At 43.9% G+C, this 115,343-nt stretch carries 93 protein-coding genes, 4 tRNA genes, 3 rRNA genes, 1 pseudogene and 1 other annotated feature (2 of these 102 running past the window's edge); of the genes and pseudogenes, 69 read left to right on the top strand and 32 right to left on the bottom strand.

Annotation, left to right across the window (positions count from 1 at the left end; all coding sequences use genetic code 11):
• Positions 1–1,433 carry the 5' portion of a sensor histidine kinase gene (locus AAGA51_RS02900; protein ID WP_042484254.1) on the bottom strand. Its footprint begins 244 nt before the window's first position, so 1,433 of the gene's 1,677 nt are visible here — the first part of the coding sequence; it begins with the start codon at positions 1,431–1,433; its stop codon lies beyond the left edge, outside the window.
• Between the two features lie 243 nt (positions 1,434–1,676).
• Here AAGA51_RS02900 and AAGA51_RS02905 point away from each other — a divergent pair, with 243 nt between their 5' ends.
• Positions 1,677–2,750 (top strand): 3-deoxy-7-phosphoheptulonate synthase, encoded by a 1,074-nt coding sequence (locus tag AAGA51_RS02905; protein WP_042484252.1) that lies wholly within the window; start codon positions 1,677–1,679, stop codon positions 2,748–2,750.
• Positions 2,751–2,762: 12 nt separating this feature from the next.
• Positions 2,763–3,899, top strand: a complete 1,137-nt coding sequence (tyrA, locus tag AAGA51_RS02910) for a bifunctional chorismate mutase/prephenate dehydrogenase (RefSeq protein ID WP_042484249.1) — start codon at positions 2,763–2,765, stop codon at positions 3,897–3,899.
• Between the two features lie 80 nt (positions 3,900–3,979).
• Here the strand turns inward: tyrA and AAGA51_RS02915 are convergent, their stop codons facing one another.
• Both AAGA51_RS02915 and ettA read right to left on the bottom strand, forming a co-directional pair.
• A complete protein-coding gene (locus AAGA51_RS02915) occupies positions 3,980–4,354 on the bottom strand; it encodes a PilZ domain-containing protein (protein ID WP_042484246.1) in 375 nt (124 codons plus the stop codon).
• Positions 4,355–4,462: 108 nt separating this feature from the next.
• A complete protein-coding gene (ettA, locus tag AAGA51_RS02920; protein ID WP_042484243.1) occupies positions 4,463–6,130 on the bottom strand; it encodes an energy-dependent translational throttle protein EttA in 1,668 nt (555 codons plus the stop codon).
• Between the two features lie 263 nt (positions 6,131–6,393).
• Here ettA and AAGA51_RS02925 point away from each other — a divergent pair, with 263 nt between their 5' ends.
• Both AAGA51_RS02925 and trpR read left to right on the top strand, forming a co-directional pair.
• Positions 6,394–8,337 carry a transglycosylase SLT domain-containing protein gene (locus AAGA51_RS02925; protein WP_042484240.1) on the top strand — a complete coding sequence of 648 codons (1,944 nt, stop codon included), beginning with the start codon at positions 6,394–6,396 and terminating at the stop codon, positions 8,335–8,337.
• A gap of 55 nt (positions 8,338–8,392) precedes the next feature.
• Positions 8,393–8,686, top strand: a complete 294-nt coding sequence (gene trpR, locus AAGA51_RS02930) for a trp operon repressor (protein WP_042484238.1) — start codon at positions 8,393–8,395, stop codon at positions 8,684–8,686.
• Positions 8,687–8,782: 96 nt separating this feature from the next.
• Here trpR and yjjX read toward each other — a convergent pair whose 3' ends face one another.
• The 7 genes from yjjX to AAGA51_RS02965 all read right to left on the bottom strand — a co-directional run bounded on the left by yjjX (position 8,783) and on the right by AAGA51_RS02965 (position 17,206).
• Entirely contained in the window at positions 8,783–9,313 is a 531-nt protein-coding gene (gene yjjX, locus AAGA51_RS02935) for an inosine/xanthosine triphosphatase (RefSeq protein WP_042484235.1), read from the bottom strand.
• Positions 9,285–11,630: a putative bifunctional diguanylate cyclase/phosphodiesterase gene (locus tag AAGA51_RS02940; protein WP_042484232.1), complete on the bottom strand. Its 2,346-nt coding sequence runs from the start codon at positions 11,628–11,630 to the stop codon at positions 9,285–9,287. Before AAGA51_RS02940 ends, yjjX begins: the two co-directional genes overlap by 29 nt.
• Positions 11,614–12,633, bottom strand: a complete 1,020-nt coding sequence (locus AAGA51_RS02945) for a polyamine ABC transporter substrate-binding protein (RefSeq protein WP_042484717.1) — start codon at positions 12,631–12,633, stop codon at positions 11,614–11,616. The genes AAGA51_RS02940 and AAGA51_RS02945 overlap by 17 nt, the downstream gene beginning before the upstream one ends.
• A 201-nt stretch (positions 12,634–12,834) precedes the next feature.
• Positions 12,835–14,010 carry a prephenate dehydratase gene (pheA, locus tag AAGA51_RS02950; RefSeq protein ID WP_042484229.1) on the bottom strand — a complete coding sequence of 392 codons (1,176 nt, stop codon included), beginning with the start codon at positions 14,008–14,010 and terminating at the stop codon, positions 12,835–12,837.
• Between the two features lie 15 nt (positions 14,011–14,025).
• Positions 14,026–14,146 (bottom strand) — a sequence feature (Phe leader region).
• Positions 14,147–14,250: 104 nt separating this feature from the next.
• Positions 14,251–14,577, bottom strand: coding sequence for a ribosome hibernation-promoting factor, HPF/YfiA family (hpf, locus tag AAGA51_RS02955; RefSeq protein ID WP_042484225.1), 327 nt, complete (start codon positions 14,575–14,577; stop codon positions 14,251–14,253).
• A 301-nt stretch (positions 14,578–14,878) separates the two neighbouring features.
• Positions 14,879–16,336, bottom strand: a complete 1,458-nt coding sequence (locus AAGA51_RS02960; RefSeq protein ID WP_255209377.1) for a lytic transglycosylase F — start codon at positions 16,334–16,336, stop codon at positions 14,879–14,881.
• Between the two features lie 141 nt (positions 16,337–16,477).
• Complete coding sequence (locus AAGA51_RS02965; RefSeq protein WP_042484221.1) at positions 16,478–17,206, bottom strand: outer membrane protein assembly factor BamD; 729 nt, start codon at positions 17,204–17,206, stop codon at positions 16,478–16,480.
• Positions 17,207–17,409: 203 nt separating this feature from the next.
• Between AAGA51_RS02965 and rluD the strand changes: the two genes are divergently transcribed.
• The 3 genes from rluD to clpB all read left to right on the top strand — a co-directional run bounded on the left by rluD (position 17,410) and on the right by clpB (position 21,867).
• The gene (rluD, locus tag AAGA51_RS02970) at positions 17,410–18,384 is read left to right on the top strand and encodes a 23S rRNA pseudouridine(1911/1915/1917) synthase RluD (RefSeq protein ID WP_042484219.1); all 975 of its coding nucleotides are present in this window, start codon (positions 17,410–17,412) and stop codon (positions 18,382–18,384) included.
• Positions 18,385–18,399: 15 nt separating this feature from the next.
• Positions 18,400–19,131 (top strand): peptidoglycan editing factor PgeF, encoded by a 732-nt coding sequence (gene pgeF / locus AAGA51_RS02975; RefSeq protein ID WP_042484216.1) that lies wholly within the window; start codon positions 18,400–18,402, stop codon positions 19,129–19,131.
• A gap of 162 nt (positions 19,132–19,293) precedes the next feature.
• The gene (gene clpB / locus AAGA51_RS02980) at positions 19,294–21,867 is read left to right on the top strand and encodes an ATP-dependent chaperone ClpB (RefSeq protein WP_042484213.1); all 2,574 of its coding nucleotides are present in this window, start codon (positions 19,294–19,296) and stop codon (positions 21,865–21,867) included.
• A 113-nt stretch (positions 21,868–21,980) separates the two neighbouring features.
• Here the strand turns inward: clpB and AAGA51_RS02985 are convergent, their stop codons facing one another.
• From AAGA51_RS02985 to AAGA51_RS03005, 5 genes are all read right to left on the bottom strand, one after another.
• Positions 21,981–22,964 carry an isopenicillin N synthase family dioxygenase gene (locus AAGA51_RS02985; protein WP_042484210.1) on the bottom strand — a complete coding sequence of 328 codons (984 nt, stop codon included), beginning with the start codon at positions 22,962–22,964 and terminating at the stop codon, positions 21,981–21,983.
• 200 nt (positions 22,965–23,164) lie between these two features.
• Positions 23,165–23,641, bottom strand: a complete 477-nt coding sequence (locus tag AAGA51_RS02990) for a nucleoside deaminase (protein WP_042484207.1) — start codon at positions 23,639–23,641, stop codon at positions 23,165–23,167.
• A 14-nt stretch (positions 23,642–23,655) separates the two neighbouring features.
• On the bottom strand, positions 23,656–24,438 hold the full coding sequence (locus AAGA51_RS02995; RefSeq protein ID WP_042484204.1) for an ABC transporter permease: 783 nt from the start codon (positions 24,436–24,438) through the stop codon (positions 23,656–23,658).
• 39 nt (positions 24,439–24,477) lie between these two features.
• Entirely contained in the window at positions 24,478–25,320 is an 843-nt protein-coding gene (locus AAGA51_RS03000; protein WP_042484203.1) for an ABC transporter ATP-binding protein, read from the bottom strand.
• Positions 25,320–26,321: an ABC transporter substrate-binding protein gene (locus AAGA51_RS03005; protein ID WP_042484199.1), complete on the bottom strand. Its 1,002-nt coding sequence runs from the start codon at positions 26,319–26,321 to the stop codon at positions 25,320–25,322. The genes AAGA51_RS03000 and AAGA51_RS03005 overlap by 1 nt, the downstream gene beginning before the upstream one ends.
• Positions 26,322–26,858: 537 nt before the next feature.
• On the opposite strand from AAGA51_RS03005, the gene AAGA51_RS03010 reads away from it, so the two are divergent.
• The 8 genes from AAGA51_RS03010 (at position 26,859) to AAGA51_RS03045 (ending at position 34,184) form a co-directional block, all read left to right on the top strand.
• On the top strand, positions 26,859–28,223 hold the full coding sequence (locus AAGA51_RS03010; protein WP_042484195.1) for an amidohydrolase family protein: 1,365 nt from the start codon (positions 26,859–26,861) through the stop codon (positions 28,221–28,223).
• Between the two features lie 529 nt (positions 28,224–28,752).
• Positions 28,753–30,295 (top strand): 16S ribosomal RNA (locus tag AAGA51_RS03015).
• Between the two features lie 68 nt (positions 30,296–30,363).
• Positions 30,364–30,440, top strand: a tRNA-Ile gene (locus AAGA51_RS03020).
• Positions 30,441–30,479: 39 nt separating this feature from the next.
• A tRNA-Ala gene (locus tag AAGA51_RS03025) sits at positions 30,480–30,555 on the top strand.
• Between the two features lie 299 nt (positions 30,556–30,854).
• Positions 30,855–33,745 (top strand): 23S ribosomal RNA (locus tag AAGA51_RS03030).
• An 89-nt stretch (positions 33,746–33,834) separates the two neighbouring features.
• Positions 33,835–33,950: ribosomal RNA gene (gene rrf / locus AAGA51_RS03035) — 5S ribosomal RNA — on the top strand.
• The 16S, 23S and 5S rRNA genes sit together here with 4 tRNA genes alongside, the layout of an rRNA operon.
• Before the next feature lie 30 nt (positions 33,951–33,980).
• Positions 33,981–34,057, top strand: a tRNA-Asp gene (locus AAGA51_RS03040).
• Between the two features lie 50 nt (positions 34,058–34,107).
• Positions 34,108–34,184: transfer RNA gene (locus AAGA51_RS03045), tRNA-Trp, on the top strand.
• Positions 34,185–34,353: 169 nt separating this feature from the next.
• On the opposite strand, the gene AAGA51_RS03050 is transcribed toward AAGA51_RS03045, so the two are convergent.
• Positions 34,354–37,056 (bottom strand): glycoside hydrolase family 2 protein, encoded by a 2,703-nt coding sequence (locus AAGA51_RS03050; RefSeq protein ID WP_052404632.1) that lies wholly within the window; start codon positions 37,054–37,056, stop codon positions 34,354–34,356.
• Between the two features lie 355 nt (positions 37,057–37,411).
• Here AAGA51_RS03050 and AAGA51_RS03055 point away from each other — a divergent pair, with 355 nt between their 5' ends.
• The 3 genes from AAGA51_RS03055 (at position 37,412) to nfsA (ending at position 39,521) form a co-directional block, all read left to right on the top strand.
• A complete protein-coding gene (locus tag AAGA51_RS03055; RefSeq protein ID WP_042489591.1) occupies positions 37,412–38,332 on the top strand; it encodes a dienelactone hydrolase family protein in 921 nt (306 codons plus the stop codon).
• A gap of 122 nt (positions 38,333–38,454) precedes the next feature.
• Complete coding sequence (locus AAGA51_RS03060; protein WP_042489593.1) at positions 38,455–38,787, top strand: DUF1904 domain-containing protein; 333 nt, start codon at positions 38,455–38,457, stop codon at positions 38,785–38,787.
• 11 nt (positions 38,788–38,798) lie between these two features.
• Positions 38,799–39,521 (top strand): oxygen-insensitive NADPH nitroreductase, encoded by a 723-nt coding sequence (nfsA, locus tag AAGA51_RS03065; RefSeq protein ID WP_042489595.1) that lies wholly within the window; start codon positions 38,799–38,801, stop codon positions 39,519–39,521.
• 69 nt (positions 39,522–39,590) lie between these two features.
• On the opposite strand, the gene AAGA51_RS03070 is transcribed toward nfsA, so the two are convergent.
• From AAGA51_RS03070 to rdgC, 3 genes are all read right to left on the bottom strand, one after another.
• Positions 39,591–39,845 (bottom strand): YfhL family 4Fe-4S dicluster ferredoxin, encoded by a 255-nt coding sequence (locus AAGA51_RS03070; protein WP_042489597.1) that lies wholly within the window; start codon positions 39,843–39,845, stop codon positions 39,591–39,593.
• Between the two features lie 2 nt (positions 39,846–39,847).
• Positions 39,848–41,248 (bottom strand): tRNA 5-hydroxyuridine modification protein YegQ, encoded by a 1,401-nt coding sequence (gene yegQ / locus AAGA51_RS03075; protein ID WP_042489599.1) that lies wholly within the window; start codon positions 41,246–41,248, stop codon positions 39,848–39,850.
• 170 nt (positions 41,249–41,418) lie between these two features.
• Positions 41,419–42,333 (bottom strand): recombination-associated protein RdgC, encoded by a 915-nt coding sequence (gene rdgC, locus AAGA51_RS03080; RefSeq protein WP_042489601.1) that lies wholly within the window; start codon positions 42,331–42,333, stop codon positions 41,419–41,421.
• A 215-nt stretch (positions 42,334–42,548) separates the two neighbouring features.
• Between rdgC and phoB the strand changes: the two genes are divergently transcribed.
• The 3 genes from phoB to AAGA51_RS03095 all read left to right on the top strand — a co-directional run bounded on the left by phoB (position 42,549) and on the right by AAGA51_RS03095 (position 45,556).
• Complete coding sequence (gene phoB, locus AAGA51_RS03085; protein WP_042489603.1) at positions 42,549–43,238, top strand: phosphate regulon transcriptional regulator PhoB; 690 nt, start codon at positions 42,549–42,551, stop codon at positions 43,236–43,238.
• Between the two features lie 66 nt (positions 43,239–43,304).
• Positions 43,305–44,603 carry a phosphate regulon sensor histidine kinase PhoR gene (phoR, locus tag AAGA51_RS03090; protein WP_042489605.1) on the top strand — a complete coding sequence of 433 codons (1,299 nt, stop codon included), beginning with the start codon at positions 43,305–43,307 and terminating at the stop codon, positions 44,601–44,603.
• Positions 44,604–44,638: 35 nt separating this feature from the next.
• On the top strand, positions 44,639–45,556 hold the full coding sequence (locus tag AAGA51_RS03095; RefSeq protein WP_255209414.1) for a PstS family phosphate ABC transporter substrate-binding protein: 918 nt from the start codon (positions 44,639–44,641) through the stop codon (positions 45,554–45,556).
• A gap of 51 nt (positions 45,557–45,607) precedes the next feature.
• Here the strand turns inward: AAGA51_RS03095 and ppx are convergent, their stop codons facing one another.
• Positions 45,608–47,107 (bottom strand): exopolyphosphatase, encoded by a 1,500-nt coding sequence (gene ppx, locus AAGA51_RS03100; RefSeq protein ID WP_042489609.1) that lies wholly within the window; start codon positions 47,105–47,107, stop codon positions 45,608–45,610.
• Between the two features lie 10 nt (positions 47,108–47,117).
• Positions 47,118–49,208 (bottom strand): polyphosphate kinase 1, encoded by a 2,091-nt coding sequence (ppk1, locus tag AAGA51_RS03105; protein WP_042489611.1) that lies wholly within the window; start codon positions 49,206–49,208, stop codon positions 47,118–47,120.
• A gap of 216 nt (positions 49,209–49,424) precedes the next feature.
• Here ppk1 and AAGA51_RS03110 point away from each other — a divergent pair, with 216 nt between their 5' ends.
• From AAGA51_RS03110 to phoU, 4 genes are read left to right on the top strand one after another with little or no spacing between them, the layout of a single operon-like run.
• Positions 49,425–51,653, top strand: a complete 2,229-nt coding sequence (locus AAGA51_RS03110) for an ABC transporter permease subunit (RefSeq protein ID WP_042489613.1) — start codon at positions 49,425–49,427, stop codon at positions 51,651–51,653.
• A gap of 16 nt (positions 51,654–51,669) precedes the next feature.
• Complete coding sequence (gene pstA, locus AAGA51_RS03115; RefSeq protein WP_042489615.1) at positions 51,670–53,328, top strand: phosphate ABC transporter permease PstA; 1,659 nt, start codon at positions 51,670–51,672, stop codon at positions 53,326–53,328.
• A 2-nt stretch (positions 53,329–53,330) separates the two neighbouring features.
• Positions 53,331–54,149 (top strand): phosphate ABC transporter ATP-binding protein PstB, encoded by an 819-nt coding sequence (gene pstB, locus AAGA51_RS03120; protein ID WP_042489616.1) that lies wholly within the window; start codon positions 53,331–53,333, stop codon positions 54,147–54,149.
• 50 nt (positions 54,150–54,199) lie between these two features.
• A complete protein-coding gene (phoU, locus tag AAGA51_RS03125; protein ID WP_042489618.1) occupies positions 54,200–54,898 on the top strand; it encodes a phosphate signaling complex protein PhoU in 699 nt (232 codons plus the stop codon).
• Positions 54,899–54,917: 19 nt separating this feature from the next.
• Here phoU and AAGA51_RS03130 read toward each other — a convergent pair whose 3' ends face one another.
• A complete protein-coding gene (locus tag AAGA51_RS03130) occupies positions 54,918–55,670 on the bottom strand; it encodes a copper homeostasis protein CutC (protein WP_042489620.1) in 753 nt (250 codons plus the stop codon).
• On the opposite strand from AAGA51_RS03130, the gene AAGA51_RS03135 reads away from it, so the two are divergent.
• On the top strand, positions 55,669–55,842 hold the full coding sequence (locus AAGA51_RS03135) for a hypothetical protein (protein ID WP_156102085.1): 174 nt from the start codon (positions 55,669–55,671) through the stop codon (positions 55,840–55,842). The genes AAGA51_RS03130 and AAGA51_RS03135 overlap by 2 nt on opposite strands.
• Positions 55,843–55,977: 135 nt before the next feature.
• On the opposite strand, the gene AAGA51_RS03140 is transcribed toward AAGA51_RS03135, so the two are convergent.
• Positions 55,978–56,589 carry a peroxiredoxin C gene (locus AAGA51_RS03140; protein WP_042489622.1) on the bottom strand — a complete coding sequence of 204 codons (612 nt, stop codon included), beginning with the start codon at positions 56,587–56,589 and terminating at the stop codon, positions 55,978–55,980.
• 198 nt (positions 56,590–56,787) lie between these two features.
• On the opposite strand from AAGA51_RS03140, the gene AAGA51_RS03145 reads away from it, so the two are divergent.
• The 5 genes and pseudogenes from AAGA51_RS03145 (at position 56,788) to AAGA51_RS03165 (ending at position 64,298) form a co-directional block, all read left to right on the top strand.
• Entirely contained in the window at positions 56,788–57,693 is a 906-nt protein-coding gene (locus AAGA51_RS03145) for a hydrogen peroxide-inducible genes activator (RefSeq protein ID WP_042489624.1), read from the top strand.
• Positions 57,694–58,364: 671 nt separating this feature from the next.
• Positions 58,365–60,002 carry a malate synthase A gene (gene aceB, locus AAGA51_RS03150; protein ID WP_042489627.1) on the top strand — a complete coding sequence of 546 codons (1,638 nt, stop codon included), beginning with the start codon at positions 58,365–58,367 and terminating at the stop codon, positions 60,000–60,002.
• Positions 60,003–60,113: 111 nt separating this feature from the next.
• On the top strand, positions 60,114–61,418 hold the full coding sequence (gene aceA, locus AAGA51_RS03155) for an isocitrate lyase (RefSeq protein WP_042489629.1): 1,305 nt from the start codon (positions 60,114–60,116) through the stop codon (positions 61,416–61,418).
• Between the two features lie 388 nt (positions 61,419–61,806).
• Positions 61,807–62,915: pseudogene (locus tag AAGA51_RS03160) on the top strand (EAL domain-containing protein).
• Positions 62,916–64,298, top strand: coding sequence for a GGDEF domain-containing protein (locus tag AAGA51_RS03165; protein ID WP_156102086.1), 1,383 nt, complete (start codon positions 62,916–62,918; stop codon positions 64,296–64,298).
• Positions 64,299–64,393: 95 nt separating this feature from the next.
• Here the strand turns inward: AAGA51_RS03165 and AAGA51_RS03170 are convergent, their stop codons facing one another.
• The 3 genes from AAGA51_RS03170 to AAGA51_RS03180 form a co-directional block, all read right to left on the bottom strand.
• Positions 64,394–65,452: a type IV pili methyl-accepting chemotaxis transducer N-terminal domain-containing protein gene (locus AAGA51_RS03170; RefSeq protein WP_081878776.1), complete on the bottom strand. Its 1,059-nt coding sequence runs from the start codon at positions 65,450–65,452 to the stop codon at positions 64,394–64,396.
• A gap of 102 nt (positions 65,453–65,554) precedes the next feature.
• The gene (locus tag AAGA51_RS03175) at positions 65,555–67,489 is read right to left on the bottom strand and encodes a methyl-accepting chemotaxis protein (RefSeq protein ID WP_042489638.1); all 1,935 of its coding nucleotides are present in this window, start codon (positions 67,487–67,489) and stop codon (positions 65,555–65,557) included.
• 288 nt (positions 67,490–67,777) lie between these two features.
• Positions 67,778–68,227, bottom strand: coding sequence for a CBS domain-containing protein (locus AAGA51_RS03180; protein WP_042489641.1), 450 nt, complete (start codon positions 68,225–68,227; stop codon positions 67,778–67,780).
• A 253-nt stretch (positions 68,228–68,480) separates the two neighbouring features.
• Here AAGA51_RS03180 and queA point away from each other — a divergent pair, with 253 nt between their 5' ends.
• From queA to secF, 5 genes are all read left to right on the top strand, one after another.
• Positions 68,481–69,533 carry a tRNA preQ1(34) S-adenosylmethionine ribosyltransferase-isomerase QueA gene (queA, locus tag AAGA51_RS03185; protein ID WP_042489643.1) on the top strand — a complete coding sequence of 351 codons (1,053 nt, stop codon included), beginning with the start codon at positions 68,481–68,483 and terminating at the stop codon, positions 69,531–69,533.
• Between the two features lie 144 nt (positions 69,534–69,677).
• Positions 69,678–70,817, top strand: coding sequence for a tRNA guanosine(34) transglycosylase Tgt (gene tgt / locus AAGA51_RS03190; RefSeq protein WP_042489645.1), 1,140 nt, complete (start codon positions 69,678–69,680; stop codon positions 70,815–70,817).
• Between the two features lie 139 nt (positions 70,818–70,956).
• Positions 70,957–71,289, top strand: coding sequence for a preprotein translocase subunit YajC (yajC, locus tag AAGA51_RS03195; RefSeq protein WP_042489647.1), 333 nt, complete (start codon positions 70,957–70,959; stop codon positions 71,287–71,289).
• Between the two features lie 20 nt (positions 71,290–71,309).
• Positions 71,310–73,163, top strand: coding sequence for a protein translocase subunit SecD (gene secD / locus AAGA51_RS03200; protein WP_081878777.1), 1,854 nt, complete (start codon positions 71,310–71,312; stop codon positions 73,161–73,163).
• Between the two features lie 14 nt (positions 73,164–73,177).
• On the top strand, positions 73,178–74,125 hold the full coding sequence (gene secF / locus AAGA51_RS03205) for a protein translocase subunit SecF (protein WP_042489651.1): 948 nt from the start codon (positions 73,178–73,180) through the stop codon (positions 74,123–74,125).
• Between the two features lie 220 nt (positions 74,126–74,345).
• Here the strand turns inward: secF and suhB are convergent, their stop codons facing one another.
• Positions 74,346–75,149 carry an inositol-1-monophosphatase gene (gene suhB / locus AAGA51_RS03210; RefSeq protein WP_042489653.1) on the bottom strand — a complete coding sequence of 268 codons (804 nt, stop codon included), beginning with the start codon at positions 75,147–75,149 and terminating at the stop codon, positions 74,346–74,348.
• Positions 75,150–75,328: 179 nt separating this feature from the next.
• On the opposite strand from suhB, the gene trmJ reads away from it, so the two are divergent.
• From trmJ to AAGA51_RS03325, 23 genes are all read left to right on the top strand, one after another.
• Positions 75,329–76,060, top strand: coding sequence for a tRNA (cytosine(32)/uridine(32)-2'-O)-methyltransferase TrmJ (gene trmJ / locus AAGA51_RS03215; protein WP_042489655.1), 732 nt, complete (start codon positions 75,329–75,331; stop codon positions 76,058–76,060).
• A gap of 113 nt (positions 76,061–76,173) precedes the next feature.
• The gene (iscR, locus tag AAGA51_RS03220; protein ID WP_042489657.1) at positions 76,174–76,695 is read left to right on the top strand and encodes a Fe-S cluster assembly transcriptional regulator IscR; all 522 of its coding nucleotides are present in this window, start codon (positions 76,174–76,176) and stop codon (positions 76,693–76,695) included.
• Between the two features lie 31 nt (positions 76,696–76,726).
• Positions 76,727–77,941 carry an IscS subfamily cysteine desulfurase gene (locus AAGA51_RS03225; RefSeq protein WP_042489658.1) on the top strand — a complete coding sequence of 405 codons (1,215 nt, stop codon included), beginning with the start codon at positions 76,727–76,729 and terminating at the stop codon, positions 77,939–77,941.
• A gap of 36 nt (positions 77,942–77,977) precedes the next feature.
• Positions 77,978–78,361: a Fe-S cluster assembly scaffold IscU gene (iscU, locus tag AAGA51_RS03230; RefSeq protein ID WP_042489659.1), complete on the top strand. Its 384-nt coding sequence runs from the start codon at positions 77,978–77,980 to the stop codon at positions 78,359–78,361.
• Positions 78,362–78,427: 66 nt separating this feature from the next.
• Positions 78,428–78,751: an iron-sulfur cluster assembly protein IscA gene (gene iscA / locus AAGA51_RS03235; protein WP_042489660.1), complete on the top strand. Its 324-nt coding sequence runs from the start codon at positions 78,428–78,430 to the stop codon at positions 78,749–78,751.
• Positions 78,752–78,815: 64 nt separating this feature from the next.
• Positions 78,816–79,331 carry a co-chaperone HscB gene (gene hscB, locus AAGA51_RS03240; RefSeq protein ID WP_042489661.1) on the top strand — a complete coding sequence of 172 codons (516 nt, stop codon included), beginning with the start codon at positions 78,816–78,818 and terminating at the stop codon, positions 79,329–79,331.
• 21 nt (positions 79,332–79,352) lie between these two features.
• Positions 79,353–81,206, top strand: a complete 1,854-nt coding sequence (hscA, locus tag AAGA51_RS03245; protein WP_042489662.1) for a Fe-S protein assembly chaperone HscA — start codon at positions 79,353–79,355, stop codon at positions 81,204–81,206.
• A 14-nt stretch (positions 81,207–81,220) separates the two neighbouring features.
• Complete coding sequence (fdx, locus tag AAGA51_RS03250) at positions 81,221–81,559, top strand: ISC system 2Fe-2S type ferredoxin (RefSeq protein ID WP_042489664.1); 339 nt, start codon at positions 81,221–81,223, stop codon at positions 81,557–81,559.
• 51 nt (positions 81,560–81,610) lie between these two features.
• Complete coding sequence (gene iscX / locus AAGA51_RS03255) at positions 81,611–81,805, top strand: Fe-S cluster assembly protein IscX (protein WP_042489665.1); 195 nt, start codon at positions 81,611–81,613, stop codon at positions 81,803–81,805.
• Positions 81,806–81,968: 163 nt separating this feature from the next.
• Positions 81,969–83,261: an aminopeptidase PepB gene (gene pepB / locus AAGA51_RS03260; protein WP_042489667.1), complete on the top strand. Its 1,293-nt coding sequence runs from the start codon at positions 81,969–81,971 to the stop codon at positions 83,259–83,261.
• A 72-nt stretch (positions 83,262–83,333) separates the two neighbouring features.
• Entirely contained in the window at positions 83,334–83,774 is a 441-nt protein-coding gene (gene ndk, locus AAGA51_RS03265) for a nucleoside-diphosphate kinase (RefSeq protein WP_042489669.1), read from the top strand.
• 250 nt (positions 83,775–84,024) lie between these two features.
• Complete coding sequence (locus AAGA51_RS03270) at positions 84,025–85,146, top strand: bifunctional tRNA (adenosine(37)-C2)-methyltransferase TrmG/ribosomal RNA large subunit methyltransferase RlmN (RefSeq protein ID WP_042489672.1); 1,122 nt, start codon at positions 84,025–84,027, stop codon at positions 85,144–85,146.
• A gap of 316 nt (positions 85,147–85,462) precedes the next feature.
• On the top strand, positions 85,463–86,455 hold the full coding sequence (gene rodZ / locus AAGA51_RS03275; protein WP_042489674.1) for a cytoskeleton protein RodZ: 993 nt from the start codon (positions 85,463–85,465) through the stop codon (positions 86,453–86,455).
• An 8-nt stretch (positions 86,456–86,463) separates the two neighbouring features.
• The gene (ispG, locus tag AAGA51_RS03280) at positions 86,464–87,588 is read left to right on the top strand and encodes a flavodoxin-dependent (E)-4-hydroxy-3-methylbut-2-enyl-diphosphate synthase (protein WP_042489677.1); all 1,125 of its coding nucleotides are present in this window, start codon (positions 86,464–86,466) and stop codon (positions 87,586–87,588) included.
• 25 nt (positions 87,589–87,613) lie between these two features.
• Positions 87,614–88,882, top strand: a complete 1,269-nt coding sequence (hisS, locus tag AAGA51_RS03285) for a histidine--tRNA ligase (RefSeq protein WP_042489710.1) — start codon at positions 87,614–87,616, stop codon at positions 88,880–88,882.
• Positions 88,883–88,946: 64 nt separating this feature from the next.
• A complete protein-coding gene (locus AAGA51_RS03290) occupies positions 88,947–89,561 on the top strand; it encodes a YfgM family protein (protein ID WP_042489679.1) in 615 nt (204 codons plus the stop codon).
• A 12-nt stretch (positions 89,562–89,573) separates the two neighbouring features.
• A complete protein-coding gene (gene bamB / locus AAGA51_RS03295; protein WP_042489680.1) occupies positions 89,574–90,734 on the top strand; it encodes an outer membrane protein assembly factor BamB in 1,161 nt (386 codons plus the stop codon).
• Positions 90,735–91,048: 314 nt separating this feature from the next.
• Entirely contained in the window at positions 91,049–92,533 is a 1,485-nt protein-coding gene (gene der / locus AAGA51_RS03300; RefSeq protein WP_042489682.1) for a ribosome biogenesis GTPase Der, read from the top strand.
• Positions 92,534–92,636: 103 nt separating this feature from the next.
• Positions 92,637–93,539 (top strand): metal-dependent hydrolase, encoded by a 903-nt coding sequence (locus AAGA51_RS03305; RefSeq protein WP_042489684.1) that lies wholly within the window; start codon positions 92,637–92,639, stop codon positions 93,537–93,539.
• A 227-nt stretch (positions 93,540–93,766) separates the two neighbouring features.
• Complete coding sequence (locus tag AAGA51_RS03310; RefSeq protein ID WP_042489686.1) at positions 93,767–93,988, top strand: zinc ribbon domain-containing protein; 222 nt, start codon at positions 93,767–93,769, stop codon at positions 93,986–93,988.
• 157 nt (positions 93,989–94,145) lie between these two features.
• Entirely contained in the window at positions 94,146–95,366 is a 1,221-nt protein-coding gene (locus AAGA51_RS03315) for a diguanylate cyclase domain-containing protein (RefSeq protein WP_081878778.1), read from the top strand.
• 57 nt (positions 95,367–95,423) lie between these two features.
• A complete protein-coding gene (locus tag AAGA51_RS03320) occupies positions 95,424–95,981 on the top strand; it encodes an EAL domain-containing protein (protein ID WP_052404633.1) in 558 nt (185 codons plus the stop codon).
• Complete coding sequence (locus AAGA51_RS03325) at positions 95,978–96,226, top strand: EAL domain-containing protein (protein ID WP_052404634.1); 249 nt, start codon at positions 95,978–95,980, stop codon at positions 96,224–96,226. The genes AAGA51_RS03320 and AAGA51_RS03325 overlap by 4 nt, the downstream gene beginning before the upstream one ends.
• A gap of 84 nt (positions 96,227–96,310) precedes the next feature.
• On the opposite strand, the gene xseA is transcribed toward AAGA51_RS03325, so the two are convergent.
• Positions 96,311–97,642, bottom strand: coding sequence for an exodeoxyribonuclease VII large subunit (gene xseA, locus AAGA51_RS03330; RefSeq protein ID WP_042489690.1), 1,332 nt, complete (start codon positions 97,640–97,642; stop codon positions 96,311–96,313).
• 230 nt (positions 97,643–97,872) lie between these two features.
• On the opposite strand from xseA, the gene guaB reads away from it, so the two are divergent.
• The 4 genes from guaB (at position 97,873) to AAGA51_RS03350 (ending at position 103,152) form a co-directional block, all read left to right on the top strand.
• The gene (gene guaB, locus AAGA51_RS03335; protein ID WP_042489692.1) at positions 97,873–99,336 is read left to right on the top strand and encodes an IMP dehydrogenase; all 1,464 of its coding nucleotides are present in this window, start codon (positions 97,873–97,875) and stop codon (positions 99,334–99,336) included.
• Between the two features lie 172 nt (positions 99,337–99,508).
• Positions 99,509–101,062 carry a glutamine-hydrolyzing GMP synthase gene (gene guaA, locus AAGA51_RS03340; RefSeq protein WP_042489694.1) on the top strand — a complete coding sequence of 518 codons (1,554 nt, stop codon included), beginning with the start codon at positions 99,509–99,511 and terminating at the stop codon, positions 101,060–101,062.
• A 315-nt stretch (positions 101,063–101,377) separates the two neighbouring features.
• Positions 101,378–101,983, top strand: a complete 606-nt coding sequence (locus AAGA51_RS03345; protein ID WP_042489695.1) for an acetate uptake transporter — start codon at positions 101,378–101,380, stop codon at positions 101,981–101,983.
• Positions 101,984–102,207: 224 nt separating this feature from the next.
• Positions 102,208–103,152: a bile acid:sodium symporter family protein gene (locus AAGA51_RS03350; RefSeq protein ID WP_042489697.1), complete on the top strand. Its 945-nt coding sequence runs from the start codon at positions 102,208–102,210 to the stop codon at positions 103,150–103,152.
• Between the two features lie 64 nt (positions 103,153–103,216).
• Here the strand turns inward: AAGA51_RS03350 and AAGA51_RS03355 are convergent, their stop codons facing one another.
• A complete protein-coding gene (locus tag AAGA51_RS03355) occupies positions 103,217–104,782 on the bottom strand; it encodes an alanine/glycine:cation symporter family protein (protein ID WP_042489699.1) in 1,566 nt (521 codons plus the stop codon).
• 341 nt (positions 104,783–105,123) lie between these two features.
• A complete protein-coding gene (locus AAGA51_RS03360; RefSeq protein ID WP_042489702.1) occupies positions 105,124–106,380 on the bottom strand; it encodes a D-amino acid dehydrogenase in 1,257 nt (418 codons plus the stop codon).
• A 102-nt stretch (positions 106,381–106,482) separates the two neighbouring features.
• Here AAGA51_RS03360 and AAGA51_RS03365 point away from each other — a divergent pair, with 102 nt between their 5' ends.
• Complete coding sequence (locus tag AAGA51_RS03365; protein WP_042489704.1) at positions 106,483–107,376, top strand: LysR substrate-binding domain-containing protein; 894 nt, start codon at positions 106,483–106,485, stop codon at positions 107,374–107,376.
• Between the two features lie 6 nt (positions 107,377–107,382).
• Here AAGA51_RS03365 and AAGA51_RS03370 read toward each other — a convergent pair whose 3' ends face one another.
• Positions 107,383–108,438 (bottom strand): sensor domain-containing diguanylate cyclase, encoded by a 1,056-nt coding sequence (locus tag AAGA51_RS03370; RefSeq protein ID WP_042489706.1) that lies wholly within the window; start codon positions 108,436–108,438, stop codon positions 107,383–107,385.
• Between the two features lie 531 nt (positions 108,439–108,969).
• Here AAGA51_RS03370 and istA point away from each other — a divergent pair.
• Both istA and istB read left to right on the top strand, forming a co-directional pair.
• Positions 108,970–110,502 carry an IS21 family transposase gene (gene istA, locus AAGA51_RS03375; RefSeq protein ID WP_337165989.1) on the top strand — a complete coding sequence of 511 codons (1,533 nt, stop codon included), beginning with the start codon at positions 108,970–108,972 and terminating at the stop codon, positions 110,500–110,502.
• 9 nt (positions 110,503–110,511) lie between these two features.
• Positions 110,512–111,252 carry an IS21-like element helper ATPase IstB gene (gene istB / locus AAGA51_RS03380; RefSeq protein WP_337165987.1) on the top strand — a complete coding sequence of 247 codons (741 nt, stop codon included), beginning with the start codon at positions 110,512–110,514 and terminating at the stop codon, positions 111,250–111,252.
• A 452-nt stretch (positions 111,253–111,704) separates the two neighbouring features.
• Here the strand turns inward: istB and AAGA51_RS03385 are convergent, their stop codons facing one another.
• The gene (locus AAGA51_RS03385; protein ID WP_042489139.1) at positions 111,705–112,958 is read right to left on the bottom strand and encodes a hypothetical protein; all 1,254 of its coding nucleotides are present in this window, start codon (positions 112,956–112,958) and stop codon (positions 111,705–111,707) included.
• 588 nt (positions 112,959–113,546) lie between these two features.
• Between AAGA51_RS03385 and AAGA51_RS03390 the strand changes: the two genes are divergently transcribed.
• From AAGA51_RS03390 to AAGA51_RS03400, 3 genes are all read left to right on the top strand, one after another.
• Positions 113,547–114,182 carry an inovirus Gp2 family protein gene (locus AAGA51_RS03390; RefSeq protein WP_042489136.1) on the top strand — a complete coding sequence of 212 codons (636 nt, stop codon included), beginning with the start codon at positions 113,547–113,549 and terminating at the stop codon, positions 114,180–114,182.
• A 64-nt stretch (positions 114,183–114,246) separates the two neighbouring features.
• Positions 114,247–114,921, top strand: a complete 675-nt coding sequence (locus AAGA51_RS03395; protein WP_042489133.1) for an inovirus Gp2 family protein — start codon at positions 114,247–114,249, stop codon at positions 114,919–114,921.
• A gap of 53 nt (positions 114,922–114,974) precedes the next feature.
• On the top strand, positions 114,975–115,343 hold the 5' portion of the coding sequence (locus AAGA51_RS03400; protein ID WP_042489130.1) for an inovirus Gp2 family protein. Its footprint extends 231 nt past the window's final position; only the first 369 of its 600 coding nucleotides appear in the window; it begins with the start codon at positions 114,975–114,977; its stop codon lies off the right edge, out of view.

The following is a 115,343-nucleotide window of genomic DNA, read 5'->3' on the forward strand; positions in this document are numbered from 1 at the left end:
TTGGACGTACCATGTTTGATCGCGTTCTCCACCAAAGGTTGTAAGGTGAAAGTGGGCACATTGCGTTCCAATAATGAGTTATCGATATCGATCTCGACATCGAGGCGGTCACTGAAACGGGCTTTTTCTATCGTCAGGTATGCGTTGACATGAGCGATCTCGTCGCGGAGTGTCACGGTTTCGATATTCTGCTTCAAGTTACTGCGGAAAAACTGCGATAGGTGCTGAATTAATTCGCGTGCTTTTGTCGGATCCCTGCGGATAACGGCACTGATGGTATTGAGAGCGTTAAACAGAAAGTGAGGGTTAATCTGAGCTTGCAACAGTTTAATTTCAGCTCTTGAGAGCAGGATTTGTTTCTGTTGATACTCGCCATACAGAATCTGACTGGAAAGTAACTGAGCAATACCTTGTGCCATCGACATATTGATAGTTGAGAACAGCTTGCGCTTCGGTTCATACAGCTTAATGGTGCCAATGACTCTGTCACCCGCTCTCAGTGGAATAATTAACGCAGAACCTAGTTTACAGGTTGGCGATAACGAACATTGATAAGGCTGTTCTTTGCCATCAAGATAGATAATGGCGTTTCCTGAAATCGCATCAAGCGTACTTTGAGAAGATATCGGAGTATTGGGTTTGTGGTGGTCATCGCCGATGCCAACGAATGCGAGAATCTTTTCTCTGTCGGTAATGGAGACTGCGCCAACGTTGGTGAGTTCGTAAACGATGCGGGCAATTTTGTCTGCATTCTTAGGGTTAAAGCCTTGAGCAAGAATACCGACAGAGCGCTCTGCGATGTTTAAAGCACGGCGAGAAAAGGTCGCGGAATACTCTTCAAATATGGTTTTTCTGTCTTGCAGAATACTCATAAACAGCGCTGCACCTACTGAGTTGGCAATGATCATTGGCGCAGCAATGGTGGAGACAAGATCGTAAGCTTCATCAAACGGTTTGGCTACAAGTAGAATCAGCAGCATTTGAACAATTTCGGCAAACAGAGTGACGGCAAAAACGATACTAGGGCTGAAAACCAGCCGCCCTTTGCTGTTTCTGAGCAGGTAAGTGTGCAGTAACCCGCCGATGAGACCTTCCGCCGTTGTGGAAATAGCACAGGCTAAATCGGTAAACCCGCCTAGAGTGTAGCGGTGAATCCCGCCTGTTAGGCCAACGAAGAAACCAACCACAGGACCACCGAATAGACCACCCATTACTGCGCCGATTGCGCGAGTATTGGCTATGGCATCATCAATTTGCAGACCGAAATAGGTTCCCATTATGCAAAACAGTGAAAACAGGGTATAGACACTTAATTTATGATCAAGGCGGCTGGAAATATTAAGCAGCGGGAGAAACAACGGTGTCTTACTCAACATGTAAGCTAAAACTAAGTAGACACACATCTGTTGTAATAAAGAAAGGATCAAATCCATAGTTCAGCCAGCAAGCAAATGTTGAAGAATGAGGGTATTTTATGAAAGTTATCGACAATAAAACACGATTTAATCGCATTCAGTGACCTAAAGCTTGTATTTATATTTGTGTAAATATTTTTATACATATGTGTTTTTATAAATTTACACTTGAAATCTTTTTATAGCCTGATAAGTTGTGTTCTATTGAGTTTGAGCTTCAGTGTATAAGTTTAGTGTAAATTTTTTAATACAGGTGATGAGATGAAGAAAAGTGAATTAAGTGATATCAATATTATTGATGAACAGGTATTGATCACACCAGACGCGCTAAAAGCGAAATTACCTTTAAGTGATGAAAGCCGTCGTTTCATCCGTGAATCTCGTCAGACTATCGCAGATATTATTCATAAACGCGATCACCGCTTACTTGTGGTTTGTGGCCCTTGCTCTATCCATGATGTTGAAGCGGCAAAAGAGTACGCCAAGCGTTTGAAAACCCTGTCAGAAGAGCTGAAAGATCAGCTTTACATTGTTATGCGTGTTTACTTTGAAAAACCTCGTACTACGGTTGGCTGGAAAGGCTTAATTAACGATCCGCATCTGGATGGCACTTTCGATATTGAACATGGTTTGCATGTGGGGCGTGAGCTGCTGGTGGATCTGGCGGAAATGAATATCCCTCTGGCAACAGAAGCGCTTGATCCTATCAGCCCTCAATACTTAGCTGATACCTTTAGCTGGGCTGCGATTGGTGCACGTACCACGGAATCTCAAACTCACCGCGAAATGGCGAGTGGTCTTTCAATGCCGATCGGTTTTAAAAATGGTACCGATGGCAGCCTTTCTACCGCAATTAACGCGATGCAAGCTGCATCATCAAGCCACCGCTTCATGGGGATCAACCGTGAAGGACAAGTGGCACTGTTGACGACTCAAGGTAATGGTAATGGGCACGTGATTCTGCGCGGTGGTAAGCAAACCAACTACGATTCAGTGTCGGTGGCTGAGTGTGAAGAAGATTTAGCAAAAGTGGGCTTAGATGCGGCTCTGATGATCGACTGTAGCCACGCGAACTCACGCAAAGATTACCGCCGCCAGCCGCTGGTAGCGGAAGACGCCATCCATCAAATTCGTGAAGGTAACCGCTCAATTATTGGCTTGATGATCGAAAGCCATATTAATGAAGGTAACCAGTCTTCGGATCTGCCAATTTGTGAGATGAAGTACGGCGTTTCTATTACAGACGCATGTATTAATTGGGATACAACTGAGGCACTATTGCGTAAGGCTCACAAAGAGCTGACTCCGTTTCTCGAAAACCGCCTGAAAGGATAAAAAGGATAAACCATGGCTGTTGAATTGAATGAATTGCGTGATCAAATTGATGCGGTTGATAAGCAGATGGTAGAGCTGCTTGCTCGTCGACTGGCATTAGTGGAAAAAGTGGGTGAAGTGAAAAGCCAACACGGCCTTCCTATTTATGCTCCAGACCGCGAAGCGGCAATGTTAGCTTCCCGTCGTGAAGAAGCTGAGAAAAAAGGCGTACCACCGCAATTAATTGAAGACATTCTTCGTCGCACCATGCGTGAATCTTATGCTAGTGAAAAAGATTCCGGCTTCAAGTGCTTGAATCCGGAACTACGTTCAGTGGTTATTATTGGTGGTAAAGGTCAGCTAGGCGGCTTGTTTGGGCGCATGTTCAGACTATCTGGCTACCAAGTGAAAGTGCTTGGCAGCCAAGATTGGGATAACGCAGATGAACTGCTGAAAGATGCGGGTCTTGTCGTGGTCACCGTGCCAATTCACAAAACCATCGGTGTTATTGAGAAGCTTAATAATCTGCCTGAAGACTGCATTCTGTGTGATTTAACTTCGATCAAATCTAAGCCTTTAAAAGCGATGATGGCTGTGCACAAAGGCCCTGTGGTAGGTTTGCACCCTATGTTTGGTCCTGATGTGCCGAGCTTAGCGAAACAGGTGATTGTTCATTGCGATGGACGCGGTAAAGAGCAGTATGAATGGCTTCTAAAGCAGTTCTCTATTTGGGGCGCTAGCCTATGTAATATTGATGCTGAAGAGCACGATCACGGCATGACACTGATTCAGGCGCTGCGTCACTTTACGTCGTTTGCTTACGGTTACCACTTATCGAAAGTAAAACCCAACATTGCTCAACTGCTGAAATTGAGCTCGCCAATTTATCGCCTTGAACTGGCAATGGTTGGACGCTTGTTTGGTCAGGATCCAAATCTGTACGGTGATATCATTCTGTCGTCTGATGAAAACATTGAGATGATCCAGCGTTTTCAGCGTAGTTTTGGTGAGGCGGTTAGTCTGATTGAAAGCCGCGATAAGGCAGGATTTGTAGCAAGTTTCGAACAGGTGAGTGAGTGGTTTGGCGATTACTCTCAGCAGTTTATGACGGAAAGCCAGAATCTTTTGAAACAAGCGAACGATTCAATTCATCGCCCTCATTCAAGTTAAAGTGACAACCACTAATACCTAAAAAGCGCTACCTGTTGGTTAGCGCTTTTTTGTTGGTGTTAATGAAACTTAAGCTTTGACTACTCAGCGTAGTCAGCTAAATCCACTAAGTGTTCCAGCTCGCGATGGAGTAGTTCATCACTGCCGACATTGAGTTCAACCAGACGGCGTAAGTGGCCAATACTTTCGATATCAATATGGTCGATTTTGAGATGCAATATACGCTCATTTTGCATGATAAGTGTTGCGGAGAGATTGATGGTGATATCGCTATCAGGGAGTGTGAAAGTGACGTCTACAATATCGTTTTTATCCAGTTCTGGTTCATCAACTGCCCACAATAAAAGCCCTTTTAATGATAAGTCTTGAATGCAAGTGGCCAACTGATAATCGCCTTGAGTGAGCGTAGCAGGTGCTTGATAGATGATGCGTGAAAAACGTCGGCGTTCAATCATAAATGTATCTCTCGTTAAACATATTCAAAAGCATAGCAAAGGTTAGGCTATTAAACAGATACATAGATTAAAAAGGCCGCAATAAAGCGGCCTTGAATCATTTAATTGTTACTTAGAAATACGTTTGTATTTAATACGGTGTGGTTCTGCTGCTTGTGCGCCAAGCGTTTGCTTCAACCAATCCATGTATTCGGTGTAGTTACCTTCGTAGAAGTTCACTTGGCCTTCATCACGGTAATCCAGAATGTGCGTTGCAATACGGTCTAGGAACCAACGGTCGTGCGAGATAACCATTGCACAGCCTGGGAACTCTAATAGCGCTTCTTCAAGAGCACGTAACGTTTCAACGTCTAGATCGTTGGTTGGTTCGTCGAGCAACAGTACGTTACCGCCTGCTTTTAGCAGTTTAGCTAGGTGAACACGGTTACGTTCACCACCAGACAATTCACCAATGACTTTCTGTTGGTCTACGCCTTTGAAGTTAAAGCGAGAACAGTAAGCACGTGCAGGAATTTCGAAGTTGTTAATCTTAATGATGTCAGCACCTTCAGAAATCTCTTGGAACACGGTATTTTTGTCGTTCATGCTGTCACGGAACTGATCAACAGACGCCAGCTTAACCGTTGTACCCAATTCAATTTCACCTGAATCTGGCTGTTCAACACCGCTTAACATCTTAAATAGGGTAGATTTACCCGCACCGTTAGCACCGATAATGCCGACGATAGCACCTTTCGGCATGCTGAAAGATAGGTTATCGATCAGTACACGATCATCAAAAGATTTCGTCAGGTTGCGAACTTCAAGAACTTTATCACCTAAACGTTCACCTGGCGGGATGAACAGTTCGTTAGTTTCGTTACGCTTCTGGTGTTCGCCACTTTGAAGTTCTTCAAAGCGAGCCATACGAGCTTTAGATTTTGCCTGACGACCTTTAGGGTTTTTACGTACCCATTCAAGTTCTTTCTCGATAGTTTTCTGACGCGCACTCTCTTGAGAAGACTCTTGCTTTAGACGCTCATCTTTTTGCTCTAGCCAAGAGGTGTAGTTACCCTGCCATGGAATACCTTCACCACGGTCAAGTTCGAGAATCCAGCCTGCCGCGTTATCTAGGAAGTAACGGTCGTGCGTAATAGCCACTACTGTTCCTGTGTAATCCACAAGGAAACGTTCTAACCAAGCTACTGACTCTGCGTCTAAGTGGTTGGTTGGTTCGTCAAGTAGCAGCATGTCTGGTTTTTCAAGAAGCAGACGACAGATAGCAACACGACGACGTTCACCACCAGAAAGCACAGCAATTTTTGCATTCCAGTCCGGTAGACGAAGTGCGTTTGCAGCACGCTCTAAAGCGTTCTCCAGATTGTGACCATCTTTTGCTTGAATCAGGGCTTCCAGCTCACCTTGCTCTTTCGCAAGCGCATCGAAATCTGCATCTTCTTCCGCGTAAGCGGCATAAACTTCGTCTAGACGAGTTAGAGCACCAGCCACATCGGCTACTGCTTCTTCAACCACTTCACGTACGGTTTTAGATTCGTCAAGAACAGGCTCCTGTGGAAGGTAACCTACTTTAAGACCTGGTTGTGGACGTGCTTCGCCATCGATGTCTTTATCAATACCGGCCATGATACGTAGTAGGGTAGATTTACCCGCACCGTTTAGACCTAAAACACCAATTTTGGCACCTGGGAAGAAACTTAGAGAGATGTCTTTTAGAATTTGACGCTTAGGCGGGACGATTTTGCTCACCCGCGACATGGTATATACGTATTCAGCCATTGCCGATTGTTCCTAATCTATCGTTCAGAATAAAGTCGCTATTCTATACCAAAGTTATCGTATTTGTTACTAGGGGCTGCTGAGCTTTGTTATTCAATATTGAAGCTAATAGAGTTCTAAGTATTCGGTGTGTGAATGCATATATTGGGCAATTATTGTTTTTGTCACATTATTCACATCAACTTTACATCCACCCTCTTTACATTTACCACTAGAATTAGCGTAATGGTTGGTAAGTAGCACTCAGTAAAGGATTAGAGTTCATGGCGCCCCTGCATTCCTCAAAGCCGTCTCGTATTTTGTTGTCAATGATTGCATTCAGTTCATTGTTTAGCGGCACAGCGTTTTCCGACTCTATCGACCTTAATGCTCAGCGTGATTTGTATGATCAAGCTCAGGAGTGGTTGGATGATAAGAATGTTTCAAAGTTCGAAAAGGCGAGACCAAAACTCGCGAGTTACCCGCTGACTCCGTATTTAGATTATCGAGCGTTTCTCATTGATATTGGTGATAAGCCACCCATCACCGTCAGGGTTTTTATTGACGGGCATAAAGATTTTCCATTCTCTGGCCGTATTAGTGCCCCTTATCTTGATGCTCTAGCTGAGCAAAAGAAGTGGAGTACGTTACTGCAATTTCAGACCTCAGAGCCGAATGGTGAAACCTATCAGTGCCACTATTACAACGCACATTTGCAAGTTGGTAAGCGTGAGAAAGCGTTTGGCGGAGCGAAAAAGCTCTGGATGAGTGGCGCCAGTATTTCAGATGCCTGTGATCCGCTATTCAAAGCTTGGGACAAGTCTGGCGGATTAACCGATGAGCTGGTTTTCAAGCGCATGCTGTTAGCGTTTGACGGAAGAAATCGAGGGTTATTGGTTTACTTATCGAAAAAGCTCAGCAGCAGTCAGTATAAGGAAAAAGGCAAAGCCATGCTGGCTCTGTATGATAAGCCAGAAACCGTGGTCAGTTTTGCAAAAAAATACAGTGATCCCTTGTCGGTTGAACAGGCTCAGTTCGCGCTGGAAAAACTTGCTCGCGCTGACAGTGAGAAAGCACAGGCTTTAGTCGACAAAGTGACCAAAAGACCTGCGTGGACATCTCAGCAGAAAGCGCAAATTGAGCAGTTCATTGCCTTACGTCTGATGGACTCAGAGGACGAAAAGCTGATTCGCTGGAGAGATAAAGTGATCGCGATGGGTGATAACGTGACTCTAACAGAATCTCGAATCCGCTTAGCACTGCGCAATGCGGATTGGACCCAAGTGTTGTTCTGGATAAACCGCTTACCTGAAGAAGAGATAAAATCTCAGCGTTGGCAGTATTGGTTAGGTCGAAGCGAAATAGAAAATGGTCATGTTGAACAAGGGATGCAGCGCTTGTTTGCGCTTGTCGGTCAGCGCAATTTTTACAGTGTCGCAGCAGCGAAGATTGTAAAACAATCGATTCGCTATCCGAAAAGTGCAGTCGAGTTCGATTTCAATCAGGTTAAGCCTTATCAAAAAAGCTTAGTTCGCATTCAAGAGCTGATTGAGCGAGATAAAATTGCGGCGGCAAAAAGTGAGTGGAATTGGCTGCTTGATAAAGTTAATCAAAGCGAAAAAGAGATGCTGGCAGCTTATGCCTCGCGCCAGAATTGGCATCATTTGACAGTTACCGCTTCGATATCGGCCAGCTTGTGGGATAACTTGCAGCTTCGTTTCCCTGTCGCTCACCAATGGTGGTTTAATTTTTATGGCAACAAGCATGGCATAGACCCGATTATGTTGATGTCGTTAGCTCGTCAAGAGAGTGCAATGGATTCAGAGGCACGTTCGCCTGTTGGTGCTCGTGGCATTATGCAAATCATGCCTGCGACCGCAAAGTACACTGCTAAAAAATACCAACTCACATACAGTGGCGCTGATGATTTGTATGAAGTCGGCAAGAATATTGAAATCGGCAGTCACTATCTCAACGGTTTGCTCGAGCAATATGACAATAACCGGATTTTTGCTTTTGCGGCCTATAACGCTGGACCACAGCGAGTGAACCGATGGCGGGAGCAAACTCAGGGTAAGCTTGATGCTTATGCTTTTATTGAGGCTATTCCATTTCGTGAAACTCGAGGCTATGTACAAAACATTTTGATGTTCGAGACCTACTATCGAGACTTAATGGGTCTGCAGGGCGATTTTCTCAATGAAAATGAGTTGAAGACAAAATATTGATTATATTCAGGGTATCACTAGAATAACGAGGGTGTATCACTTAACGAGTACAGTTATGTCTCAACAACCTGAATACAGTGATTGGTCTCAATTGATTGATTTAGTTAAGCAAGCTGCAGATAACGATCAGCATGAGATGCTATTGACCATGTTAATGACGCCGGATGAAAGGGAAGCGCTCGTTGCCCGAGTAAACATATTCTGTGAGCTGCTCAAAGGTGAGATGTCACAGCGTCAAGTGAGTCAGATGCTCGGTGTTGGTATCGCAACCATCACCCGAGGTTCGAATGAACTGAAGTCTCGCTCAGAACAAGAAAAAGAGACGCTAAGTAAACTGATCCTCAAATAACTGTTCATCACAGAGCTTCACAGAGTAGAAAGCCAGTCTAGTGACTGGCTTTCTTTCTTCTGCTTTGTGCAAACATACATGTATTTGCCGAGATCATTAAACCAAGTTCGCTGGAAAATGTTCTGGATTAGTAAATGGAATAAGCGCCAAAATTAACGCTTGATGGTAGACAGAGCTGCGAGTGAGCTGATGTTGAGTGAGCAGGCCGATCGCTCCGCCTTTTTGTTTAATATTGTCAGTGCCGAACACTTCATCCATCACATCACCCAGTTCATTCGCTTGCTCCAACTTAGCCAGCACTTGTGGTGGAAGCATTAAGCTCGCAGAGCGAGACTCGCCACGATGGGTTTGAGATTCAATAATCATCCAGGCAAACGTAACGTTGCCTTCAATACCTGCTTCCAAGCCAACATAGAAATCACCGTCTGTTAACGCTTGTTTGGCGTTACGAACACGGTTTAATGCGCCCGCTTTGGTTTCTTCGTTGGTCATAGGTTGATCCGCCACTTCGCTAGGTACACTAATACCTTGGAAGTTGAAAGCTTGATGGGGAAATGCGGATTCAAATGCGCTCTTTACGGCGTTAATTTTTGCCGGATTAAGAGAAGCGATAATTACATTCTTCATAACTTACTTCTGTGTTGTCATTGTTCCAGTATTGGATCTCACGTAATGACATGGGGGGAGCTAAAAAGAAGCCTTGCATGTAGTCACAGTTGTAACGAGTTAACCACTGTTGCATTTCTCGGCTCTCGATACCCTCTGCCGTTACTTTCATCATCTGAGAATGACAGAGTTGGATTAGAGGCTCAAGCACCGACTGCTTACCTTTATCGATGATGGTTTCCAGAAAGCCTTGATCGAACTTAATGCGCTTAATTGGATACTGAACGAGCTGAACAATCGAAGTATAACCAGAACCAAAGTCATCAATGGTCAGGCTGTAGCCTTGTTCAACCAAATCATACAGCAGTGGTATTGCTTTAGAATCGGCGGCGAAAGTTTCGGTTATTTCAAAATCTATCCAGTGAGGGCGAATTTTGTATGTGTTCGCCTGTTCGCGAATGTAATCCGCTAAATCAACCGAGTTTAGTTCCGCGGAAGAGAGGTTGATTGAAATATGGATTGGGTAGTCAAACGTTGCTGACAGTGACGAAAACTCTTTAAACGCGTGAGTAATCACCCATCGGTCAATTTTTCCAAATAATCCTGTTTGCTCTGCAATTGGAATAAATTCGGTGGGAGAGACTTCGCCGAGCTGTTCTGAGTCCCATCTTAGCAGCACTTCGAATCCTGCGATTTCCATATTGCTGCATGAGTAATAAGGTTGGTAAACCAGCGAGAATTCTTTATCGAAATTCTCCAGACGCAATGCGCGTTCAATAGCATTTCTGCGTTGAACTTGTTGATCAAGTTGTTTGGAATAATGAGCAATTTGGTTTTTACCCGCACTCTTTGCTTGATACATAGCGGTATCGGCATTGATCAGCAGGCTTTCTATGTCGATACCATCCTCTGGATAAGTGGCAATACCTACACTCGCGGTGATTGGGAATCGGCCTAGAGGTGAATCATGATGCTCTTGAATTGGTTGTAACAGACGATGAGAAAACTCAGCGGCAAAATCAGACAAACGGCTTGGCGCACAAGTCAGAATAGCGAACTCATCCCCAGATAATCGAGCAGCAAGGCTGTAAACATGTTGATTGAGATTAAACTCTTCAGAAAGTGCACGCACATGGCTGGCAAAACTGATCAGCAAGGAATCGCCTACTTGATGACCGTACTTATCGTTGACGTACTTGAAGTTGTCTAAATCGATATAGAGCACTTGGACATGGCTGTTAATCGGGGACTCTCTTAATGTTGTCTGTGCCTGAATTTGGAACTGGTAGCGATTACACAACTTAGTTAAATGGTCAAACTCAGCCAGTGTTTTTGTTTCTTGATAGGAGTTGTCGAGCTCTTTATACATATCGTAAAAACGCGAAGATAACCGTCCAATTTCATCTTTAGTAGAGAGTTTTTCTATATTATTTCTTTGCTTGCTTTCGACTTCTTGCAACTGCTTATCTAAGCGAGAAATGGGGTTTATTACATGCCTGTAAAGCAACGATAATAACAAAATCAAACTAAACAATGCAGAACCACCAAAAGCAGCGACTAGGTTTTGTCTAATATCATTGAGCTTATTTCGCATTAGCATTGGTGCTGGAGAAAGTGTTGCGAACATGCCAGGTTGAAGTTCAACAGTCTGGGTTAATCCTTCTGAGAATGATTGAGGTCTTTTACTAAAGAAAATGGGGCTCTGGTTATCAAACTCTAGTTTATTACGCAGCGCGTTAAACTCATCAAGAACCACGTAAACGACGATAAAGAATATTCGGTCTCGGTTGTAACTTAACGGTGTTCCAAGGGTACGGGTGTCTAAGACATCATAACGGACTAACACTCCGTCTCCGCTTGAGTTCTCGGTATAACTGATGTCTGAGGTTTTTAAGGTTTGGTTGAAGCGCTTTTTCACAAACTTAAAAACGGTTGGGTCGATTTTGCTGAATGGGTCTTCACTATTGTCGGCAAAATAGAGAATGTTATTGTCGCCATCTAAGATGGAAAGAGCAACCGAATCTCTTTCATTGGACTTCATGACGTTGAATGTTTTTTCAATATTTTCAGCCAGTTCTAACTCTCGGTATGGATTGTTACTGTGAGAAAAATAGTGGCGAATAATGTCGCTATTGGCGAGCGTAAAGGTGTAACTGCTAACCAGAGATTTGGTTTGTCGAAAATGGCTAGCGAGCTTTTCCATATCAAGCTGCAGATAGCTATCCATGCGTTTAACGAGTGCGTCTTTCTGGCTATCGTAAATGAGATAACCTGACACGGCAGAGCTGAGGATGATGACCGGAGCGATCAGTAAAAGAATTCTATGGTTTAGCTTCATGTTGTTTGATCAGGCTGTTGATGATTTTCGCCCGCTGACTCAAATTGGATGAAGAAAGCTGACTGTCAATGATGCTTTGTGCTAACAAATCATCAGTAAGTAAAATGGCTTTATTGTTGATGTAGCTGGCAGGCATTAAATGCAAAGCTTTGAGATTCGGTGTTGCGGCTTTGATGTCTTGGGCATTCATTGCCGCTATTTCAGGCTGCATCAAAAATTCTAGAAACAACTTTGCTTGCTGTTTGTTATGGGAGGAGCTGTTCAACGCTAAACAATCCACCCAAATATAAGGTTTGCCTTCAGGAAGAACAAAATCCCAATCATCATTGTCGAAATAGCGATTGAGGGAGAACTGATCTCCGCTATAGCTTACCGCCATGTATAAATCATTATTATTACTATGGCTGCGAACATAGCTTAGTGAGTATTCATAAGTCAGAATATCCGGTGTGGCAGCTTCAAGCTTTTCATACGCTTTCTTTAGGTCTTCAACGGATGCAGTCAGTGGTGATAGGTTGAGGCTATAAAGTGCCGGAAGTAACGTTTCTACACTGTCTTCTAATAAACCCACATGACCTTTCATTTTCTCGTCAATATCGACCAAATCACGCCACTGAGTCGGTGGTTGAGAGATTTTACTCTTACGATAAACAATACCGACATATCCCCAAAAATAAGGCACGCTATGTGAGCCACAAGCTTGTTGCCACATTGGGGCGTTATTTTGGTTGGCGTCGAATGAAGAGAGATCTTCAAATTTATCTTGCTGAGAGAAAAGCTGTGCTGAAACATTATCTAGAATCACCACATCAAATGGGATTTGATCGCTACTCAGCATGAAGAGGCTACGTTCATCGTCATTATCAAAATGATAGAAGTTGAGCTGAGTGTCGTGACTTTTGTTCCATGCCTCAACGACCCTTGGGGATATTGTATCTTCCCAAAGGTAGATGTTTAGCTCTGAAGCAATGACTTGGCTACTGAGACCAGTAGCACCGAGCATAAGGGAGATGAGTCGTCCAATCTTCACCACAAATAATGCGCCTTATATGACTTTAAGGAATTGTGTTTCCCTGTGTTCACTTTTAAAACACTCAACAGAACACTAATTCATCTGAACTAAATTGTATAACTATTTCTGTATCATAAAGTTCTAATATGCAACTTCGGTCAAACTAGGCGCAATAGTTTGATTTAAGTACGGTTAACTTAACCGTACTTGAGTTGGCTTCACGTTCTCACTTGGATAACAGCCAAGGACTTTCAGATGCTTGGTTAACTTGGTTAACTCTGCGAGTGCCTGCTGCATATTTTCCGAATCCAGATGAGCTTCCAAATCCACATAGAACATCTCTTCCCAAGGATTCCCCATGATTGGACGAGACTCCAATTTGGTCATGTTGATGCCAAAACGTTGAAGAACAAGCAGCGTTGCAACCAATGACCCCGCTTCCTGTGAAGTAGACATAATCAAGGTTGTTTTGGCTGGAATCTGTGTCGAGACTTCGACAGGCTTACGAGCCACCACGATAAAGCGAGTGTGGTTTTCTGTTTGGTTAGCGATGTTGCTTTGAATGGTTTGAAGACCATAAAGTTTACCGCTCGACGCATTGCCAATAGCGGCAACATCATCTCGGTTTAACTCTTGCACTTTTTTCATTGCGTCAGCAGTACTTGCGCATGTTTTGAGTTGTACACCTTTAAGGCGACTTAGGAATTCGCTGCATTGCTGATGTGGTTGAGGGTGCGAATAGAGCACTTTCAGATCTTCTAAGCGAATGTCTTTTGTTGCAACCAAGCAGTGCTCAATAGGCTGAGTGATTTCACCAACAATGTATAAGGTGGTGTGTTGAAGCAGATCATAAACTTCGTTGATAGAGCCTGAGCTGGTGTTTTCAATAGGTAGTACACCGTAGTCAGCATGCCCTGATTCAACCGTCTTAGTGACTTCTTTGAATTGATCGCAGTTGAGTTCAACAAGCTCAGTATTTTTGCGGCTGAAGTATTCGCGAGTGGCAAGATGCGAGTATGAGCCTTTTGAACCGAGGAAAGCTACTCGTGCCAGCGGTTTTCTGCTTTGAGGGTTGGCTAAGTTCTGTAAGTAAGCTTGTTGGAGCAGCACCGAGTCTTCGATGATGGTGTGAAAAAGTTTGGTAATGAATTGTGCATCAAGCTGGTATTTATCTTTACCTGAATTGATCAGTTTAACCAGTAGCTGTTGTTCGCGAACGGCATCACGAACGGGTTTTGAGGTTTCTACTTTGCTTTTTGCTACTTCAATACTGAGTTTACGTCGTTCCGATAGCAGGCTTAATAATTGGTCATCTAGCTCGTTGAGTCTTAAACGAATCTCGTCGAGAGAGTACTGTCTGTCTGTCATTTGAAAATTATCCTTATAAAAAAACCTCCCAGTGGGAGGCTTTCTGTTCGTTTTTGACTTTTCTTTCTTAAACGACTTAGCCTCCAAAGCTTATTGGAGAAAAAAGAAGTCAAAAAAGAACAGTTGAGTATTTGTCATTATTTTCGATTAAGTCGTTAAGGTAGTCCCACAATAAGCAAGGCGGCATAGAGCGTCAAGCAAAAAAATAGCGCCCGAAGGCGCTAATTCTAAACCTGTATATTATTCAGTTTCTTCTTCCAATTCTGGTTTGTCAGATCGTCTTGCTTCTGGTTTATGACGAAGTTTGTTTAATTGACGTTCTAGTTTCTGTTCAACTTCGTTGACGGCCGCGTACAAATCTTCGTGAACAGCGGAAGCAACGAGTTGTCCTTTTGGTACCGTTACTGTTGCTTCGAACTTCATCTGTTTGTTTGGTTCTTCACTAAAGCTACATTGGCAACCTGTAATGTCTACTTGCCATTTCTCTAGTTTTTTTAATTTACTCTCAATGTGGTCGCGGATTGCAGAGGTAATGTCGATGTTTTTACCAGTGATATTCATTTTCATAATGCTTTTTCCTCTGTGTCATCCCTCATGGGTTAACTCCAGATTACCCATTCCCAAATAAAAAATAGTGACCTAGATCACTATTCTTTGTGGGGTATTTCTGATCGCTTTTAAACGTGATCTTCCGCAAAGTGTTGTCTTGATGAGGGTAAAAAAAGCTTGTGATTTTGTTGTTTATGACTACATTTAGAGAGGTAGCTTACTGAAAATTCATCCATTTTTAGGGAGCTAATTCGGCCTTTTAAATACCTCTGATTAATTCCTGAACAACACTGATTTGCGATAGTAATCACTTTGCCAATCATTCTTTTCTACTAGTCTGTGAATCGACTCCTTCAATAGCGTTCAGAGTAGCGGTTAAACTTTCCTCTTTTGCTTGCTTGAGTTGTTCCAACTGTTTGTAAACTACGTAATAGCGACTGACATTCGCCACATAAGTAACAGGCTCTGAGCTAATGTTTCTTCGTGTAATCACTTCCACATTCTTAAACCATACATTCGGATTAAACCCGTGCTTTTTGGCTAGTCGGCGCATTCTATTGATGTTTGCTGGCCCTGCGTTGTATGCCGCCAGTGCAAAATAAACTTGGTCATCTTCGTTTATCTCGGGATCGGAAAAGTATCGGTCTTTTATGAAACGCATATATTTCACACCAGCGTGGATGTTGTTTTCAACCTTCTCGATGTTTTTAATATTGACGTTCGGATCTCTGGCTGTGCTAGGCATAACCTGCATTATGCCTATGGCTCCTTTGTGTGACACTTTTCTCTGGTCAAAACCGGATTCCTGAAATCCTTGCGCTGCCATCATCAGATATTCAAACTCATATTTATTGGAGTACTCAGTAAATATTTTTGCCAGTTCATCAAGGCGTTTAAGTTTTTCTGGATTGAGAGCCTTGGTTAGCCAGCGGGTATCGTCGATGTATTTGCTGAAAATTACGTTGCCTAACAAGGTACCTGATTTCGCTGTTCTCAAATAACCGTTTATGATTTTTTTAAGCTCTGGAGAGTTTTTACGCATTGCCCATGCGATTTGACCATTTTCTCTTAGCGGCAACTCGGTATGTGCTTTTATGTCTTCCATAACATGTATCCACATTTCCGCTTTGTGGCTATCGAGTACCGTCGCAGGGATATGTCCGGAATTAACCATTTCCAATAGTTCGTAGTCTTGCAAAGCTTCTTCAACAAAATGAATTTTTATTGGTTTTAAGCTTTGAAAAATCAGCGAATTGTTTATTTTTTCTAAGCTTTCCATATAACTAGAGCTCTCTCTAACCCAAATCTCTTTGCCGGTCAATTGAGTTAAATTGGTGATGTTAGGATAACTTTTGTTGGTGACAATTAGCTCTTGGATCTCTTTTGTCAGAGGATTACTGAAATCAATCTCTTTTAGACGAGCAGGAGTAATCGTCAGGTTTGCGACTGCTAAGTCAGCTAAACCGGATTGGACAGAAGGGATAAGATCATCTCTGAGAACAGGGATGATTTGAATGTGTACATAAGGGGCTTGTTTTTTGAGGCTCTTTTCAAAGTGATATAAGAGTTCTGCACCGATACCTTTCGGACGACCTGCTTCCACGTAATAAAATCCTAAGTCGGCAGACACGACGACACGGATGACACCTTTCTCTTTAAGAATCGGCCAGTCACCTTGATAAGGCTTATCACTTAATGGTGATAGTTCAATGCTGTTCGCAGGGAGGCTGAGAAGCAAAACAAACAGGCTTAAAAGACCTCGGTGTAACCAACGCAAAATGCGGCTCCTTTGCATTCATTTCTATCGGCTTGAATAAACATAAGCTTATGAACAAAAGGAGAAATCAGCAAATAGAAATAAAAAAGCCACTGTAAAAACAGTGGCTCATAGAAAGGTGTTATTTGAAGATACGACTGATTAGTTTTCAGGGTTAAGTTGAATTTGCTTTTCAGTACGGGTAATAGAATCTTCTAACCCTAGTTCTTTATAGGCGGCAAGCTGGATCTTGAGTGATTTTCTCGCCGCTTCGGTATCTGGGTAAGTTTTTTGCAGTTCCTGACAACGCTTAATCGCAGCTATCCATGCTTCTCTGCGTAAGTAAAAATCTGCAGTCGCTAGGTCGTATTCAGCTAGGCGGTTTTTAAGCGCAAACATTCTGCGTTGCGAATCTTCCGCATATGGGCTGTCTGGGTAGCGTTGCAGCAGCTTTTTAAAATCAGCAAAAGCCGCTTTTACTGGCTCTGGATCTCGGTCACTACGATCAATATTAAATAAATCGTGCATAAAGTTACGATCTTGAGCCATATGCGTTAAGCCACGCATGTACAGCACCCAGTCCATTTTTTCATGAGTTGGGTTAAGGCGGCTAAAGCGTTCAATGGTTGCTAAGCCAAGAGCAAGATCGTCATTTTTGTAATAAGCGTAAATCAGGTCAAGTTGAACCTGTTCAGAGTAAGCACCAAATGGATAACGTGAATCCAAAGCTTCAAGTTTTTCTATGGCAGTTAACCAGTTACCACTTTGTAATGATGATTGAGCTTCAGTGTAGAGCTCAGAAGGTGGCACGTCAGGGACGATGTTATCTTTGCTTGAACAACCGAATAACAGTGATAGTGCAAGTAAGCCTGATAAAGTTTGGTATTTCATGTCAGGAGTGGGTTCCTTGAAAATAAAGCATCTTAAAGCTGGAGCAACTGTTTTAAGCCAGAAAAATCGTTTCTTGTTTTAGCTCGAACAACAGGGCTCCTCAAATCGTTTGGTTACTTTCTCTTTCGTAACAGATACAATGGCGGACATTATTTTATCCATACTAGTGAGTATTAGTCTCACGGTTTTTAAAAAAGTTCGATATGGCTCAGCAGATTGAATTAACTCAAACAGTAAAAGATAGCCAGCTTGGTCAACGTTTAGATCAAGCTGTGGCTGAATTGTTCACCGATTTTTCTCGTTCACGTCTGAAAGAGTGGTTACTTGACGGCAAAATAACAGTAGATGGACAAGTTGTCACTAAACCGCGCACGAAAGTGATGGGCGGCGAAGAGATCACTGTGCAAGCTGAACTCGAAGATGAAGTTCGTTGGGAAGCACAAGATATCCCATTGGATATCGTTTACGAAGATGACGATATTATCGTTATCAACAAACCTCGTGACTTTGTTGTTCACCCAGGTGCAGGTACACCAGATGGCACAGTGCTAAACGCATTGTTGTTCCACTATCCGCCAATTGCAGAAGTACCAAGAGCAGGTATTGTGCACCGTCTGGACAAAGACACGACAGGTTTGATGGTGGTAGCGAAGAACGTTCCCGTACAAACACGATTAGTACGTGAACTGCAAAAACGTAATATTACCCGTGAATACGAAGCTATCGCGATCGGTAAAATGACGGCTGGTGGCATGATCGACAAGCCAATTGGTCGTCATTCAACTAAACGTACTTTGATGGCTGTGTCGCCAATGGGTAAACCTGCGGTCACCCACTATCGTGTAGCGGAACATTTCCGTGAACATACACGTATTCGCCTGCGTCTTGAAACGGGTCGTACACACCAGATTCGTGTTCACATGTCGTACCTGCAGCACCCTCTACTAGGTGATACAGCCTACGGTGGTCGTGCACGTATTCCAAAAGGCGCGTCTCAAGAGTTAACGGATATGATTCGTAACTTTGATCGTCAAGCGCTACACGCTGTCATGTTGAGATTTAAACACCCAGCGACTGGGGAAGAAATGGAATTTCATGCGCCAGTGCCAGAAGATATGGTTATCATGACTGAAGCATTACGTGCTGATGCGCAGCAGAATCCTATGGAAGAGTATTAATCAACAGGTTTTAAGATGAATTGGATCACTCCTAACTGGAATGCACCTAAACAAGTCAAAGCATTTGCTTCCACACGTATTGGCGGTTGTTCGAAATCGCCTTACGAAGGGCTTAATTTAGGTATGCATGTAGGGGATGATCCTATTCTTGTGCAAAGCAATAGAGATCTATTGCAGCAGCAAACCGAAATGCCGACAGCTCCTGTATGGTTAAATCAAACCCACTCAACAGTTGTATTGGAAGTTGCTCAGCCAACCAATGATGTCCTTAATGCCGATGGCGTGATTACCTCATCACCGAATGTGGTTTGTTCTGCGATGACCGCGGATTGTTTACCGGTTTTGATCACTAATACTCAGGGAACTCAAGTGGCTGCTGTTCATGCCGGATGGCGTGGCCTTGCTGGTGGTATTGTTGAAAACGCACTAACGCATTTTTCTAATGATGTGATGTTATGGCTCGGCCCAGCTATTGGGCCGCAAGCGTTTGAAGTGGGCGAAGATGTTCTACAGGCATTTTTAGACTACGACTCAAAAGCAGAAGCTGCATTTGTTCCCGGCAAGCAGCAAGGTAAATGGTGGGCGAATATGGCAACGCTTACTCGTTTGCGCATGGCTAAACTCGGCATTGATCAGGTTTTTGATAGCGGGTTATGCACTTACCAAGATCCTCAGCGCTTTTATTCCTATCGCCGTGATGGTGTAACTGGAAGGCAAGCAACCTTTATCTGGATCAATGAAAATTAGGATTCTCTAAAAAGTTTCCACTCCCACCTTGAAAAGTGGCGCGTATGTAACCATCTTTCTGTATACCCAAGTAAGCTGAATATGCTTGCTCTGCGCTAAGTATATTGAGCTCACTTGGGTATAAGTTATTAGTTCATCTCAGTTGAGGTTAGGAAGGTTGTTATGCGTCTCGACAGATTTACCAGCAAATTCCAAATAGCGATTTCCGACGCGCAGTCTCTCGCACTAGGGCGAGATCATCAGTACATCGAACCCGTGCATCTGATGGTTGCGCTGCTTGATCAAAATGGCAGTCCAATTCGTCCATTGCTGACTATGCTTGACGTCGATGTCATGCAGCTTCGCTCTAAATTGGGTGAAACGTTAGATCGTTTGCCAAAAGTGAGCGGTATAGGTGGTGATGTACAGCTTTCTAGCGGTTTAGGCACTTTGTTCAATCTGTGTGACAAAGTCGCTCAAAAACGCCAAGACTCTTATATATCTTCTGAGATTTATCTTCTAGCGGCGATTGAAGATCGTGGCCCGCTAGGTCAGCTCCTGAAAGAGTTTGGCTTAACCGAGAAAAAAGTATCAGATGCGATTGAAAAGATCCGTGGTGGTCAGAAAGTGAATGACCCAAATGCGGAGGAGCTACGTCAGGCTCTGGAAAAATTCACAATTGATCTGACCGAACGAGCAGAGCAGGGCAAACTTGACCCTGTGATTGGTCGTGACGATGAGATCCGCCGAACCATTCAAGTGTTACAACGTCGTACCAAAAACAACCCAGTGATCATTGGTGAACCGGGTGTGGGTAAAACGGCAATTGTTGAAGGTTTAGCACAACGTATTATCAATAACGAAGTCCCAGAAGGTCTACGTGGGCGACGCGTACTCTCTCTTGATATGGGCGCATTGGTTGCAGGTGCTAAATATCGAGGTGAGTTCGAAGAGCGATTGAAATCGGTGTTGAATGAGCTAGCCAAAGAAGAAGGCAACATCATTCTGTTCATTGATGAGCTTCATACTATGGTGGGTGCAGGTAAAGGTGAAGGCTCAATGGATGCCGGCAACATGCTCAAACCTGCACTTGCGCGTGGTGAACTTCACTGTGTTGGTGCGACGACGCTCGATGAATATCGTCAGTACATTGAAAAAGATCCGGCTCTTGAGCGCCGTTTCCAAAAAGTGCTGGTGGATGAGCCAAGTGTTGAAGACACCATAGCGATTTTACGTGGTTTGAAAGAGCGTTATGAACTTCACCACCATGTAGAGATCACTGACCCTGCGATTGTTTCGGCGGCGACGCTGTCTCATCGCTATGTGTCAGATCGCCAGTTGCCTGACAAAGCGATTGACCTGATTGACGAAGCTGCATCCAGCATTCGTATCCAGATCGACTCTAAACCAGAGGCTTTGGATAAACTGGAACGTCGTATTATTCAGTTGAAAATTGAACAGCAAGCGCTGTCAAATGAGACCGATGAAGCCAGTGAAAAACGCTTAAGTATTCTTAACGAAGAGTTGGGTCTCAAAGAGCGTGAATACGCCGAGCTGGAAGAAGTTTGGAAAACAGAAAAAGCAGCATTGTCAGGAACTCAGCACATAAAAACCGAACTTGACCAAGCGCGTATGGATTTGGAAGTTGCGAGACGTGCCGGTGATTTAAGCCGTATGTCTGAACTTCAATATGGTCGAATTCCTGAGTTGGAAAAACAGCTCGATCTTGCGGCTCAAGCCGAAATGCAAGAGATGACTCTGTTACGCAATAAAGTCACAGACAATGAGATTGCAGAAGTGCTGTCCAAACAAACGGGTATTCCTGTGTCTAAAATGCTTGAGGCAGAAAAAGAGAAGCTGCTTCGCATGGAAGATGTTCTGCATAAACGTGTTATCGGGCAGGTTGAAGCCGTTGAAGTGGTGGCGAATGCGATTCGTCGTAGCCGCGCTGGCTTATCTGACCCGAATAAACCGATTGGTTCGTTCCTATTCTTAGGTCCAACTGGTGTCGGTAAAACGGAGCTTTGTAAAACATTGGCTCACTTCATGTTTGATAGTGAAGATGCCATGGTTCGTATCGATATGTCTGAGTTTATGGAGAAACACTCTGTGGCTCGTTTGGTCGGTGCGCCTCCGGGTTATGTGGGTTATGAAGAGGGCGGTTATTTAACCGAAGCGGTTCGCCGTAAACCTTACTCTGTGATTTTGCTGGACGAAGTGGAAAAGGCACACCCAGATGTGTTCAACATCTTGTTGCAAGTGCTTGATGATGGTCGTTTAACCGATGGTCAAGGTCGTACGGTTGATTTCCGTAACACTGTGGTGATCATGACGTCAAACTTAGGTTCTGCGAGCATTCAAGAGAACTTTGCGAAGCTGGATTACCAAGGTATCAAAGAGCGTGTGATGGAGACGGTAACCAAACATTTCCGTCCTGAGTTCCTGAACCGTGTTGATGAAAGCGTGGTCTTCCATCCACTTGGCAGAGAACATATCAAGTCTATCGCTTCTATTCAGTTGGAGCGTTTACATAAACGCTTGGCTGAAAAAGACTACGATTTGATCGTGAGTGAAGATGCGTTGGAATTGATTGCTCAAGTTGGTTTTGACCCTGTGTATGGTGCTCGTCCGTTGAAACGCGCTATTCAACAAAATGTGGAGAACCCATTGGCGAAATCGATTCTGTCTGGAAAGTTTGTACCGGGCAAGGCTATTCAGCTTGGGGTTCGCGATGGCAATATCATCGCCAGCCAATAGTTGTCGTCAGCAGTAATAGAAAAAGCCATGCGAGAGCATGGCTTTTTTGTTTCTTCGCAACTTACGTTTATTGAGTTCACATAGTCATTCAAACGTAGGTAAAACTATGAGTTTTACGAGAAGTTAGCGTTAATGCGCATTTTCAAATAGTCCTGCGCTGTGATTGGCTCGTAAACTTTCTTTGGTCCTTGAATGATTTGGTCACGGTTTGCTTGGCAGAAGAACGCCATGCTGTAGCGGGAATCTTGATTCTCTTCCGCAGTTGGCATACGGACGCGGTGCAGAGTCGATTTCAGCAAATCATCACTCCAACGCATTAACATGTCACCGATGTTGCACGTAATCACACCGGCTTTAGGTACGATGGTACTCCACACTAGATTCTCTTTTGCGTCTTTACCTGCTGCGGCTTGAAGTCCGCCTTGGTTTTCTTGCTGAAATACCATGGTCAAACAGTCAAAGTCAGTATGAGCACCCGCGCGCCAAAAAGTACCCGCTTGCGGAACTTCTTTCATCGGCAAGTAGTGAAGCATACGCAGTGTACTGAGGTAATTTTCAGACTCTCTTTGATGTGCTTTAGTGAAAAAGTCGCGCTCAAAGCCCAATTTATCCGCAAAGCACGAAAGAATTTTCATCCCCAGTTGCCAAGCTTGGTATTCAAATGAAAGCAGGTGCGATTCAAAATCTTCAACAAGTTCATTGCTAGGCCATAGGTCACTCATGTGAGGCAATGTGATTTGGTAGGACTCTTTTTGATCCGCCGTGCCCGTTGACGGGCGAACTTGTTGTTTGAATTCCCAACCAGCATTTAACCCTTCTTTTAAAGGAAACTGCTGTTTTGCTTCCATAGGAAGGGCAAAGAACTGTTCGCTTAACTTAAAGGATTTTTCGATATCCGCTAAAGCAATACCGTGTTCAACCAGTTGGAAAAAACCAACTTCAGTTGCAGCTTTCCAAAGCTGTTCGGTGATCTCTTCACGACGCTGATCAAAATCATGCAGGTTGATAAGAGGGATCACGGTGTCTGTGGTTTCTACCCCTTTGCCACCGATGGTTGTTTCAAAGTTAAGTTCGTCTAAAAGATATGATTGAGTCATTGTGTTCTCCAATTAAGCATTCGCTTGTTATTGGAGCAATGTCCAGCAATAAGCCAAGAACCTTATTCTTGGTATTACAGACCGCTTCTACTCCGTCTTTCTGCTCTTCCTTTTAGAGCCGCAGCGTTGTTGACTGTGTGCATTCACTTGTCGCCTAGCTGTGGCCTTAAATAGATTGAGCAAATATAAAATGAAATTTTCTACCAAACTCCGTACTGGACTTGTTCTGCTTCTTCTTCAAGTAGCGGACCGATGACTTCCACTTCGCGCTGACCTGATTCAAAAACCACTCGGCATGGAAGTGCCAAGGTTGGGTTCTCAGGATGATTTCCGGTTAACTCTTTGAGTTTGGCTTCGCTCAGACCGTAGACAACACGCCCTACGCCTGCCCAATAAATAGCACCCGCACACATCGCGCAAGGCTCTGCCGATACATATAGAGTGCAGCGGCTAAGAAAATCTGGGCGGTATAGTTTGCTGGCACGGGTCATGATCACTCGCTCAGCATGACCCGTCATATCTAAATCGGGTAAGTAACCGTTGATCTCTTCCAGTAAAATTTCACCGTGTTGATCGACCAGTACTGCTGAAAATGGGTGAATGCCCCTCGTTTTTGCTTCCTCTGCCAAAGAGAAGCTGTAGCGCAACAACTTAAAATCCGTTTCTTGATTAAGCATGATCTTTCCTTGTGTTATCGCTGTTTTTCTTCTTCAGTCAGGCTCCAAGAGAAGTAACCTTTTTGAACCCAGCTAACAGCTTTGAACAGCAACATACTGACTAGAGACAGGAACACCAGTGCTGCAAAAGCTTGTGGGATTTTGAAATATGAGGTTGAGAACTGAACCAAGTAACCAAGACCTTTTTCAGCCGCGACGAATTCAGCAATAACCGAGCCGATGACCGCTAAAGTGATGGCAACTTTCACGCCGCTGAAAATATGTGGAATAGCGTAAGGCAGGCGAATCTGCCAGATGGTTTTGCTGTTTTTTACGCTCAGTGAACGTGACAGTTCAATCAGTTCAGGTGGCGTAGCCAACATACCTGTAGTGGCTGAAACCACTAATGGGAAGAAGGTAATTAAGCAAGTAATCGTCAGACGAGGCGCATCGCCCGTTCCCAAAATTACAATCAATAGTGGCGCGATGGCAACCACTGGTGTGGATTGAATCACAACCAGAATTGGAAACAACGCACGGGTAAGGAACTTAGAATTCACCATCATGATAGCGAGTGGGATGCTAATCAAAAACGAGATGACAAAGCCAAGCAACGCAATGCGCAGAGTTGCCCATAAGTTATCGAGCCAACGTTCCATTGATACCTGAGTGAAAGCGATAGCGATATCGCTAGGCGCTGGCAGGATAAACGTTGGTATTGAGAATATTTTACAGATGGCTTCCCAAATAGGAATGATCGCTAATATTGCAATTAGTGGCAGCCAGTTTTGAGACCATTGAGAAAAATAGCGTTTCATACTTAATCCTTTAACAAGAGACAAATTCGTTTAAGCCAATCAAGCCACTGTGCGACGAATCGGCTCAACGTTGTCTTTATCCTGACTATCCGTTTCTTCACTGCTTGTTACGTTGCTCTTTTCTGAACGATAGAAATACTCGCGAATTTTGTTGGTGTAAGTACCAAATTTAGCGTCTTGTAACGTATGGATATTGCGTGGTCGAGGCAGATCGATCTTGATCTCTTCCAGTACTGTACTTGGGCGAGGTCCCATGACCAGCACTTTATCAGCGAGCAATACCGCTTCAGAAATGGAGTGAGTGATAAACAGCACTGTTTTCGGTTTTTCCATCCAGATTTTTTGCAGTTCAAAGCCCATCTCTTCACGCGTTAACGCATCGAGTGCTGAGAAGGGCTCATCCATGATCAAAATGTCTGGATTCAGTAACAGCGCTCGCGCAATACCAACACGCTGCTGCATCCCACCAGAAAGTTGGTCTGGCATGCTGTTTTCAAAACCAGCTAAACCCACAGTATTCAATAACTCTTGTGCATTTTGACGGTCTTTCTGGCTGACATAATTGAACTTATGTTTAAGCGGAAACAGAATGTTATCTAGGATGTTTTTCCATGGCAGTAACGTTGGTTTCTGGAACACAATACCTATGTCTTCACGAGGCCCTGTGACTGCATGTCCGAAAACGGAAATTTCACCCTGTGTTGGAATGATCAACCCTGACAGTAGGCGCAGCAAGGTAGACTTGCCGCAACCTGAAGGTCCAACGATGGCGACGAACTCATGTTTTTCCACATTGAAGTCGACATCGTTGAGAACCGTAACCGAATGTTTGTCAGAGTTATAGGTATGACCTATACGCTTGAACGAAACAAATGGTTGCATTAGTTCACTCCCTCGTAAAACTGACGATCAATCGCTGTTTCTGGGTCAAGTTTGCTGAGATCTAGACCTTGAGCCTCTGCTGTCCATTTCCATGTTTCGCTTAGGCGAGATGGCGTGAACTGACCAACGCCATCACGTTGAGATACTTCATTCATGACGAGGCCATGAATCGACTTAATGGTGTCAGCCGCTTGTTTTGAGTCCACTTCAGGAACCATTTTCGTAACGTACGCACCGCTTTCTTCAGGATGAGCCCACGTGTATTCGACCGCTTTTGCATAAGCTTTCACAAAGCGTTTCACCACATCAGGGTTTTCAGACATAAACTTGTCGCTGGCAATAATAGAAGAGGAGTAGAACTCTAGGCCTGCGTCATACCAAGGCAATACCGTCAGCTTTTTCCCTGCTTCAGCGGCTTGCTGTTCGTTTTTAACTCGGTCTGTCATCCAAGAAATCATCACGTCAGATTGACCAGTGATCAGCATTGGGTTGAGTGCGCCCGGATCCGCTTTTAACACTTTGACACTCTCTTCTTCAATGCCGTTTTTCTTTAGCATCAGAGGAAGGAAAACGTTCGCTGAAGTAAATGGAGAAGTCGCGATGGTTTTGCCTGAGACATCTTTCACTGAATTGATACCTGAATCATCCAGTACGTAGAATGCGTAAGGTGCTTTGCTAAATAGAGAGTAGATGGCTTTAACTGGAACGTTGTCATTCGCTTTCGCTACTAACAGAGCAACAATATCTGCGGAACCGATATCAGCCGTGCCTGTTGCAATCTTTGTAATCGCATCTGTAGAGCCTTTACCTCCCAGAATGGTTACGTCTAAGTCTTGTTCGGCGAAAAATCCTTGTTGAACGCCAACATAGACAGGTGCCTTATCCCCGCCTGGAAGCCAGTCAAGCTGAAACGTGACTTTGTCTGCAGCAAAGCTACTCGCTGATGTAAGTAGCAAAGATAGCGAAAGGCTTAGTTTGTTGAATTTAGAAATAGTTTTCATAGTTACTCCGTGTCTTCCTTTTCACTCTAAAGTGCAGCAAGTGTTGACTGCATCCTTTAGCTAACTATGAGCAATGTCCCGATACCGTCATTGGTATCTAACCGCTTCTACTCACACTTCCATTGTTCACAGAGCAATCGTTGTGCCAAAAATTGAAAAACAAATGGGAGGTAATTAACTGTACGTTAACTAACCGTTAACGGATGGGCGTTGCAGAGGAAATATCGTCAGATAGGGTTGTATACAATACAAGTAAGATATCGGATAAATATTGTATGCAATTGCACCTTTGCAATGCATTTTAGTGTGGTAAGGCTCAATCTTGGTGCATGTTTTCTGAGCTGGAAATGTAACGACTAAGGTGAGAGTGGTGGTCTGTAATTTGCATTGTATACATTAAGATTGAACGTTCAGAACAGATAATGTTTTGTATATGTTAAATGAGTAGAAGCGGTTAGGAGTAAGCGAACTCTGGGACATTGCTCAAAAGCGAATAAGCCTAAGTAACAGAGTAGGCTTATATAAAAGGAAGTTTTGATGAACTACTTAATTAAAAATGCCAGCAGTGTCTTTTCTCCTAAACAAGACTGTAAAGATATACGAATTCATAACGGTATTATCGCCGAGCTAGGGCAGAACTTGCTGCCAGAGCAGGGTGAAGAAATTATTGATGCCAGTGATTGTGTTATCTATCCGGGTTTTGTGAATACTCATCATCATATTGCTCAGTCAATCTTGAAAGGAATACCCGCAGGTATTAATGATGGGCTGGGCGACTGGCTTGCCAATGTTCCTTACCGCTACTGGCCTCAAATCACACCAGAGATCATGTATTCAACCGCGAAGCTTGGTTTCTATGAGTTACTACGGTCTGGCGCAACAACTTGTGCGGATCACCATTATCTCTACCACGCCAATTCATCGATGGAATTAGAAGAGGCGGTTTGGCAAGCCGCAGATGAAATGGGAATTCGGCTGGTTTTATGTCGAGGCGGAGCGACAGTTAAAGGAACACATAAAGGATTAGCGAAAGCAGGCGTCGAGCCTGAATCCGTTGAGTTGATGATAAACCGCTTGGAATCTACTCGCAGTCGTTATCACCAAGAAGGTGAATTTGCCATGCGTAAGCTGGTGGTCGCCCCAACAACGATTGCTCACTCTTCGACTCCAAGTGATCTTCTTCTATTGTCTGAATATGCAAGAAGCCAAAAGTTACGTATGCATTCACATATGTTAGAAGTGGATTTCGATAATGAGCAGTCATTGGCGAAATACGGTATGGGCATCGTTGAGTTCGCACAAAGCTGTGATTGGCTAGGCGAAGATGTTTGGTTTGCGCATTTGGTTAAAGCGACAGAGCAAGATATCAAGCTACTTGCAGAAACAAAGACAGGCATTGCTCATTGCCCTACATCTAATTGTCGATTAGGTAGTGGGATTGCCCCTGTTATAGCAATGGAAAAAGCTGGAATGCCTATTTCGATTGGTGTTGATGGCTCTGCATCGGCTGAATCCGGTTCTATGCTGCAAGAGCTAAACCTTACTTGGTTGATTCATCGAGCGCAAAATGGCCCTAAAGCCACAACCTTAGAACAAGTGCTTACTTGGGCAAGTAAAGGCGGAGCAGATATTCTGGGCTTAGAAGGTGTGGGAACCATAGATGTTGGGTATGCCGCTGATATTGTCTTATACGATATTAACCAGCCGCGTTTGTCTGGCTGTCATGATTTATCAATGTCTCCGATAATGGCCGGAGAGCCTTCTTATATTAAAGGGAGTTTTGTCAACGGTAAGATTGCATACCGCCATAGCGACGAAGCGAAATACCTCACTTTAGTTGAAGAAGTACGTCACTCTATCGCCAACTTGAATCAACGAGTGCAAAAGTTAGAGTTTCTATAAGCTGTTTTATGGCAAATTCGCTTAGATAAAACACGATTTGTTTCTTTCTTAATCAATCAGTCTGAAAACTTGGTTTTTAGGCTGATTTCTCCTTGCCAACTCATTTTTCCTCCCTATAATGCGCCTCCGTTGACCAGCAATTCTGAATAAAAGAATGTTGGGAAATATGACGGAAAGTTAAATTTCTTAAGTTAAAGAAAATTAACTAAAAAAGTGGTTGACTCTGAATGTTTACTCGCTAAAATGACCGTCCGTTTTGAGAGGAATGTCTCGCAAAACCAAGCTCTTTAACAATTTAAACCTATCAATCTGTGTGGGCACTCGTTGATGAAAATCAAAGTTAAGTCTTTGTTCTTGTAACAAAGCAACTTAGGTTTCAATGAACTGAGTGACCAATACAAATAACTTCGGTTACTTGGCACAGTCAATTCATTACCATTCTGTTGGAATGGTAATAGCTTTAAAATTACGTCTTACTTTCGAGTAAGAGCAGTTTTGAAGTCAGTATTCGTTGAGCCGACAAAATCTTAAATTGAAGAGTTTGATCATGGCTCAGATTGAACGCTGGCGGCAGGCCTAACACATGCAAGTCGAGCGGCAGCACAGAGAAACTTGTTTCTCGGGTGGCGAGCGGCGGACGGGTGAGTAATGCCTGGGAAATTGCCCTGATGTGGGGGATAACCATTGGAAACGATGGCTAATACCGCATAATAGCTTCGGCTCAAAGAGGGGGACCTTCGGGCCTCTCGCGTCAGGATATGCCCAGGTGGGATTAGCTAGTTGGTGAGGTAATGGCTCACCAAGGCGACGATCCCTAGCTGGTCTGAGAGGATGATCAGCCACACTGGAACTGAGACACGGTCCAGACTCCTACGGGAGGCAGCAGTGGGGAATATTGCACAATGGGCGCAAGCCTGATGCAGCCATGCCGCGTGTGTGAAGAAGGCCTTCGGGTTGTAAAGCACTTTCAGTCGTGAGGAAGGTGGTGTTGTTAATAGCAGCATCATTTGACGTTAGCGACAGAAGAAGCACCGGCTAACTCCGTGCCAGCAGCCGCGGTAATACGGAGGGTGCGAGCGTTAATCGGAATTACTGGGCGTAAAGCGCATGCAGGTGGTTTGTTAAGTCAGATGTGAAAGCCCGGGGCTCAACCTCGGAATAGCATTTGAAACTGGCAAGCTAGAGTACTGTAGAGGGGGGTAGAATTTCAGGTGTAGCGGTGAAATGCGTAGAGATCTGAAGGAATACCGGTGGCGAAGGCGGCCCCCTGGACAGATACTGACACTCAGATGCGAAAGCGTGGGGAGCAAACAGGATTAGATACCCTGGTAGTCCACGCCGTAAACGATGTCTACTTGGAGGTTGTGGCCTTGAGCCGTGGCTTTCGGAGCTAACGCGTTAAGTAGACCGCCTGGGGAGTACGGTCGCAAGATTAAAACTCAAATGAATTGACGGGGGCCCGCACAAGCGGTGGAGCATGTGGTTTAATTCGATGCAACGCGAAGAACCTTACCTACTCTTGACATCTACAGAATCCTGCGGAGACGCGGGAGTGCCTTCGGGAACTGTAAGACAGGTGCTGCATGGCTGTCGTCAGCTCGTGTTGTGAAATGTTGGGTTAAGTCCCGCAACGAGCGCAACCCTTATCCTTGTTTGCCAGCGAGTCATGTCGGGAACTCCAGGGAGACTGCCGGTGATAAACCGGAGGAAGGTGGGGACGACGTCAAGTCATCATGGCCCTTACGAGTAGGGCTACACACGTGCTACAATGGCGCATACAGAGGGCAGCGAACTAGCGATAGTAAGCGAATCCCAAAAAGTGCGTCGTAGTCCGGATTGGAGTCTGCAACTCGACTCCATGAAGTCGGAATCGCTAGTAATCGTGAATCAGAATGTCACGGTGAATACGTTCCCGGGCCTTGTACACACCGCCCGTCACACCATGGGAGTGGGCTGCAAAAGAAGCAGGTAGTTTAACCTTCGGGAGGACGCTTGCCACTTTGTGGTTCATGACTGGGGTGAAGTCGTAACAAGGTAGCGCTAGGGGAACCTGGCGCTGGATCACCTCCTTACGTATAGATTCTCTTGATGAGTGTCCACACAGATTGATTAGGTTTAAGTAAGTTTAAGAGACGATATTGGGTCTGTAGCTCAGGTGGTTAGAGCGTTCGCCTGATAAGCGAGAGGTCGGTGGTTCAAGTCCACTCAGACCCACCAATCTTTCCTTGTGAAGATTGAACAGTATCGACACCTGATGGGGTTATAGCTCAGCTGGGAGAGCGCCTGCCTTGCACGCAGGAGGTCTGCGGTTCGATCCCGCATAGCTCCACCATCTTTAAGCGCATTCGATGAGTGCTTTTAAAAATGGTTTTCGTTAGAAAATCTTGCTCTTTAACAATTTGGAAAGCTGACAGTTAATAATTTGATTAATTATTAACTATTAAAAGTTCTCAAATACTAATCTTTTGATTAGGTACCAATACACATTCAAGTGTTCTTGGGAATCTTACTTTATAAGTAAGTATTCATATTTGAGTCCGGCAAAATCGAAATGTCTCTCGCTCATTCAAATAATGAGAGACAACTAAACCTTGGTTGTTTGCCATACATAAAGACCTCTTGGGGTTGTATGGTTAAGTGACTAAGCGTACACGGTGGATGCCTTGGCAGTCAGAGGCGATGAAGGACGTATTAACTTGCGATAAGCGTAGATAAGGCAGTAAAAGCCACTTGAGTCTACGATTTCCGAATGGGGAAACCCACTCACATAAGTGAGTATCATTAACTGAATACATAGGTTAATGAGGCGAACCGGGAGAACTGAAACATCTAAGTACCCCGAGGAAAAGAAATCAATTGAGATTCCGAAAGTAGCGGCGAGCGAAATTGGATTAGCCCTTAAGCTTTTAATGACACAGGTGAAGATTCTGGAAAGTATCGCGATACCGGGTGATAGCCCCGTAACCGACATGTCATTTTGAGTGAAAACGAGTAAGGCGGGACACGTGATATCCTGTTTGAATATGGGGGGACCATCCTCCAAGGCTAAATACTCCTGACTGACCGATAGTGAACCAGTACCGTGAGGGAAAGGCGAAAAGAACCCCTGTGAGGGGAGTGAAATAGAACCTGAAACCGTGTACGTACAAGCAGTAGGAGCCTCTTCGTGGGGTGACTGCGTACCTTTTGTATAATGGGTCAGCGACTTATATTCAGTGGCAAGGTTAACCGTATAGGGGAGCCGTAGGGAAACCGAGTCTTAACTGGGCGCTTTAGTCTCTGGATATAGACCCGAAACCGAGTGATCTAGCCATGGGCAGGTTGAAGATTGAGTAACATCAATTGGAGGACCGAACCGACTAATGTTGAAAAATTAGCGGATGACTTGTGGCTAGGGGTGAAAGGCCAATCAAACTCGGAGATAGCTGGTTCTCCCCGAAAGCTATTTAGGTAGCGCCTCGGACGAATACTACTGGGGGTAGAGCACTGTTAAGGCTAGGGGGTCATCCCGACTTACCAACCCTTTGCAAACTCCGAATACCAGTAAGTACTATCCGGGAGACACACGGCGGGTGCTAACGTCCGTCGTGGAGAGGGAAACAACCCAGACCGCCAGCTAAGGTCCCAAATGATTACTAAGTGGGAAACGATGTGGGAAGGCTCAGACAGCTAGGATGTTGGCTTAGAAGCAGCCATCATTTAAAGAAAGCGTAATAGCTCACTAGTCGAGTCGGCCTGCGCGGAAGATGTAACGGGGCTAAGTAATCAACCGAAGCTGCGGCAATGCAATTTATTGTATTGGGTAGGGGAGCGTTCTGTAAGCCGTTGAAGGTGTGTTGTAAAGCATGCTGGAGGTATCAGAAGTGCGAATGCTGACATGAGTAACGATAAAGGGGGTGAAAAACCTCCTCGCCGGAAGACCAAGGGTTCCTGTCCAACGTTAATCGGGGCAGGGTGAGTCGACCCCTAAGGCGAGGCCGAAAGGCGTAGTCGATGGGAAACGGGTTAATATTCCCGTACTTCTTACAATTGCGATGGGGGGACGGAGAAGGCTAGGTGGGCCTGGCGACGGTTGTCCAGGTTCAAGTGCGTAGGCTTGAGAGTTAGGTAAATCCGGCTCTCTTTAAGGCTGAGACACGATGTCGAGCTACTACGGTAGTGAAGTCATTGATGCCATGCTTCCAGGAAAAGCCTCTAAGCTTCAGATTGTAAGGAATCGTACCCCAAACCGACACAGGTGGTCGGGTAGAGAATACCAAGGCGCTTGAGAGAACTCGGGTGAAGGAACTAGGCAAAATGGTACCGTAACTTCGGGAGAAGGTACGCTCTTGACGGTGAAGTCCCTCGCGGATGGAGCTGATGAGAGTCGCAGATACCAGGTGGCTGCAACTGTTTATTAAAAACACAGCACTGTGCAAAATCGTAAGATGACGTATACGGTGTGACGCCTGCCCGGTGCCGGAAGGTTAATTGATGGGGTTAGACTTCGGTCGAAGCTCTTGATCGAAGCCCCGGTAAACGGCGGCCGTAACTATAACGGTCCTAAGGTAGCGAAATTCCTTGTCGGGTAAGTTCCGACCTGCACGAATGGCGTAATGATGGCCACGCTGTCTCCACCCGAGACTCAGTGAAATTGAAATCGCTGTGAAGATGCAGTGTACCCGCGGCTAGACGGAAAGACCCCGTGAACCTTTACTACAGCTTGGCACTGAACATTGAACCTACATGTGTAGGATAGGTGGGAGGCTTTGAAGCGCAGACGCTAGTTTGTGTGGAGCCGTCCTTGAAATACCACCCTTGTATGTTTGATGTTCTAACTCAGACCCGTTATCCGGGTCGAGGACAGTGCCTGGTGGGTAGTTTGACTGGGGCGGTCTCCTCCCAAAGAGTAACGGAGGAGCACGAAGGTGGGCTAAACACGGTTGGACATCGTGTGGTTAGTGCAATGGCATAAGCCCGCTTGACTGCGAGAATGACAATTCGAGCAGGTGCGAAAGCAGGTCATAGTGATCCGGTGGTTCTGAATGGAAGGGCCATCGCTCAACGGATAAAAGGTACTCCGGGGATAACAGGCTGATACCGCCCAAGAGTTCATATCGACGGCGGTGTTTGGCACCTCGATGTCGGCTCATCACATCCTGGGGCTGAAGTCGGTCCCAAGGGTATGGCTGTTCGCCATTTAAAGTGGTACGCGAGCTGGGTTTAGAACGTCGTGAGACAGTTCGGTCCCTATCTGCCGTGGGCGTTGGAGAATTGAAGGGGGCTGCTCCTAGTACGAGAGGACCGGAGTGGACGAACCTCTGGTGTTCGGGTTGTTACGCCAGTAGCATTGCCCGGTAGCTAAGTTCGGAATTGATAACCGCTGAAAGCATCTAAGCGGGAAGCAAGCCCTGAGATGAGTTCTCCCTGGCGCTTTAAGCGTCCTAAAGGGTTGTTCGAGACTAGAACGTTGATAGGCAGGGTGTGTAAGTGCTGTGAGGCATTGAGCTAACCTGTACTAATTGCCCGTGAGGCTTAACCATACAACACCCAAGGGGTTTTGTGGACTCAAAGCAAGAACAGAATTGAATGTGTAGAGAACATTAACAGCTTTCCGAATTTTAAAATTTTGCTTGGCGACCATAGCGATTTGGACCCACCTGATTCCATGCCGAACTCAGAAGTGAAACGAATTAGCGCCGATGGTAGTGTGGGGTCTCCCCATGTGAGAGTAGGACATCGCCAGGCTCATATTTAGCACCAAGCGCTAACCAATGCGGAGCGGTAGTTCAGTTGGTTAGAATACCGGCCTGTCACGCCGGGGGTCGCGGGTTCGAGTCCCGTCCGCTCCGCCACTTCTTTTTTGTTATAGAAAGTGAGAGTCGTCTCATTAAAAACGAACTGCAGGGGTGTAGCTCCAATTGGCAGAGCAGCGGATTCCAAATCCGCGTGTTGGGAGTTCGAATCTCTCCACCCCTGCCATTATTAGAAGCCTCAGTCGAAAGACTGGGGCTTTTTCACATCTGTCGTCTGGATCGTTGCTGTAATACTCAATTGATAGAGCAGCGGATTCCTCGAATATCAAAAACAAAGGCCACATCGCTTATTGCTGTGTGGCCTTGTTATTTTATTAGCGCTAATCAACTAACACTTATTCAACGGTTTCTCCGCATTCTGTTTGCTGAGCTTCAACGCCTTTTAGACGCAAAGTCATGTCCTTTAATGCTGTAATTTTTTTCTGCTTAGCCAGAGCAAATTGAGAAGCTTTTTCACGCAGTTCTTTTTCGTCAACAAGCCATTCTCGCTGCTCTTTTGCCAGTAGTTGATGAGTGCTTGGTTTTGAATGCAGGACCAGTTCATCAGGAATCAACGAATGTACGCCTTCTATGCTAGGTTTGGCTTGTATACGTATTTCTCCTGCTTGTAACGAGGTGCGGATCATTGCAGGCGCTGTTCCCCATTCGACTAATCTTGGATTCGAACTCATGCTCTCTGTCGATATCAATTCGGCTTCACCCAGTACCGTAAAAGTAATACTGTTTCTTGCTAAGCGTTTGATGTTGCCGCTCTCGTCAGTCACTTCGGCGACTATTGTGACTAACTGGGAACCATCTGCGACGATAGGAGTGCTTTCATCCAATAAACGTAGGCGAATACGTGTCGGACGTCTTGCCGGATACTTAACTTCACGACAAACCACTTCGCCGTCAACCAATCCTTCTGCAACAAGACAAGCCTCCTCAAACAAGTATGCTCGGTGTTTATCTTTTACCGTCATAAAGTCATAAGCGTTTTTAAAAACGGCGGGTTTAAATGGAATGCCTATGGTGGTGTTTTTGACTGAAACGGTTCCCACTTCAACACCGCAGAAAGTTAATTTCACTTGGTCTGCATTACTGCACACGATGACGTCTGAAGGAGAAATAGGCGTCATTTCATGCAGAATCGCAATGTGATAGCCGCTTTCAGCAATAGGGTGTTCCACAAGAGGATTACGTTGGCTGCAGAATAACTCATACGCGTATTTGGGCTGACGAAATGCATCCATGATTCCGCCCCAGAACTGTTCCGGATGATAACCTCGTTGATGGTCAAAGCCATGCCATAGCGTTCCGCCTGCATGCTGTCTTGGTGTTTGATAAAGGGTGTTAATGCTGGTCGCATATTGATGACTACCATCTCCAGAACCGAGAGCATAGTGCATGGCTTGGATAATTTGAGCTTGTTCTCCCCAACTGCGATGTACGCGGCTGCTTGAATTATGAGAGTTCCAGTCATCTACATTGTCTCCCCATTCACGGGTAAAGCTGGCCTTGCCTTTGAATAGGTCAAACTCAATATCGTCCGCTGAGAGTTTGTTACTTCTCATTTGATTCGGGTGGGCATAAACCATATCGGAAAACTGTTGGGCTTCAAGGTAGCTATCTAGAGGTACGATAGCGCTATACGGTTGCTCTTCATGGACGATTTGATAGATATCTTTGAGGAAACTCTCCGGTTGGTGAGTTTCATTAAGAGCGGGTTCGAAAGCCATAACCGATGGATGATTACGATCTCGACGGATCTTCTGTCTGATATTGGATTTTGCTTGTGACACAAACTGCGGTGCATCATTCCAGAATTGCCAACCGATGGAAGGAATAAGAAGCAGCATGCCAAGTTCATCAGCCGCATCCATGAAAGCTGGAGACTGGGGATAGTGCGCTGTTCTGATGACGCGCATACCTGCATCTCTGAGCTTTTTCACATCATACCAATGTAAGTTGTTGCTCAGAGCAGTACCAACATATGCGTGATACTGGTGACGGTTAACACCAATAAGTTTATCTTCAAATGCTTGTCCGTTGATATATAGGCCATCTTCGCCACGCAATTCGATAGTTCGAATACCAATTCTGATACGGACTTCATCCACTTTTTCTCCTGCCTGATTGAAGAGTGAACATTCTAACCAGTAAAGATGCGGAGAGTCAGGGTGCCATAGCTTTGGATTTTCAACCGTAATCGACTGTTCTACATGTAGGTTCTGCTGACTTGTTAGCACAACATCTGTGTTGGTAGATTCAATTTCACTCCCTTGCGAGTCAATTAAGCAGGTGTGTAGGGTCAGAGTGGTGTCTTGAAGAGCTTTATTCGCTAAATGGGATTTGATATTTACAGTGGCGCTTTGTGGCGAAACCTTTTCGAAATGAACAAATATGCCGCCGCCAGCGACTTCATCGACTTGATTGGCATGGGTAATGTAGGTTTGCGTTGTGGTATACAGCCAAACATGTCGGTACATACCTCCGACATAGGTAAAATCGAGCTCGGACTGATTTTTACCAGCAGGGAAACTGGAATCATCGCTATTGTCGGCCATTACGCAGAGCAGGTTGCTTGAGCCAACGTTCACATATTCGGTGATATCCAAAACCATACCGAGAAAACCTTCGTAATTTTCTCTTACTTTCTGCCCATTGATCCAAATCTGAGATTTGCCCTGAATCGCTTCGAAGTTGATGAAAATACGTTTGTTAGAGAAACCTTCGGACAGGTCAAATTGTTTGCGATACCAGACTTCTCCCTGATAGTTAATACTTCCGCTGGCATCCTCTGGGAGCAACTCTACACAATGAGGAGCATTGATGATTTCCCACTGGCTGTCATCCAAAGACAGTTCACCCCCTTGAGGATGTGAGCCTTTAAAGAATCGCCAACCAGTACCAAAATTAAACAAATCTCTGGGAGATGATTCAGTGTGAAAGAAACCAGCCGTAGAGAATTGTTGATGGCTGGCACTCACCGTTGGTTTACTGGCTAATGAGCGATGTGATTGGCAAGGTTTGTATTCTGGGGAGCAGAGTTTGGTCATTGATGAAGCCCTAGAGAACGAAAGAAAAACAACGCTTAACCACTAATTAACTTTGAAGCGAGGTAAATAGTTCTTAACGGAGCGTTGAAGGAAAAAGAAACGGTATTTTATTAATTTTTAGCCAATAGACTTAAGGTGTACCGGATGTTATTTCGATGCATTTCATAAAAATAGAGGTCCTTTAATTTTGCTATAGCAGCCAGAGAAAATGGCGAGTTGGAAGAGGTTGTCTGAAACGTGATATCGCGTTTTTAATTGTTACAAATTTGATAAATTTTGTTCTCTTAAGTCGCAGGGCATGGTCTAAGATTTGTTAAGTAAAGACGAATGATTCGTAATGAACTAAGGACATTTCATGACAGAACGTATTGATACTCTAGCGAGCCAACACCAACAAACAAGGGAAATACCGCAAGAAGCTTTTGATTGGTACGACGAATATGCTCATGGTCTGATCGACCGTAGAGAGTTTATGAGACGACTCTCTGGACTCGCGGTATTGGGGGTTAGCATGACAGTTCTCACTTCTGCTTTACTACCTAATTACGCTTTGGCAGAACAGGTATCTTTTAACGATGCAAAAATCAAAGCCGCTTACGTGGAATTTGATTCTCCAAAAGGGCATGGCAAAGGACGAGGTTATCTGGTTATGCCTCGTGAGTTGACAGGAACTGCGCCAGTAGTTTTGGTTGTGCATGAAAACCGAGGTTTGAACCCTTACATTGAAGATGTCGCAAGACGTCTGGCGATGAATGGTTATATCGCTTTTGCGCCTGACGCGTTATTCCCTCTAGGTGGTTATCCGGGCAATGACGATGATGGTCGAGCGATGCAAAGCAGTATGGATAAAGCCAAGATTGAAGAAGACTTTATTGCTGCCGCAATGTTTATTAAATCCCATGCCAATAGCTCTGGCAAATTGGGTGCTGTGGGATTCTGTTTTGGAGGCTATGTGGTAAACATGCTTGCTGCCACGATGCCAGACTCTCTGGATGCCGGAGTTCCTTTTTACGGTACACCTGCAGTTGAAAGCATTCGTTCCAATGTCAAAGGGCCGTTGTTATTGCAGTTTGCAGAACTTGACCAGCGAGTGAATGCTACATGGCCTGATTATGAAAAAGTGCTGATGGCAAACAAAGTTCCATATACTGCGCACGTATATAAAGGCGTTAATCACGGCTTCCATAACGACTCTACGGGGCGTTATAACGAAGAAGCAGCGGAATTGGCTTGGGAACGCACCTTGACCTTTTTCGGTGAACATTTAAAAGCATAGTAAATGGAACCAAGTGGCTCTTGTATTGAATGTTAAGACCTGAACTTTGATGCAAGAGCCATTACTTGTTGTCGCTCCCAATTTTTGAAGCTGTTATGATGTTCAAAAAGAAGGAGTAAGTTATGCCACATTTTCGTTTCCGCGCTGTAGAACCTCAAACGGTGCAAAACTTGTCAAAACCTCTCACGGATTCACTTCAGTCTTTGATGAATTCTCCTCGTGAAGATTTCACTTTCGAATATATCTACACCACTTTCTATGCAGAAGGAGAGGTGACGGCGGCATACCCATTCGTGGAAGTATTGTGGTTTGATCGTGGGCAGGAAGTGCAAGATAAAGTGGCAGCCATTGTGACCGAACAAGTGAAAGGCATTGTTGGTCAGGATTCAAATGTTGCAGTCATCTTCACCGCTCTAAGTCCTGCTGGCTACTACGATAATGCTCAGCATTATTAAGGGGTAAGTTGATGAATTCCGTTATTGATACGATTTTAAATCATCGCTCGATACGTGCTTTTAAAGATACTCCGATTACTCAGCAACAGTTAGACAGCATTATTAAGTCAGGAATTGCGGCTTCCAGCTCAAGCTTGCTTCAAGTGGTTTCTATTATTCGCGTAACCGATAAAGAGAAGCGCCAGAAGCTGGCAGAGCTATCTGGCAACCAACATTACGTTGCTCAGGCCGCTGAATTTTTGGTGTTCTGTATCGACTATCAACGTCACTATGAAATGAACCCAAATGTAAAGCCTGAGTTTATGGAGTTAACGCTGATAGGGGCGGTAGACTCGGGGATTATGGCGCAGAACTGCTTGTTGGCTGCGGAATCAATGGGGCTAGGTGGTGTTTATATTGGTGGGCTACGTAACTCTCCGCAGCAAGTGGATGAGTTATTGGGCTTACCGAAATACAGCGCAGTGCTGTTTGGTATGTGTCTGGGCCACCCAGACCAAGCTCCTCAGTTGAAACCGCGTTTAGGGGCTGATGTGATTGTTCACGAGAATACTTACCAGCCTTTGAAAAAAGGTGCGGTTGCTGAATACGATCAGACGATGATTGAGTACTATCAAAGTCGTTCGAGCAATGTGAAACAACAAGGTTGGTCGGATCAAATCACTGCTAAGCTGAGTCAGGAATCGAGACCGTATATGCTTGGTTATCTGAATGACAAAGGTCTAGCTCAGAAATAATAGAGATTAGAACGCAACAAAAAAGCCCAGTCACTGACTGGGCTTCGTTTTAAAGTGTTTAGAGAGCGATTACGCTAATCCCTGAATAATCACAAACTTCTCAAGCAACTCTTCTTCCGTTTCTACATGCTCCGGATCCGTCACGATACAGTTGGTTATCGGGCATACAGACTGACATGTCGGAATCTCGTAGTGTCCTTTACACTCTGTACAGAGGTTCGGATTGATCTCATAGATATTGTCACCCATAGAGATAGCTCCGTTAGGACACTCAGGCTCACACATGTCACAGTTAGTGCATTTCTTTGTGATCAATAACGCCATGGTTACTTGCCTACTGGGTTACGAGTATCTTGTCCAGCATTCAGGTTACGCATCAGTAGCGCGTAGTTAAGATCCATGTCTTGAGGCACTGGGATATAAACAAAGTGACCGTTGCCTTTTGCGTCATCAACCGCTTCAGCTTTACGGTTTTCCATTGCTTCAAGAGTGAATACAACGTTTCCTTTTGGCGTCATCAGTTCTAGGCTGTCGCCAAGCATGAATTTGTTCTTAACTTCTACTTCAGCCATATCGCCACGGCGCTTACCTGTAAACTCACCAACGAACTGTTGAGCATCAGACACTGAGTAGCCGTAGTCGTAGTTTTGGTATGCATCGTGAGTGTGACGACGTAGGAAGCCTTCTGTGTAGCCACGGTGAGCTAGGCTTTCCAGAGTATTCATCAAGCTATCATCAAATGGTTTACCTGCAACTGCGTCATCGATCGCTTTACGGTATACCTGAGCTGTACGAGCACAGTAGTAGAAAGACTTAGTACGACCTTCGATCTTCAATGAGTGAACGCCCATCTTAGTCAAACGCTCTACGTGTTGAACTGCACGTAGATCTTTTGAGTTCATGATGTAAGTGCCGTGCTCATCTTCGTAAGCCGCCATTTTTTCTTCTGGACGGTGAGCTTCAGAAAGAAGCACAACTTCATCAGAAGGTTTGCCCAAACCGAGAGTGTTATCAGGACGTTCTTCCTGAACTTCAATTGCTTGTGCAGCATTTGGATCAAACTCTTCTACGATTTGACCGGCTTCGTCTTCTTTGCCTTTTTCTACTTTGTATTCCCAACGACAAGCGTTAGTACAAGTACCTTGGTTCGGGTCACGTTTGTTGATGTAACCTGAAAGTAGGCAGCGGCCAGAATAAGCCATGCAAAGAGCGCCGTGTACGAAAATCTCAATTTCCATTTCAGGGCACTGTTCGCGAATTTCTTCAATTTCTTCTAGAGATAGTTCACGAGAAAGAATGACACGCTCAACGCCTTGCGTTGACCAGAATTTAACTGTTGCCCAGTTAACCGCGTTTGCTTGAACAGAAAGGTGAATAGCCATTTCTGGGAACGCTTCACGAACCATCATGATAAGACCCGGATCAGACATGATTAGAGCATCTGGGCCCATATCGATTACAGGTTTAAGGTCACGGATGAAGGTTTTTAGCTTTGAGTTATGCGGTTGAATGTTGCATACCACGTAGAACTTTTTACCTAGAGCATGAGCTTCGTTAATACCGATCTGTAGGTTTTCGTGGTTGAACTCATTGTTACGTACGCGCAGGCTGTAACGAGGTTGGCCAGCATAAACTGCATCAGCACCGTATGCGAATGCGTAACGCATGTTCTTAAGGCTACCCGCTGGAGATAATAGCTCTGGTACAAAAGTATTTTCAGTTGTCATTGTTTGTTTCTCAATCTGATCACAAGTCAGGCCAATACCACCTGATGGTATTGGAAGGGGCGCAAATTTTACGTCAAAACGTGAGCTGTGCCTAGTAAAGATTAAGAATAGAAGGGGAAGAAAAGTAGGGAAAAACTGACTCCGCGAAGGCAGAGTCAGAAATGAAGAAATTAAGCGTCAGCTTGTGGAAGACCACCAAGCACTTCAAACAGATTTGGTAGAAATGCTGAGAATTCACCGCACAGTAGAGATAAGTCAGCATCTAGGCGAGCTGCTTGATCTTCACGAGGAATATCTTCGTTTTGATCTTTAAGCTCGTCGCTGTACTGAATGCGTTTAATGCTGCAATCTTCAGCTAACACAAAGCTCAAACGATCTTGCCAGCTTAGGGCGAGTTTAGTGACCACTTTATTCGCCTGAATATGGCTTAGAATTTCATCACTGGTCAGCTCTTGTTTCTTACAACGAATTACTGCGCCGTCATCTAAGAACGATTTCAGTTCGGCTTCATCAAGCAACTGGAAACCCTGCGGCAAGTTACCGTCTTTCACCCACTCAGTAAGAGTTGTTTCTACTGCCACTTCAGGAATGGCAGGAACCACAGGCAGGCTGCCCATACTCTTACGTAGTAGTGCTAGTACATCTTCCGCTTTCTTATAGCTGCTTGCGTCAACAAGAATCAGACCTTCTTTTGGCATGATCAGAACGTAAGTTAGATGGCTGCGGCTAAAGGCACGAGGAAGAAGATCAACAATGATGTCATCTTTGATGTTGTCTTTTTCTGTTTTCTTCAGCGGGCGACCTTCTTCCGCTTCCATCAATGCGACTTTCTCGTTAAGAGAGTCTTTAATCACTGAAGCGGGTAGCATTTTTTCTTCTTTCTTGGCGCAGATGAGAATGCGGTCTTCGCTAACGTGAGTCATCATGTCGCCGTGTTTGCCCAGTGCGTGAACCCAGCCAAATTTCTGTTTGTCTTGGCTGCCACATGGCGTGAAACGGAACTCTGCCAGTTGTTTTTCTAGCTGATCGGCGTTGAAATTGACTTCGCGATTAACACGATAAGCCATACAGTTTTTAAACCACATATCTTTTCTTTTCCTTGTTCGAAAGGCCAACATGATAGGGGATTTCCCCGTCAATGTCTTAGGCGAAACACAAAAATTATCAACTTATGCCAAGTAATATAAAACCATGAACAAGATAAGAAACTTATATTAAAAATTGTTTGCAATAGTCACAAAAGTGTCATATTCATTTTTCATAATGCAAAGCGTTGATTAAATATAAAGGTTATTCAAATATGTCTAGAAGGATTCTAGTTGTTGAAGACGAAGCGCCAATCCGAGAGATGCTTTGCTTTGTTCTTGAACAGAAAGGCTACCAAGCAGTGGAAGCAGAAGATTACGACACTGCGGTAGAGAAGTTAGCTGAACCCTTCCCTGATCTTGTTCTACTTGATTGGATGCTACCTGGTGGTAGTGGCATTAACTTTATCAAACACATGAAGCGTGAAGAGCTGACTCGTAATATTCCGGTTGTTATGCTGACTGCTCGTGGTGAAGAAGAAGATAAAGTTCGCGGCTTAGAAGTGGGTGCTGATGACTACATCACCAAACCTTTCTCACCGAAAGAACTTGTCGCTCGTTTGAAGGCGGTGATCCGCCGAGTCACACCAACCGCATTGGAAGAGCTGATTGATGTGCAAGGTCTGAAGTTAGACCCAGTTTCACACCGAGTGACAGCCAACGATGTCCCGTTAGATATGGGGCCAACTGAGTTTAAAATGCTGCACTTCTTTATGACTCACCAAGAGCGTGTGTACAGTCGTGAGCAACTATTGAATAACGTTTGGGGCACCAATGTGTATGTGGAAGATCGTACCGTTGATGTACACATTCGTCGATTGCGCAAAGCCCTTGAAGATGCTGGGCACGATAAGTTGATTCAAACGGTTCGTGGTGCTGGCTACCGCTTCTCAACGAAAGCGTAAAGAGCTAGGCTTATAAGCGCCAGCCTTGAAAAATAAAAGGCTTAAAAGGATCAAGTTCGAGAGATTATGGTTGAACGATTGACTTGGAAAAAGCTGGCTTGGGAGCTGGCTTTTTTTTACCTTCCATGGATAGTGGTTGGATGGATTTTTGGATATATGCCGTGGTTGCTACTAGCAGCAACGGCGATTCAGCTTGTCTGGCATCTGCATAACCAGTTGCGTTTATCGGCATGGTTATGGGATGAGAAACGCCTGACGCCACCTTCTGGTTCTGGTAACTGGGAGTCTTTGTTTAACGGTATTTACCGACTACAACAACGCCAACGCAAAAAACGCAAAGAGCTGACTAACCTGATTCGCCGTTTCCGTAACGGTGCAGAATCATTACCCGATGCGGTAGTGGTTTTTCGTAGCGAAGGAAACATTGTATGGTGTAACCGCTTAGCTCAACACTTGCTCGGCTTTCGCTGGCCTGATGATTCTGGTCAGCCGATTTCCAATTTGATTCGTACGCCGGATTTCATCAAGTATCTGCAAAAAGATGATTTTTCCGAGCCGCTGGAAATGCGCTCACCACTCAACGTAGAACGTATGCTCGAACTGCGTATCGTGCCTTATACCGAAGGTGAGCATTTGATGGTGGTTCGTGATGTTACCCAGATTAAACAGCTAGAAGGTATGCGCCGTAACTTCTTTGCCAACGTTTCTCATGAGCTCCGCACTCCAATGACAGTGCTACAGGGCTATTTGGAAATGACTGAAGACCCAGAAGTCCTGTCTGGGCCGATGTGGGGCAAGGCGCATGGTGTGATGACCGAGCAGCTTAACCGCATGAACAGTTTGGTCAATCAGCTTCTGACTTTGTCGAAAATCGAAGCTGCACCGATGCACGAGCTTGAAGAAGTGGTTAACGTACCTAGCATGCTGGAAATTCTGGAAAAAGAAGCCATCAGTCTCAGCGGTAGTGACGAACACAAGCTCACTTTTGAAGTGGATAAAAATCTTAAAGTGCTGGCGGACGAAGATCAGTTGCGCAGTGCGATCTCTAACCTTGTTTACAATGCGGTGAAATACACGCCTCCGGGTGCCGAAATTTATGTCCGTTGGTATCAAAGCCTGCAAGGTGCTTGTCTGGAAGTCGAAGATAAGGGCGATGGTATTGAGCCTCAGCACTTACATCGTTTAACAGAACGTTTTTACCGCGTAGATAAAGCCCGTTCTCGTGATACCGGCGGCAGTGGTCTGGGCTTGGCTATTGTAAAACACGCACTATCACATCATGATTCGCACCTTGATATCGAAAGTGAAGTAGGCAAGGGAAGTAAGTTCTCTTTTGTTCTGCCAAAACGTTTGGTCGTACGATGATAAAACTCAGTCAGTGTTGTATTGCTGCATCCTTAATGCTTGCTCAGATGGCTTATGCGGTTGAGGAGTTACAGGACTATACCAAAACATCGGGTGTTGCTGGCAGTTTGCTGTCGGTAGGCTCAGACACGCTTGCGGGTATGACAACGCTGTGGGTCGAAGAATTTCAAACGCTTTATCCGAACGTCGATTCTCAGGTTCAGGCATCCGGTTCCGCCACTGCTCCACCTGCGTTAACGGAAGGTACTGCGCAATTTGGTCCAATGAGCCGACCAATGCGCATGAGAGAAATTGAAGCCTTTGAGCGCGCTTACGGCTACAAACCCACAGAGCTGCGTGTCGCGATTGATGCTATTGGTGTTTTTGTCCATCGTGATAATCCGATTGAAGGACTTAACTTCAGCCAGCTAGACAGCATTTTTTCTGAAACACTGCGCTGTGGAGCCACTAAGTCATCGAAAACTTGGCAAGATCTGGGGCTGAGCTATGACTGGGCAAAACGTGGCATACAGATGTTTGGGCGCAACTCAGTATCCGGTACGTATGGTTACTTTAAGCAGAATGCGCTTTGCGGCGGTGATTTCAAACGCAATGTGAACGAACAACCGGGTTCGGCTTCGGTGGTTCAGTCGGTGGCATCATCAATTAACACCATTGGCTATTCTGGTGTCGGCTATCAGGTGTCGGGCGTGAAACTTCTGCCGATTGCCAAATCCGGTACCGATTATGTATTGCCGACCCACGAGAATATCCTTTCCGGTCAGTATCCACTTTCCCGCTATTTGTTTGTTTATGTAAACAAAAATCCGCTGCGTGATTTAACGCCAATTCAGCGAGAGTTCATCCGATTTATCTTCTCCAAACAAGGGCAAAGCCTAGTAGCAAAAGACGGTTATGTGCCGATTTCTGCTGAAATCGCCAGTCAAGAGTTGCAGAAAGTAGGGATTGAGTAAGGGACAAAAAAGCCTCGTCGTGATTCGAGGCTTTTTAATGAACGGGCAAAATTAGAATTTCAGCTCCCAACCGACGGCACGCCAATACTCTTGTTCTGTGAGTAAATCGGCATGCAACAGTTTGTTGTTCTCCAGCCAGTCTTTATCTACACAGCTTAATGTCCATTCATCATCTTTGGCGCTTAAGGTGAGTTCTGGTAATGGATCATCATTACGTTGTCCGTTGACTAAAATTGCCAGACGTAAAACACGAATCAGACCAGTAATGTGTTTCTTCTTAAACAGAGAAAAGTCGGTCATTTCATTGAGCTTTAACGCTTTGCGTTGGAAACGAACCAAGGTTGAAAGCACCAGTTGTTGCTCACTGTTAAAGCCCGGCATGTTGGTATGACGCAGGATATAAGCAGAGTGACGATGGAATGCTTGTAAGCTGATGCTCAAGCCCACTTCGTGAAGCAGTGCGCTCCATTCCAGTAGGTCAAACAATTCGCTGCCTGCTTTTAAGCCGAGTTCAGAGGATACGTTGTCGAGAAAATCGCGTGCGTAGCCTTTTACCTGAGCGGCATGTTCAAGGTCTACTAAGTGTTTAGCCGCAAGATTCTCTGTGGTGCGTAGACGAATATCGGAATACTTAAAGCGATCTTCCATTTCGTAAAGCAGACCTTCGCGCAATGCGCCGTCGGAAAAGTGCATCTCTTTGATATGAAGATCTTTAAATATCGCAGACAGAATCGCCACACCCGCAGCAAATACCGGCTTGCGATCATCGGTCAGAGTCGGCAAATCAATATCATCAATCTTGTTCCATTCGCACAGCTTGTCGATCAACTTGTTTAATCTATCAGGTGTAATAATGCCGTCTTCGTCGCCCAAGCCAATTAGAACTTCGTGAATCGCTTTAATGGTACCTGAAGAACCAAACGCACTTTGCCAGCCTTTCTTACGATACTTAGAAGCCATAGACTCCAGTTTTTGCTCGGCGGCTAAAATGGCTTGTGCAAAGTTTTTCTTCGACAGTTTGCCATTGGCAAAATGCTGGTGGGTGTAACTCACACAGCCCATCTGTTTACTGTTGACCAGCTCAGCTTCAAAACCTTTGCCGATGATCATCTCAGTACTGCCACCGCCGATATCGACCACCAGCATCGAATCAGACTGAGGCTGAGTGTGAGCAACGCCGAGATAAATCAGACGAGCCTCTTCACTACCGGGAATGATCTCGATAGGAAAAGGCATCACTTCACGAGCACGCTGGATAAAAATGTGTGCGTTGTTGGCGCGGCGTAGTGTGTGGGTTGCCGCAATGCGAACATTCTCAGGCTCAAAGCCCTGAATTCGTTCTGCGAACATGGCTAAACACTCAAGACCGCGTTCAATTGACGGATTATCAAGATTACCGAGAGAATCCAACCCAGATGCCAAACGAACCCGCTGCTTATGACGGCTGATAAGTTGTAAATCTTGATCGACGACTTTAGCAACGACCATATGGAAACTGTTTGAGCCTAAATCAATGGCGGCAATTTCACGGCTTGAAATGGGTTGGTTCATAGGCGGTAACTTACTCTTGATGGGCTATAGCCCCTTGTTTACGTGTCTGTTTTTCTACATTTTTAAGATAGTCATAAATCGCTATTTGAGAACGTATTTTTTTACGATTACCACGTTTCACATAGCTGTTACTCATCTCTTTATCTATAACACGCGCTTTTACCGTATCTGTAAACTGAATGTTTAATATATCGATGATTTTTTTCTTCAAACGCTCATCACGAATAGGCGCGGTAACTTCGATACGGTAATCGATGTTACGTGTCATCCAGTCAGCGGAAGAGATATAGATTTGTGGATCGCCATCATTGTGGGTCATAAACACACGCGGGTGCTCCAAGAAACGGTCAACGATACTGATCACTTCAATGTTGTCACTTACCCCTTCAACACCCGGAACCAGTGAACACATGCCTCGGATGATCATTCTGACTTTCACTCCTGCTGCACTGGCGCCATAAAGTTTGTTAATCAGACCTTTATCGACAAGGTTGTTGAGCTTAATGGTGATAGCCGCTTTTTTACCTGCTTTGGCATTCGCGATTTCGCTGTCTATCAAACGGTATAAACGGGTTCGCGAGTTTCTCGGTGAGACAATCAAATGGTTAAATTTAACTGGACGGAATGGGTTTTCAATGTAGTTGAAAACGCTGCGAACTTCCGTTGTCAGCTCCTCATCGGCGGTCAGCAGAGAGAAGTCGGTATAAATACGGGCCGTCTTCTCGTGGAAGTTACCTGTACCGATATGCGCGTAACGGACAAAGTTGTCGTCTTCTTTACGTGTAATAAGCAACAACTTGGCGTGAATCTTCATCCCTGGGGCACCAAAGATAACGTGCACGCCAGCTTCGGTCAGAATTCGTGACCATTCAATATTGGCTTCTTCGTCAAAACGCGCTTGCAGTTCTACCACCACAACTACACGTTTACCGTTATGAACGGCATCGATTAATGAGTTCATCAAGCGTGAATCTTTTGCTACGCGATAAACGTTAATTTTGATACTGATGACTTTCGGGTCAAAAGACGCTTGTCTCACCAATTCGGTAATGTGGTCAAAGCTGTGATACGGATAGTGAAGCAAAATGTCTTTGGCTTTGATTGCTTCAAACGAGTTTGGGTAACCATCGAAGTCAGCGCAACTTAGCGGTGGTAACGGTCTGTTTTCTAAGTAATCACGACCAAAGTTTGGAAAACCAATGAAGTCTTTAAAGTTGTGGTAGCGGCTGCCCGGCAACAAGCTGTCATAGTGGGAAATTTTCAACTTATCGCATAAGAATCGCAGCATTTCTTCTGGCATTTCACGTTCATAAACAAAACGAACGGGCATTGCGGTGATACGCTGGCTCAAACTTTCAGACATCTGCTCCAATAAGCTGTATTCAACTTCGTGTCCTAAGTCGTATTCGGCATCACGAGTCATCTTCATTGAGTAGCCCGCGATACTGTCGTAATCGAAAAAGCCCTGAAAAATACTCTCGAGACAGTAACGAATGATGTTGTCGAGCAAGATAATAGTTTTACGGCGTTTGCCTTTTTGCTCTGGCACCATGACAAAGCGAGGCAGGTGATCGGTTGGTATTTCGATCAGCGCATATTGGCAGTGGTCACCTTTTTTAAGCTCAACAGTGATATAGGCGTACTCGTCTTTCAGGAATTGAAGAACGTCAATGTCGTCACGCATCAGCAGGGGAGTGATATGAGGAAGTACTTCTTTCTGGAAATACTTGGTTATCCAACGTTGCTGAGCTTCATCAAGTTGGGTCTCATTAACCAGAAAAATGCGTCGTCTTGCCATTTCTAAGATCAGATCACTGTAGAGCTGATCAAAATCTTGGTTGAGTTTGTAGGCTTTGGTTTGCATTTGCGACAGCAGATGTTTGGATTCATCGCTGCCACCACGTTCGCGGTTGATGAGGATCATGCGTTTTACATCCGCAAATCGCACCTTATAAAACTCATCTAAGTTGTTGGAAAAAATGCCTAAAAATCGAATGCGCTCGATAAGGGGTACGGTTTTATCTGCGGCTTCTTGCAATACACGTTCGTTAAATGAAAGCCAACTCAGTTCCTTGTCGATATACAGCTTATCCGTACTCATGATACACCTACTGACTAGTTCTTTGACGTTGATAACTGTGGTCGTTAACTATGGTAGCTAACTCATGCAAAATATTGCTCCAATGTGACATTTTTATTGCAGTGAGTATTTTTGTTCTTAGAGTTGTTTTATTTTCAGTTGTTTAATGCGCTTTGTAATATAATTGTCACCTAAACGACATACTATGACATTCTGGCAAATTGGGTAGATTTTTAAATGGTTCAAAGCACATTTTCATTGAAAGAACGAGATCAGAAACGATTAATCAAAGATCGTTTGGTTCGTCTTGCAGTGACATGCGGTGGCGTCAGTGTGCTTGGGGCTTTGGTACTGATCTTTATCTACCTTGGTATGGTCGTTCTTCCTCTGTTTTCAGATTCAAAGTTGGAACCTAATTTTGCCAGTCAGCCTATTTCGGCTTCTGCACCTCAGTATCTGGCTATTGATGAATATGGCGAGCGTGGTTTTATTGTTCGTTCAAACGAAAGCGACAAAGATGCGAGCGCCGAATTTTGGTTGCTTAACCACGAGAAAAGTTCTCCGATCTGGATTGAACACCTCAACATAAAACCGACTGTGTTTGCTACAGCAACGCGAGATTCTGGCTGGTTTGCTATGGCGGATAGCGAACGTAATGTGGTTGTGGTTCGTCCCCAATTTCTTTATTCAATGACCAAACAAGGGCGAGGTTTTACGCCCGAACTTGAACATCTGTCCTTGCCTAAAAACTTTAAGCTTTCTCCTCAAGGCTCAACGGTTAAGCAATTCAGCTTTGCGGTCACTGACGAGGAGGCGGTGTTTGCCAGCTATCTTGATGACAGCTCTGTGTTGGTTCGTTGGGTGGATACTTCTGCGCAAAATCAGCAAGGAGAATTTCGCTTCCCGACTCAGTTTGGCAAAGTCGACCAATTGGTACTGACGCCGGATGCGAAGACCTTGTACATCCGCTCAGGCACAGACCTTGTGGTGGCGCTTCGTGATGGGGTTCGTTTTCACATTCGTGAAGTTGTTGATTTGAGCCTTGGTGATAGTAAACACCAAGTAACCGCCATTACGCTTCTGTCCGGTGCTCATTCTCTATTGGTTTCCCACAGCGACGGTTTGGTCTCTCAGTGGTTTGATGTTTTGCATTCAACAGATTCACAAGAGGGCGAGCGTAAGCTTACGCATATTCGCGAGTTTAAGTTGGCATCAGAAATGACCATGCTACTGCCCGATACCTATCGCAAAGGTTTCTACAGTTTTTATAAAAACGGTTCGGTTCAAAGTCACTACACCACCAGTGAAAAGCTGGTGATCTTTGAACGTGCTTATTCCAAAGCGCCGACATTGGCTGCGATGTCAGATAACGAGCGTTATTTGGCGACTTATTCTGATGGCATTATCAGTGTCGCTGAGGTGGATAACGGCTATCCGGAAGTATCATTTTCATCGTTGTGGCAGAAAGTGTGGTACGAGAGTTACCCAGAGCCTCAGTACGTATGGCAGTCGACATCCGGTGGTGATGATTTTGAAGCCAAATTTAGTTTGGTGCCTATCGCATTCGGTACATTGAAAGCAGCGTTTTATGCCATGTTGTTTGCTGTGCCAATTGCTGTTTTGGGGGCTATTTATACTGCGTATTTTATGGCGCCGAAAATGCGCCGCGTCGTTAAGCCAACCATTGAGTTGATGGAAGCTTTGCCTACTGTGATTATCGGTTTTTTAGCTGGGCTATGGTTTGCACCGATTGTTGAGACGAATCTGGCGTCTATCACTGCATTGTTTGTTCTATTACCTGTCGCTATCTTTACTGTGGGGCTGGTTTGGTCATGGTTGCCGCGTTCAATAATGCGCAAAGCCAATGGCTGGCACTCATTAATATTGATCCCTCTGCTGATTGCTTTTGTTGCTTTGATCTTATCGTTTACCAATGAAATCGAGATGTGGTTGTTTGATGGCGATGTGCGTTTACTATTAGCGTCACACGGTATCGATTTCGATCAGAGAAATGCGCTGGTGGTTGGTTTTGCTATGGGCTTTGCGGTGATCCCGACCATATTTACTATTGCGGAAGATGCGATTTTCTCTGTGCCCAAACACCTATCTGACGGTTCGTTAGCTTTAGGCGCAACGGCATGGCAGACGTTAATGAATGTTGTGTTGTTAACCGCGAGTCCGGGTATTTTCTCGGCCATTATGATGGGCTTAGGTCGAGCTGTGGGTGAGACGATGATCGTCTTGATGGCAACAGGTAACACACCAATTATGGATTGGAATATTCTGGAAGGCATGCGTACTTTGTCTGCGACCATAGCGGTAGAGCTTCCGGAATCCGAAGTAGGCAGTTCGCATTTTAGAATTCTGTTCTTGGCTGCATTGCTTTTATTTGTGTTTACATTTGCAGTGAACTCGATCGCTGAGTGGGTTCGTCAGCGTCTTCGTGCTCGTTATCGTTCACTGTAACGGGTTGGATAGCTAAATGTCGTTATTGAAGTGGTTTAAATCGGGCTCTCCTTGGATATGGCTTACTGGCGGTGCAGTGAGCCTAAGTTTGATCTCGGTTCTTGGATTATTGCTGTTGATCGGCTGGAAAGGATTAACCTATTTCTGGCCTGCACCTCTGTATCAATGGCACAACTTAGCAGAGCCTAACAAAGTGATCGTCGGGCAGCTATACGCTTCTGAAAGTGTGCCTGTCAGCCATTTGAAAGAGATGAATATCACTCTGTCAGCCGAAGCTTTGGAAGAGGGAACCGCAGAGCGCTTAAGCATTAAAGTTGCAAACCGAGACCTCTATCAGGCGGATTTTATTTCACTGCTGGCAGACAACGTTTCTGCACCTGAAAAGCCAACGGGGTGGGCGGTAATTGAGCGTACTCGTGATGGGCAGTTCTTTGGTAAGCCTGTCGGGTTTGAAAAAGCCGATGGTGAGAGTAGTGCTTATATTTCAACGCTTCTTGAGCGAGGATTGCAAGAAGTGACGACGCTGCGTGAGCAGATCGATACAGTTATTGAACAAGAGATTCGGGTTGTCAGCAGTGCTTCAGAAAAGTTGAGACTGGAGAGAAGACGTTTAGAGCTCAATGGTAAGTTAACCGATGAATATCAGGTTGCCTATCAGCAACAAAAGCAAGTTCTGGATGAAAAACGTAAACAAGCTGAAGAACATCTGGATTTACTGAGAACTCAGTTAGGTCAGCAAACTCTAATTGTTGAAGACATGGCAGGAACTCGGGTGAGAATTCCAGTGAGTCATATTCTGGATATCTGGTATCCGAATGATATGAATACACTGGAAAAATTGTCCCAGTGGTCGAAACAGGTTTGGGCGTTTTTATCTGAAAATCCTCGCGAATCTAACTCCGAAGGCGGTGTGTTCCCTGCAATCTTTGGCACTGTCTTTTTGGTGTTGCTGATGTCGGTTATCGTGATGCCTCTTGGTGTAGTTGCTGCGGTTTATCTGCATGAATACGCTAAAGACAATACCTTTACCCGCATTATTCGCGTAGCAGTCATCAACTTGGCCGGTGTACCGTCGATCGTTTATGGCGTATTTGGTTTAGGCTTTTTTGTTTACACCATAGGTTCATCTATCGATAGCGTGTTCTATGCAGAGCGTTTACCAGCCCCTACCTTTGGCACGCCGGGTTTGTTATGGTCAGCGTTGACATTGGCAGTATTAACGCTGCCTGTGGTGATTGTCACTACTGAAGAAGGGTTAACCCGTATTCCGAATTCGGTACGCCACGGCTCATTAGCATTGGGCGCAACACAGTTTGAAACCATTTGGCGAATTGTTCTGCCTATGGCTAGCCCTGCTATGATTACAGGACTGATATTAGCGATAGCCCGTGCTGCGGGAGAGGTTGCACCATTGATGCTGGTGGGTGTGGTAAAAATAGCCTCAAGCTTGCCAGTGGACGCAGAGTTCCCTTATGTTCATTTGGAACGTAAGTTTATGCATTTGGGCTTTCATATTTATGACGTGGGTTTTCAAACCACTAATATCGAAACTGCGCGCCCTTTGGTTTATGCAACGTCATTTTTGCTCGTCACTGTTATTGTGGCTTTGAACTTAACCGCCATCAGCATTCGTAATAATTTGCGCGAGAAATATCGTACTTTAGGACAAGATTAAGCATGTTTTCTGTTAATCAAACTTTGGGCTATCAAGCTCCGTTGGATGTCAACAATCTAACTGACCAGCAAACCTCAATTTCAATTGAAGGTTTGAGCCTTTTCTATGGTCAGACAAAAGCGTTGAGCGATATCTCCATGCGCATTCCTAAAGGACAAGTGACGGCGTTTATCGGTCCTTCTGGTTGTGGTAAGTCGACCTTGCTGCGTTGTATCAACCGTATGAACGACTTAGTGGAAGCGTGTCGTGTAGAAGGTGAAATCAAGCTGCATGGCAAAAACGTTTATCACCCGGATGTGGATGTTGCCACACTCAGACGTCGAGTGGGCATGGTATTTCAGCGCCCCAATCCGTTTCCTAAATCTATTTACGAGAACGTGGTTTACGGTCTACGTTTACAGGGAATAAAGAACAGCCGAGCGTTAGATGATGCGGTGGAGCGTTCTCTGCGAGCCGCGGCACTGTGGGACGAAGTAAAACATCGTCTGCACGAAAATGCGTTTGGCTTATCTGGTGGTCAGCAGCAGCGTTTGGTGATTGCTCGCGCGATTGCTATTGAACCTGAAGTGCTATTGCTGGATGAACCGACATCAGCTCTTGACCCTATTTCGACCCTGACGATCGAAGAACTGATCCACGAGCTGAAAAACAAATATACGGTTGTGATTGTTACTCATAATATGCAACAAGCAGCAAGGGTGAGTGACCATACCGCCTTTATTCATATGGGAAAATTGATCGAGTACTCAGATACGGACTCTATTTTTACTTCGCCATTGAAAAAGAAAACCGAAGACTACATTACTGGTCGATACGGATAAACGAACAAAAGAAGTTTTTGCAGAAGAACTTTGCGAGTTAAGGAACCATCATGCAGTTAGGTCGCCACATCTCTGGTCAATTCAACGTTGAGCTTGAATCCATTCGTACGCATGTATTAACCATGGGTGGATTGGTTGAGCAGCAGCTTTCGTTTGCGATGCAAGCGGTGAATAAGCAGGATATTGAGCTTGCAAGAAAAGTGGTGCGTGATGATCACAAAGTGAATGCAATGGAAGTATCGATTGATGAAGCATGCACTCGCATTATCGCTAAGCGTCAGCCTGCGGCAAAAGATCTGCGTTTGATTATGGCGATCATCAAAACCATTACTGATCTCGAACGTATCGGTGATGTTGCAACCAAGATGGCCTATGTGGCAATTGAAAGCCCTTCCTCTAAAGAGAGTCACTTTCAGGTGTCTCTAGAACCGCTATGTCGTAGTGCCGTAGCCATGCTGCACAAAGTCTTGGATGCCTTTGCCCGTATGGATGTGGAAGCCGCAGCAGAAGTGTATAAGCTGGACGATAAGTTAGATAAAGAGTACGAATCTGTGATTCGTCAGTTGATGACTTATATGATGGAAGACCCGAAAAACATACCGCATATTTTGCAAGTGATGTGGTCAGCTCGTGCGATTGAGCGTGTTGGCGATCGTTGCCAGAATATCTGTGAATACATCATCTACTTTGTTAAAGGCAAAGACGTTCGCCACTTGGGCGAACAGTCTATTGATGATGCGTTACGTTAAAACCCAACGCGAATAATCATTACATAAGCGATTTTACAATTTCTGCGACTTTGCGAATGGCTTCTGGATTCGTCACAGGGACGATGAAGTCATCGAGGTTTTGATTGCCCATTTTGGCGCTGTTTGCCACCAACGTCATGTGGCTTGCTCGCGTTGATTTTCCGGATAAGTGCACTTCTTTAACCAAGGTTTGAGTGACAATGGCTTCCACGTTGTCACTTGATACACCGGCTCCCGCCATAATGGATAAACGCCAGTCCGAAAGCTTTACCATGTCGGCAATGACATCTGCCCCCGCTAATGCATTGCTGGCGAGACCTGAAGTTAGTACTCGCTCACAGCCGAGTTCGATGATGTCTTCTAATGCTTGGCGATAGTCTTGGCATTGATCGATGGCGCGATGAAAAGTCACACCTAATCCATTGAGTTTGGCGTGATTGACGATTCTGGCGCATTTCTGAATATCAACTTTTCCTTCAGCGGTAAGAATGCCAAACACGATGCCTTGTAAGCCCGCTTCAGCCGCCGAATCAATGTCATACAACATGGACTCCATATCGTCTTCATCGTAAAGGAAATCGCCTTGGCGAGGGCGGATCATGGCATAAACAGGAATAGACGAAATTCTCGCAGCTTGCTTCATCATGCCAAAACTTGGTGTGAGTCCACCTAAAGCCAAAGAAGAGCAAAGTTCGATACGGTTGGCACCGCCTTCGATCGCTAAATGTAGAGATTCTAGATTGTCGATACACACTTCGATGTTGTAGTTCATGATGGACTCGCAGCTGTTTGATATGGGGATAAGTGTATACCAAATAGCAGTAAATTCATTGCTTGCAATCGGTAAAGCTGTCATTGGTATCGATAAACGAACCCTATGTGCCATGGAAGGCACATCGGAGCGCCATGGATGGTTGGGCGTGTTCGTGTTCGATGCCAATTAACGGCTATAAATAAAAAAGCTCAAAGCGGATGCTTTGAGCTTTTACAAGACTTTACTTCTTAACTGATTGGCGGTGCGTTATCGCTTTATATATTGTCCAACCATTAACCCGAGTTGAGCGCGGGCTAAGAAGTGATTACTTTTTGCCTAAATCGTCTGAGTGCTCAGATAGGAATGCTGCAACACCTTTAGGAGATGCGTCCATACCTGCTTTGCCTTCTTCCCATTGTGCTGGGCAAACTTCACCGTGTTTTTGGTGGAAGTTTAGTGCGTCAACCATGCGTAGCATTTCGTCGATGTTACGGCCTAGTGGTAGGTCGTTAACAACTTGGTGACGTACTAGACCGTCTTCGTCGATTAGGAAAGAACCACGGAAAGCAACACCAGCTTCTGGGTGCTCAACATCGTAAGCTTTTACGATTTCGTGCTTAACGTCAGCAACTAGAGGGTATTTAACTTGACCGATACCGCCATCAGCGATAGCAGTGTTACGCCATGCGTTGTGAGAGAATTGAGAATCGATAGAAACACCGATCACTTCAACGCCTTTCGCTTGGAAGTCTTCAAAACGCTTGTCGAATGCGATCAATTCAGATGGGCAAACGAAAGTGAAATCTAGAGGGTAGAAGAATACAACTGCTTTCTTACCTTTAGTGAATTCTTTGAAGTTGAATGTATCAACGATTTCACCGTTACCAAGTACCGCAGCAGCAGTAAAATCAGGGGCTTGACGACCTACTAGTACCATTTTTTTGCTCCTAAGCATTAAATTATGATAAGCCGACTCTCATTGTTGTCGGCTTAGTCCATGTATGTACGAGACAAACTATAGTACATTTTCTTAAATAGAAAAAAGCGAATTAAATAGATTAACTTAATCGAAAAAAGCGATAATAGCCCAAATCATAAATCACTGAACCGAAATACCTCAAAGATAATAATTACTATGAATAAATGGCCCAGCTTAAAGCAGCTTTATTACTTAGTGACACTGCATGAAACCCGCCACTTCAGCGAGGCGGCATTACGTTGTTTTGTGAGTCAATCTACCTTGAGCAAAGGCATTCAAAACCTTGAAGAGTTAATTGGTTGCCCGCTGTATGAAAAGAAAGATAAAAAAAGCCCGCTGGTTTTTACGCTTGCCGGAGAGCAAGTAGTAAAAAGAGGGCGAGAGTTGCTCGCTAAAGGACAGGATTTAGTCGAAGTCGGTAAACTGTGTCAAACCGATGCGATGGAAGGGCAACTGAGATTGGGCTGTATCCCGACAATAGCACCGTTTCTGCTGGTGGATTTGGTGCAAGAGGTAAACTTACGCTATCCGAAGTTGCATCTCTTATTACGCGAAGATACCACCACAAACCTGCTTCAGAGTTTGCGGAATGGAGAGTTAGATGTCCTGATCCTCGCTCTACCGATGGATATTGGGAATCTGGAAAGTCGTATTGTCGGTCGAGATGCTTTTCGTATGGTGATCAGCCGTAATCAAGCTGATGCTATTCGTGTTCCCATCAAATACGCAGACTTACCTGATGAGTCTGTATTCTTGTTAGAGAACGAACACTGTTTAACGGAACACGCCGTTTCTGCCTGTAAGTTAACGGAGAAAGAGAAGATTAACCCATTCACAGCAACGAGTTTACATACCTTGGTACAGATGGTTGCGAATGGATTGGGGACGACGTTTATCCCACAGATGGCGATTGAACACGGTCTTCTAGAGAACCAGAATCTTGTGGTCATCGATCCTCCAGGACAGCAAGCTTATCGGGAGATCGGATTAATATGGCGTCCAAGTTCGTCTCGCAGTCATACTTTTAACCACCTTGCGGATTTGCTTTCAGAGATGTTGTAGCGATTAGTCGTATATCCTCCCAGTTGAGGTTTCTGCTTTTAACAGACTTTGAACGCCTTATTCGCTCTCTGCTGAGAAGAAACTTCAATTGGTTCACAAATATAGACGATCATCTTATAGTTAAAACGCACTGGAAATGGTGCGTTTTTTAGTTTTTTATACTTTTTGAATCGCTTTTTCTGTGAAATTTCACAAGACTAAAAATTATGAAGCTTTCATAAAATTGTAAAAATTCACAAAGTTAATTTTACAGTTTTTGTCTTGCTCGGTGTTTAAAGAAAAAACGTTTTTTCCGTCTAAGCTACCACCACTTCTATACTCTTTGATTTTCAAAGCGACTTTGCTGTTGTTTAAAGCGATTTTACACTTCGATTTTTATTGTAATTATATTACGTAATTAATTACATTTTTCTTACTTGCAGAGTGCCTAAAATATCAACCGAACAAAACTTTGAATTTCGCCGATATGTATTTTTTGGCTTTTACTGAACCCCTTTGTAAGTTAGTGTTTGTTTAGGTTTTGTAGACCTATGTCTAGTCTTAAATACGTTGAAGTCTGATGTTATTTGAGGGATTGTATAGACATGGAAAGCAAGGAAGGCTCAACAAATTAAAATTCAATTTGTAGTTTTAAAGTTACAAATGAAATTTTGAATAAAAAGGAAGAAGATATGTTCGCTCAAACGTCAGATTCGAATATCGCTCTCGAGAGAGATGCTAGTTTTTGTTCCCGATTAAAAATTACTGGAGAGCTCAACTCAGAGCACGAAGCGATTTTTCCTATTGAAGCGCAAGCTTTCTTATCGGAACTGTGTGTTCGATATGCAGTAAGAGTCGATGAGTTACTTGCAGAGCGTGAACGTAAGCAGCAAACAATCGATAACGGTCAGTTGCCGGACTTCCTGAGTGAAACCAAAGATATTCGCGAAGGAAGCTGGAAAATCCTCGGCATTCCGAATGATCTTCAGGATCGCCGCGTTGAAATTACGGGGCCAACCGATCGCAAAATGGTGATCAATGCACTGAATGCAAACGTAAAAGTATTCATGGCTGACTTCGAAGACTCAATGTCTCCAGCTTGGGATAAGGTTTTGGATGGTCAAATCAACTTGCGAGACGCAGTGAATGGCACCATCAGTTATACCAACCCAGACAACGGTAAAAACTATCAACTCAAGGAAGACCCAGCAGTATTAATTTGTCGCGTTCGAGGTCTGCATCTACGTGAAAAACATGTCACGTTTGACGGACAGATTATTCCGGGAGCGTTGTTAGATTTCGCTTTGTATTTCTTCAATAACTACAAAGCTCTGTTGAAAAAAGGCAGTGGCCCTTATTTCTACCTGCCAAAACTGCAAGCGTATCAAGAGGCGAAATGGTGGAGTGATGTTTTCCATTTCACCGAAGACTACTTTGGGTTAGAAACCGGCACCATCAAAGCCACGGTACTGATTGAAACACTGCCTGCAGTTTTCCAGATGGATGAAATTCTGTTTGCACTGAAAGAACACATTGTTGGCCTCAACTGCGGTCGATGGGATTACATCTTCAGTTATATCAAAACACTGAAAAAACATGCTGACCGTGTACTGCCTGACCGCCAAGTTGTGACGATGGATAAACCATTCCTCAACGCTTACTCGCGCTTACTGATTTATACCTGTCACAAGCGTGGAGCATTTGCGATGGGAGGTATGGCGGCATTCATTCCAGCCAAAGACCCACAAGTGAATGCACAGGTTCAGGACAAGATTCGCAATGACAAATTGTTAGAAGCGAATAACGGTCATGATGGTACGTGGGTTGCTCACCCTGGGCTTGCCGACACTGCAATGGATGTTTTCAACCAAGTACTTGGTCAACGCAGTAATCAGCTCGACATCAGCCGTATGTCTGATGCGCCTATCACCGCCGAAGAACTATTAGCGCCATGTGAAGGTGTAAGAAGTGAAGAGGGGATGAGACACAACATTCGCGTTGCGCTGCAATACATCGAAGCTTGGATCTCCGGCAATGGCTGTGTACCGATTTACGGACTGATGGAAGATGCCGCAACTGCAGAAATCTCGCGCACATCAATTTGGCAGTGGATACAACACGGAAAGTCGCTGGATAACGGTCAGACCGTAACCAAAGAGCTGTTCCGTCAGTATCTTGCCGAAGAAATTGAAGTAGTGAAATCAGAACTGGGTGAAGAACGTTTTAACTCTGGCAGATTTAGCGAAGCCGCTAAGCTGATGGAGAAACTGACCACCAGTGATGAACTGACCAATTTCTTAACCGTACCGGGTTACGAATATTTAGATTAAGCAAAACTTTATAACCAATAACAACATTAACGTGAAACAAAAATAGTCAGATCAAAATCAGCGAATGCATTACTGATTGCGAAAGGACGCTCATATCAAGAGGGATAGATTATGACACTGACACGCCGCCAACAAATTGAAGCGTTAGAAAAAGATTGGGCAACGAATCCTCGTTGGAACAACGTAAAACGCACTTATACCGCTGAAGAAGTAGTGAACCTGCGTGGTTCAATTACTCCAGCAAATACGATTGCACAACGTGGTGCAGAAAAACTGTGGTCACTGGTTAATGGCAGTGCCAAGAAAGGTTATGTGAACTGTTTAGGTGCGTTAACCGGCGGTCAGGCTGTACAGCAAGCAAAAGCGGGTATTGAAGCGATTTACCTATCAGGCTGGCAGGTTGCTGCTGATAACAACACGGCATCAACAATGTATCCAGACCAATCACTTTACCCTGTAGACTCAGTACCGAGCGTGGTTAAGCGAATCAATAACTCTTTCCGCCGTGCGGACCAGATTCAATGGTCAAATGGTGTAACACCAGAAGAAGGCGTTGATTACTTCCTACCGATAGTTGCCGATGCGGAAGCCGGTTTTGGTGGCGTACTCAATGCTTATGAATTGATGAAGTCTATGATTGAAGCGGGTGCGGCAGGGGTTCACTTTGAAGACCAACTTGCATCAGTGAAAAAATGTGGTCACATGGGCGGTAAGGTATTGGTTCCTACTCAAGAAGCCGTACAAAAATTGGTTGCAGCACGTTTAGCGGCTGACGTAGCGGGTACTACCACTCTGGTTATTGCACGAACTGATGCGAATGCGGCAGATCTGCTTACTTCGGATTGCGACCCATACGATGCAGACTTCATTGTTGGCGAGAGAACCAGCGAAGGTTTCTATCGTGTACGTGCTGGTATTGATCAAGCGATTGCTCGTGGCTTAGCGTATGCGCCTTATGCCGACCTTGTTTGGTGTGAAACCGCGAAACCGGATCTGGATGAAGCGCGTAAGTTTGCTGAAGCGATTCTGGCAGAGTACCCAGATCAACTGCTGGCCTATAACTGTTCGCCTTCATTTAACTGGGAGAAAAACCTTGATCAAGAAACCATTGCTAAGTTCCAGCAAGAACTTTCTGATATGGGGTACAAATACCAGTTCATTACATTAGCAGGCATTCATAACATGTGGTTCAACATGTTTGAGTTAGCACACGCTTACGCTCAAGGTGAAGGTATGCGTCACTATGTTGAAATGGTTCAACGTCCTGAGTTTGCTGCGGCTGAAAAAGGCTACACCTTTGTTGCTCACCAGCAAGAAGTGGGAACAGGCTATTTCGATAAGATGACCAACACTATCCAAGGCGGAAATTCATCGGTTACTGCCCTTACTGGTTCCACTGAAGAAGACCAGTTTTAAAAACCATTGATAATAACTTTTTCTGTGCATGAACTTTGAGCGGCTTCGGTCGCTCTTTTTTATTGGCAAAATAGTTACAAATAGAAATATATTTCGTCGTCAATGTTAGAAGTAGGGCGTAGGAAATTTCTTTTATTATTTTGTATTATTTTTAAGAATGTCATAACTTTATAAAATTCATAAAGTTATAAAAAAATCTAAAATGCCCATTGTTTGACTTTCCCTCTAGCTACATAAACAATCCCAAAGTTCGTCTGTACTTTACAAAGCCTTCGGTTAAGGGAGGCTACGTAAATTTGTTAACATTCACGTTGTAGAAAGTAAATTGATACCAATGAAAGAACTCGCAGCCTTAATTGTCGATGACAACCCAATACAATTAAGTGTAATGGAACGCCAATTAACAAAATTCGGCATCACCAATCTTATGGCCTGTAACAGTGGTCAGGAAGCGTTGCGTGCTGTTTCTGAACATCAGTTTGACATTATATTTAGTGACATAATGATGCCCGAAATGGATGGCATCAGTTTGATTCGTCATCTAGATAATCTTGGTTATCAAGGTGCTTTGGCTATTACCAGTAGTGTCGAAAGCTCTATCGTTTCCTCATTAACGTACATGAGTAAGAAACTTGGTTTTTCCAATGTTTATGAACTGAAGAAGCCTGTTTTGGATTCTGTTTTGGAAGAGATGTTTCAAAAAGAAGCCATCATCAAGAAAACTGCGATTAAACAGAAACTAAAATCGGTTGATATGGAAGAGTTGGTTAATGCTCTACAACAAGGTCAGTTTAAAAACTACTATCAGCCACAGTTAGACTACACCACCGGCAAGATTGTTGGGCTAGAAGCGCTTGCTCGTTGGGTTCACCCGAGCAAAGGTATGATTTTTCCCGATATCTTTATCCCGATGTGCATGACGGAGGAATGGAGTATCACTTGTTCAAAGTTGTTCTCGATAATGTGTTGTCGGATCTTTCTGAAAATCGAATTCAATGTCGTGTGGCAATCAACGTCACGCAGCAAGATCTTGAGATTTCAAGTTTTGCCGATTACCTGTTGGAGCAATGCGCTCATCACGCGGTTGATCCTAGTCTGATAACGCTTGAGCTGACAGAGCAGGATATCTACAACGAATCGATTGAAATGATCACCAATGTAACGCGCATGCGCTTATATGGTGTGGGTATCTCAATTGATGACTTTGGTACTGGTAGCTCGTCTTATCTCAAGCTCTCTCATTTGCCATTTACTGAAATTAAAATCGATAAGAATTTCGTATTCGGCTGTCTGATCGATGCAACAAAGCAGTCGATCATACGCAGCATGTGTACACTTTCTAAAAGTTTACATATCAATCTCGTATCTGAAGGGGTTGAAGATGACGCCACTTGGAAGCTAATGCAGAGTCTGGGTGTGGATGTCTGTCAGGGATATTTGACGGGTAGACCAATGCCAATTGAAGCTCTCAGTCTTTTTGATGTTCATCAGCACTAAGTGGCTCACTACACATCCATGATGCGCTACTTTAAAATCTCAGTTGTTGCTCTTCTTGTTAGCACTTCTCTGTTCTACGCCATTATATCTTTCAATATGGAAAGACTGGTAAACGGGAAATTCACCCATGTTGATTCCATCGTAAAAACGTTAGAAATCAAAAAACAGAAAATGATTCTTCTTGGGCTGCTGGCTGAAACTGAGCGTCAGTTACCTGTGCTAATCAATGATTCAAATCTTGAGGAGTATGAAGTTTACAGTTATGCCGTTGAAGGGCATGAAGAGCTGACAGAAAATGAGCGCACCATCATCCGAGTCATGCAGCTCAGCAATAAGTATGTTCCTTCGCTATTCGATTCCAAAGATGTATTTATGTACTTTCGTTCTTATGAAGGAAAGAAGATTTTTACTCATGAACTGCTCCCTGACTTTCCAATTTCAGAAGAACTTTTCGGTATTGAACGTTGTAGCATAACCGAAACGTGCTCGATATATGCTCGGCCATTTCAATTGATCGATAGAGTCATTGTCTCCCCTGTGTATAAAGACTTATTGTCAGGTGCTTACATTATGTCTATGTCGTCACCGGTAAGAGACTTTTCCACCAAAAAAATCGTTGGTGACTTTGTTGTCGATCTTCACATCCCGGTGTCTTGGGATCATGGTTTAACGTTTAGAACAGAAAAAAACAACAGCTTTAAAAGTACCATATTTGAGCATATGAATATTAACTTTGGCCGTACTTATACCCGTGAACACATCACTGATAATCGAAGTCGGATCATTTATAAACTCTCATCATCGAATATTGCCATTGAATTTTTCTGGCTATGGGCGATTCTCTTTGTTTGTGCTTTCTTTGTTTACTGGAAATGGGACGATTCCCGCTATAGCCGTAATCTGCTTAAGAAAGTGCTTATTTCAGCAAATGAAGACGAACTGACTGGCTTGTACAACCGTAAAATATTCAAAGAAGACGAATTCATTTTTGCAACATCAAATAAGAAAACCAGTGTTATTGCTATTGACGGCAACAAAATAAAGAAAATTAACGATTTGTTTGGCCATGCGATTGGAGATAAAGCGATCAAACATATTGCGGACTCGATGAAAACCGTATTTGCTTATGATGGATATCTGGTTCGAAACGGTGGCGATGAATTCATTGTCGTATTGCCAGATTGTGACATTGAAACTGCTGAAGCACTCGCTGAACAACTGAAAAGTGAAGTCCGTTCGTCTGTTATTGAACCAACGAGTATGCGGGTGTCAGTGGCTACGGGTGTGACTGAAAAACAAGAGTTTGAGAGTATTGAAGCTGCCATTTTACGAGCAGATGAAAGCTTATACCGAGACAAATATCAGCTATCTCGCTCTAGCTAAATACTTTCTATTTACCCTGAAAAGCTGCCTAACAAGGCAGCTTTTTTGTAGCTCGATCTCAGCGTATTGAGTTGAAGTGACAGCTTTAGGTTCCCTTATTTGCTGAATGAATGCAGGTACTTGGCAAAAATAGGAGCAACAGTTTCTAGCAGTGATAGCTTGTATTCACTCTGGCAGCTTAGCGTTCCTACAATGGCATTTTTATACGTCAGCGGAAGGGTATAGAGTAGTTCGCTATTCTTGGTTCCTTGTGACACTGCGATTGACTCTCCTGTGTCTGCGTTTTTCCATTCCAATGTTATAAATGAGACCGCATCCAAATCCTTAATCAGGCTGATAGCTGATTCTAGCTTGTTTTGGTGTGGCTCAGAGTTGAGCAGAATAATCGAGAGCTTGGAGAGCAACACGTTTTCTTCTACTGCCAGCTCCAAGGCTTGATTGTTTTGGCTAAGTGATTGCTCCAACCCTGAATAGATATGTCCCATTTTTTCCGCCATACGATGAAAAGTGGAAGACAGCAGACCAATTTCATTATTGAGGTGGTAATCAAGCGTAATATCGAAGTTACCCTGACGTATGTCTTGGCTCGCATTAGATAATTGAACGATTGGACTAACGACCTTATGGTTAATGTAATGAACAAAGTAAGTCACGATTAGCCCGACGAGTAGTACACCGACACAGCTTGCCCAGATTAAATAGTGAAGTTTGTTTTCTGAATGAACTTGGATGTTACACACCAGTTCATCAATGATATCGACAAAACTTGGAATGATAGGCAAAACTTCTTGCTCTCTTTGTGTGAGCAGCTTTTCTTTGATGCTTTCCCAATGTCTAACAACTTGAAAATAGTGTGTCTTGATCTCGTCAGTCGAGTGCCAGTCTGTTACAGATTTTAGGGCGTCTGAATACAATACTGAGTCATATTTCTCTATGTACTTGAGTTTGTTCTCTGAGTTGTTTGTTGTGATGTCATAAGCAAGACGATAGCTTTGCATTCGTAAAGAACCAGAGAGATTAATAATTTCTGCATCTTTATCTAGAGAGATAAAAATAAGTGCTGAAAAAAGGCTGATCACAGTGCACAGAGCAAAAATGAGTGACATCGAATAGGAAGTTATGCCTGAAATAGATTTGTACTTTTTTAATTTCATAAGGTTGTAACGCAGATACGGATTAAGAGAAACATGACGACTTCGGCAGAAAAACAAACAGCCGGATTAAAATCCAGCTGCTTGCTTTTATCGATTTGAGAATTACTTCAGCTTGAAGAATCGCATCAGCTCAGCCAATGTTACTGACATTTTAGCCAGCTCTTGTGAAGCTTGGTTGCTGTCTGAAACCATGTTGACTGTTTGGTCTACTTTGTCACGAACAACGGTGATACTTTCACTGATCATCTCTGCTGTAGTGCTTTGTTCTTCTGTCGCTGTAGCAATCTGAGTGTTTAGATTGTTGGTTTGAGCGACGCTATCGGTAATCGTTGAAAAGGCCACGTTAGCCGATGCAGACTGTGTCACCGTCTCTTCAAGCATTGTTTGACTAGCATTGATCGACTCTACAACTTGAGAAGTGTTGTTCTGAAGGGTAGTAATTTGACCTTCAATCTTCTCTACCGCTTTTTGTGTTTGCTGCGCTAACTGACGAACTTCATCAGCCACCACGGCAAAACCACGACCTTGTTCACCCGCACGAGCTGCTTCAATCGCTGCGTTAAGTGCCAGTAAGTTTGTTTGCTCAGCGATGTTTTGAATCACGTTCATAACATCACCCACTTCCTCTGTCCCAGTACGTAATGTTGAGATCTCCGTGCTCAGATCGCCCATTTGTTGAGCAAGAGAGCTAATTTTCTCCATAGATGATGACATGACTGCCATGCCTTTGTTTGCTTCTTCTGTTGCAGATTCTGCTTCTTGAGAGGCTGTGTTGGCACCAATGGCTACTTCGTTAATGGCAGCAGACATTTCGTTCATCGCTGTAGCAACTTGGTCGGTCTCTTGTTGCTGTGTCATCGAACTTTGCAGAACTTCGTGGTTGATAGCCGATAGCTGCTCTGAAGCCGAAGCCAGCATTTCACAGTTTTGCGTGATCTCTTCTACGGTGCTGTAGAATTTTTGTTCCATCTGACCTAGTGAATGGCGCATTTGTGCTACTTCATCAGCACCCTCGACAGTGTGGTTAGCGTGTAACTCACCATTTGCCATGCGTTCGATAATAGCTTTGGTCGTATTGATTGGACCTGTGATACTGCGAGTGACCCATTGGCAAATGAGCATAACCAGCGGTATTGAAATCACTAAAGCCATGATGACGGCCATTACCGCATTGTCCGCTAGGTCTGAGACTTGTTGTGCTAATTTCGTTTGGCTCTTAAATGAGCTCTGCTTAATGTCTACGATATTATTTGTGATTTGGTTGCCTAAATTAGCTAGGTTTACATACCAAATTTCATTACGTTGACTAATGATTGAAAATATCTCTTTGATATTTCGGTTAAATTCATCCACTTGTTTAATGACGGTGCCATTGCGGTATTCAGGATATGATTTATCAAATTCGACCATCATTTTTTGTAGTTGACCAAATGCACTTTGGTAAAGTTCAAAGTCTTTCTCATCGTTGTCAACGAGGAAGTTAGTAGCGTGTTGCAGCGCGATGGTAAATTGATATTCCGTTTCAATCACACTTTCAAAAAGGTCCATATTGATGCTTGCGCTGTTGTTACGAAGTTGACTGATATGCTGTTGTAGCTCTTCGGTCACAGACTGGTTCGCGCGCACAAGTTCATTTCTGCGCTGCATTAAATTTTTTACTTCATTCAGTTCAGCTTCGTACTGATTGACACTATTTTTCATGCCAGTAAGAAGTGTCACCTGCTGCGGATAAATGCTGTTAGCGATCTCAGTTTGAATAATGCTTTCCGTTGCCTTGAGTTCGTTAACTGCATCGTTGAAGCTTTTATCGTCGCCGCTAGCGCGGAAAGTCAAAGCTCGAATGCGTGCCGTTAGCATGTGTTCTTGAACGTTACTTGCTTGAATGGCGTTTTGGTTTACTTGTCTGAAATCATTGAAATCAGATTGAATGTTTTTGATCGCAAACGCTGCAACCCCTGAAATGATCAGAGTTGAAAGCGTCGTAAAGGCAATGATTAAGTATATTTTATACGATACCTTGGTGATTCTATTAAGCATGTGTTTCTTCTATGTGGACAAACGGAATTAGCCAAATTTTATACAACTAATCACTATCATCCAAAAATGCCAATAGTTGAGTAAGTGTTATAATATTTTGTTTTATATAGATAAATTTGTTTTGTGTGACATAACCACAGGTCAAAAAAAAACAATCCTACATCTGTGAAGGGAACTGTCTGACAAGGGCTGGGGTTTGTAAGGTAAGGCAGAGAAGTAAAGGTTAATATTATTGAATATTAACCTTTCATAAATGATGAGAAAGGGGCTGATTAAACGAAAAGATCGTTATAGATCATCTTCAATTTCTTCAGGTTCTACTTCTTCTTGCAACTCAAGAAGACTCACTGCAATGGAGACAAAGTCGCTATCGGTAATAATTCCGACTAGTTCTCCTTTAGCGAGGACAGGCAGGCAGCCCACTTTGTGTTTCTGCATGTACATGGCACTTTCTTTTAGCCCTGCTTGCGGAGAAACAGACATCACTTGTGTATGCATGATTTCATAAAGCGGAGAGTCGTCCGTATACGAAGTGGTGCTTGAGGTTTTTTGCAGACTCGATTCTTGTGCGGCCAGTATGTCTCTTTGTGTTACTACACCAAGTAACCTTTTATTTGCATCGACAATAGGAATGTGTCGAATATCTAACGCTTCCATCATGTGTTTGGCATCAGAGAGTGTGTTTGAACGCAGTAATGTGTGTGGATTACGAGTCATCATGTCTTCGACTTTAATCATATCCAACTCCTATCTCTTCAGGCTTGTAATAACGCGTTGGTTCTTGTTTAAAGCATAGTTTTTCTGCGGACAAATATCTGAGAGCTTGACCACTTTTATCTCGAATTGAGCGAATTCATCGTTGATTACAAACTATTGCTGATTCATTGGCGGTTAGTGGTGCACAATCCTGTATCTTGATGTGGCTTAGGTATATACTACCGCGCCGCGAAAAGATTCATCGCTAAACCCTGAAGAGAACGAATATACAGTCATGCAAGTTTCAGATTTTCATTTTGAACTTCCAGACGAGCTGATCGCTCGTTACCCAAAAGCAGACCGTACAGCCAGCCGTTTGCTGCAGTTGAACGGTAATACTGGTGCATTAACCGATAGCACCTTTAAAAATGTGCTCGACCTGGTAGAACCGGGTGATCTTTTAGTGTTTAACAATACCCGTGTTATTCCTGCTCGTATGTTTGGCCGTAAAGCCTCGGGGGGCAAACTCGAAGTATTGGTTGAGCGTATGCTTGATGAGCACACGATTCTTGCTCATGTTCGCTCTTCTAAGCCACCAAAGCCGAATACAGAATTGTATTTGGGTGAAAATGATGAATACCATGCAGTGATGGTTGCGCGTCATGATGCGCTGTTTGAAATTCGCTTTACGGACGAAAAAGCCGTATTGGAAATTTTAAATGACATCGGTCATATGCCATTGCCACCTTACATCGATCGACCAGATGAAGATGCAGATAAAGAACGTTACCAAACGGTTTATAACCAGAAGCCAGGCGCGGTAGCTGCGCCAACGGCAGGTCTGCATTTTGATGAAACACTGCTTGAGCAAATCAAAGCTAAAGGTGTTGAGTTTGCTTATGTCACTTTGCATGTAGGGGCTGGGACATTCCAACCTGTTCGTGTAGACAATATCAACGATCACCACATGCACGCAGAATACGTGGAAGTACCTCAAGAAGTGGTGGATGCGATTGCTGCAACCAAAGCTCGTGGCGGTCGTATTATTGCCGTAGGCACAACGTCTGTACGTTCTTTAGAAAGTGCTGCGCAAGATGCTTTAAGCAAAGGTACTGAGTTGGTTCCTTTCTTTGGTGACACTGAGATTTTTATTTTCCCAGGTTATCAATATCAGTTAGTGGATTGTTTGATTACCAATTTCCATCTACCTGAATCAACGCTAATTATGTTAGTAAGTGCATTCGCAAGCTATGAACATACTATGGCGGCCTATGAGCATGCTGTGAAAGAACAATACCGTTTCTTTAGTTACGGTGATGCAATGTTCATTACCAAGAGAACTATTTGAAGCGAAAAGCGTCATACTCTTGATTTATATTTGAAGCTATCTGGACACTTTTCCGGGTAGCTGTTTGTACCTAGGCTAGTGTTAATTTAATGCTGGGTGTAGGTATCAATCCGTCAGACTGTTTCTCTGACATTTGGAGGCTTTGTGAAACTACAATTCAATCTAAAAAAGAAAAATGGCAATGCACGTCGCGGTCAGCTGACTTTTGAACGTGGCACAGTGCAAACGCCAGCGTTTATGCCTGTCGGTACTTACGGTACGGTAAAAGGTATGACACCGGAAGAAGTGGCTGATACTGGCGCACAAATTCTACTGGGTAACACTTTCCACCTTTGGTTACGTCCAGGCCAAGAAGTAATGAAAATGCACGGTGACTTGCATGATTTCATGAACTGGCAAGGTCCAATCTTGACCGATTCAGGCGGTTTCCAAGTGTTCAGCCTTGGTGATATTCGTAAAATCACTGAGGAAGGTGTGCATTTCCGTAACCCAGTAAACGGTGACAAGATTTTCATGGACGCTGAAAAGTCTATGGAGATCCAAAAAGACCTTGGTTCAGACATCGTGATGATTTTCGATGAATGTACGCCATACCCTGCGACTCATGATGAAGCAAAGAAATCAATGGAGATGTCTCTTCGTTGGGCTCAACGTTCTCGCGATCATTTTGACAAGCTTGAAAACCCGAACTCTTTGTTCGGTATCGTTCAAGGTAGCGTATACGAAGACTTACGTGATGTTTCTGTAAAAGGCCTGACTGAAATTGGTTTCGATGGCTACGCTGTTGGTGGTCTTGCGGTTGGTGAACCAAAAGAAGACATGCACCGTATGCTTGAGCACACCTGTCCACAGCTACCGGAAGACAAACCTCGTTACTTAATGGGCGTTGGCAAACCGGAAGATTTAGTAGAAGGTGTACGCCGTGGTATCGATATGTTTGACTGTGTTATGCCAACACGTAACGCGCGTAACGGTCATTTATTCGTGACTGGCGGTGTAATCAAGATTCGCAACGCGGTTCATAAAACGGATACTTCTCCATTAGACCCGCATTGTGATTGTTACACTTGCAAAAATTACTCGAAATCGTATCTTCACCATTTAGATCGTTGTAATGAAATTTTGGGCGCTCGCCTGAATACCATTCATAACTTGCGCTACTACCAACGTTTGATGGAAAGTATCCGTACTGCGATTGATGAAGACCGTTTCGATCAATTTGTAGAAGAGTTCTACGCACGACGCAATCGTGAAGTTCCACCTCTACAAAAAGAGAAAGCTTAATGTTGATGCCAGCATGTGTGCTGGCATTAACGTAATTTCGTGCGCTAAGTTGGATTTATCTCTATTCCTGACTTGAATTCAACGTTGCGCAACCCAATAGATTTCAAACTAGACAAAACAACTTAGAGGACGTTTCTCAATGAGTCTAATTTCTGTAGCACACGCGGCTCCTGCTGGTACTCCAGCTGGTGGTGGTTTTGAAATGCTAATCATGCTTGGCATGTTCGCGGTAATCTTCTACTTCATGATTTACCGCCCACAATCAAAGCGTGTAAAAGAGCATAAAAACCTAATGGCTTCTATGGCTAAAGGTGATGAAGTGCTTACCAGTGGTGGATTAGTAGGTCGCATTACTAAAATTGCAGAAGACAACGATTATGTGTCTATTGCTCTTAATGAGAACAACGAAATCGTTCTTAAAAAAGACTTCATTACAGCAGTATTACCAAAAGGTACGCTGAAATCTCTATAAACAGCTAGAGGATCTTCTCTGTGCTAAACCGTTATCCGTTATGGAAGTACTTGATGGTGGTATTTGTTATTGCCGTCTCTGCTTTGTATGCACTTCCAAATATTTACGGTGAAGATCCAGCTATTCAAATTACAGGGGCGCGTGGCGCCTCTGTAGATCTGTCAACGCTGGATTCTGTCACTCAAGCGCTAGATAAAGCGCAGCTTTCTCATAAATCCATTGGTCTTGAAAATGGATCTATCCTTGTTCGATTTAATGACACAGATACTCAAATCAGCGCGCGCGATGTCGTAAGTGAAGCTCTGGGTAAAGACACGATTGTGGCATTAAACCTAGCAGCATCAACTCCTGATTGGCTTGAAGCAATAGGTGCAGCACCTATGAAGCTTGGTCTCGACCTTCGTGGTGGTGTTCACTTCCTGATGGAAGTAGACATGGATGCCGCGATGGAAAAACTGGTCAGTCAGCAAGAAGAAGCATTCCGCAGTGAACTGCGAGAAGACAAAATTCGCTACCGTGCAATTCGTCCTCTTAAAGATTCAGTAGAAGTGGTGTTACGTGATGCTGAGCAACTTGCTCAAGCAAAAGCCTCTTTAGAAGCAAAACACCGCGATATGACATTCATTGCTTCTGATGAAAGCAATCAATTCGTTCTCAAAGCGCAATTCTCTGAAACTCGTCTGCAAGAAATTCGTAACTACGCTGTTGAACAAAACATCAGCATCCTACGTAACCGTGTAAACGAACTGGGTGTTGCTGAACCGTTGGTACAACGTCAAGGTGCAACTCGCATCGTTGTTGAACTGCCAGGTGTTCAGGATACGGCTCGTGCGAAAGAGATTCTTGGTGCTACTGCGACACTTGAATTCCGTGAAGTGGATGACAAAGCAGATTTAGCAGCAGCGGCTGCGGGTCGTGTACCTGCAGGCAGCGAAGTTAAGTTTGACCGTGAAGGTCGCCCTGCAGTGCTTAAAAAGCGTGTCATTCTTGGTGGTTCAAGTATCACTGATGCAAGCTCAAGCACTGATGAATATGGTCGTCCTCAGGTAAACATCTCACTGGATAGTGAAGGTGGCGCGAAGATGTCAGCGTTCTCTAAAAAGAACATTGGCAAGCTGATGGCTACTGTGTTTGCTGAATACAAAGACAGCGGTCGTAAGACTCCAGAAGGTAAAGTTATCTTAGTTAAGCACGAAGAAGTGGTTAACCAAGCAACGATTCAATCTGCTCTAGGCCGTAGCTTCCGTATTACCGGTATCGATTCAGCGGCTGAAGCTCATAACCTAGCTCTTCTATTACGTGCAGGTGCTCTAATTGCGCCAATCTCGATTGTAGAAGAACGCACCATTGGTCCATCTATGGGTCAACAGAATATCGATATGGGTATTCAAGCGTGTATCTGGGGTATGGTTGCAGTAATGCTGTTTACTCTACTTTACTACCGTAAGTTTGGTTTGATTGCCAACGTCGCACTGTTTGCCAACCTTGTATTGATCATCGGCGTGATGTCTATGATTCCGGGGGCAACAATGACCCTACCAGGTATTGCGGGTATTGTATTAACCGTAGGTATGGCAGTGGATGCGAACGTACTGATCTTTGAACGTATACGTGAAGAGCTGCGTGACGGGCGTAACCCTCAGCAAGCGATTCACCAAGGTTATGCGAACGCGTTCAGTACTATCGCCGATGCGAACATCACCACCTTAATTACTGCAATCATTCTGTTTGCTGTGGGTACGGGGGCGATCAAAGGTTTCGCTGTGACTCTGTCTATCGGTATTCTCACTTCAATGTTTACTGCAATTATCGGCACTCGTTGTATCGTCAACTTGTTGTACGGTGGTAAACGCATTAACAAATTGTCGATCTAAGGGTAGGAATTGGTATGTTTCAAATTCTGAAAACAGATAAATCGATCGACTTTATGCGTTGGTCGAAGTTCGCGTTCATTTTCTCGATACTCATGATCGGAGCTTCGATTTTCACACTATCGACAAAATGGCTGAACTGGGGCTTAGACTTTACGGGCGGTACACTGATCGAGGTGGGTTTTGAACAACCTGTAAACCTTGAAGAGATTCGTTTAGCACTAGAAACGAAAGGCTTTGGTGATGCAACTGTACAGAACTTTGGTTCAGCTAGAGATGTGATGGTTCGTCTTCGCCCACGTGAAAATGTGGCAAGCGAAGCGCTGGGTAACCAAATCTTGGGTGCGATTAAAGAAGGTACGGGTGAATCGGTTGAAATGCGTCGTATCGAGTTCGTTGGTCCTAACGTAGGTGATGAACTGACAGAAGCGGGCGGTTTGGCGATTTTAGTATCGCTACTGTGTATTCTTCTGTATGTGTCTATGCGTTTCGAATGGCGTTTAGCGGCAGGTGCTGTATTGGCACTGGCGCACGACGTGATTATTACGCTTGGTATTTTCTCGCTTATGCAAGTTGAGGTGGACTTAACCATCGTTGCGGCTTTGCTAACGGTAGTCGGTTACTCACTCAACGATACCATCGTTGTATTCGACCGTATTCGAGAGAACTTCCGCAAGATGCGTAAAGGTGAACCTGCTGAAATCATGAACAGTTCAATCACGCAAACATTAAGTCGTACTTTGATTACTTCAGGTACAACCTTGTTTGTGGTTATTGCCTTGTTTACCCAAGGCGGTGCTTTGATTCACGGTTTCGCAATGGCACTTCTACTCGGTATCACAGTCGGTACTTACTCTTCAATCTATGTGGCTTCTGCTCTAGCATTGAAATTAGGTATTACTCGTGAGCACTTACTGACTCCACAAGTGGAGAAAGAAGGTGCCGAATTCGACGAGATGCCATAAGAGATTAGAAAGCCACTGAGTTCAGTGGCTTTTTCTTTTTCTATTCTTCGAGTTTGTCTTTTTACTGAAAGTTGCAAATTAGCTGCAGTGAAAAGGGGATTTGAGTTTCATCAAAGCTGATAATGACTGCTTCTAGCTTTGTATCTTCAGCGACAGTCAGACACAAAAAAGCCCCAACCGTTAGGAAGGGGCTTTCTATTTATCAGCTGTGACGGAGCTGTTATTTCAGAATCGCACTGTTACCGTTTTCACGGATGTGGTTCAGAATAGCTTTCACACCGCGTGGGCTAGAGCCAACGATGTTGCCTGATTTCATGTAATCAGTACCGCCAGCGAAATCTGTTAGGATTGCGCCTGCTTCACGAGCAATCAGTTCACCTGCTGCAAGATCCCAAGGTTTCAAACCAAGTTCAAAGTAGCCGTCAACACGGTTAGATGCTAGGTAACATAGGTCAAGAGCTGCAGAGCCAGTACGACGGAAGTCTGAACATTCAACAAATAGAGACGTCATAATCTTCATGTAAGATTCTGAGTGTTGCTTTTGTTTGAATGGGAAGCCAGTTGCCAAAACGGCACCTTGCAGGTCTTTAATTTGTTTGATACGGATACGACCGCTGTTTAGCTGTGCACCTGAGCCACGTTGAGCTGTGAATAGCTCGTTTAGCATTGGGTTGTAAACACAAGCTACTTCAGTCTTGCCTTTAATACGAACAGCAATTGAAACGCAGAAGTGAGGTAAACCTTTTATAAAGTTTGTCGTGCCATCCAGTGGGTCAATAATCCATTGTACATCCTGATCTTTACCTTCGATCAGACCGCCTTCTTCGGCAATGATGCAGTGCTCTGGGTAAGAGCTTTTAATCGTAGAAACGATAATGTTTTCAGCTTCTTTGTCTACGTTAGTGACAAAGTCGTTCATGCCTTTTTGAGTGGCTTCGATTTTCTCAGGAGTTTCTAGAGATTTAGCAATATGATTGCCTGCCTTTCGCGCAGCGCGAATAGCAATGTTTAGCATAGGATGCATACGGATTTCCCAACGGATGTTAAAGAACGAAAAAGCGGTGCGCAGTATACCAAATGTTTATCAAAATGGAAGTGGTTATTTTTTATTCATTCGGTTCTGAGGGGAGTGAAGCTTCTGACCATTTTACTCAGGTTTATGTTAATATTCTGCGGTTATAAGTTGAGTAGCGTAAATACATCATGTTAAGCAATGTTAAAGTGGTTTTAGTGGGAACCTCTCATTCAGGCAATATCGGCTCTGCAGCACGTGCTATGAAAGTCATGGGTCTCAGCGAAATGGTCTTGGTTGATCCTCAGTGTGAGGTAGATGCTCAAGCTGTTGCATTAGCCGCTGGCGCAAGCGAAATCGCACTCAATGCTCGAATTGTTAATAGTTTAGAAGAAGCTGTAGAAGACTGTGGTTTAGTCGTTGGTTCTAGCGCTCGTTCAAGAACGCTTGAATGGCCAATGCTTGATCCTCGCGAATGCGGTGAGAAGTTTGCTATTGAAGGGCAAAAACATCCGGTTGCTTTGGTCTTTGGACGTGAACGTACAGGGCTAACCAATGAAGAACTGCAAACTTGCCATTACCACGTCTGCATCCCTGCAAATCCTGACTACAGCTCTCTAAATTTAGCCATGGCGGTTCAAACAATATGTTATGAAATCCGCGTTGCGCATTTAAATCAGGTTCAATCTCAATACGCGCCTCAAGCTGAAGAGGAATACCCTCGTCATAAAGAACTGGAAATGTTCTATGAACACCTTGAAAAAGTAATGATTGAAACCCAGTTCATCTCAGAGGCACAACCGGGCCAAGTGATGAACAAACTTCGTCGCCTTTTTAATCGTGCGCGTCCAGAAGCTCAAGAACTCAACATCTTACGTGGCGTTCTTACTGCTGTTGGAAAAAGTCTAGATAATAAAGAATAACCATTTTTAGTTAATGGTTAAATACCTGACTATTTTAGTCAAATAAATACTTGACCATATTAGTCAGGTATGTGAAACTTCTAACCACATAATCAATGTGGATACGGTGTGATATGAGACTTACATCTAAAGGAAGATATGCGGTAACAGCCATGTTAGATGTGGCTCTGCATTCGCAACAAAGCCCAGTACCATTGGCAGATATTTCTGAACGCCAAGGCATCTCGCTTTCATATTTAGAGCAACTGTTTTCGAAATTACGTAAAGCAGGTTTAGTTGCTAGCGTTCGTGGTCCGGGCGGTGGTTATCGCTTAGGTATGAATGGCCACTCGATTTCAATTGGTACAGTGATTGCCGCAGTTGATGAATCCGTTGATGCAACTAAGTGTCACGGAAAAGGTGATTGCCAAGGTGGTACTCGCTGCTTAACACATACACTGTGGCGCGACCTAAGCTCTCGCATCAGTGACTTCCTTAACAACATCACTCTGGGTGAGCTGATGGTTGATAATGAAGTGCTAGAAATTTCAGATCGCCAAGATATCGATCTTGCGGTTAACCACGGGATTGCACACAAAAATTCGAACACAGTCACCATTGGTGCGGCACCCGTAGGTATTAATGTTCGTTCTTAAGAACGACGTTTACATTGCATTGGAGTAGAAAATGAAACTGCCTATTTATTTAGACTATTCAGCAACTTGCCCAGTTGATCCACGTGTTGCTGAAAAGATGGTTCAGTACATGACGATGGATGGTACTTTCGGTAACCCTGCATCTCGTTCTCATCGTTATGGCTGGCAGGCAGAAGAAGCTGTTGATACTGCTCGTGAGCAAATTGCAGAACTATTGAATGCTGACCCTCGTGAAATTATCTTCACTTCAGGCGCAACAGAGTCTAACAACCTAGCGATTAAAGGTGTTGCACACTTTTATCAAAAACAAGGTAAACACATCATTACCTGTAAAACTGAGCACAAAGCTGTACTGGACACTACTCGTCAGTTAGAGCGTGAAGGTTTTGAAGTGACTTATCTTGAGCCAGAAGCAAATGGCCTCATTGATCTACATAAATTAGAAGCAGCAATGCGTGATGACACCATTCTTGTTTCTATCATGCATGTGAACAATGAAATCGGTGTTATTCAAGATATCACTGCTATTGGCGAACTGTGTCGTTCACGTAAAATTGTTTTCCATGTAGACGCAGCGCAATCAGCAGGCAAATTGCCAATCGACGTTCAAGAGATGAAAGTTGACCTTATCTCTATGTCGGCGCACAAAATTTACGGTCCTAAAGGTATTGGTGCTTTATACGTACGTCGTAAACCACGTATTCGTCTTGAAGCGCAAATGCACGGTGGCGGCCACGAGCGTGGTTTCCGCTCAGGAACACTTCCAACTCACCAAATCGTGGGTATGGGTGAAGCATTCCGAATTGCAAAAGAAGAGATGCAACAAGATTTCGACCACGCTAAAAAACTGCGTGATCGTCTACTAGCTGGCATCAAAGATATGGAAGCAGTTTCGATCAACGGTGACCTAGAACAGCGTTTACCGAACAACCTAAACGTGAGCTTTGCTTTCGTTGAAGGTGAATCACTGCTTATGTCTCTGAAAGACCTTGCGGTATCTTCAGGCAGTGCATGTACATCAGCAAGCCTTGAACCATCGTACGTACTACGTGCTCTTGGTCTTAATGATGAATTGGCTCACAGCTCAATTCGTTTCTCATTCGGTCGTTTTACGACAGAAGAAGACATTGATTATGCGATTGAATTGATTCGTGTAGCTGTCAACAAATTACGCGACATGTCGCCACTATGGGATATGTACAAGGAAGGGGTAGATTTGAACACCGTTGAGTGGGCTCATCATTAATCTTTCCAGCGACTTAGAGGATTCGAGGTAACTATCATGGCATATAGTGAAAAAGTAATTGATCATTACGAGAACCCACGTAACGTAGGTTCGTTTGACAAGGAAGATCCATCAGTAGGTAGCGGCATGGTTGGTGCACCTGCATGTGGTGACGTAATGCGTCTACAAATTAAAGTATCTCCTGAAGGCATCATTGAAGATGCAAAATTCAAGACTTACGGATGTGGTAGCGCAATCGCATCAAGCTCGCTTGTAACTGAATGGGTTAAAGGTAAATCAATTGACGAAGCAGCAGCGATCAAAAACGCTGAAATTGCGGAAGAACTAGAGCTACCACCAGTGAAAGTTCACTGCTCAATCTTGGCAGAAGATGCAATCAAAGCCGCTGTTGCGGATTACAAGAAAAAACATCAAGAATAATAAATGATTGGGGAGTAACCCTTTGTTACTCCCACTTTAATTAACAGAAGACCCAAAGGTAGCAGTATGGCCATTACTCTAACTGAATCAGCAGCACACCGAGTTAAAACCTTTTTGGATAACCGAGGAAAAGGTATCGGCTTACGTTTAGGCGTAAGAACGACTGGGTGTTCAGGTATGGCATACGTACTAGAATTCGTTGATGATCTTGAAGACGGTGACCAAGTCTTCGAAGATAACGGTGTGAAAGTTATCATTGATGCGAAAAGCTTGGTTTACTTAGACGGCACAGAGCTGGACTACAAAAAAGAAGGCTTGAATGAAGGCTTTGAATTCAACAACCCAAATGTCAAAGGCGAATGTGGTTGTGGTGAAAGCTTCAACGTCTAAGAGTTCTCTGAATTTAGGGTGAGCAAACGTTCATCCTAAATCGAATTAAAGGACCGATATCTACATGAATTATTTCGAATTATTTGGGCTACCAACTCAGTTTCAACTGGATGGTAGCCTTCTTTCTTCTCAGTTCCGTGAGTTGCAAAAGCGTTTTCATCCAGATAACTTTGCCACGGCTTCTGAGCGTGATCGACTGATGTCGGTACAAAAAACGGCAGAGATTAACGATGCCAATCAAATTTTAAAAAGCCCAATCTCTCGCGCAGAATACCTGCTGTCACTTAACGGCGTTGAACTCCGAGGTGAGCAGCAAACTCTTCAAGATCCAATGTTCCTGATGGAACAGATGGAACTGCGTGAAGAACTAGAAGCAATTACCGACAGCTCTGATGCGGAAAGTGCGCTGTTCGACTTTGATAGTAAAGTCGAGAAAATGTATAAACAGCACTTAATTCAAGTAGAGCAAGAGCTAAACAGTGAGCAGTGGAATACCGCAGCAGACACTGTTCGTAAGCTCAAATTTATTGCCAAATTAAAAAATGAAATAGAACGAGTCGAAGACAAACTCCTCGGCTAATTCTAAAAAAAGGACCCATAGATGGCATTACTTCAAATTGCAGAACCGGGTCAAAGTTCTGCACCGCACCAGCATAAACTGGCTGCAGGCATTGATTTAGGAACCACCAACTCGTTAGTGGCTTCAGTGAGAAGCGGCACGGCAACCACTTTAGTTGATGAGCAAGGACGAAGCATCCTGCCTTCCGTTGTGTCTTATTCCCAAGAAGAAAAAGTGGTCGGCTATGACGCTCATGACAACGCGCAAGCTGATCCTGCTAATACCATTATTTCGGTAAAGAGACTTGTTGGTCGTTCATTAACTGATATTCAGTCTCGTTACCCAAATCTGCCGTATCAATTTAAAGCCAGTGAAAACGGTTTGCCGATCATGCAAACATCTCACGGTGACAAAAACCCGATTCAAGTGTCTGCAGACATTTTGAGAACGCTAGGCCAAAGAGCTGAAAACACATTAGGCGGCGAATTGGCAGGCGTGGTTATCACTGTTCCTGCTTACTTTGATGATGCTCAACGAGTCGCAACCAAAGATGCAGCGGCTCTTGCCGGATTACACGTATTACGTCTACTCAATGAACCAACGGCCGCAGCCATTGCTTACGGTCTGGATTCCGCTCAGGAAGGTGTGATTGCGGTTTATGACTTAGGTGGCGGTACGTTCGATATTTCTATTTTACGTCTGTCAAAAGGCGTATTTGAAGTGCTCGCAACAGGTGGTGATTCAGCATTGGGCGGCGACGATTTCGACCATCTGATAGCCGAATACCTGCAACAGCAAATGGGTATTGAAGGCCAGTTAAGTTCAAGCAAACACCGTGAGCTATTAAACGCAGCAACGGCTGCGAAAATTGCACTGTCAGATAACGACCAAGTCGACGTTAATGTCCTTGATTGGTCTGGCGTGCTAACCAAACAACAATTCAATGAACTGATCCAGCCACTAGTGAAAAAGACGCTAATGTCTTGTCGCCGCGCGCTGAAAGACGCGCAGATTTCGGCAGATGAAGTATTGGAAGTGGTCATGGTTGGTGGCTCCACTCGTACTCCATACGTGCGTGAGCAAGTGGGTGAGTTCTTTGGGCGTACACCTTTAACCAGTATCAACCCTGATGAAGTGGTGGCTATTGGTGCTGCGATTCAAGCAGATGTTCTGGCTGGCAATAAGCCTGATTCTGAAATGCTATTGTTGGATGTGATTCCGCTGTCTCTGGGTATTGAAACCATGGGTGGCCTAGTGGAAAAAATTATTCCACGTAACACCACGATCCCTGTGGCAAGAGCACAAGAGTTCACCACCTTCAAAGATGGTCAAACAGCGATGAGTGTCCACGTTGTTCAGGGTGAGCGTGAATTAGTGGATGACTGTCGTTCACTGGCGCGTTTTTCACTCAAAGGTATTCCGCCAATGGCCGCTGGTGCTGCACATGTTCGCGTGACTTACCAAGTAGATGCGGATGGTCTGCTATCCGTAACCGCAATGGAAAAGAGCACTGGCGTCCAAGCCGAAATTCAGGTTAAACCGTCTTACGGTTTAAGCGATGATGAAGTTGCTCAAATGCTGCGTGATTCTATGGCTTATGCTAAAGAAGACATGCAAGCAAGAGCCTTGATGGAACAGCGTGTTGAAGCTGATCGTGTCATCGAAGGTCTGATTGCAGCAATGCAGGCAGATGGTGACGAATTACTGGGCCAAGATGAGCGCCAGCTTTTAGTTAATGCTATTGAATCACTGATCGAATTACGCAACGGTGATGATGCAGATGCTATTGAGCAAGGAATAAAAGATACCGATAAAGCGAGCCAAGATTTTGCGTCGCGCCGTATGGATAAATCTATTCGTGCCGCATTGGCTGGTCATTCAGTTGACGAGATTTAAAGAGAAGACAAAAAATGCCTAAGATTATTGTTTTACCCCATGAAACACTTTGCCCGGAAGGTGCGGTATTAGAAGCGCAACCTGGCGAAACGATTCTTGATGTGGCGTTGAAAAACGGTATCGGAATTGAGCATGCGTGTGAGAAATCCTGTGCATGTACCACTTGTCACTGCATTGTCCGTGAAGGTTTTGACTCGCTAGAAGAGAGTGATGAACTCGAAGATGACATGCTAGATAAAGCATGGGGCTTAGAGCCTGAATCTCGTTTGAGCTGTCAGGCAAAAGTCGCGGATGAAGATTTGGTTGTTGAAATTCCAAAATACACTTTGAATCACGCATCTGAAGATCACTAATTATCACTTCGGCTTGATTCAAGCCTGAGTATATGACACTGGAATAACATTATGAAATGGACAGATTCACGCGATATCGCGATTGAACTTTGCGAAAAGTATCCTGATATTGAACCGCAAAACGTACGTTTTACTGATTTACATCAGTGGATATTGGACCTTGAAGATTTTGACGATGAGCCTAATCACTCGAACGAAAAAATCCTTGAAGCGATCATTATGTGCTGGATGGATGAGCGCGATTAAATTCGCTAACCTAGCCTCGCTAAGTTAACAGTTTTAATAAAAAAGCGGGCCTAGTTGCCCGTTTTTTTATCAAGTTGATATTTTTAACTGACAAAATGCTAACATCCCCGAGTTATTAAAGAGATGTGGCGAAGAGACGCCATTACTAAGACAAGGAGAAACCATGTCTACACAAATGTCTGTATTTATTAGCCTGGAAGCTGCCCAGCCTCAGTGGGGAGAAAAGGCGTTATTATCATTTTCTGAGCAAGGAACAACGATTCACCTTACTCAATCTCACGATTTAGGTGCGATTCAACGCGCTGCTCGTAAACTGGATACTCAAGGTTTGCGTTCTGTATCTCTAGAAGGCGAAGGTTGGGATCTCGAATCTATTTGGGCTTTCTATCAAGGCTACCGTGAAGCGAAGAAGAGAAACACGGTTGAGTGGAAACCGCTAGAGCAAGAAGCACAAGCAGAACTAGAAGCTCGTATTAAAACCACAGATTGGGTTCGCGACATTATTAACAAGAGTGCCGAAGAAGTGGCACCTCGTCAGCTTGCGACTATGGCGGCTGAGTTCGTGAAATCTCTGGCTCCTGAACAAGTTTCTTACCGTATCGTAAAAGACAAAGATCTTTTAGCTGAAGGTTGGGAAGGCATTTTCGCCGTTGGTCGTGGTTCAGATCGCACCTCAGCAATGCTACAACTCGACTTCAACCCAACAGGAAAAGAAGACGCACCCGTGTTCGCATGTTTAGTTGGTAAAGGTATTACTTTCGATTCCGGTGGTTACAGCCTAAAAGCATCTGGCATGATGTCTGCGATGAAAGCAGATATGGGCGGTGCAGGCATGATTACTGGTGCGCTGGCACTTTCAATTCTTCGCGGTTTAAATAAGCGCGTGAAATTGATTCTATGCTGTGCTGAAAACATGGTTTCAGGTCGTGCTCTTAAGCTGGGTGATATCATCACTTACAAGAACGGTAAAACAGTAGAAATCATGAATACTGACGCGGAAGGCCGCTTGGTATTGGCTGACGGTCTGATGTTCGCCAGTGAGCAAAAACCTGAGCTGATTATTGACTGCGCAACGCTAACTGGCGCAGCAAAAAATGCATTAGGCAATGATTTCCATGCGCTGATGAGCTTTGATGACGAGTTGTCACACCAAGCTCTGACAGCGGCTAAAGAAGAACATGAAGGTCTATGGCCACTTCCGCTGATGGATTTCCATCGTGAAATGCTGCCTTCACCTTTCGCTGATCTATCTAACATTAGCTCTGGTGATTACTCGCCGGGCGCAAGTACTGCGGCTGCATTCTTGTCTTACTTCGTTGAAGACCACAAGAAAGGCTGGCTACACTTTGACTGTGCGGGTACTTACCGTAAGTCTCCAAGTGATAAATGGGCTGCAGGTGCAACGGGCATGGGCGTAAGAACCATCTCTCGCGTACTAATGGATCAAGCTAAGTAATCGAAGTAATTAAAGGTGGCCTAAGAGCCGCCTTTTTAAAATAAAACGACAAGTAAAGTAAAAGGACATCTTATGGCCCTAGAAAGAACATTTTCTATCATTAAGCCTGACGCCGTGGAACGTGATCTAATCGGTGAGATTTATCATCGTATTGAAAAGGCTGGACTACGCATTATCGCAGCGAAAATGCTTCGTCTGACTGATGAACAAGCAAGCGGCTTTTACGCGGAACACGAAGGAAAGCCATTCTTTGAACCGCTAAAAGAGTTTATGACTTCTGGCCCAATTATGGTTCAAGTTCTTGAAGGTGAAGATGCAATTACGCGTTACCGTGAGCTGATGGGCAAGACTAATCCTGAAGAAGCTGCATGTGGCACTATCCGTGCTGACTATGCACTCAGCATGCGTCATAACTCAGTACACGGCAGTGATAGCCCTGAGTCTGCTGCACGCGAGATTGAATTCTTTTTCCCTGAATCAGAAATCTGTCCTCGCTCAGAAGCTGTAGTTTAATTTTAAGGAGCTCCCGAAAGGGAGCTTTTTTGTACCCGCCAGATACTTCTCGCAACACTGAAATCTCTGTTTTTTAGCAACTTCACTTAGTACTCGAAGCCTGTTTGCTATTTTTTTAATTTGCTGTTTATTTTTTATTCAATGGCTTGTAAATACCCTAGTAAACTCATGGTATTGCAGCCCTTGTCGTTATTGCCTAAAGGCTGTACAATTCGCGCCCTTAATTATAGTTCCATCTTTGAGAGGCTACATGACCACACAAAAAGTCAATTTACTTGATTTTGATCGCAAGGCTATGCGTTCATTTTTCGCTGATGAACTGGGTGAAAAAGCATTCCGTGCAGATCAGGTGATGAAGTGGATTTACCATTTTGGTTGTGACGACTTCGACAAGATGACCAATATTAATAAGCAGCTGCGCGAAAAACTGATTCAAAAGTGTGAAATTCGTGCACCGTACGTTTCTGAAGCTCAACACTCCAGTGATGGCACCATCAAGTGGGCTATGAAAGTGGGTGATCAGGACGTAGAAACGGTTTATATCCCAGAAGAAGATCGTGCAACGCTTTGCGTCTCTTCTCAGGTAGGTTGTGCGCTTGAATGTAAATTCTGTTCTACAGCCCAACAAGGTTTTAACCGTAACTTACGCGTATCTGAAATTATCGGTCAGGTATGGCGTGCAGCGCGCGAAATTGGCTTAGAAAAAGAAACAGGCCGTCGTCCTATTACTAACGTTGTAATGATGGGCATGGGTGAGCCACTTCTGAATATGAAGAACTTGATTCCAGCACTAGAAATCATGCTGGATGATCTCGGTTTTGGTCTTTCTAAGCGCCGTGTAACGGTTTCTACTTCTGGCGTAGTATCCGGCTTAGACCAAATGACGGGGCAAATTGACGTTGCTTTAGCGATTTCACTTCACGCGCCGAACGATAAGCTGCGCAGTGAAATTATGCCGATCAATGATCGTTGGGATATTCAAGATTTCCTAGCGTCTGTTCGTCGCTATATTGCTTCATCAAATGCAAACCGTGGCAAAGTGACGGTTGAGTATGTACTTCTCGATCATGTGAACGACGGTACAGAGCATGCTCACGAACTGGCGCAACTAATGAAAGACACACCTTGTAAGATCAACTTGATTCCGTTTAACCCATATCCGGGTTCACCATACAAGAAACCAAGTAACTCACGAATTGATCGTTTCCAGAAAACTCTGATGCAATACGAACATACTGTAACGATCCGTAAAACACGTGGTGATGATATTGATGCAGCGTGTGGTCAGTTGGTCGGTGATGTTATTGACCGTACCAAACGTACTAAAATCAAGCAGGTGGATGAGCAAGCTATCCCTGTAAAACAGATTTAGTTAAAAATATTAGTAAGCCAGAGTGAACTCTGGCTTACTTACTTTTGGAATTAATCCTACAAATTATGTCTTTTTGATGTCAGTTTAAGCAAAAACCTTGACGTGTCTGTAATTTCTTTTCCAAATGCTTGTTGTTTACAGGCTAATATCTATTAGAATGTTTCACTATTATCAAAAGTAAATGCGAATTACTGGCGATATCAACATAAATGAATTTTCACCTGTTGAAGTCATCGACATTGATTGCTACTAACAAATCAATAATAAAAGCGACGAAGCGATACTTGAGCACAAAAACACGAGACAGACATCGCGGATGAATACTGAACATACAGAACAAGAAAACCCAATCGTCGAAGAAACATCAACTGTAGAACAAGAAGCAGCATTTGTAGAACCAGGAACCCTGTTAAGAGAAAAGCGCGAAGCTTTAGGGTTAACACAACAACAAGTCGCTGATCGTTTGAGATTGCGTTTATCCATTGTTCAAAACTTAGAAGCCAACAACTTTGAATCTGATTTAGTCGCTACCTTTATTCGCGGCTATTTGCGTTCTTACGCCAAAGCGGTTGGATTAAAAGAATCTGAAATTTTGCAAGCTTATGAGAAAAGCACAGCTTCGGAACCTCAAGAGCAAACCATGCAAAGCTTCTCAAAGAAAACCAAGCGTGCCAAACACGATAGCCATATTATGACTATTACTTGGGTTATCTTGGTGATTCTTATCGGTATGTCATCACTTTGGTGGTGGCAGAACCACAGAGACAGTGGATTCGAAGCGGATAAAGATGCTGAAGTTTCAGCGGTTTTGAGCAATGAGTCATCATTGCAGGATTCGCGTAACGATCAAGAGTTTGCAACGGTCAGCGAATTAACCGAAGAATCAGGTGAAGAGCCTGTTGAACCAACGTCACCTGCTGATGAAGTTCAAGCGGTAGAACAGAGTGAAGAACCAGTAGTTGAAGACGTTGAGCCTGCGATTAGCGAACAAGCGCCTGTTGCAGTGGAAGAAGAACCGATGGTTGTTGAAGAGCCAGTTGTTGAGACGCCTGTTGTAGAACAAGCCGATGCAAGCAACTTGCTAACACTTTCTTTCTCAGCGGATTGCTGGATTCAAGTTAAAGATGCGACGGGTAAAACCTTGTCGACTGGCATTAAACAAGCGGGTCAGACACTGAATTTACGCGGACAAAAACCTCTACAAGTGATTCTTGGCGCTCCAGAGAGCGTATCAATGACATTTGCAAGTGAACCTGTAGACCTTTCTGGGTATACTTCAGGCAAAGTAGCAAGACTCACCTTACCTTAGACAATACTATGCAACACGAATCTCCGATCAAACGTCGTCCTTCTACACGTATTTATGTAGGGGATGTGCCAATTGGCGATGGTGCGCCAATTGCTGTGCAATCAATGACCAATACAAGAACGACTGACGTGGAAGCGACAGTCGCTCAGATCAAAGCTCTGGAAAATGTCGGTGCAGATATCGTTCGCGTATCTGTTCCTACTATGGACGCCGCAGAAGCTTTCAAGCTCATCAAACAGCAAGTATCAGTGCCGCTCGTTGCGGATATTCATTTTGACTATCGTATCGCATTGAAAGTGGCAGAGTACGGTGTTGACTGTTTACGTATCAACCCAGGCAACATTGGTAACGAATCTCGCATCCGTTCTGTTGTTGACTGCGCGCGTGATAAAAATATCCCGATTCGTATCGGTGTAAACGGCGGATCATTAGAAAAAGATCTGCAAATGAAATATGGCGAGCCAACCCCAGAAGCATTGGTGGAATCGGCGATGCGCCATGTGGATATTCTTGATCGTCTGAACTTTGATAAGTTTAAAGTCAGTGTGAAAGCATCCGATGTGTTCCTTGCGGTGGATTCCTACCGCTTGCTGGCGAAGAAAATCGACCAGCCATTGCACTTAGGTATTACTGAAGCGGGCGGCGCTCGTGCCGGTTCAGTGAAGTCTGCGGTTGGCTTAGGCATGCTGTTGGCGGAAGGTATCGGTGATACTTTGCGTATCTCTTTGGCTGCCAATCCGGTTGAAGAAATTAAAGTCGGTTTCGATATTTTGAAATCACTGCGTATCCGTTCTCGCGGAATTAACTTTATCGCTTGCCCGAGCTGCTCTCGTCAAGAGTTTGATGTTATTTCTACTGTGAACGAGCTGGAACAACGGTTGGAAGATATTTTGACGCCAATGGATGTTTCAATTATTGGCTGCGTAGTAAATGGCCCGGGCGAAGCGGAAGCTTCCCATTTAGGTCTGGCAGGCAGCAATAAGAAAAGCGCATTTTATGAAGACGGCGTTCGTCAAAAAGAACGTTTTGACAACGACGATCTAGTTGCTCAGCTTGAAGCGAAAATTCGCGCCAAAGCATCAATGTTAGATGAGAAGAGTCGCATCAACATTCAGCAACTTGAACAAGATTAATCTAAACGATATTACGGTAACTATTTTGGCAAAGACTATTCAAGCAATCCGAGGCATGAACGACTGTCTCCCAACTCAGTCTCCACTTTGGCAAAAAGTGGAAGGCACGGTAAAAAACGTAATTAGTGCTTACGGCTATAACGAAGTTCGTATGCCTATCGTTGAGATGACACATCTATTTAGCCGTGCGATTGGTGAAGTCACTGACGTTGTTGAAAAAGAGATGTACACCTTTGAAGACCGTAACGGTGATAGCTTAACGCTACGCCCAGAAGGTACTGCGGGTTGTGTACGTTCTGGTATCGAAAATGGTCTGTTGTACAACCAAGAACAACGTCTGTGGTACATGGGCCCAATGTTCCGTCATGAACGCCCTCAGAAAGGTCGCTACCGTCAGTTCCACCAATGTGGTGTGGAAGTATTTGGTCTTGATGGCCCTGATGTCGATGCTGAACTGATCATGATGACGGCTCGTATGTGGCGTGAGCTTGGCATTTCTGAACATGTACGTCTTGAACTGAACTCAATCGGTTCACTTGACGCGCGTGCGAACTACCGTACCGCTTTAATTGAGTATTTAGAGCAGTATATGGATGTACTGGATGATGACTCTAAGCGTCGTCTATACACCAACCCTCTGCGCGTACTGGATACTAAAAACCCAGATGTTCAAGCCGTATTAGGTGACGCACCTAAGCTGTCTGACTACCTAGATGAAGAGTCAAAACAACATTTTGCAGGTTTATGTGAACTTCTTGATGTTGCTGGTATCGAATATACGGTTAACGAGCGTTTAGTTCGTGGTCTGGATTACTACAACCGTACTGTATTTGAGTGGATCACTGAAAGTCTTGGTTCACAAGGTACCGTATGTGGCGGTGGTCGCTACGATGGTCTTGTTGAGCAGTTGGGTGGAAAACCAACCCCAGCTGTAGGCTTTGCTATGGGTCTAGAACGTTTAGTGTTGATGATGGAAACATTAGGCAACACAGATGTTCGTCGCAGCGTTGATGTTTACGTGGTGACGGCTGGCGAAGGTACTCTGTCAGCGGGAATGAAGCTTGCTGAATTAATTCGTGAGCAGGTTCCAGGTCTTCGTGTTATGACACACTTCGGCGGCGGAAACTTTAAGAAACAGTTTAAGCGTGCGGACAAAGTTGGTGCTGCGATAGCATTAGTTTTGGGTGAAGACGAAGTTGCGGGTAACACTGTGGTTGTAAAAGACTTAGCAGGCGGCGAGCAAGAAACAATTTCTCAAGCAGAGATCGCGAGCAAGCTGGCTCATCTGATCTAATAGCGCATTTTTAGAGATACATTATGCCAATGCTCGTCATTGGCATTAATAAAGAGGATAGGAAGTGGAACTCTACGATACTGAAGAACAACAAGTAGAAGCGATCAAAGATTGGTGGAAGGAAAATGGCAAAGCCGTAATGTTAGGTGCTGCCATTGGCTTAGGTGGTCTTTTTGGTTGGCGTTTTTATCAAGATAGCGTAACCGAAGCGAAAGAGGCTGCTTCAGAAGCTTATACTCAAGCAATCCAGTCTCTATCCTCTAAAGGCATTGATGCGAGTGGTGATGTTCAAAGCTTTATTGATGGCAATAAAGACACTGAGTATTCAGTGCTTGCAGCAATGCAACTTGCAAAAGTTCAAATTGAAGCAGGTAATTTAGACGAAGCTTTAGCACAACTTGAGTGGGCGAAAAGCACGACTAAAGATGCGGCTTTAAAACCAGTGATTACTTTACGCGTTGCTCGAGTTCAGGCTGAGCAAGGTGATTTTGATGCTGCATTAGCTGAGCTGAACAATATTACAGAAGAAGGTTGGGCAGGCCGAGTGGCTGAATTGCGCGGTGATATTTCTCTGCGTAAGGGCGACACTGCTGCTGCTTATGCCGCTTACACTGAAGCGCAACAAGCGACGGATGCAAGCCAAACGTTGCAAATTAAACTGGACGACCTAGCCAAGTAAGGGCACAAGTTGATGAAAAAGATGTTCAACAAAGTGCTTCTGTCCTCAGCTGTGTTAGCTCTGCTAGCCGGCTGTGCCAGCGAAGAAGAAAACGTTGTGATGGCACCTGTGCCAGTGGTGAAAAGTGAATTTACGCCTCAGTCACTGTGGAGTACTTCTATCGGTGATGGCGTTGGTCATTACTTTTCTAAGCTGTCACCTGATTTTGCTTACGGCAAAGTTTTCGTTGCAAGCCGTGACGGTATTGTAAAAGCGCTTGATCCTGAAAATGGCAAAGAGATCTGGAAAGTCGATCTGGAAGAAGATGTTTCTGCTCGTCTTTCCGGCGGTATCGTTGCTGCGTATGGCCAAATCTACATTGGCAGTGAAAACGGTGTTGTTATTGCTTTAAATGCTGAGACTGGTGAAGAGTCTTGGAAAGTGAAAGTCGAAGGTGAAGTGTTAGCTTCCCCTGTAGCAGACAATAACCTTGTTATCCTCAATACCAGTCGTGGTGCGTTAGTCGCATTAGATCAGGCGACCGGTAGCCAGAAATGGACAATCAGTACTGAAGTACCGAACTTAACGCTACGTGGTGAAAGCCAACCAGCCGCTGTTTCTGGTGGTGTGTTCTGGGGTACGCCAAGTGGTCGTCTGGCTGCTGCAATTTCTGCTCGTGGTCAGCTTATTTGGCAACAACCAGTAGGCCAACCGAAAGGTGCGACTGAAATTGACCGTTTAGTGGATGTCGATGCGTCTCCTGTGATCATCGGTGGAACGCTTTACACGATTGGTTTCAACGGTCAGTTAATTGCAGTTGATCTGCGTTCTGGTAATCCTATCTGGAAACGTAATTACTCATCAGCAACCGATATGGCTACTGATGGCGGCCGTCTATTCCTAGTGACGGATAAAGATCACTTAGTTGCGGTTGATTCGCGCAGTGGTACTGAGCTATGGAGCAACGACCAGTTAGAGCACCGTTTGCTGACCGCACCAAAAGTGATTGAAGGCTACGTAGTTGTTGGTGACAGCGAAGGTTATCTGCACTGGATTGATCGTAGCTCTGGTGAGTTTGTTGCTCAGCAGTTGATTGACGATAGCGGTTTTGCTGTTGGTCCAATGGTGATTGATGGCGGTTATGTTCTGGTTACTCGCGATGGCGATGTAAAGAAACTGACGATCAAAAAGTAAATTGTGATATCATTCACAAACGGCTCCTAGCTGGAAACAGTTAGGAGCCGTTTTATTGAAATAAATAATGTGGTTATAGGTAATACTTATATATAACCTTCCTACTTGAAGCTGCAGCGGTGTTGACTACGTTCGTTCACCCCAATCACGCATGGTAATTTGTGGTCATGGGGATTCACTCACTTGCCGCCTACCTGCAACTCCAAGTAGTTTGGGTATAATTCGCGTAGGCGGATATATTGGTATAAAGCTGATTGGTTGTTTTCTCAGTCATTACCTATAACTACATATGATTAATAATTGTAGAGGTTGTTATGATACCTGTTGTTGCTCTTGTTGGGCGTCCTAACGTAGGTAAATCGACACTGTTTAACCGATTAACGCGTACGCGCGATGCTTTGGTTGCAGATTTCCCTGGCTTAACTCGTGACCGTAAATACGGCCAAGCAAAGCTAGGTGAGCACGAATTTATTGTTATTGATACTGGCGGTATTGATGGCAGTGAAGAAGGTGTTGAAACTAAAATGGCTGAACAGTCGCTAGCTGCGATTGAAGAGGCAGATGTTGTGCTGTTTATGGTAGATGGCCGCGCTGGTCTTACCGTATCAGATGAAGCGATTGCACAGCATCTTCGTCGTATTGAAAAGAACAGCATTTTGGTTGTAAACAAAGTGGATGGTATTGACGCAGACGCAGCGAGTGCTGAGTTCTGGCAACTTGGTATGGAAAACATGTACCAAATCGCTGCAGCTCACGGCCGTGGCGTTGGTGCTTTAATTGACCGTGCGTTGAACCCTATTGCGGAAGAGATGCAGGCTCAAGATGCACTTCTGGAAGATCTGACTGATATTGAAGATTCAGAAGAAGAGCAGCTAGAGTATACCGAAGAAGAAGCGGAAGCAGCGTATAAGCGTCTACAAGATCAGCCAATTAAACTGGCTATCATTGGTCGTCCAAACGTAGGTAAGTCAACGCTGACTAACCGTATTTTGGGCGAAGAACGTGTCGTGGTTTACGATATGCCGGGCACCACGCGTGATTCTATCTACATCCCGATGAAGCGTGATGAGCGTGAATACGTGCTGATTGATACCGCAGGTGTTCGTCGCCGTAAACGCGTTAACGAAACGGTTGAGAAATTCTCAGTAGTTAAAACGTTGAAAGCTATTGAAGATGCCAACGTTGTATTACTGGTTATTGATGCTCGTGAAAACATTTCTGATCAAGACTTAAGCTTATTAGGTTTTGCTCTTAACGCTGGTCGTTCAATTGTTATCGCCGTCAATAAGTGGGATGGCTTAAACACCGATGTTAAAGAACACGTTAAGAAAGAGCTGGATCGTCGTTTAGGCTTCGTTGACTTCGCTCGTATTCACTTTATTTCTGCGTTACATGGCACAGGTGTTGGACACTTGTTTGAATCTGTTCAAGAGGCATACAAGTCTGCGACAACTCGTGTTGGTACATCGGTTCTGACTCGAATCATGAAGATGGCGACTGAAGATCACCAACCGCCGATGGTTCGTAGCCGCCGAGTGAAGCTCAAGTACGCGCATGCTGGTGGTTATAACCCACCAATCGTAGTTGTGCACGGTAACCTTGTTAAAGAGCTACCAGACTCTTACAAGCGTTATCTGATGAACTACTTCCGTAAGTCACTGGATATCATGGGTACACCGATTCGTATTCAGTTCCAGAACAGCGAAAACCCATTTGAAGGTAAAACTAACAAAATGACGTTATCGCAAGAGCGCAAACGCAAGCGCTTGATGACCATGATGAAAGGTCGCAGAAAATAACGCTTTTTAAGAGCCCAAGCATTGCTTGGGCTTTTTTCTGTTATCTGTAAACCTCTGCTTTTTGCAGAGGAGATTGCTAATCATAACCGTCCGATAATTTGATATGTCATATACACCTACTCAAGTCACTTTTACACAATCCATTTATCAGCTCTCAAGCGAGGTACAGTTTGTTAGAGTTAGCGAAGAAGCACTTTATATTGTGACCTCCCAGACTCCTTTTCATCCTGTGAGCCATATTTGGCCTGATCATCCAGCCGATCGAGGAACACTCGCTATCGGAGAGCGTATCTATACAGTTGAGCACTGCCTTGTAGGGGCGATTAATCAGGCCGAGCATCAGTTGTTGGTCGGTAAAGAGATTCCCGTAAAACGAGATGAACCCGGTTGGGTGTTCGTTGTCGTGCATCAAATCAAGGCAGAAGAAAATACTGTCAAAGTTCATGATGTAGTGAGTTTAACTGTTGACGATATTTATCAGAACCAGCTTAGCCGTGGTCATAGCGCAGGTCACTTAGCTTACTTAGCGTTAAATAAAGTGTTAGCGGCTGGATATTGGCGTAAAGATGCAGACAGGAAAGACCCTCACGGCCACAATGATTTTAATAGTTATGCGCAAGTGACGAGCTTTGTCACAGAAGATCGCTGTGTAGACACGTATCGTCTAGGGAAAACATTGCGTAAGCGTGGTTTGAATAGCGCAGATATGCTAGAAAACTTAGCTAAGATTGAAGAGCAGGTAAATGTGCAGCTTGCGTCTTGGTTAACACTGGGATCAAAAATCGAGATCACCAGACAAGGCGAGAACCTGACGGATTCACGCTACTGGCAGTGTGATTTGCAGGAAGGTGAAATAGCGATAATCCCTTGCGGTGGAACGCATTGTGATTCATTGAATAGCTTCAAAGAGATACAAGTGAAGCTAGTACAACGTGACAGTGAACATATCGAAATGCATACGCATGTAACTCATCAATTGGAAAATAATCCTTTTGTTAAGTTCTGATTTGTTGAGGTTTTAAAGTTATAAGTAGATTATTAATCTGTTTAAAATCCAAATGCAGAATATGTAACTTATGCTTTCGGTGTGTGGTTATATAAATGTTCTTTTAAGGGTAGATCGCTGAACAAAGCAGATAAAGCGGAAGATCGGATTGAGATCTCTTTAACGATCTTTAATATGTAAGCAGGCGTTTAAACCAAAGATTTCGAATTAGAAGTTGGAGTAGTGTAATGGAAAACTTGTGTCCTCAATGTGACAAAGAGCTTGTGTGGGACGGACAGTACCACTGTTCATCATGTGAGAGTCATTTTAAAAAGGTTGGATTTTGTCCCGACTGCGAAGCCGAACTAGAGAAACTGCAAGCATGTGGAGCTGCCAACTATTTTTGTAATACTTGTAATGAGCTGAAGTCAAAATCGCATATTCGTTTTGAGTTTCAAAAAGTTGACTAATCGGTTTATTTAAGTTCTTTTCAATATTAAATCTCACTCAATGACTGAGTGAGATTTACCCTACAGTTATATCAGTCCTCGATATCTATTCTATTCGCTTTTCATCTGTATCATTTGTTAGCTGGGAATCCACATATGAAGTTGGATAAACACTGAAATGAAACGGAAAGAACTCGCGAAAATGACCGACAAAGTGTTGCAGCGATATTTACTTTGGCTGCCAAGCATACTTATGGTGTGTGCCATTGGTACGTCTTTTATAAATCAGCAGTTATTTTCAAATAACTTAATCGCTTCGGTCATCACTAGTGTCGAAGAACAATACATTGCCATGAGAAAAGCGGAAGTTGTTGAACGAGTTGATACAACAATCAAAATGTTGGATGTCATTCGCCAAAGTAACGGTCTCGCTGACGGTGATATTATTCCGACGGGGCTTTTCAATAAGACAATGAACTCTTTCCAGTTGTTAAACGAAAATAATGACGGCTATATTTTTGTTATCAACAAGAACAAAAAGTTCGTAGTACACCGAAATTCAGACAATTTATTTAGAGACGATATCGACGATAAAGTTGTTCACTATATTTATCAAAGCGCTATTAATGGCGCGTCTTGGGTTGAATATAGCGATAAAGCCTTTAATAACCGTAAGAGTGATGCTGAAGCACAAAAGATCACACATATTCGTTATGTTGAGGATTGGGACGTTGTTTTAGGTAGTGGTGAGCTTTTACACGATATTAAAAACTATTCCGAGTCTGAAGCTAAACTGGTGACGGATTTAGTCCTAGATGAGAAGTCCAATCAAAACTTATTCCATATTCTGGTTTTCATAATCTTCGCTGGCATCATTTATTACTTAAAAAATATTACATCCCAAAAGTTGTACGAATATAAATCGGCGATCGAAGAAAAACTTATCCAAATTGAAGAGAAAGACAATGAAATTGCTTTCCGCTCTCTTTATAACGATGTAACTGGTTTGCCGAATAGAAAGGCCACGTCCGATTATATTGATAATCTATGTCTGCAAGAAAAAGGCGAAGAATACCAATTACAATTGATCGACATTGTCGACTTTCAGAAAGTAAATAACCAGTATGGTTTTGCCGTTGGTGACCGAATACTTCGCCAAGTAACCAGCGCTCTTGAAGAGTTAAAGGATGAAACCATGTTCATCGGGCATGTTGCGGCAGACCAATTTGCCGTGATTTGCCAAAAGTCAGTCAGTTTGTGTATCGATGTAGCAAAAGAAACAGAAACCTTTGAGAAGTTTGATATCTGCGGTGAAATGATCTCACTACGTGTCCGTAATGCAGTCGTGAACTTCAAGAACAGAAATATTTTGGGTTCGATCATTGTTCGTAACGGTTAGCTGGCCATGAAGTATGCGAAGGCAAATAATTTATTTCACGTAAACTATTCTTCGTTTATGTCTAAGAGTTCAGAGCGTCATTTTAAGATCTCGAACCTTCTTGATTTCGCTATCGAAAACAAAGAATTCTATGTTCACTACCAGCCGCAAGTAAGTACATTGAACGTTAAGATAATTGGCGTAGAGGCTTTAGTTCGTTGGGATAACGTTGAGCTAGGTCGAGTTGCGCCGTTGGATTTTATTCCTATCGCAGAGAAGAAAGGAACCATTGGTAAGATCAGTGATCTGGTATTGACTCAAGCTTGTAATGACATTCAATCAGTTAGCCCGAATGGTGAAGAAGCATTGACTCTTTCAGTCAACATTTCTCCTAACCAGCTTATGAGCAAAAGGTTCGTTGAAAATACTATTGAGATCATTGAATCGACAGGTATTGATCCAAGTCGTATTGTGTTTGAAATCACGGAAGGTACATTCTTAAACGATATTCCAGGCACAGTTGCGGTTATTGAACAACTAAAAGCCGTAGGTATTAAGTTCTCAATTGATGATTTTGGTACCGGTTACTCATCTCTAAGCTATTTATCTAAGTTACCCGTTGCGTTGATGAAGTGAAAATTGATAAGAGCTTTATCAATGATTTAGTCGAAGATGAAGATGCTTACAACTTAGTGAAAAGTATCTTGGCGGTTGCGAACATCAAGCAGCTTACCATTGTGGCAGAGGGGGTTGAAACCAAAGAGCAGTCGCAAATTCTTGGTGACCTTGCTTGCCACTTACTGCAAGGTTATTACTTCTCTCGCCCAGTCGATGTAGAAAATCTGACCAAGAAAATAAAAGATAATTTAAAGGTTGAGTAAGACCCGAGTTGTGTTGGGATTCCACTGTGATATTTGCCACTGATAGCCTCAGTGGCTTTTTTATAACAGGATAACGAGATGAGCCTATTTTACGATTGAGCGAATCTCGCCCTCTTTGAGACGAGTTACGATTAGATCACCTTGCTTAACATCATTGGCATCATGGATAACGTCACCTTGAGCATTTTGAGTGATTGAATAGCCGCGCGACAATGTCGCCAACGGACTAACCGCGTTCATTTTATCTGTCAGGCGAGTAAACGTGTGGCGAGAAGAGACAAGATATCGCTTCATGGCATCATTCAGTTCTTTTTGTTTACTGGTTAACAAATATTGTTGATTGCGCAGTATCTTTTCCGGTGACAGCAACTGAAGCTGATGTTTCTGTTTATCGAGATGTTGTTGTGTTTTGTTGATTTGAGCTTGAATCGCACGCTCTAAACGCATGCTGTATTCATCTAACTGTTGCTGCTGGCGTTGTAAACGATTGGCTGGATGCTGTCGGTCTAAACGATGTTGCAGCTGTTTCAACTCCACTTTCTGCTGAGCAAAATAGTGGCGCATAGCGCTGGCTATCTTGTGACGATAGGTTTGAAACGCTTGCTTCTTATGCGTGTTGTCTCTACTGACCAGTTCAGCAGCCGCTGATGGTGTTGGTGCTCGAACATCGGCGACGAAATCGGCAATAGTGACATCAATTTCATGTCCAACTGCACTGATAATCGGGATCTGACTGGCTGCAATAGTACGGGCAACGATTTCGTTGTTAAAGCACCATAAATCTTCCAATGAGCCACCGCCACGACCTACGATCAACACATCGCATTCCGCTCGGGAGTTCGCACACCCAATCGCTTGAGCTATTTGAATCGCAGCCTCTTCTCCCTGAACCAGAGTAGGGTAGATGATCACAGGTAAACTCGGATCTCGGCGTTTAAGTACTTGAAGAATGTCGTGCAGAGCAGCACCGGTTTTCGATGTGATGACACCCACGCATCTTGGATGTTCAGGAAGGCTTTGCTTTAAGGTATGAGCGAACAAGCCTTCAGAAGCCAACTTCATTTTTAGTTGGTCGAATTCCTGTTGTAAGCGGCCATCACCTTCAGGCTGCATACTTTCAATGATGATTTGATAATCACCACGCGGTTCATACAGGGATAATCGTGCTTTCACCAATACTTGCTGACCATTCTTCGGCTTAAAGTTCACAAAGCGATTACTGCCTTTGAACATGGCGCATTTTACTTGGGCACGAGAGTCTTTAAGCGTGAGATACCAGTGACCAGAAACAGGAGCTGAGAAATTGGAAATTTCACCAATTAACCAAACGATGCCCATTTCATTTTCTAGTAATAATCGGACTTCAGCATTAAGACGAGAAACGGTGTAGATGTTTGGATTGGTATTGGAAGGCACTAATTTTTCAACCAGACGTGAGTATGGAAATTAGCGGCAATATAATACATAGCAAGGGGCGGAATGCAAATTAAAATGAAAAAAATGTGTAGCCAAGCGATTGCGTCGGGCGTATAATCCGTCCGCAATATCTAATCCAAATGTAAATTTTCGGGATGGTTAAACATTCTATACGAAAAGGGCATTTGGATTGTTTTTATATTTACCCTCTAAATTGTGAGATATTGCAAATGCTTAGAATTGCCAAAGAAGCGCTGACATTCGACGATGTTCTACTCGTACCAGCACACTCCACCGTTCTCCCAAACACTGCCGATCTACATACGCAGCTAACTAAAAATATTACTCTAAATATTCCAATGATTTCTGCGTCTATGGACACAGTGACAGAGGCTCGTTTAGCTATCGCTCTTGCACAAGAAGGCGGTATTGGCTTTATTCATAAGAATATGTCAATCGAGCAGCAAGCAGCTGAAGTTCGTAAAGTTAAGAAATTCGAAGCTGGTGTTGTTGTTGACCCTGTCACAGTAAACCCAGAAGCGACGATTGCAGATGTTATTGAACTGACAGAAAAGCACGGCTTCGCTGGCTTCCCAGTGGTAACGGATAACAACGAACTTGTTGGTATCATTACTGGCCGTGATGTTCGTTTTGTTACTGATTTAACAAAAGAAGTTGGTTCTGTAATGACACCTAAAGAGCGTCTTGCAGCAGTGAAAGAAGGCGCAACCCGCGCTGAAGTTCAAGAAAAAATGCACGAAGCTCGTGTTGAGAAAGTACTGGTTGTGAACGATGAGTTCCAGCTAACCGGTATGATCACCGCAAAAGATTTCCATAAAGCAGAACGTAAACCAAACGCATGTAAAGATGCTCGTGGTCGCCTACGTGTAGGTGCTGCAGTTGGTGCTGGCGCTGGTAACGAAGAGCGCGTAGCAGCTCTTGTTGAAGCGGGTGTTGACGTTCTACTTATCGACTCTTCACACGGCCACTCTGAAGGTGTTCTAAACCGCATTCGTGAAACTCGCGCAGCTTACCCAGATTTAGACATCATTGGTGGTAACGTAGCGACTGGTGCTGGAGCTAAAGCACTTATCGATGCTGGTGTTAGTGCTGTGAAAGTGGGTATCGGCCCCGGTTCTATCTGTACTACTCGTATCGTAACGGGCGTAGGTGTTCCTCAAATTACAGCAATTTCAGATGCTGCTGCAGTAGCAAATGAATACGGCATTCCAGTTATTGCTGATGGTGGTATCCGTTTCTCTGGTGACATCTGTAAAGCAATCGCGGCTGGCGCATCTTGTGTAATGGTTGGTTCAATGTTCGCTGGTACTGAAGAAGCACCGGGTGAAATCATTCTATACAATGGTCGTTCTTACAAGTCATACCGCGGTATGGGTTCTTTGGGCGCTATGTCTCAAGGTTCTTCAGATCGTTACTTCCAGTCTGATAACGCTGCTGACAAGCTCGTTCCTGAAGGTATCGAAGGCCGTATCGCATACAAAGGTCGTCTGAAAGAGATCGTTCATCAACAGATGGGTGGTTTACGTTCAAGCATGGGTCTAACTGGTTCAGCTACTATTGAAGACATGCGTACTAAAGCAGAATTCGTACGAATTTCTGGTGCTGGTATGGCAGAGTCTCATGTACACGACGTTCAAATCACTAAAGAAGCACCAAACTATCGTATGGGTTAAGAGCCGCGTCTAGATTAATAGACGGTTTAGCTCAATAAACGTTTGATCGTAACGGCGAGTTTCTTAGCGGAATATGTACCTTACGTAAACGTTTGCTTTTTTACTTGATGACTTATAGAGAGGCGAGTAGACTCGCCTCCGATTCTCCATTTAGCTGATAAGATTGCTCAATATGACAAAGAACATTCATGATCAACGAATTCTGATCCTAGACTTCGGTTCTCAATACACTCAACTTGTCGCGCGTCGCGTACGTGAAATCGGTGTTTACTGTGAACTGTGGAGCTGGGACGTAGAAGAAGCGGACATTCGCGAATTCAACCCTGATGGCATTATCCTTTCTGGTGGTCCAGAAAGTGTAACTGAACAAAACTCTCCTCGCGCACCTCAATATGTATTTGATTCTGGCGTTCCAGTTCTGGGTGTATGTTACGGCATGCAAACCATGGCAGAACAGCTAGGCGGTCGCGTAGCAAGTTCAGAAGAACGTGAGTTCGGTTACGCACAAGTTAAAGTGTCTGGTGAATCAGCACTATTCAAAGATCTTGCTGAAATCCAAGATGTTTGGATGAGCCACGGTGACAAAGTTGTTGAAATTCCAGCTGACTTCGTAAAAGTAGGTGAAACAGACACTTGTCCTTACGCGGCAATGGCTAATGAAGAGAAGAAATACTACGGTGTTCAGTTCCACCCAGAAGTAACGCACACAAAACAAGGTCTGCAAATGCTAGAGAACTTTGTTCTTGGCGTATGTGCCTGTGAGCGTTTATGGACGTCTGAATCAATCATTGAAGACGCAGTAGCACGTATCAAAGAGCAAGTGGGTGACGATGAAGTTATCCTTGGCTTGTCTGGTGGTGTGGATTCTTCTGTGGTTGCAATGCTTGTTCACCGTGCAATCGGCGACAAATTGACTTGTGTATTCGTAGACAACGGCTTACTTCGTCTTAATGAAGGTGAGCAAGTGATGGAAATGTTTGGCGATAAATTCGGCCTGAACATCATCAAAGTGGATGCGGAAGAGCGTTTCTTGAATGCTCTGGAAGGTAAGTCTGATCCAGAAGAGAAACGTAAGACAATTGGTCACGTGTTTGTTGACGTATTCGATGAAGAGTCGAAGAAGTTGAAAAATGCAAAATGGTTGGCTCAAGGCACTATCTACCCAGATGTGATTGAATCAGCAGCATCTAAGACAGGTAAAGCTCACGTAATCAAATCTCACCATAACGTTGGCGGTTTGCCAGACGATATGGAAATGGGCTTGGTTGAGCCACTACGTGAACTGTTCAAAGATGAAGTACGTAAGATCGGTCTGGAACTTGGTCTTCCATACAACATGCTTTTCCGTCATCCATTCCCTGGTCCTGGTCTAGGTGTTCGCGTTCTTGGTGAAATCAAGAAAGAATACTGTGACTTACTTCGTCGTGCGGATGCTATCTTCATTGAAGAACTACATGCAGCGGATCTATACAACAAAGTGTCTCAAGCATTTACGGTATTCCTACCAGTACGCTCAGTAGGCGTAATGGGTGATGGTCGTAAATATGACTGGGTTGTATCGCTACGTGCAGTAGAAACTATCGACTTCATGACTGCGCATTGGGCTCACCTACCTTATGATTTCCTAGGTAAAGTGTCTAACCGCATCATCAACGAAGTGAATGGCATTTCACGCGTGGTTTACGACATTTCTGGTAAACCGCCTGCGACAATCGAGTGGGAATAATATTCGATTAGCTCTACTGCTAAGCCCCAGATAACCTCTGGGGCTTTCTTTTTTCAGTTAGAAAATATGTCCGAGCTATTGTAAAGCTCAAACATTAAGCAATTGTCCTACTGTGGGCATTTTGCTTGTGTTTTAATTCTATGTTTTTTATAGGGTTATTTTATTTCTGTACAGTGAAGTTAGCTTTTGGTTTCTTGCAACTCAATAACTATAAAAATGAAATCTAAGTTTTTGCAAATGAAGTCTTTATTTTATCTAGCTGTCCATTAAAATCCGCGCGTAAATTTTATCCACTTTTTTTAAGGTACATGAGTAATGTCTACTAAATTAGCTAACCCAGCACCACTTGGTCTAATGGGTTTCGGTATGACTACAATTCTGCTTAACATCCATAACGCAGGCTTCTTCCCACTAGATTCTATGATTCTTGCTATGGGTATTTTCTACGGCGGTTTAGGTCAAGTTATTGTAGGCATTATGTGCTACAACCGTGGTGATACTTTCGGTACAACAGCCTTCACTTCTTACGGTCTATTCTGGTTAACTCTTGTTGGCTTAATCGTTATGCCAAAAATGGGTCTGCCTGCTAGCCCTGAGCACTTCATGGGTTGGTACCTAGGTCTTTGGGGTATTTTCACTGGTTTCATGTTCATTGGTTCTCGCTGCTACCCAGTTGCAAAACAAGTAGTATTCGGTTCACTGACTATCCTATTTGCTCTACTAGCACTACGTGATTTCACTGGTAGCGAGCTAATCGGCACTATCGCTGGTTTCGAAGGTATCTTCTGTGGCGCAAGCGCTATCTACTTCGCAATGGCTCAAGTTCTTAATGCTGAATACGGTCGTGAAGTGCTACCAGTTGGTAAACCAGCTTTCGTTAAAGAAGAAGTTAAAGTTGAACTGAAAGAAGTTGCAGCTTAATTAACTTTTGATTTATAGAAAGGTCGACCTATGGTCGGCCTTTTTTTGTGTGTAAATTCTAATCCACAGTAAATGTCTGGTTGTTTTATATTCAAAGAGTGGAGTAACGTATTCCTGATACTAGCGCTATGGGCCTAGCTATCCCTTATCCCATATTGTCATTTCAACGGGAGTGGCAAGTCAGTTGGTAAGGCTTATAAATATAAAATTAAACAGGAATGTATATGTTAAGGATTATCACGCAACTATTCCCTCTATGGGCAATATTGTTCTCTCTTTGTGCTTATTTTGTACCTAGCTTATTCGTTGAGCACAAAGGCCAAATTGTTCCACTTCTAACAATCATTATGCTGGCTATGGGGTTAACCCTAAAACCTAAAGACTTTCTCAATGTTATCCATAATAAGAAGGCGATAGGTGTTGGCTTGATTTTGCAGTTCTCCGTCATGCCAATTGCAGCTTTGCTAATTAGCTTACTGTTGGGTTTCGATCCAATGCTCACTATCGGCATGGTGTTGGTTGGCAGTGTGGCGGGTGGTACATCATCGAATGTGATGTGTTATCTGGCAAAAGGGGATGTTGCATTGTCGATAACTATGACATCAATATCCACCTTACTTGGTGTGGTACTGACACCGCTATTGGTTGAGTTATTGGCGGGTAAAGCTGTTGATGTGCCTGTCGCCGGTATGCTGATGAGTTTAGTGAAGATTGTTTTAGTACCCGTTGCTGGTGGCGTTCTGTTGAATGTCTTCTTACGATCAGTCACTGAGAAACTAGAGCCAGTATTACCACTTATTTCAATGGCGGCTATTGTCCTTATTATTGCCATTGTTGTGGCGCTGAATGCGAGTAACCTTGCGACAATCGGCCCAATCGTAGCCTTGGCCGTTATTTTACATAACGGTGTCGGTTTAGCTTCTGGCTATTGGATTTGCCGTGTACTTGGCTTTAATGAAACTGTGTGTCGCACAGTTGCGTTTGAAGTTGGTTTGCAGAATTCAGGCTTAGCGACTGCATTGGCTATGAAATTCTTCACTCCAGCTTCAGCTGTGGCAGGAACTATCTTCTCGATCTGGCATAACTTGTCAGGATCTGTGTTGGCTGGCTATTGGGCAAAATGTCCAAATACCGATGATGAAATTGTTCATGAAACAGTGAAAAGCTAAGTTGCCGTTTTCGCTGCAAATAAAAAGGGTTAGCTTAGCTAACCCTTTTTTCATGTTTCTAATTTTAGTTAGAAGATTGTTCTGCCGGAGTGCCTGAAACTTGTTCTAGTTCAGAATCTGAGTCAGCTGTTGGTGCTTTACCTGTTCTACGTTTGTATTTTTCTTCCCAGTAAGTTGCATTCTTGATGCCAAGTTTTACAGGGTTAAACAGGTAATCTTCTACGCCTTGTTTTTGTTGTTGTTCGTAGTCTTTTAACGCTGCCATTGTTGGTTTAGCCATGAAGAAAATAATTACGATACCAACAATGTTCAGCCAAGCCATCATACCTACACCAACGTCACCCATTGCCCATGCAAGGTTTGCCGTCTTCACCGTACCGTAGAATACCGCTGTAATGATCACCAGTTTTAGGAAGAACATTAGGCCGTCAACTTTGAAAGTACGACGAATGTAAGCCACGTTAGTTTCAGCGATATAGTAGTAAGCCAGAATGGTTGTAAATGCGAAGAAGAACAACGCGAATGCAACGAATGGTTTACCAACACCTGGAAGTGCACTTTCAATCGCCATCTGTGTAAATGCAGGACCGTTCGCCGCTACATCAGCTGCGATGTTCTGAACTAGGAACAGACCTTCAGCGCCACCGTGTACGTTGTAAGCACCAGTAATTAGGATCATAAATGCTGTTGCCGAACATACTAATAGTGTATCGATGTAGATAGAGAACGCTTGTACAAGACCTTGTTGAGCTGGGTGATCAACACTTGCTGCCGCTGCAGCGTGAGGACCAGTACCTTGACCTGCTTCGTTAGAGTAAACACCACGTTTCACACCCCAACCAATTGCAGCGCCGACACCAGCCATAGGTGTAAATGCGTCTCCAATGATCATGCCGAAGATTCTTGGTACTTCACCAATGTTTAGCAGAATGATAACGAACGCAGTTACCACATAAGCCAGAGCCATGAATGGCACAACAATTTGTGTGAAGTTAGCGATACGTTTCACGCCACCGAAAATAATGAATGCAAGAAGGATTGAAACAATCGTACCAGTGAGAATTTTTGCGAAACTGAATGTACCGATAGCAGTGTCAATCATTGGTCCTGAACCAAATGCAGTCTCCACGGCATTACCAATGCTGTTTGACTGGACACCCGGAAGTAGGACACCACAAGCAAAAATAGTCGCGATAGCAAAGATCCACGCGTACCATTTTTGACCCATTGCTTTTTCGATGTAGTAAGCAGGGCCACCACGGAACTCATGGTTATCTTCTTCTTTATAGATTTGCGCGAGAGTTGATTCTGCATAGGCTGTCGCGGCACCAAAGAATGCTACAACCCACATCCAGAATACCGCACCAGGACCACCAAAACCGATTGCTGCTGCTACGCCTGCAATGTTACCTGTACCTACACGACCTGACAGAGAAACTGCAAGTGCTTGGAACGAAGATATGCCCTTAGAAGAACTTTTGCCAGAAAGCAAAAGGCGCCACATCTCGAAGAAATGACGAACCTGAACGAAACGAGTTAGAACTGAATAGAAAACACCTGCGCCAAGACACAGATAAATCAGCGCCGGGCTCCAGATAATTCCATTTAGAAAATCAACAAATGACTGCATTAGTATTTTCCCTGTTGAGTGATAGTTGTGTTTGTTTTGCGTGTCAGATAATAATCTTTTGTAACAGTAATGTTAACCAAATTTTCTCTAAGACTTAATTACTGTGATTTTTCACACGAAATTCTGATTAATGAGTGAGCGGTAAGTTATAAATTCTAGATTTGGTTAAAAAGTGGTCTTTTATAAATCAGATATTACTTATATAAGAATTATGCATGCCTATATGAATAAATTTTCATTTTGAGGTTGTTTTGAAATTGCGATGTTTTGTGGTGAATAATATGTATATACATAAATAAAAAAGGGCCTGACTAGACCCTTTTTGGTGATTGATAGGATTTTTAGCTGTAATAACGAGAAACGCCTAATCCTGTCACATCAATTTTTGCATCACCATGAGTGATGATGTCTGAAAGAATTTGTCCAGATCCACACGCCATAGTCCAGCCTAAAGTGCCATGACCTGTGTTGGTGTAAAGGTTCTCTATCGGTGTAGCACCAATAATAGGAGTACCGTCTGGAGTCATCGGACGGAAGCCGGTCCAGAATTCCGCTTTACTAAAATCGCCACCTTGTGGGAACAAATCACGAACGACCATCTCAATCGTTTCTTTGCGAGCGGTCGGAATTGAAGGATCAAAACCAGCTAATTCTGCTGTGCCTGCAACGCGGATTCTGTCATCAAAGCGAGTTAATGCAACTTTGTAGGTTTCATCCATTACTGTAGAGGTAGGAGCAAGCTCTTCATTCACAATCGGTAAGGTTAATGAGTAACCTTTTACTGGGTATACAGGTACGTCTACGCCTAAAGGCTTCAACATCTGCTTAGAAAAACTACCTAAAGCAACCACATAAGCGTCCGCTTTTAACAGGCCTTTATCCGTTTGGACACCCATGATCTTTTTGCCTTCAATCTCTAGTGATTGAATTTGAGTATCGAACTTGAATTGTACGCCTTGGGATTTCGCTAGCTCCGTTAGTTGCTGACAGAAAAGGTAACAGTCACCGGTTTCATCATCAGGCAAATAGAGGCCACCAACCAGTTTATCCTGCACTGGAGTTAAGCCTGACTCTTGTTTAATACAAGAAGCCACATCCATCAGTTCAAAACGTACGCCACTTTGTTCTAATAGCTTCATATCTTTTTCGATAGAAACGAGCTGCTTTTCGGTACGGAATACTTGTAGTGTGCCTTTCTGGCGACCTTGATATTCTACGTTGTGATGCTTCTTAAGCTCTTGCAAACACTCGCGGCTATGATTCGCAATGGCCAGCATGCGAGACTTGTTGATTTGGTAACGTGCAAGTTGGCAGTTCGCCAACATCTGCGTCATCCATTGCAGCATTTGAGGATCAAGCGATGGTTTAACTTTTAAAGGTGCGTGTTTTTCAAATAACCATTTAATCGCTTTTTGAGGAATACCTGGAGCTGCCCATGGAGATGAATAGCCATATGAGATTTGCCCAGCATTTGCAAAACTGGTTTCTTCAGCACTACGTGGTTGGCGGTCTACCACAGTCACGCTATGACCTGCCTGAGACAAATACCATGCTGATGTTAAACCTACGACACCACTTCCAAGAACGATAACTTCCATTTGAAACTCCTCATTTGTTATAGCGGTAGTTTCTTTGCTTTACCTTTTGTTAACAATCGATAAAAATTATCAGCAGTGTTTAGTAAAACTATAAGCAAAGCTATGTTAAAGAGTTCTCAAGTATCAGCGTTACACACCTTCATGTTAGTGGCTCAGTATCCAAGTTTCAGTGCAGCAGCTAAGGAATTGCACATAACGACAGGCGCAATTAGTCAGCAGTTACTCCAACTGGAATCAAAAATAGGTTTTAGTCTATTTGAACGCCATTCGCGTGGAGTGAAATTAACTGAAGCAGGAGAGACACTTAGAGCTGTTGTCCAACGCAGTTTTCACGATATCGAAGAGTCGTTACATAACTTGGAGCAACGTGAGAATCGTAAAGAGATCCGCCTTAAACTCACTCCGTCGTTGGCATTCAAATGGTTGTTACCCAAACTTGAAGATTTCTATCATCAGAATCCAGATATTCAGGTGCAGCTTTTTGCGGAAGGGGCGCTGGTGGATAGTGAAAGAAAGGACTTCGATCTCGCAATAGATTACGGCCCTTTTCCTTACAACAGGAAAAACTCAGAGCTACTTATGGCGGAATCTTTGTTACCTGTAATGAGTCCGTCCTATTTAAAAGCTCACCCATGGCTTGAAGATATTAGTAACAATAAAAACTATTGGGATGAGGTGAACCTACTTCATGACGCAATGCCATGGGCAAAAGCACCAAGAGATTATGAATGGCTTTATTGGGCGTCCGAAATGGGCGTTGAGATTTCGACTCTCAAAGGGCACTTCTTTAACCGCACCGATATGGCGATGTCCGCTGCTGAAGCAGGGGTAGGGATTGCCATGGCTCGCTCAATGCTACTGCAAAATGAACTGGAAACAGGCAAGCTTATTTCACCATTCAACCCCATACCCGCAAACGCAGGGTACTTTTTGATCACCCATAACCCAAATGAAACCACTGCGACTTTTACGCAGTGGCTTAAGGGGCAAGTTTAAAGTGTATTAGTTTGATAAATGAGCGGTGGTGAAGGTATTTACTCTATTTCTTCCCATTGATTTGGCTTCATACAAAGCTTTATCTGAGCGTCTAAGCAAAGATTCAGGAGTGTCATCGCCTCGGGCGATATGAGTAACGCCTATGCTTACAGTGAAAAATATTTCATCATCATCATACTTGATCACTGTATTTGCTAGTGCATCTTTGATGGCTCTGAATAGTTTTACAGCTTCCTGTTCGCTGGTCTGGTAAAGAATAATGGCAAACTCTTCGCCGCCGATACGAGATATATGTCCTAAATGGTTCACTATATCTTCAGTGATTTTTACTACTTGTCGTAATACGTGATCACCAGCATTGTGACCATATCGATCGTTAAGCGCTTTGAAATGATCGATGTCCATTAATCCAATAAAGAATAACTTATCTTGATCATGAAACTCTCTGATTGATTGAACTATCTTTGCGGTAAATGCCCTGCGATTTGGGGCGCCGGTAAGATGATCGGTTGAAGCCAAATGCTTCAGTTCTTTGACTTGAAGATGAAGGCGAATATTTAACGCTATCCAGTTGGCTAAACATTGCAACTTAAGAGCATGGAGCTCAGTGTAATAGTTGGTTTGATTATGGGCGACATTGAGTGTACCTAAACAGATGTCACCACTGATCAAGGGAGCATCCATACAAGTCTTGAGGCCATATTGGCTTAATAGCTGGCAATCTAGCTCGTGGGACTGTTCGAGATCATCACATACAGTTAACGTTCTTTTGGAAAATACTCTTCCAACAAACGTATTAGCGATAGGAACATCATAATCGAGTGGTATCGCTTTATTACCGCTGATGGAATACAGCTTTAAGAAGTCATTACCGCTTTGCAATGTAATACTCGCTCTTTCAGCATCAAAAAGTTTATGTATCCATTGAGATACAGAATCTAGTACTTCTTGCAGCGATAGAGCTGATGACAACTCTTGTATGAACTCAACAGGGAGTTTGATCTCTTGTCCTTTTTCAAGATTCGATAGCTTAGAAGGAGGAAACTTTCTTTCAGTAGGCATTACATCACCTCTTTTTATTATTTTTGCTTCGGTATCTAAGTAATATTAGGGGATTTATTCGCGGCTTAATTGTTGGTGACTGGTTGTATAAGCATTAGTTATAACCTTGTCAGTTGCAAGCCTTTTAATCGTTAGCAATGTAAGCCAAACTGAGTTCATGAATCTCTCTTATTACTTTGAAAATAAATGGTATTTTTATTTTTTATAAGCTTGGTTTGAGAGGTTGTTAACACTTAATGGGTAGGCAAAAAGGATGTAAGATACGCCAGTTTATAGCTAAAAGTTTAGTTTTTCTCAGAAGTGCGTATTCCGGAGCAATCCAGCCACCGTTTCCGGGATTCCCCGGACACCCATTCCGTTTTAATCCGGACACTATTTCCGGCATAAACCAGCCATTTTTCCACTAACTCCGGAATCACTGTCCGGTTAAGCGGAAACCCTGTCCGGTTACTCCGGAATATCCCTCTTTTCTCTTTTAAATCAATCACTCACTATTCTTGTTATGCATATTAACGTAGCAAGGAAGTGATAATGCCGAAAAAGAGAACATCTATGACAAACATCAAAGAGGTATTACGCCTTAAATATGAGTGCCATCTGTCGACCAGAAAGATCGCTTCCTGCACGAAAGTAAGTCGTTCAACCATCTCAGAAATACTGACCCGTTTTGAGCAAAGCGCAATGAGTTGGCCTCTCCCTGAAAGCTGCTCTGATACTGAACTGGCTCAGACTCTCTATCGTGACAAAACAATCAGCGACACAAAGGTGATGCCGGACTTCGCCCAGTGCTTTGTCGAACTGAAACGTAAGGGCATGAGCAAACATCTGCTGTGGGAAGAGTATCTGGCTGAATATCAGGAGAGAGCTTATCGTTACAGCCAGTTCTGCGAGCATTACACTCGTTGGTTAAAGAAGCAGAAACGCAGTATGCGTCAGAGCCACCTGGCCGGTGACAAACTGTTCATCGACTACTGTGGACCAACCATCCCGGTGGTAAACCCTGAAACCGGAGAAATCCGCAACGCTCAGATCTTCGTGGCGACGTTAGGTGCGTCCAACTACACCTATGTTGAAGCCTGTGAAAGCCAGCGACTTGAGCACTGGCTGGAAGCTCATGCCAATGCCTTTGAACACTTCGGCGGCGTTCCGGCGTTGCTTGTACCTGATAACCTAAAATCCGCGGTGACCAAAACGGACCGCTACGAACCCAAGCTCAACGATAGTTACCGCAAGTTGGCGTACCATTACCGCACGGCCGTTATGCCAGCACGCCCTTATAAACCCAAAGATAAAGCCAAGGCTGAGAATGCCGTCCTTATCGTTGAGCGTTGGATCATGATGCGGCTTCGTCACCGAACCTTCCATACCTTCAAAGAGCTAAACCTCTCTATCCGGGAGTTAATGGACTCACTGAACCAAAGACAGATGAAACAACTGGGAGCCAGCCGAAAGGAGCTGTTCGATACTCTGGATAAGCCGGCACTAAAACCTCTCCCCGTACAACGTTATCTCTACACAGAAATCAAACGCGCCAAAGTGGGGCCGGATTATCACATCGAATACAAAAGGCATTATTACTCTGTTCCCCATCAGTTAGTGGGCCAATACGTTGAGCTTGAAGCCACTTCCAGGCTGATACAGATATACCATCAGGGTAATCTGATCTCTCAGCACCCAGCCAGTAAAAAAGAGCATGGGATCAGTACTTATCCGGAGCATATGCCCAGCAATCATCAATATCAAAAATGGTCACCAGAGCGGTTACTTAACTGGGGAGGCCGGATCGGCGCAGCGACACAAGAAGTGGTCAACCGATTACTCATGTCGAAAGCGCATCCTGCGCAAGCCAATCGCAGTTGCCTTGGGCTTCTCAACCTGACGAAAAAATACGGTGACGCTCGCTTAGAGCAGGCATGTAAAGATGCTCTGATGGTGAACAAACCCTATCTCAGGTTCATCAGAAACTTGCTTGAAAATCACCGGGAAGGCCTGTTGTCTTCGACTCCGGAATCCACCCCTGACATCCAACACAGCAATGTGCGCGGACCCAACAGTTATCACTAGGAGAGAATGATGAACACAATAAGCGAACAACTCAAATCACTGCGTCTGAGCCATGCCGCCTCGGCTCTGGAGCAACAACAAGAGCAGTTATCGACCTATGCAGAGCTGAGCTTCGAAGAGCGGTTAAGCCTGCTGCTTGAAAGCGAAGTGTTGGGACGAAATCAGGCCAAAATCCAACGCCTGAAGTGGCAAGCTAAACTCCGGGTCGATGCTCTGCCAAGTCAGATTATCTACAAAGAAGGACGAGGACTTAAGCGTACTCAAATGAGTGAGCTATTAACCGGGAGCTACTTGCACAAAAAACAAAACGTTCTGATCACCGGACCGACGGGAGCAGGAAAAACCTACGTTGCCTGTGCGCTTGCAGCTCAAGCTTGCGACCAGCTCTACAGTGTCCGTTATCACAGGCTCAGCCGTTTACTTGATGACCTGAGTTCAGGTCGCCTTGACGGGACTTACCAAAAGCAACTTCTGGCTCTGTCGAGAAAACAACTTCTGATCTTGGATGACTGGGGAATGGAAAAGTTGAGTCCGGATCATGCGGGTCACTTGCTGGAGCTTCTGGAGGATCGTTATCAAACCAGCAGCACCATTATGATAAGCCAGCTTCCGGTTAAAGAATGGTACAACATGATAGGCAATGCCACGGTTGCTGACGCCTTATTGGATAGGTTAATCCACAACAGTCACCGAATAGAACTCGGAGGAGAATCAATGAGAAAACTGGCGCAATCCGGACAGGTAGAGTAAAAATAGGGTTAGAGAAAAGTTAGGGATATGAGGCGTCCGGTTAAACCGGAGCCGGTGTCCGGAATCACCGGAATACGCAGAAGTGCAACAGTCAAAATTATCTAAAGCAGGATTTCTGTAGGCCTATTAGGGGAAGTACTTCTTGTAAGACAACAAGTTCTAGATACTTTGCTGCGTTTTAACATGCGGTTTGATAATGTATCGTGACTAACTCAATGCAATGCTGAAATGTGTAAATAGCCAAACATTGGTGGTTCAAAAAAATACCTGAAGAACTAAATACAAAAAGGGCGATAACTCTATGAGTTATCGCCCTTTCCAAACGTTTGGTGGGCTGGCGTAAGTTGATCTTAACTTTTAATTCATTGATTTTATTTTCAATTATTCGGTTTGATTTTAATTGGTGTACCTTGTGGTGTACCTATTGCTTACTATAACGATGAATCTATACTTTAGTCTCGCTTCAGAAGAGGTCTTCCAAAAGTTTTTGTTTCAAATATTTTATCCAAATTTGTAACCTTCTTTTTCTGCTCCGATGGCATTGTAAGAGAGTCGTCGTTGGAATCTTGACCTACATTGCCCTCTTTAGCATTTTTTCGATTTTCCAACTCTCTATCGATCAACTTTTTAAGCTTGGCCTTGATCTCGTTTCTTCCATCGCTGCCAGTAAGCTCGATCAACTTAGCCCAATCCACCTCACTGAATGTTAGTGTTTTTTCTTCTTTAGTTTTGAAGGCGTTGCTTTGTGAAGATGAAGACTTAGCTTTTCTTGAAAACGAATCAGTGAGTTCTTTTACAACTTTTTTAAATGTTGTAGCCTCGCTACTTTTTTCACTCAAATCATCAGGTGAGGTTGTTGCGCAAAGTACGTCAAAAATGCACATAATGGTATGTTTTTGTTTAATGGAATCATTAGTTGTGTTTAAGCCGGTTCCTGGATACTTTTTCATCAAGTAATGGTAATACCAAGCGTTCAATTTTTCATCGTTTGAGTTAAACACGTTCCACTCTGTGTTTACGTAACGACAACTCAATTGGTAGAGACTTTCTATATCATTAATTATTTCTAGCATTACTCTTTGGTCGTCTACATGACAAGAAACAGCAATATACTCAAGTGTTCTGGCGATACTATCCTGAGCTGGTGATGTTTTGTTTGGACAAATGTTTTTTAGAGCTGCAAGGAAATGTGGCTGGTTGGCATAGTCGAAGGCCATTTGAGCGAATTTACTGAGTTTGTGCTTATCAGTATCTTTTGTTGACTTTGCTGTTTTAAAGTCAATTTTTGTTTTTTTGAAGTCAACCGATGTTACAGGGTAAGACAAGTCAGTAATGTTGTTATTGATAACAGCGCGCATCAATACTGAGAAAAAATATAGTGGCCTTGGTTCAGATAACCATTCTATCTGTTTACTAATATCCCCTCTTATTTGCTGAGCGCGTGAAAATAAAGAGCTAATGAAATCATCCAAATCTTCATTTTCATATTCAGTTAAATCATCTCCTTCTAAGTATTTATATTCAATGTCGAGCTTGTCTCTAATTAATTCTTTTAATATTAATTGTAGGCTTGATTTGTTCCTATTGCTTAAATCAATCACCTCATCTCTTTTATTTTCTAATTCCCATTTAATTATATAAATATAAAGTTTCAGGTCTTCTTCTGATGAGTTTTTAATCAGCTCTAAATATCTTCTAGTACTCATGGTCATTCGTTTGTGCAAGATTTTTGTCGGTCTAGTGTAGGAGAAATGTAGGAGAATTGATAGTTTTACAACTATAAATTGTGGGTTTTATGTTGGTTACTGGTGGGTTTTTTGCTGGTTTTTCTATAAGGTTTCAGATTAAACTCAGGATCGATGATTTCGAATGTCATTTAGCAGTGTTCAAAAAGTGGACAGGCCATCCACATCTGATATATGACATAAGTTATTTTTCACTTTGAGTGGATTTAATATAAAGCATCTCTGGTAAATAATCAAATTAACGATTTGATATAAACTGAATGGGATGTCATCCTCTGGTTGTAGTGGGTGTTTTTTAATGAATTTAAAATCCAAGGTGATAAGTTTCGAGTGAAAGGAAACATGATTATTTTTATCCTTAAGTCTGTTTTGTTTGATTTTTGCGTAAAAGGACTACTATTTTTATAAAAAGGGGATTGGTTTTTGTGGCAAGGTCGTTTTGATGTCATGAGGATATGTTGGTATAGGTAATATACATAACTACCAACTACTAAAATTTACGTTACTCCCTGTGTGTATGAGAGACACACGAATAGGGATAACAACACCATGAATCACCAGTACACATCTGAAGACAAGTTCAATAACTACGACCTACCTCAACCAACGAAACGAAAGCAACGATTCTTCTATCGTAAGTTTCACCTCTACAAGATTTCTCAATTGATAGAGAAAGCATTGAAGTATCACACTAGGCTATCCGTGTTTCGGATAGACCTACACTTACCCGAAGATTTCGATGATGCAGATTCGAAAGTCATCACTCGATTCTTCAAATCTCTAAATGCCAAATTGGACGTAGATATAAAACGTAAAGAGAAAAGCTGGGGAAGGGGTTTAAAGAACAAGACCAGTTACATCTGGGCAAAAGAGAAGAATACCTCTGAGCAGTACCACTACCACGTTGCTATTTTCCTGAACAAAGATATCTATTATCAACTCGGGGATGTAGGAGCGTCAGACGGCTCTCTAGCCGACTTGATTAAGCAAGCGTGGTGCAGTGCTATCAAACAGGATAAACCAGCACTAGTTCATTTCTGCAAAAATGGTGTGTATCGCTTAAACCTGAAAGCATCAGATATTGAACAATCGAAGAATGAACTATTCAAAAGGGTGTGCTATTTCGCTAAACCTAATTCAAAGGTATACGGAGGGACTATGAGAAACTTCGCTACTAGCTCTTGATACACTTAAAAATAACGGTAGTAACAGTTCCTGTGGGAATCACACCAAACCACAGGAACCAATCATGATTCATCAACTCAACGTAGCTCATCAAAGAGCCCACACTATCACTCATGACAGAACCTTCAATGGGAAACCACTCTACTACTTTGAGAATGGTCTCGTCCTCGAATACCTAGAGGGTATAGACCGAGTGCTGACTGAAGCTCTAAACCAATATCCAAGAATCTATGCTGTTCACATCAACCTAAATCTACCGAGTGACTTCGGGGGTGATTACCTAACGGTGTTTACCCATTTCTTTCGTATTTTAGAATCGGAGACTAACGAGCTCTGTAAGGACAAATACACCGACAGAACTTATCAATACCAGCAAACGGTCATTCGTTATATCTGGGCGAAGGCGAATGAATCCACCAGCAAGCACCATCATCTTATCTTGCTCTTTGATAGGGCTCTCTTTCAAAACTTAGGCACTGGTCGAGAGGGTTGGGGGCGTTTTCTCTACAAAAAAGTGAGGAAGACATGGGATAGGGTGGTTGAAGCCTATTACAATCAATCATGCTCAGGATTAGCTTATTCCCCTAGCAATGAAGGTTTTGAGCTGTTGTCTGACGCTGAAACGTTCCCGTTACAGTTAAATGAGTTCTTCTATCGAATCAGTCGTCTCGCGAAGCCCATTACCAACCAGAACGATCACCCCAACAAGAGCTTTGGTTGCAGTCACGACTCACCTTAAAAAAATACAGCGCGAGTAATGCCTATGTCATTCACACACAAAAGGCATTACTCATGGCGAATAGAACCTACCTCCCAAGCATTACCCTTGACCGAACTTTTGAAGATTACCCGCTGTATTACAGCGACAAGGGGTTATACGAATCAGCACTGACCTCAATGGTCGATGTCTTTGAGCAGGCTCTCAGTCAGTTTGACATCGCTCTCGCCACACGTTTGGACTTGTTCTTGCCAGAAGACCATCAAGATACCGACCTCAGTATCCTCAACGATTACTTTAATCTGCTTAAAGAAAAGCTTGATACGGATTCTCTGTTTTATGTATGGCGTAAGCGGGAAGACAAGGTGCCATCCCACAACTATCGCGTGATGCTGTTTAGTGACTATAGCCAGCACTTTGGCCCCGCTATTTGTTGGGACAAG

This window comes from Vibrio diazotrophicus (assembly GCF_038452265.1).
Taxonomy (GTDB): domain Bacteria; phylum Pseudomonadota; class Gammaproteobacteria; order Enterobacterales; family Vibrionaceae; genus Vibrio; species Vibrio diazotrophicus.

Coding starts and splice junctions, on each gene's coding strand:
- AAGA51_RS03005 (WP_042484199.1), bottom strand. CDS start 26,321: ATGAAAACTATTTCTAAATTCAACAAACTAAGCCTTTCGCTATCTTTG.
- der (WP_042489682.1), top strand. CDS start 91,049: ATGATACCTGTTGTTGCTCTTGTTGGGCGTCCTAACGTAGGTAAATCG.
- tyrA (WP_042484249.1), top strand. CDS start 2,763: ATGGCTGTTGAATTGAATGAATTGCGTGATCAAATTGATGCGGTTGAT.
- aceB (WP_042489627.1), top strand. CDS start 58,365: ATGTTCGCTCAAACGTCAGATTCGAATATCGCTCTCGAGAGAGATGCT.
- phoU (WP_042489618.1), top strand. CDS start 54,200: ATGCAGTTAGGTCGCCACATCTCTGGTCAATTCAACGTTGAGCTTGAA.
- AAGA51_RS03135 (WP_156102085.1), top strand. CDS start 55,669: ATGATGGACTCGCAGCTGTTTGATATGGGGATAAGTGTATACCAAATA.
- phoR (WP_042489605.1), top strand. CDS start 43,305: ATGGTTGAACGATTGACTTGGAAAAAGCTGGCTTGGGAGCTGGCTTTT.
- yajC (WP_042489647.1), top strand. CDS start 70,957: ATGAGTCTAATTTCTGTAGCACACGCGGCTCCTGCTGGTACTCCAGCT.
- ndk (WP_042489669.1), top strand. CDS start 83,334: ATGGCCCTAGAAAGAACATTTTCTATCATTAAGCCTGACGCCGTGGAA.
- AAGA51_RS03225 (WP_042489658.1), top strand. CDS start 76,727: ATGAAACTGCCTATTTATTTAGACTATTCAGCAACTTGCCCAGTTGAT.
- AAGA51_RS03110 (WP_042489613.1), top strand. CDS start 49,425: ATGGTTCAAAGCACATTTTCATTGAAAGAACGAGATCAGAAACGATTA.
- queA (WP_042489643.1), top strand. CDS start 68,481: ATGCAAGTTTCAGATTTTCATTTTGAACTTCCAGACGAGCTGATCGCT.
- AAGA51_RS03350 (WP_042489697.1), top strand. CDS start 102,208: ATGTTAAGGATTATCACGCAACTATTCCCTCTATGGGCAATATTGTTC.
- istB (WP_337165987.1), top strand. CDS start 110,512: ATGAACACAATAAGCGAACAACTCAAATCACTGCGTCTGAGCCATGCC.
- clpB (WP_042484213.1), top strand. CDS start 19,294: ATGCGTCTCGACAGATTTACCAGCAAATTCCAAATAGCGATTTCCGAC.
- ettA (WP_042484243.1), bottom strand. CDS start 6,130: ATGGCTGAATACGTATATACCATGTCGCGGGTGAGCAAAATCGTCCCG.
- AAGA51_RS03390 (WP_042489136.1), top strand. CDS start 113,547: ATGAATCACCAGTACACATCTGAAGACAAGTTCAATAACTACGACCTA.
- iscR (WP_042489657.1), top strand. CDS start 76,174: ATGAGACTTACATCTAAAGGAAGATATGCGGTAACAGCCATGTTAGAT.
- yjjX (WP_042484235.1), bottom strand. CDS start 9,313: ATGAAGAATGTAATTATCGCTTCTCTTAATCCGGCAAAAATTAACGCC.
- AAGA51_RS02925 (WP_042484240.1), top strand. CDS start 6,394: ATGGCGCCCCTGCATTCCTCAAAGCCGTCTCGTATTTTGTTGTCAATG.
- AAGA51_RS03070 (WP_042489597.1), bottom strand. CDS start 39,845: ATGGCGTTATTGATCACAAAGAAATGCACTAACTGTGACATGTGTGAG.
- AAGA51_RS03315 (WP_081878778.1), top strand. CDS start 94,146: ATGAAACGGAAAGAACTCGCGAAAATGACCGACAAAGTGTTGCAGCGA.
- suhB (WP_042489653.1), bottom strand. CDS start 75,149: ATGCATCCTATGCTAAACATTGCTATTCGCGCTGCGCGAAAGGCAGGC.
- rluD (WP_042484219.1), top strand. CDS start 17,410: ATGGCTCAGCAGATTGAATTAACTCAAACAGTAAAAGATAGCCAGCTT.
- AAGA51_RS03385 (WP_042489139.1), bottom strand. CDS start 112,958: ATGAGTACTAGAAGATATTTAGAGCTGATTAAAAACTCATCAGAAGAA.
- hscA (WP_042489662.1), top strand. CDS start 79,353: ATGGCATTACTTCAAATTGCAGAACCGGGTCAAAGTTCTGCACCGCAC.
- AAGA51_RS03320 (WP_052404633.1), top strand. CDS start 95,424: ATGTCTAAGAGTTCAGAGCGTCATTTTAAGATCTCGAACCTTCTTGAT.
- fdx (WP_042489664.1), top strand. CDS start 81,221: ATGCCTAAGATTATTGTTTTACCCCATGAAACACTTTGCCCGGAAGGT.
- AAGA51_RS03050 (WP_052404632.1), bottom strand. CDS start 37,056: ATGACCAAACTCTGCTCCCCAGAATACAAACCTTGCCAATCACATCGC.
- secF (WP_042489651.1), top strand. CDS start 73,178: ATGTTTCAAATTCTGAAAACAGATAAATCGATCGACTTTATGCGTTGG.
- AAGA51_RS03360 (WP_042489702.1), bottom strand. CDS start 106,380: ATGGAAGTTATCGTTCTTGGAAGTGGTGTCGTAGGTTTAACATCAGCA.
- AAGA51_RS03170 (WP_081878776.1), bottom strand. CDS start 65,452: ATGAAATTAAAAAAGTACAAATCTATTTCAGGCATAACTTCCTATTCG.
- pgeF (WP_042484216.1), top strand. CDS start 18,400: ATGAATTGGATCACTCCTAACTGGAATGCACCTAAACAAGTCAAAGCA.
- phoB (WP_042489603.1), top strand. CDS start 42,549: ATGTCTAGAAGGATTCTAGTTGTTGAAGACGAAGCGCCAATCCGAGAG.
- trmJ (WP_042489655.1), top strand. CDS start 75,329: ATGTTAAGCAATGTTAAAGTGGTTTTAGTGGGAACCTCTCATTCAGGC.
- AAGA51_RS02995 (WP_042484204.1), bottom strand. CDS start 24,438: ATGAAACGCTATTTTTCTCAATGGTCTCAAAACTGGCTGCCACTAATT.
- AAGA51_RS02985 (WP_042484210.1), bottom strand. CDS start 22,964: ATGACTCAATCATATCTTTTAGACGAACTTAACTTTGAAACAACCATC.
- AAGA51_RS02905 (WP_042484252.1), top strand. CDS start 1,677: ATGAAGAAAAGTGAATTAAGTGATATCAATATTATTGATGAACAGGTA.
- AAGA51_RS03175 (WP_042489638.1), bottom strand. CDS start 67,489: ATGCTTAATAGAATCACCAAGGTATCGTATAAAATATACTTAATCATT.
- bamB (WP_042489680.1), top strand. CDS start 89,574: ATGAAAAAGATGTTCAACAAAGTGCTTCTGTCCTCAGCTGTGTTAGCT.
- nfsA (WP_042489595.1), top strand. CDS start 38,799: ATGAATTCCGTTATTGATACGATTTTAAATCATCGCTCGATACGTGCT.
- AAGA51_RS03345 (WP_042489695.1), top strand. CDS start 101,378: ATGTCTACTAAATTAGCTAACCCAGCACCACTTGGTCTAATGGGTTTC.
- yegQ (WP_042489599.1), bottom strand. CDS start 41,248: ATGACAACTGAAAATACTTTTGTACCAGAGCTATTATCTCCAGCGGGT.
- aceA (WP_042489629.1), top strand. CDS start 60,114: ATGACACTGACACGCCGCCAACAAATTGAAGCGTTAGAAAAAGATTGG.
- iscX (WP_042489665.1), top strand. CDS start 81,611: ATGAAATGGACAGATTCACGCGATATCGCGATTGAACTTTGCGAAAAG.
- AAGA51_RS02965 (WP_042484221.1), bottom strand. CDS start 17,206: ATGAAATACCAAACTTTATCAGGCTTACTTGCACTATCACTGTTATTC.
- AAGA51_RS03355 (WP_042489699.1), bottom strand. CDS start 104,782: ATGCAGTCATTTGTTGATTTTCTAAATGGAATTATCTGGAGCCCGGCG.
- AAGA51_RS03365 (WP_042489704.1), top strand. CDS start 106,483: ATGTTAAAGAGTTCTCAAGTATCAGCGTTACACACCTTCATGTTAGTG.
- pstB (WP_042489616.1), top strand. CDS start 53,331: ATGTTTTCTGTTAATCAAACTTTGGGCTATCAAGCTCCGTTGGATGTC.
- ispG (WP_042489677.1), top strand. CDS start 86,464: ATGCAACACGAATCTCCGATCAAACGTCGTCCTTCTACACGTATTTAT.
- ppk1 (WP_042489611.1), bottom strand. CDS start 49,208: ATGAGTACGGATAAGCTGTATATCGACAAGGAACTGAGTTGGCTTTCA.
- istA (WP_337165989.1), top strand. CDS start 108,970: ATGCCGAAAAAGAGAACATCTATGACAAACATCAAAGAGGTATTACGC.
- AAGA51_RS02990 (WP_042484207.1), bottom strand. CDS start 23,641: ATGCTTAATCAAGAAACGGATTTTAAGTTGTTGCGCTACAGCTTCTCT.
- AAGA51_RS03140 (WP_042489622.1), bottom strand. CDS start 56,589: ATGGTACTAGTAGGTCGTCAAGCCCCTGATTTTACTGCTGCTGCGGTA.
- AAGA51_RS02915 (WP_042484246.1), bottom strand. CDS start 4,354: ATGATTGAACGCCGACGTTTTTCACGCATCATCTATCAAGCACCTGCT.
- AAGA51_RS02940 (WP_042484232.1), bottom strand. CDS start 11,630: ATGAAGCTAAACCATAGAATTCTTTTACTGATCGCTCCGGTCATCATC.
- AAGA51_RS03395 (WP_042489133.1), top strand. CDS start 114,247: ATGATTCATCAACTCAACGTAGCTCATCAAAGAGCCCACACTATCACT.
- iscU (WP_042489659.1), top strand. CDS start 77,978: ATGGCATATAGTGAAAAAGTAATTGATCATTACGAGAACCCACGTAAC.
- trpR (WP_042484238.1), top strand. CDS start 8,393: ATGTCTCAACAACCTGAATACAGTGATTGGTCTCAATTGATTGATTTA.
- AAGA51_RS03180 (WP_042489641.1), bottom strand. CDS start 68,227: ATGATTAAAGTCGAAGACATGATGACTCGTAATCCACACACATTACTG.
- guaA (WP_042489694.1), top strand. CDS start 99,509: ATGACAAAGAACATTCATGATCAACGAATTCTGATCCTAGACTTCGGT.
- AAGA51_RS03010 (WP_042484195.1), top strand. CDS start 26,859: ATGAACTACTTAATTAAAAATGCCAGCAGTGTCTTTTCTCCTAAACAA.
- AAGA51_RS02945 (WP_042484717.1), bottom strand. CDS start 12,633: ATGCTCGGTGCTACTGGTCTCAGTAGCCAAGTCATTGCTTCAGAGCTA.
- pstA (WP_042489615.1), top strand. CDS start 51,670: ATGTCGTTATTGAAGTGGTTTAAATCGGGCTCTCCTTGGATATGGCTT.
- hscB (WP_042489661.1), top strand. CDS start 78,816: ATGAATTATTTCGAATTATTTGGGCTACCAACTCAGTTTCAACTGGAT.
- AAGA51_RS03055 (WP_042489591.1), top strand. CDS start 37,412: ATGACAGAACGTATTGATACTCTAGCGAGCCAACACCAACAAACAAGG.
- AAGA51_RS03000 (WP_042484203.1), bottom strand. CDS start 25,320: ATGCAACCATTTGTTTCGTTCAAGCGTATAGGTCATACCTATAACTCT.
- iscA (WP_042489660.1), top strand. CDS start 78,428: ATGGCCATTACTCTAACTGAATCAGCAGCACACCGAGTTAAAACCTTT.
- AAGA51_RS03305 (WP_042489684.1), top strand. CDS start 92,637: ATGTCATATACACCTACTCAAGTCACTTTTACACAATCCATTTATCAG.
- ppx (WP_042489609.1), bottom strand. CDS start 47,107: ATGAACCAACCCATTTCAAGCCGTGAAATTGCCGCCATTGATTTAGGC.
- rdgC (WP_042489601.1), bottom strand. CDS start 42,333: ATGTGGTTTAAAAACTGTATGGCTTATCGTGTTAATCGCGAAGTCAAT.
- AAGA51_RS03095 (WP_255209414.1), top strand. CDS start 44,639: ATGCTTGCTCAGATGGCTTATGCGGTTGAGGAGTTACAGGACTATACC.
- AAGA51_RS03145 (WP_042489624.1), top strand. CDS start 56,788: ATGAATAAATGGCCCAGCTTAAAGCAGCTTTATTACTTAGTGACACTG.
- rodZ (WP_042489674.1), top strand. CDS start 85,463: ATGAATACTGAACATACAGAACAAGAAAACCCAATCGTCGAAGAAACA.
- AAGA51_RS03370 (WP_042489706.1), bottom strand. CDS start 108,438: ATGCCTACTGAAAGAAAGTTTCCTCCTTCTAAGCTATCGAATCTTGAA.
- guaB (WP_042489692.1), top strand. CDS start 97,873: ATGCTTAGAATTGCCAAAGAAGCGCTGACATTCGACGATGTTCTACTC.
- pheA (WP_042484229.1), bottom strand. CDS start 14,010: ATGACAGACAGACAGTACTCTCTCGACGAGATTCGTTTAAGACTCAAC.
- pepB (WP_042489667.1), top strand. CDS start 81,969: ATGTCTACACAAATGTCTGTATTTATTAGCCTGGAAGCTGCCCAGCCT.
- AAGA51_RS03060 (WP_042489593.1), top strand. CDS start 38,455: ATGCCACATTTTCGTTTCCGCGCTGTAGAACCTCAAACGGTGCAAAAC.
- AAGA51_RS03310 (WP_042489686.1), top strand. CDS start 93,767: ATGGAAAACTTGTGTCCTCAATGTGACAAAGAGCTTGTGTGGGACGGA.
- hpf (WP_042484225.1), bottom strand. CDS start 14,577: ATGAAAATGAATATCACTGGTAAAAACATCGACATTACCTCTGCAATC.
- AAGA51_RS03270 (WP_042489672.1), top strand. CDS start 84,025: ATGACCACACAAAAAGTCAATTTACTTGATTTTGATCGCAAGGCTATG.
- AAGA51_RS03130 (WP_042489620.1), bottom strand. CDS start 55,670: ATGAACTACAACATCGAAGTGTGTATCGACAATCTAGAATCTCTACAT.